Below are 115,343 nucleotides of genomic sequence, written 5' to 3' on the forward strand. Positions count from 1 at the left end.
TTATGAAACCATGTTTTGTGGCCCCGGTAATATCGTAAGCTTCAGTTTCAACCAAAACAATTAGGTTTAACTTTTCGGAATCCTTTACAATTTCTGGAATTGAAATTTTCATAGAACCATTTGAATCTTCAAGAGAAAATGACTTTTCCACAACTACAATATTACTATTTGTTAATGTTCGGTTCCTATTCTCACCTCTCTTAACTTGAGTCGTTCGCTCATCGAGAACCAATAGGGTTCTAATAATTTTGTTTTTAGAGTTTCCTTGAATGTCATATTTAAAAGAAATACTATTCTTGTCAACAGCAATATTCTCTAGACGAACTAAGTTCGCAGACTTCTTTTCTTTGTAGGTTTTGATTTTTTCATACATTTTTGAAGAACTTGAACCTACAAAATGCTCTTTTCCGTTAATTACTAACTGAGGCGTATAGTTGCTTCGATTACGGAATTTCAAATTATATTCCCTTTGTTTATCGGCATAGGTCGCTTTACTGAAAGGGTCTCGCCAACCAATGTAATTCCAATAATCAACGTGATACGATAAAGCAAAGACCTCATCTTCATATTCTTTTTTCACCTTTTGCAAGAGCAAATCTGCGGAAGGGCAGCTAGAACAACCTTGCGAAGTAAATAATTCTAGTACAACTACAGGATCGTAGGTTGCGTCTTCCTCTATTTCTCTCACCGAATCAATGCTTTCCTTATTAAACTCTCCCGTAAAAGCAGTTATTACTATGCTAACCAGTAGTATTAAAGTGATATAGATATTTTTCAACATGATATTGCTTAAATTTGAAATTATCTTATTTAAGACGATCCATGATGAAACACCTTACGCGCTTGGCGTTTACTTTTATCTTTTTAACTTTTTCTTGGGTCCACGGGCAAGAAATCGCAATTTTAAAATATAATGGAGGTGGGGATTGGTATGCCAATCCAACCGCAGTACCCAATTTGATAAGGTTTTGTAATCAAAACATAAATACAAAGATCAATGAAAAACCTGAAACCATTGAAGTAGGCAGCTCAAATATTTTTCAATATCCTTTTCTACATATGACAGGTCATGGCAATGTGGTTTTCTCTTCAGAAGAATCAGAGAATTTGAAAATGTATCTGCTATCAGGAGGTTTCCTGCATATTGACGATAACTACGGAATGGAGCCTTACTTGCGCAAAGAGTTAACCAAAGTCTTTCCCAATAAAGAATTAGAAGAAATTGGAGCAAATCATCCAATTTTCTCCCAGGAATACAAATTTCCTGAAGGATTACCCAAAATTCATGAACACGATGGTAAAAGACCACAAGCAATGGGTATATTTCATGAAAATCGTTTGGTATTATTATTTACTTTCGAATCAGATTTAGGAGATGGATGGGAGGATCCAGAAGTCCATAATGATCCAGAAGACGTTCGGAAAAGAGCCCTACAAATGGGCGCAAACATTGTTTCCTATATCTTTAAAAATTAATAGAAAAAACTTCAAATCACTTAAATGACCGCCAAAACCATATCACAAGGTATTTTAAGAGCATTAGCCGTAATCGTCGGAATACTCCTTCTTGGTTATTTTCTATATCAAATCAGCTCAGTACTTACTTATATTGCCATTGCAGCGGTAATATCACTGATCGGGAGACCTATCGTATTATTTCTTAGAAGACGACTTAAATTCAACAATACTATTGCAGTTATTGTAACCATGTTATTATTAATTGGAATTCTTGCTGGAGTTATTGCACTATTCATTCCTCTTTTAGTAAAGCAGGGGCAAAATCTTTCCCTTCTAAATATAGAGGCCCTGCAAGTAAATGTAGAAAATTTGTATCGTCAAATTACAGATTACTTCGACCTGAGCTCAACAGAGATCGAAGAAAGTATCAAAAACTCTAAACTCTTTGCCAATTTTGATTTCGGATTCATACCCAACTTTTTAAATTCTTTTGTAGGTATTTTAGGCAGCCTAAGCATCGGTTTGTTTTCGGTGCTATTTATTGCCTTTTTCTTTTTAAAGGATAGTAAACTATTTGAAGATGGACTTATGGTTTTCGTTCCTGACAATAAAGAAAGTCGTTTACAAAAATCAATTAATACAATTAAAGATTTGCTCTCTAGATATTTCGTAGGATTGGTATTTCAAATCTTGATTTTATTTGTAATATACTCCATCGTTCTGTTCATTTTCGGCATCGAAAATGCCATCGTAATTGCCTTCCTTTGTGCCCTGCTAAATTTGATTCCATATGTGGGTCCAATAATCGGTGGAGCGCTGATGCTAATTTTGTCAATGACGAGCAATCTAGGAGCTGATTTTAGCACTGTAATTTTGCCAAAAACCAGCTACGTGATGATCGGATTTGTAATTGGTCAATTGGTGGACAATTTCTTCTCTCAGCCTTATATTTTTTCAAATAGTGTAAAGTCACACCCGCTCGAAATATTCCTTGTTATAATTATTGGTGGTTTACTCTTTGGTGTTACAGGAATGATCATAGCTGTACCCGGATATACCGCAATAAAGGTAATTTTGAAGGAGTTTCTATCCGAAAATAAGATTGTAAAGTCTTTGACAAAAAATTTATAGTTTTACTTTGAATAAAAATATATTAAACATTGGTGTACAGAATTATATAAATAAAAATATAAGTACTGACATCATGTCAGTTTTACTTAAAAAACCTCTTTTCGAAGGTGTTACACCCCAAGAGCTAGCGCAACAAGTTGAAAGTAAGAAAAAGTGTGAAAAAAAATTACCAACTTGGTTTAACACTCCTCTAATATACTATCCAAAAAAGATTAATATTGAGCAAACTTCTTCTGAAATTGCAGCAGCTTATAAAAGCACAATTGTTAGTGGAAAAACCCTTTTAGATCTAACAGGTGGCTATGGTGTAGACAGTTATTTTTTTAGTCAAATAATAAATCATGTTGTTCATTGTGAAATTGACAAAAACCTTGCACAAATAGCCCTACATAATTTTCAAATTTTAGGCGCAAAAAATATTCAAAATTTCGCTCAAGATGGAATAGATTTCTTGAGAAATTCCAAACAACGTTTTGAATGGATTTTTATAGACCCTTCAAGGAGAAATGAAAATAAAGGAAAAGTCTTTAAACTCGCCGACTGTTTGCCAAATATTCCTGAGAATTTAGACCTTCTTTTTAGCAGGTCAGATCATATTTTAATTAAAACATCTCCCTTATTAGATATTTCGCTTGGAATTCAAGAACTCAGATTCGTAAAGGAGATTCATATTATAGCTATTGATAATGATGTAAAAGAAGTGCTTTGGGTTTTAGAGAGGGGGTTTGCTAACGAGATAGCCATCAAAACCATAAATTTTGCAAAATCGACAAAGCAAATTTTTGAGTTCACGCTATCGGAAGAAAAAAAGACAAACCCAGTATACGGGGCAGCAGGCACTTATTTATATGTACCAAATGCAGCAATATTAAAAGCAGGATCTTTCAAAGCCATCGGGAATAAATTTTTATTAAAAAAACTGCATCGCCACACCCATCTCTATACAAGTGAACAGCTAGTAGATTTCCCTGGTCGTCGTTTTCAAATTGAAAAAGTGCTCCCTTTCAACAAAAAAAACATGAAAGAACTCAAAGTAGAAAAGGCAAATATTGCCACCAGAAACTTTCCAGAAAACGTTGCATCAATTCGGAAGAAACATAAAATTAAAGAAGGGGGTACATCATTTCTTTTTTTTCTAAAGAATTTTGAGGATAAACATATATGTATCATCTGCGCTAAAACCTAAAAGGAAATGGCTCTTTTTTTGATAAAACTCCAACGTTATAGCAAGTGCTTTTTTAGCCAAAAAGCAACAATTTAACCTTTAATTGTTATCGAGCACATTTTTTATTAAAATCATAAAAAACACATCTAAATCACTCAAAACAATTGATATACAGTGCCTTACAAGATATTTAGTGGTTTTTTTTGAAATTCTACTAGTAAGAAAAACCACAAAATCTAAATCAATACTTGTTCAATTACAGAGAATTTTGGTATTATTACAACTTCTTTGATGTTTTTTTAACATTTAACTCAAACGTTTGAGAGACTAGAAGAAACTTAAACTTATTTTAAACTAACAAACAACAAGAATTATGGATCAAAATCATGATTACAATTCGCTAAAGCCCAAAAGAAAGATTTCTTCTTTTGGAATCGGGCTTCTATCGATGATGATTTGTCTGGGTGCACAACTAGCCATGGCAAATCCCGAGGCAAATTCAACAGAAGTTGAATTTGAAAGTGTTCAATCAACCATTACTGGTACGGTAACGGACGCCGATGGCTCTCCATTGCCAGGTGCAAACGTTCTGGTAAAAGGTACTACTAATGGTACGCAAACCGACTTTGATGGTAATTTTACCATTAACGCCGACAGCGATGCTACTTTGGTATTCAGCTATATTGGCTTCGCTTCTCAAGAGGTTGCAGTTGGTGGACAATCAACTATCAATGTTAGTCTGGCTGAAGATGCTAGTCAACTAGAAGAGGTGGTCGTTCTAGGTTATGCAACTCAAACAAGAGGCGATGTAACTGGTTCAGTATCATCTGTTGATATTTCAGAGGCTGTAAAAGCACCTATCGTTAATGCTGCGGAAGCATTACAAGGTAGAGTCACTGGTGTAACTGTTATCAATAACGGTAACCCCGGTGCAGCACCTAAAATCAATATTCGTGGTTTCGGTACAGCAAATAATACGAATCCACTTTTTATTATTGACGGAGTACAAACGGATAATGCCTCAGTTCTAAACAGTATCAACCCCAATGACATCGATCAAATGAATGTTCTTAAGGATGGTGCTGCTGCCATTTACGGTGCAAGAGCTGCAAATGGTGTTGTAATTATCACTACCAAAGGTGGTGGATATAATATGAACGAAGCTGAGATCTCAGTAGATGTTTATTCTGGTTTTTCTCAAGCAGCAAACCTACCAGGACTCCTGAATGCACAGCAACATGGTGATATGCTGTTTCAAAGTGCAGCTAACGATGGGGTAACAGACTACAGTCACCCTCAGTATGGTAGTGGTGCTAGCGCTGTAGTACCTAGTGTCTTAAACGGTTCTACTTATGTAACTTCTTATGATCCGGAACTTGTTTCTAGTCCTATAGTAGTGCCAGTTACTCCAGGTGGAACAGATTGGCTTGATGCTATTTTTAGAACGGCGCCTACTCAAAACGCTTCTGTTTCAGTTTCAAATGGTAACGAATCTGGTAAATACTTTTTCTCAGCGAATTACCTAAATCGAGATGGTATTCAACTAGAAACAGGCTTCAAACAGGCTGTTGTTAGAGCGAATACTGAATTCAAGATTGGAAAGCATGTAACCATTGGAGAACATATGAGTGCTTCATTCTCAGATACCAGAAACGGTAATTTCGTTGAAGACGCACTAAGAATGAGTCCTTTAGTTCCTGTGCGTGATGCTGAGGGTCGTTTCGCCGGTTCTTTCAACACTTTGGGTACTGCCAATACGAGAAACCCAGTAGCTCAGTTAGTAAGGGGTAAAGATAATTTCAATAAATTATTTAGAGTATTTGGTGACGTTTATTTATCTGCAAAATTATTTGATGGTTTTACGGTTAAAACAACACTGGCTGGTAATATAGAAGCATATAACGGGCGTGTTTTCAACGCGTTAGATCCTGAACACGGTGAACCGTTGACAACCAATACCTTGACAGAAAGAAACAATAATGGTTTTAACTGGACTTGGACAAATACCATGAACTATGCGAAGCAATTTGGAGATCATTCTATAAACGCTATAGCAGGTGTAGAATCTCTAAGTGAAAGAAACAAAGGCCTTTCTATTAGTAGAACAGGGTATCGTTTTGAAACACCTGATTTTTACTTGCTAGACAATGGTTCAGGAACACCTCTTGTTAACCGTGGCAATACTTATGACGGAGCGAATTCCCTTTATTCTATTTTTGGAACCGTAAGTTATAATTACCAGGGTAAATATTTTGTAACTGGTACCTTAAGAAATGATACTTCATCTCGCTTTAGTGGAGATAATAAAAGCCAAACTTTTCCAGCTATTAGTGCGGGTTGGTTAGTAAGTAAGGAAAATTTCTTTCCTGAAGACGGTATAGTTAATAGACTTAAGCTTAAAGGATCATGGGGACAATTAGGAAATCAAACCTTACCTGTTTCGAACCCTGATTTAAATATCTCGGAAAGTGATGAAAACTTAACAAACTATCCTATTAATGGAACAGAAGTTGCTGAAGGTGCATTTTTATTGGCTTTTGGTAATCCCGATCTTAGATGGGAAACAAGTGAATCTACCAACGTTGGTGTTGAACTTGGGTTACTGGACAGTAAATTAACGCTCGAGGTTGAATACTTCAATATTAAAACAATTGATTTAATTACCCAAAATACTGGTGGCGTTACCACAACAGCTATTGATGCCAATCCTGACTACGTAAACCAAGGTGATATTGTGAATAGAGGTTTTGATATTGCTGTAGGTTACGCAGACGAAACAGCCTCAGGATTCTCTTATGGTATTTCTGCTAACCTGTCGAGATACAAAAATGAAGTTCTTTCTCTGTCTGGACAACTTTCTTCAAGCCCAGGTTTACGAAACAATGATATTGTTACACGAACTGATGTAGGAAGGCCAATTTCTTCATTCTACGGACTCGAGGTGGTTGGTTTTGATGAGAATGGTAGATTTGCTTATGCAGATGCAGATGGTGATGGTACGGTTGATTTTGAAGCAGATCGTGATTATATCGGGTCGCCTCATCCTGACTTCACTTACGGTATCAACTTAAATTTTGGTTATAAAGGGTTTGATCTTTCTGCTTTCTTTAATGGAAGTCAAGGAAATGAAATTTACAATTATAACAAAATATATACCGACTTTCCTACCTTTGTTAACTCTAACCGAAGTACTAGAGTGCTAGATTCTTGGACACCTACAAACACTGATGCAACATTACCAGCATTAAGCCTTGGCGGAACTGGTGAAACTAGACCAAGCACATATTTCGTTGAAGATGGTTCATTCTTAAGGTTGAAAAACCTTCAATTAGGCTATTCATTACCAAGTAAAATAACCGAGAAGATTGGTGCTAATTCGGTACGTGTATACCTTCAAGGTACGAACTTGTTAACATTTACAGAGTATACAGGATTTGACCCTGAGATAAACGCTAGAGGGAATGATCAAATCAACTTAGGGATTGATTCTAATGTATACCCACAAGCAAAAATACTTACTTTCGGAATTAATTTAAAATTGTAAACAAATGAAAAAGAGATTTATTTATTATTTCACACTATTTGCTTCTATTCTAGCTTGTAGTGATGATTTTACGGAAATTGAGCCCATAGGGGCTTTAAGTGAAGAGGTTCTCGCAAGTGAAGGTGGTGTTGAATTGTTATTAATAGCAACGTATTCTGCCCTAGATGGTAGAAGAAATAACGCTGCTGGTAATGGTTTTGCTCAAACTGGTGACAACTGGTGGCTTGATGCTTTATCTGATGACGCCCACAAAGGTAGTACTGATGATGATCAAGACCCCCTATATCAAATGGAAATTCACAATGGTGATGCTGCTAACGGATACCCGTTGGGCCAATGGTCATCACTTTTTGCAGGTGTAAATCGTGCGAATGCAGCAATAAGTGCTGGAGTTGCTGCTCAGGAAGCAGGTTCAGATATCTCAGCAAAGTTGGGAGAAGCGCGTTTTCTTAGAGGGCATTTTAATTTTCAGTTGCAACGGATGTTTGGCAATGTCCCTTATATATCTGAAGAGAATACGGCTAATCAGGAGTTCAATATTGCAAATTCTGGTCCGATATGGAGTCAAATAGAGGCAGATTTTCAATATGCTGTGGATAACTTACCAGATGCCAGAGTACAAGCAGGGCGACCAGAATCATGGACTGCTAAGGCGTATTTAGGTAAAGTTCTTTTGCAACAGAACAAATGGGCGCCGGCACTGACGCTTCTGAAGGATGTAATAGAAAATGGTCCATTTAGTTTGAATGCAGAATTTTTGGACAATTTCAATGCTGCTGGTGAAAATAGTGCAGAGTCTTTGTTTGCAATTCAATTCTTAGCCGACAAAGCGCAATCTCCTAATGGTAATATTGGTGGTGTATTGAACTTTCCAAACCCAGGTCCATTTGGTTCTTGTTGTGGATTCTATCAACCAAGTCAAGATTTAGTAAATGCCTTCAGAACAGATGCTAATGGTTTGCCTTTGTTAGACGATTTTAATGCACCTGGCAACGATGTTGCTAATGACTTTGGCATGCCTGATGACGATCCATTTACGCCAGAGGCAGGTACTCTAGATCCAAGACTAGATTATACCGTTGGTAGACGTGGAATAGACTATAATGGATATGGTCCAATGCCGGGTCAATCATGGATACGCGCACAGGCTGTGCATATTTCAGGTCCTTATCTACCTGCAAAAAATGTGTACCAAGCTAGTGAACAAGGTATTCAACAAGGTACTGGTGGCTGGGGACAGCAGCATTCAGGCATCAACTACAATGTAATGCGTTTTGCTGATGTCTTGTTAATGGGCGCTGAAGCAGCAGCAGAAGTAGGTGGTGCTGAACTCGCAAATGCACTTACTTGGGTAAATATGGTTCGTAATAGAGCGAAGAATACTACCTATGTTATGAATGAAGCCGGTGATGCTCCTGCAGCAAACTATTTAATAGAACCTTATGATGATTTCGCTGATCAAGCAACAGCTATCAAAGCTGTTCGTCATGAAAGACGTTTAGAGTTAGGTATGGAAGGTCATCGATTGTTCGACCTTAGAAGATGGGGTAACGCTGAAGAAATCATGAATGCATACATTCAAAATGAAGGTAGAACTATACCAGGTGTATCCGCTCGTTTTTTACCTTACACATCGAAACATGATTTGTTACCTATTCCTATTTCGGCAATAGATGTTAGTGCTGGTGCTTTAACACAAAACCCAGGCTGGTAAGCAAACTCAATTTAGTATTTATATTAGTTAAAACGGAGCATTATATGCTCCGTTTTTTTATTTATAAAGTTGTGAATCTTTATCTTTATCGTGCTTAAAAAATGACTTAATGAAGTACCTAATTACAATTATCATTTCTTCTTTTCTTATAATTTCTTGCTCAAAAAAAGACGTTAAAAACCTTTCTGTCTTTAACAATATACCAAGTAAATCATCTTCTATAGATTTCTCAAATACTTTAACAGAAAACGATTCTCTAAATTATCTTACCTATGGCTATATGTATATGGGTGGAGGTGTTTCTGCAGGTGACATAAACAATGATGGACTTATTGATTTATATTTTACTGGGAATATGGTACCCAATAAATTGTATCTGAATAAAGGAAACTTAAAATTTGAAGATGTATCTGAAGTAGCAGGTGTTGCAGGTGATAAACGTTGGTATACTGGTGTCACCATGATTGACATCAATAATGATGGCTTCTTAGATATCTATTGTGCGGTAAGTGGAAAGTTTGGTCCTAGAGAAAATCAACTCTTCGTAAATAACCAAGATGGTACTTTCAGTGAAAAAGCAAAAGAATATGGAATTGCTGAAGCTGGTAATAGCGTGCAATCTGTATTTTTTGATTATGATTTAGATGGTGATCTAGACTTATATGTTGCCAACTACCCTCCTACGCCTTTTAATGCTCCTAATAGTTTTTACTTCTTAAAAAAACGTAGTGTAAAAGATTCCGAAGCTGATAAATTATATAGAAATGATGGAGAAATTTTTACCGATGTAACAGAAGAGAGTGGATTAAAGTCTTTCGGACTTTCGCTAAGTGCCACAGTTGGCGATGTGAATCAAGATGGATGGCCTGACCTTTATGTCTCTAATGATTTTAGCACTCCAGATCTCTTTTACATTAACAACAAAAATGGAACTTTCACTGAACACGTAAAAGAATTAACCAAAAACACTTCTTTCTATGGAATGGGTGTTGACATTGCGGATATCAATAACGATATGCTTTTAGATATCTTTCAAGTTGATATGACGGCGCAAGATAATAGGAGAGCGAAAGCCAATATGGCTAGTATGGATCCTGGGCTGTTTTGGAGTACAGTAAACTCTGGTTTTCATTATCAGTATATGCAAAATAGTTTACAAGTCAACAACGGAAATTTGATTAATGATTCTTTGCCTGATTTTAGCAACCTATCAAGATTCGCAGGAATATCATCAACAGACTGGAGTTGGGGTCCTCTGATTGCAGATTTAGATAATGATGGATTAAAAGATATTTTTATAGCAAATGGTACGAGAAGAGAGATAAACAATAAAGATTACTTCGGTAAACTTGGGGAATCAAGAAACAAAAAAGATAGTTTATTAGAAAAGAGCTTAGCCATACCCTCTGAACGAATAGACAATTTTGTTTATCAAAATAGGGGTGACTTGAACTTTGAAAAAGCGAATGAGAAATGGGGAATCAGTTTTAAAGGTTTTTCTAATGGAAGTGTCTATGCAGATCTTGATAATGACGGTGATCTAGAAATCGTAACAAATAACATTGATGATACCGCTAGTGTTTTTGAAAATACTAGCTCAAAAAAGAATAATCATATTAGTCTACAATTTAAGGGAACAGATAAAAATCTAAATGGTATTGGTGTAAAAGCCTATGTCAAGACTAAAGAATCTTCTCAGTTCCAAGAAATGACATTGTCCAGAGGGTTTCAATCCTCGGTTGCCCCTAGACTTCATTTTGGTCTTGGCATGGCTACCGTAATTGATACCATTAAAATACAATGGCCTGACGGAAAAAGTGAAATTCTTACAACTTTAGAACCCAACAAGATGATTACTATAGACCATTTCAATGCTGGTATGAATCAGGAGATGGCAACCAACAGTGGTTCAAAACTTTTTACAACTGAAAAAGATTCAACGATTTTAGTCAAGCATTTTCATCAAGAAAATCGATATGATGATTTCGAAAAAGAGATTTTACTCCCGCATCAAACATCAATGTTTGGCCCTAGTTTGGGTATTGGAGATTTAAATGGAGATAATCTAGATGATTTTATTGTAGGTGGTTCATCTCAAAACAAGACAGGTATATACTTTCAAACAGATAATGGTTTTACAGCACAAGATATAGAGGTATTCACCAAAGATAGCGTTCATGAAGATCTTGGTATCCTTATTTTCGATGCTGACCAAGACGGTGATAACGATGTTTATTTAGTGAGTGGGGGAAATGAATTTGAGCCCAATTCAGAAGAACTTCAAGACCGTTTATATGTAAATGATGGCTCAGGAGCTTTTAAGAAAGCTGAAGGTGCTTTACCTGTGATGCGAACTAGTGGCTCTCGTGTACACAGCTATGATTATGACAAAGACGGGGATTTAGACCTATTTGTTGGAGGTCGATTGATTCCTGGGAATTATCCACTACCAGCAAATAGTTATATTTTAGAAAATGTAAGTACCAAAGGAGTTCCAAAGTTTGTGGACGTAACCAAAAAAATCGCTCCAGATTTAGAGAATTTAGGTATGGTTACTGATGCAAAATGGACAGATTACGATAATGATGGTTGGATTGACCTCATAGTAGTTGGGGAATGGATGCCTATTACAATTTTCAAAAACAACAAAGGGACCTTTGAAAATATAACAGAAAATTTAAACCTAAACAACAGCACCGGATGGTGGTTCAGTATTAACCAAGGTGACTTTGACAATGATGGTGATATTGATTATGTGGTTGGAAACTTAGGTCAAAACTACAAGTACAAAGCCACTGAAGATGAAACTTTTGATATTTACTTCAATGATTTCGACAACAATAAAACCAACGACATTGTCTTGAGCTACTTTAATGGTGGTAAAAAGTACCCACTAAGAGGCCGTGAATGCTCATCACAGCAGATGCCAGGAATAAAAAAGAAGTTCGAAAATTATGCTTCTTTTTCCACAGCTACTCTTGAAGATGTTTATACCGAAGAATATCTAGATAACTCTTTACACTACCAAGTGAAATCCTTTGCAAGTGTATATTTAGAAAATAACAATGGGGAATTTATCTTACACCCACTTCCAAGTGCAGCCCAGGTTTCAAGTATAAATCAAATATTGGTCGATGATTTTGATAATGATACAAATTTAGACGTAGTAATTGCTGGAAATTTATATGCTTCAGAAGTAGAAACACCAAGAAATGATGCCAGCAACGGATTATTCTTAAGTGGAGATGGAGAAGGTAACTTTGAGCCAATTGAAGGAAAAAATAGCGGTCTTTATACTCCAGGAGATGTAAAAGATATGTCCCGAATCAAAATCAAAGGGGAAGAATATATCTTAGTGGTTAAAAATAGTGACTTCGTTCAATTCGTCAAACTCCAACCTAGAGAGTCATTAAAGAAACTTGCTTTAAACTAAGGTTCATTCTCAACATCAAACATTACTGGAACTGGTTCTCAAGTACCATTAGATCAACATCTGATGAGAACCATTGTTTGTATAAATAGTCAGGTACTGGAGTGAAATAATAGGTAAAAGAGCTTAAAATAATATCTTCATCTCCATCCCGATCAATATCACCCGTATCCATTAGCAACCATCTTCCAAGTGAGGGGTTTTCTAGTCCGAACGCTTCGAATTTGAAATTTTCAGAATCCAAATTCTCCAAGTAAACAAAAGAAAATTCTGGGTTTTTCTCGTAATCAGGAAAAGAGGATACAATTCCAATATCTAAATCACCATCTTGATCGAAATCGTTCGCCACAAATCGAGTGGCCCCATACAAAGGGTAAAAATATTTTTCCTCAAATTGATTCTCACCATTATTTAAATAAACTCGCATGCCGTGATACGACTTTTTAACATAAGTATTATCAGCATTGTCGCCATGAACGGTAATTATATCATAAAATCCATCATTGTTATAATCAACTAAATCGAACCAACTACTGCCGTAGAGAGGATTAAAACGGATAACCTGATCAGAACGAAAATTTAAATCCTCTTCCTGATACAAAATGGTTACACCTTCATTTCCTTGAGAAGTCAATGCAATAACATCCGCTTTACCATCGCTATTCATATCTTTGACTATGGTACGAACAACTCCCGGTTGCCCTAGCAATACCCGCTTTCGATAAGGGGAATTCCCTTCCTTACTCCATAAAGATAGCATACCCGTGAGATGACCAAACTCCGAGACTAAAACCTCGTTGCTTCCATCTTTATTTAGATCGAATACCGAAGTATATACTGGACGATGAAGATTAGCGGCTATTTCATCTATTCGAGAGTTAGACATTTGATAAATTTTACCATTAGCTATTTCTGAAGGATTCAAGTTGCCTACCATAGTAACAAAACCTACCGAATCTTTCTGAGTAAATGAAGTAACTGCATCTTCAAAATTATCTTGATAGACCGTCTTCTTTGACAAATAATCATACTTTGAAACTTTTCCTGCTAGATTTGCTGAAACTATAATTCCTTCCGACGATTTAGTGTCTAAATAGGTTATTGAGGATCCTGCAATACTATCTAAATTAACGGGTTTAGAAACAAATTGAGATAGTTTACTGTCAAGAGCCGTTATGGCAATTGAATCAATTTTTTCAGGAGCAGATTCTATAATGTATTCTTTAAGTAATACCCATTCTTCCTGTGACATTTGAGGTGCCACATTGTACAAGCCTGTTCGCATGATGGCTTCTTGCTCTCTGAAGGAATATTTGGCATATGGACTATACGTAGAGTCCTTTATACCCATTCTAGCGGCCATTTCTGGAAGTACAGATTCACTCCATAGATGTTTTGGTAAATCTGTAGGACTTGGCGCTATATGACAACTAGCGCAATGTGTATTGTATAATTTTTCTGCTTTTTCTTTTTTTGGAGTGGAACACGCAATACCAAATACTAAAAACAAATAACCAATTTTCTTCATATTTCAAATATCAATCTTTTCGTTTTTGTTTCATAAACCAATCATATAATTCTTCTGTTTTATAAGCCTTTATCCAAGAATTGTGTCCGACTCCTGGGTATCTTGTAAATTTAACGTCATAGCCCATTCCCTTCAATCGAGTGACCATTGTTTCTGATTCTGAAATTGGAATAGATTGATCTTCTTCTCCATGAAAAACCCAGATAGGCATATTTTTATCAATCCAAGCGGCATATGGTACGGGAGTCATTCCACATACAACAGCCATAGCTGCAAACCTTTCAGGGTACTGTACTGCCATTTCCCAAGCAGCCCCTCCTCCTCTACTTAATCCGGTTAAATAAATACGTTTTTTATCAATTCGGTTGTTCGCTACAACACTATCTAATAATTGATTTACAGCACGGGTGTTCCACCATTTTTTTTGATTCGGATTTTGAGGCGCAAGAATTAAAAAAGGGAATTGCTTTCCTTCAACAATCATTTTGGGAGGACCATTCCGCTTAATTGCTACTAAACTATCACCAGATTCTCCTCCTCCATGTAAAAATAAAAGAATGGGAAACTTCTTTTTAGGCTTCGATTCATAATCTTCAGGAAAATACAAGTAGTAAGATAAATTCTCGATAGTAACCGTTATTTGTTCGGCGTCAATTAAATTAGGTTTTGACTGTGCAGCGCAGCTTTGTAATAGAAGTATAGTGTAAAGTAGATAATAATATTTCTTCATGTATCTTGATAAACAGTTCAGGAAATTAAGATACAAAAAAAGGCACCCGATTGGATGCCTTTTCTATTCATGTATTTATAGTTTATCGATATAAAGTAAAGTGCCCAACGTAACGCACTTCACTTTTATCATTTGCATTTACTACATACCAGTAATCTCCTGTCGGAAGTTCCGTACCTTCATACTTTCCATCCCATTTGGAAACTTGGTCCAAAATTGCGACCACTCTACCATATCGGTCATAAATCTTGACCTCGATATTCGGGAAGAATTCACGATTATTTGGAGCCCAGAAATCATTGTTATTATCGCCATCCGGTGTAAAGAAGTTTGGTATATCAAGCATTCCAGTAAACTCAAATGGAATGGCAATTGTAGCAACGCAACCGCCTTCATCACGTACTTCTATATTAACTGTACCATTTTCATTTTGAGTATAAATCGATTCAGCACCATACGACTCCCCTTGAAAGAAATATTCATAGTTACCAAAACCGCCTTCTGCTATAGCCGTAACCTCATTCGGTCCAGTTTTCTCGGCAGATAAAGTTAGTGGCTCATAGGTCTCCATAGTGAAAGTCACAGAATTTGTACATCCATTTAAATGATAAATGTAAACGGTATGTTCTCCCGCGGGTAAATCACCCCATGAATATTCAGTTCCAGCATTAGCGGTAAAAGCCGTTGTTGGGTCAATCGGATCTAATGCAAAAAATAAATCAGGAATTAAACTTGGGTCATCCATGACTATACTCACCGTGCTATAAGGGAAAATACCATTACAACCGTACACTGGATCATGCGAAGCACTTAAATCAACTCCAATCTCAATAGGTACAACCGTATCCACAACGCAATCATCTGAAACTCCTTTTACAAAAATAAGATAAGAAGCCCCACCGATTAAATTATCAAAATAAAGGTTATCGTTCCTTTCAAAAACTTCACTACCGTCAGAATTCGGACCCACAATACGAGTCTCGTAATAGGTGTCAAATGTAGATGGGTCAACAAATGGAGTTCCTCCGCTTACTGACAGCTGTACCGTACCATCTTCAAAACCTATGCAGGTTTCTGGAGTAGTCTGTACGTCAGTTATCAAAAGTTCAGCTGGTCTTTCAACAAAAACTTCAAATGTTTGTGGACAACCCTCCGCATCTTGCGCCAAAACGGTATAACCTGGTCCTTCTCCCTGGGGTCTAGCTGGTAAATCGGTAAATGTGTAAACCATTGGATTATCTGGGTCTGTAAAGAACTCGCTCAAATTTGGTTCTATTGCAAATTTAACCAGACCAGCAGTAGCGCTCGTAACGGTCATGGTTATCGTACCGTCTTCAGAGTTGTAACAACTAGTCGGTGTTGAAGCGTCAGCTATAGTCACCTCCGCTGGTTCATCAATAGTAAACGGTAAAGATATTACACCACAATTCAGACGACTTATTACCGAAATATAATAAGTACCAGGACCTAGATTTTCAAAAGTTCCGAAATCTTGCTGAGGTCTATTTTCATAAGTAGGTAAAGACTCAGCTACAAATGCGTCTTTTGAACCATCAGGATTTGCCGGGTCTGGATCATAATCATAGATTCTAAACTCATAAATTCCTGTACCTCCTTCTGCAATTGCTTCAATTCGGCCATCTACCTGTAATGCACATGAAACATTAAAGGTTGGGGAAGCAGGGTCAAGACTTAATGGGTCTGCTTCAGTAATTAAAAGACCATTAGTTTTAACCGCCTGACAAGAACTTAGACTTCCAACCTTTCTTACCTCGTAACGATATGATTCATTAACGTTACCAGGAATGTCAATTTCAGCTGGGACACCGTTATTTGTTCCGGTAATTGGCAGCCAATTCATGGTACCAAACAGGGGGTCTGTTGGGGGATAAATTCTATTGTATTCATACGAACCTCCATCAGGGTTGTTCACACGTATCATCATTGTAGCAATATTACCACAAGCGGGCACCGCTGTTTGGATCAACACAGGATTGATAGGTGGCGGTGGAATCACCTGAATAGGAACAGTGAAAGTCTGGCAATTTAAAGTAGATACTACTTCAACGGCATACCAGCCTGCTTCAACAACACCTGTTCCACCTGATCCCACAAATTCTGGACTTGCCTGAAGTCCGGCGGCAACTGATAAAATGTTAGCAGGATCATATAAATCCAATGCTCCCGGATTTGATGGATCTAAATTAGTTTCATCAATGCGTAACAATCTAAATTGATAGCCAGCACCAAGAATACCTCCGATAGCACCGGGAGTTGTTGTACCAGGTTCTACTGCTGTAATGATCGCATCATTACCTAATGGGCATTCCAATTCACGCGTAATAATTGCCTCGGCTTGAATTGGGGGTACTGGACTCAACGTCTCAGTATCTGTTGCCTCACAACCCTCTATATCTCGCACTGTTACTCTATAATCTCCGCTAGACAATCCTGTAAATCGGTCATTGGTTCCATTCATCGCATATGTACCATATGTCGGGTGGGGAGCAAAACCACTTCCATCATCATATTCTAACATAAATTCATATGCTGCATTATCCCATCCGCCAATAGCAGTTACGATTAACTCGCCTAGGTCGTTATTACAGCCTACGCGACCAATTTCATCAAATGTATTTATAAGAAGGTCTCCATTAGGCACTCGAATGGTAGCTACATCACTAAAAACGTTACATCCATTTACCGTTTTTCCTTGTTCGCGTATAACAACTCTTTTGGTACCACCAGACAATCCGGTAATCAAAAATGGATTACCATCTGTAGCAATATCTACAAATGCATTTGCTTGAACTGGTCCAGCAAAGGCACCACCGGCAAAACCTGGATCACTTGCATCATAGACCCAATATTCATAAACTCCAGAAAATGAAGGAACAGTATTGACTGTGATTTCAAGAGCACCGTTCGTGTCAGTAATACACCTTATGGGGTTTGATTCGACAATGGTAGCGGTAGGCAATTCAGGTTCAACAACCGTGTATGGCTCCAAAGGATAGGTACAACCGCCCACATCTACAATTTGAAGACGGTATTCACCAGCTACTAAGGGCAAATCAAATTCCACAAAACTCTCCCCTGGGTTTGGTGTTTGATTAGCCACAGGAGCAACCGAAGAACCTTGATCTTCAATATAAAAGTTCGGTGTTCCCGAGTTATCTGTTACGTCAATACGTATGCGTTCAGGATTTTCACAATCCATCGGTCTCAATTGGCTTATTAAACCCTCAACCTCACTTGGAGGGTCGATTACAATTGGTGTCGGAAAAATAAATTCACAACCGTTGCTGTCAATGGCTGAAACTGTAAAAGTTTGTGTTACGCCGGTATCAACTATCAAGAAATCCATAGTACTTGCAGTAGTTGTTTGATAGCTATCTGTAGGATTTATTTTAAATGCATAAGGATTTCCATTACCGACGCCGTTGACGGTTAAAGTTATTGTTGTGGTGCTAAATCTATTAGCTCCAACTTCACATACGAGTGTACCTGCTACAGCGTCTATAGTAAAGGCTGGTGGATTAATTATTGTAACTTCTTCACGGTCAAAACAATTCTTGTCGGTAACTACTTCTACAACATAAGTTCCTGATGCTAGGCCGGTAAAAGAACCGGTCAGATTATCATCGATACGTGATGTAAAATCATAGTTAGCTGGCATTGCCGCCAAAGTACTTGAATACAAATTGTATTCTTTTATATTTGGATTAAGCGTTGGGTCGGCATCCAGTACCAACGAAACATTTATTGTACCATCATCGTTGTCCCTACACGTAATATCTGTAGCGCCAGTATCGTCAATCACGGGTTGAATAGGTCGAGATCTAAAAATATCATCTACAAGAAATTCACATTGACCTGCCCCATCAGCTACAATCTGATCTTGCACTACTACTTGATAATCTCCCGGAGGAATATTTTGAAAGATACCATCATTATCAGGATCTACTATATCAATTGATCCTCCTAAAAAGTCCAACCCAGTCAGTCGGTAGGTAAAGTTACCACTACCACCATTCGCAGTTATGGTTACCACTCCATCAGGATTCTCGCAATTTGGCTCTGTAGTAAAAGTACCTGAAGCAGATAAAATTTGAAATACTTCTGCTACATCATCTACATCACAACCATTCGCGTCAATCACATGCACTGGATAAGGACCAACACTATATACTGTGAATACTGCTTGAGTAGGTGTTCCTGGTATGTAAACTGGCGTTTGACTTTCACCGTTTAGAGTAAATGTCGGTGTATCTATATTACCAGGCATTTCCACAGTAATATTAAACCCAGTGGCCGCTGTAGCGGTAACATCACATTGGTTGTCAACAATAATTGTTGGAGCTGGTAAGTCTGGATTCATTTGTATCACTGCGGCAGATGTACTCGCCGGACAATTGTTAGCATCTACTACCCAAATATCATACGTGATACCTGGTGCTAAAGATCCAGCCAATGCTGCAGTAGGAGACGAATCAAAAGCAGATAAAGGTGGTATTGTTCCCGGAGGAACTGTACCTTGTTCAACAAAAGCGTACTCGTAAGGTCCAGTACCTCCTGTTGCTCTTACTGTTAGTTGACCTAATTCATTACAGTTAGCGTTTTGATTATCGATAATATCTACTCTAGGTAGGTCAGGAATGGCTTCAGCTTCCGCACCGTTAGTACAATCATTCGAATCTTCAACTGAAATTCCGTAACGACCAGCGGGCACTGTTAAATCAGTGGCTAAAGTAGTTAAGTTGGAACCTGTTACATTGTACTCTATTACACCTGTATCTAGATTAGTTATAATTACGTTATAAGGTGCTGTACCAGTCGTTATATTGTAGTTAACACCCACATCACCATTTCTACAAGTAGCTCCGTCAGCTGTCAAAGAAACACTCATACCGGGGCCATCAGGAGGAGTAATTACTTCAGAATACTCACAACCTGTGCTCAAATCACGAACCTCTACAGTGTAAGACACACCTGAAAGCAAGCCAGAAAAGCAATGCGTAGGAGGAGGTCCAGGAGGTCCGTTAGGCGAAACCCAGCCAACTAGCGGGTCGGGGTCAATTAGACGTATCTCATAAGGTCCCGTACCATTTAAAATTTCTACACATACGGTAACACCTCCTGGTGTACAGGTCGGTGGTGGTAGTGGATAAATCGGATTTAAGTCTAGACTAGTGGTCCCAATTGCTAATGATTCAATATCATTACATCCCCTAGAGTCAATGACAATGACTTGATAGTTACCAGGAACTAAGGCTGGGTCTGTAATATTCAAGGGTAAATCACCCGGCGCTACATTGTTCTGTGTATAAAAAGGGTTTCCAAAATTATCTTCAATAGTAACCGTATAGTTTGGTACTCCAGGTGATATCATCGGATTAATAGTAACACCTCCTGATAATCCACTTGGAGAACAAGTGGCATCTATAGGGGTAATACTAGCATCTGGCGCTGGTGTTGGATCATCTACAACAGTCACCGGAATTATTGTCGTAATACAATTCAATGTACCGGCAATTCCATCTCGAGAGTCCCTTACAATATATTCGTAATTACCTGCAGCCAAACCAGAATAAACTGTTTGAGTACTAAAGTTATAGGTGTTTGTTGGATCAGGATTATTAGGATCCGCTACTAGCGTACCGGCAGGTGCAAAAACCACAAGAAATGGAGGAACACCAGAAGAAACCGTCGGAATAACCTCAACAAAACCACTATTCGGGTCGGCACAACTTGGACCAACAACTCTATGCGTAGCAGCGATATTAGTTGGTTCGGTAAAGTTCAATATCTCGGAAGTATTGGGACACCCATTACTATCAGTAACCGTTACCCTATAATCACCATGATTACCAAAAGGTACAGTATAATTAAAGTTTCCTGATGGAAGCGGTATACCAATATGACCCGCAACTGGTGCGAAAGGATTCGGTGCTACATCACGATACTCAATGGTATACGATGTGGTTCCAAGATTTGAAATGTCACCACCTGTGATATCAATTTCCATTTCACCATCACCACCGCAAGGAATCTCGCGAGAAATATCTAAAGCTACTTGAATCTGTGGTTCTATGGTTATTGGAAGCAATTGAGCTGAACAGTTATTACCATCAACCACTTCAATAGTATACGTTCCAGGAACTAAATTCGTAAATGTGAATGTACCTGCAGTACCAGGCACTTGCAGAGCACCTCCGTTAATACGGTATTCATGTGTACTCAATAGTGCAGCATTAGGAGGAGCACCGCCCAAAGCAGAAGTTACTGTAATCTCAGCTTGATTAGTAGCTGAATAACAGTAATCAATTGCACCTTCTGTAATAGTAGGAAGTGTTTTAGGGGTTAACGTAAAAGGGCCCGATCTGAAACGACATCCTTCTGAATCAATAATTGTTAAGAAGTAGTCGCCCGGTTCAATTAAGTTACTAAAGTTTCTATTATTTTGAGGTCCGGTAGTAACATTCAACGGATCTTCAAGTTCATAAGTATAACCTGGAAATCCACCTGAGCCATTGGCTCTTATTCTTCCTACGTTTCCATTTTGACAGCTCATATCAGTAACCGTAGCAGTTACATTTAATGGGTTTGTTGGACCGTTAATATCAAATGCTACTGTTGAAGAACAATTGGTATCATTATCGGTAACTGTAATTGAATAGTTACCTATTGCAAGGCCGCTCAAAGGCAGTGTCAAATTTGAACTTGTTCCAGTACTATGAATAACAGGCGCACTACTCGGTGCAGTATAAGTTACTTCATAATCATAATCAGTGGCAAATCCGTCAATTATATAGGTAGCACTACCGTCTGAATCACCAGTACAGACTCTTCGATCACCACCGGCTTGAACCTGCGCTCGGATAGAGCTAAATCCACCTGTGGTAATACTTGCAGTATAGATACAACCACCCGTATCAACGATTTCAAATTGATATGAAGTGTCTAAATTTAAACCTGGAAATACGTTACTTACTTGCGCTGGAGGTAATGTTGTAGCTGGTATTGAACTAACCACTCTATATTCAGCAACTGGAAAACCTCCCGGCAATACATTAATTGTAACGCGACTTGTTCCGGAAGCACAATCCAATTGATCTTGCTGAAGATCTATATCATCAGGCGGAGTTGATCCAGCGATATCAATAGGTGTAGTTCCTTGAAGACATCCCGCATCATCTCTAACATGAGGTATATAACTACCTGGAGCAAGACCAGTAAAATCTAATGTGCTTTGCCAAGAACTAAGATCACTAGGGTCAAGGCTATATTCATAACCTGATCCAGAACCACCACTTGCCGCAGTAAATGTTATTGTTGCTCCAGCAGCACAAGTATACGGAGATGTTAAGCTTGCACTAAACGTTAGACCTCCATCTGACGTAACAGTCACAGGAGGTAATGGCAGAACACAACTAAAAGCACCCTGAGAATACCGTACTTCAACTATATTATAAGTGCCATCCGCAACTGGAATAGTTGGGGAACTAGTCCATGGATCAGTAGCATTATTTGTAGCTCTAAATTCTAGATTAAAGCCCATTGGATCATTAATTGTAAACTCTACTTTACCACCACCATTGGTACAAGTACCAATTATTGGTGCTGCAGTAACGTTAGGCGGATCTAATAGGGCTACATACTCAGACTTTTCGGCGGTACAGCCCTGATCATCGGTAACAAAAAAGGTATACGTACCTGGTGATGTAATAGGATATGCAAATGTCCCAGTAAAATTTCCACCGGAATTACCACCGTCACTTACCGTAAAGCTATAGGTACCTGATCCTCCTGAAGGAGTAACATCAATATTTACCGTTTCTATACCCGATGGTGGAGGACAACCAAAACTCAAACCACCAGTATCTGTACTTACTGTAATTGGATCAAGACCTAAACCAACTTCAATAATGTTTCCGTTGATATCATTGTATTGTACAGGTGCCGGAATTCCATTTGCAATATCTTCAGCACATTCTGGAGTTTCTACCTTGACAGAGTAAATACCTTCACTTACCGAATTAAAGGTGAAAAAATTGTCAGATATGGGCGCAGTAAATGCTACTTCAGCACCAAACTCGTCAAGTAGGGTAAACTCGTAAGGACCAATGTCATCAGGCTGTGCTTCAACATAAATACTACCTACTTCTCCAGCACATACGGGGTTAGTAACCGTCGCCGCAATATCAATATCTACTTGCTCAATTTCAATAACATCATATAAATATTCACAAACTTGCCCTGAAATGTTCAAACGGGCCTGAACAGTATAAAGTCCGGGCGAAAGGTTATCAAAAATAGAAGATGATTGATATCCACTGAAAGGATTTGAACCTTCACGAATTTGAAACTCATAACTATTTGGAAGTCCAGTTATCTCAATACGACCTGGGTTATTACAAACAAAATCTTCTTTGCTAAACGTTTGGGTTATTGTACTCTTAACTACTTCAAAATAATACCAAAACCCACCATCAACCTGAACACGATATTCAGCCCCGGTTGTAGATGATACGGATGATGCATCTAAATCAAAAGTAGGCGTAGTAGCAACTTGTGTGTAATTACTCGGTGCTGTATTTGGGCATTCAACATTAGTATCTGGTGGTATGCCAGTCAGTTCTTCCCAAATAAAACTGCTTCCTCCTCCTACTGATATTTCTCTATCATCAGAGTCTCCACATAAAATAAAACGAGCAACTGTGGTACCATCAATGGTACATACCACTTCGTCATCTGCCCCTTGAATGATAGTCATAAACATTGCCGAGGTGGCAGCTGAATTGTTTTTCGATGTTAATCTTGTTGAGTTTGAGTTGTGGGTAGCCGACGTATTCTTATCCTCAGTGGGAGAACTGACGATTGTAGTTTCTATACTAGAAGCTACTTCTGCGATAAAAGTATAGACTCTGGTATTTGCTACTGCGGTCGTGCATACTACCGATAGCGTTATCAGTAGTAAGGCATACCAAACGTGCCGTGAGTTTTTTTGGAGCATAGGTTAAGTCAATTTGGGTAAGAATATCAGAACTTGGGGACCTGAATATTCTTTTGGTGTAATTATTTAAACTTATAAATTCTGCTTAATTTTACCCTTACGGGATTACCTTATAATATACTTCTAACGTTCGATTATGCGAAATAGTGTCTTTATTTCTTGTTTATTCGTTGTAATGTTTCATTATTCTTGTGCGCAAAATATTGAAAATCAAGCTTCTAAAGCTGAAAATATTCCTTTTTCTGCAGAGCTATTAATCGATGAAATGCAGATTCCTTGGGGTATGGCCTTTCTACCTGATGGGGGAATCTTAGTCGCAGAAAAATCAGGTGAATTACTTCACTTTAGCAATGAGAAAAGAACTACAATTTTAAATACACCGAAAGTTTATGTCAGAGGGCAAGGTGGACTCATGGATATTGAGTTACATCCCGATTACAAAAACAACGGATGGATCTATATTTCATATGCCTCCTCGGAAGGAGAGGGAAAAGGTGGTCACACTGCTTTGATGAGAGCGAAATTAAAAGATAACAAATTGATTAACAATGAATTATTGTACAAGGCTGGACCAAATACTACAAAGGGGCAGCATTTTGGTTCTCGAATAGAATTTGATAACAATGGATATCTCTTTCTTTCTATCGGCGAAAGAGGTGCCCGAGATGAAAATCCTCAGGATATTACCCGTGACGGAGGCAAAATATACCGTTTTAATGACGACGGAAGCATTCCTAAAGACAACCCCTTTGTTGGAGCCAAAGGAGCAAAAACTGCCATTTATAGCTATGGACACAGAAATCCGCAGGGATTGGTAAAACATCCAGAAACCGGTGAAATTTGGGACCATGAACATGGGCCGAGAGGTGGTGATGAAATTAATATTATCAAAAAAGGTGCAAACTATGGATGGCCTGTAGTTACCTACGGAATCAATTATAGTGGAACCGAAATCACAAATAAAACCGAAATGAAAGGCATGGAACCGCCGATTCACTATTGGGTTCCTTCAATTGCGCCAAGCGGAATGACCTTTGTAACATCTGACAAATACGGAGCTGACTGGAAAGGAAGTCTGTTAGTAGGCTCTCTGGCTTTTCAATACTTAGAACGTCTTGAATTGAATGGCAAAAAAGTCACTAGTCGTGAAAAATTAATGGATGGTATGGGTCGCGTACGCGATGTCAAAGAAGGACCGGACGGACTGATTTATGTGGCTGTAGAAGGAAAAGGAGTTTATAAATTGGTTCCAAAAAAATAAAACGGACTACCGACCAGCCTCAATTGCTTTTTTAACAGACCCATGTTGGTTAAGCAATTCTGCCGCTGCTGAATACGAAATATTCAGACCCTCCATAACATAACGAGTGCCTCGATCCACCAACTTATCATTGGTTAGCTGCATATTCACCATTTTATTCCCTTTTACCCTGCCAATTTTTATCATTAAAGCTGTGGAAATCATATTTAGAACCAACTTTTGCGAAGTCCCACTTTTCATCCTTGTGCTTCCAGTAACGAATTCTGGACCCACATTCACAGCAATCGGAATATCAGCCGATATTGCCAATGGTGAACCAGGGTTATTTGTAATACCTGCTGTGAGCAACCCATTTTTCTTTGCAGATGCAATTCCCCCTAAAACATAGGGCGTAGTACCAGATGCAGCAATGCCGACAACAACATCTTTGTCGTTGATATTATGTGCCGTTAAATCGGGCCATGCCTGTTCTGTATTATCCTCTGCATTTTCGACTGCTTTGCGAATGGCCTTATCACCACCAGCAATCAACCCTACTACTCTTTCGTGTGGCATTCCAAATGTTGGTGGTATTTCAGAAGCATCTAAAATTCCAAGCCTTCCGCTTGTGCCTGCACCTATATAAAAGAGACGTCCTCCGTCAATAAAACGCTCTGCCAATGCATCAACCAACTTTGTGATTTGCGGAATAACCAAAGCGACCGCATCAGCCACTTTTTGGTCCTCCTCATTCATTTTGTACAAAATGGAAATAGTATCCAATTGTTCCAAATTATCATGATTAGAAGGGGTTTCGGTGATTTTGAGATAATCCATAGACTTATAAAAGATGTATGTCGTGCGTTCTAAAACTCTTTAGCAGCTCATTTTCAGGTGCTAACTCCGTTATCATTGTATTTATCGCGTTTATATCGCAGGTTTTGTAGCGATGTTGCGAATTCAATTTCTCCGAGATGCACAAAAGTACCGTTTTCTTCGCGGCTTTAATTACTGCCTTTTTCAATTGAACAATGTCCCAATCGAACTCTGTTAGTCCGTATTGCGAATCAACATACCCTGTTCCGATAAAGCTATAGTCGACTTTTATTTCTGAAAGATTATGTATTGCATTTGCACCTATGGATATCTGCGCATCCTTAGAAATCTGTCCTCCGATAAAAATGACTGTAACATTCGGTTTTGAAGAAAGTTCCATTGCAACAGGTAAGCTTAGTGTGAAACATGTCAATTCCAAATCCAGAGGAATTAAACGTGCTAATTCTAAACAAGTAGTGCCTCCGTCAACAAAGATTACAGACCCTTCTTTTAATAGAGATACCCCTTTTTGTGCAATCTTTGTTTTTTCTTCAAGTGCGTAAATATTGGTATTTCGAGTACTGCTCGTCGTAAATCCTAAGGAGATAGCACCTCCATGAACTTTGCGAAGTTTCTGCTCAGAATCCAACTCTTTTACATCTCTTCGAACTGTATCGATTGATACATCAAGCGTCTCCGCAATATCGGTTAATAGTATCCGATTATGCAATTCTACTTCATTTAATATCGTCTGTTGGCGCTCTTCCTTTAACATATATTCTAGCTTGAAAATACAAATATAGCAAATAAATATATATGCTGTTTTTTACGGTTTTATTGATATAAACTCTAAATAAAAGCATAAAACAGCAAAATATCTTGCAATAAACAGCAAATATAATTTTTATTGCATACATTTGCCGTAATCAATACATATATCGAACACATAAACTAACGTATTATATGACTACAATGGCTGCACGAATTAAAACCGATATCCGTTACAAACCAGTAGGACAATTTGAGGAAACACGCTTCGAAAAAATCCATAATGTAATTTTTGAAAATTCGAATGATGCCTCTATTGAAGTTGCTGAGGAAATTGCCAAGCTCATCCGAAGAAAACAACTGTCAGATGAAATGTGTGTTTTAGGGTTGGCGACAGGTTCTTCTCCCATACGCGTATATGAAGAACTCGTCCGAATGCATCAAGAGGAAGGACTGAGTTTTGAAAACGTGGTAACCTTTAATCTGGACGAGTATTTACCAATGGATAAAGAAAATACCCAGAGTTACCACTATTTTATGCATGAGCATTTATTTAACCATGTAGATATACTTCCTAAAAATGTGTATATCCCAGATGGAAAAGTGCCAAACGATAAAGTTGTTGAGTACTGTTTGTCCTATGAGAAAAAGATAAAAGATTTTGGAGGACTCGATTTCCAGCTCCTTGGTATCGGTCGTACAGGGCACATAGGCTTTAACGAACCAGGTTCACATTATAATTCTGGCACAAGGGTTATTACCCTAGACCATATCACCAGGGTAGATGCCGCACCAGCTTTTCTGGGCATAGATAATGTTCCCAGAAAAGCCATTACAATGGGTATTGCCACTGTTTTAAGTGCAAAACGAATCGTACTATTGGGCTGGGGACAAAACAAGGCTGAGATTATTAAAAATACAGTCGAGGGAGAAATATCATCGCAAGTCCCTGCCACCTACCTTCAAAATCATAAGAATTGCACCTTTGTTCTCGATACTGGTGCCGGCAGTGAATTAACCAGAAATAGAACACCATGGATAGTGAAGCCTTGCGAGTGGACAGAAGAACTTACCGCCAAAGCAATTGTATGGCTATGTACTAAATTGGGCAAAACGATTTTGAGTCTAACGGATAAAGATTATAATGACAATGGAATGGCAGATTTGTTGATGATTCAAGACTCTTACGACCTCAACATCAAGATGTTCAACCGTCTGCAACATACTATTACGGGGTGGCCAGGAGGAAAACCTAATGCCGATGACACCAACAGACCCGAAAGAGCGACTCCTATAAAAAAACGCGTCATTATTTTTAGTCCGCACCCAGATGATGATGTGATTTCCATGGGAGGGACTTTTGATAGATTAATAGAACAAGGCCATGAGGTACATGTCGCCTATCAAACTTCAGGAAATATTGCAGTATCAGATGCTGATGCAAGAAAATATGCAGAAATCGCCAAGCGGATTTCTCCTTCAGAGGAAGCGCAAGCCATAATCGATTCTATTAAGGCAAAAACTGAAAGTAGTTTCGATTCATCAGAAGTACGAAAATTAAAAGGAAATATCAGAAGGGGAGAATCATATGAAGCTACGCGCTATTTAGGTTTGGCAGACGGTAACGTGCATTTTCTAGACCTCCCCTTTTATGAAACTGGAACCATTAAAAAGAATAATCTATCAGAAGAAGATATTGCCATAATGGTTAATACCATCCAAAAAATTAAGCCACATCAAATATTCGCTGCAGGGGATTTGGCAGATCCACATGGCACTCATCGTGTTTGTCTTGATGCAGTTTTTGAAGCCATGAAGCAGCTAAAATCTGAATCTTGGATAAAAGATTGCTGGCTATGGTTGTATCGAGGGGCATGGCATGAGTGGGATATTAATGAAATTGAAATGGCAGTGCCCATGAGTCCGGGTCAAGTATTACGCAAACGGAATGCCATTTTCGCACATCAATCACAAAAAGATGGTGTGATGTTTCAAGGCGATGACACTAGAGAATTTTGGATGCGTGCCGAAGAACGAAATCGCGATACCGCAAGAAGGTATAATGAACTCGGACTTTCTGATTACGCAGCGATGGAAGCTTTTGTTCGACACAAGTTTGATTAGGTTTGTATTTTAGCATCATAGTTAAAATATAAATGTCTCGAACACTCTCACTTTTACTTATTCTAACAACGATAAATTCCTGCTCGGTATTCAAACCTATACCCCAACCCAGAACAGAATTTCGGGGGTTTTGGGTTGCCACGGTAGTAAATATCGATTGGCCAAAAAATGGAAATGATTCCGTAGAAAAACAAAAAACGGATTTCTTAGAAATATTAGATTTCTATCAAAACCTTAACTTCAACACCGCTATAGTTCAAATCAGAACCGCTGGAGACGCTTTCTATAAGTCAGAAAATGCCCCATGGTCCAGATTTCTAACTGGTACAGAGGGAGAAGTTTCTACATCAAAATCTACCCTTTTAAAATGGATGATTGACCAAACCCATAACCGGGGTATGGAATTTCATGCATGGCTTAACCCCTATCGTGCCACATTTGATTTGAAAACAGAAGTTTTAAGCGAAATACATGACTATAACCTCCACCCTGACTGGATGTTGAAATACGGAAAAAAATACTACTACGACCCAGGTTTGCCAGAAGTACAACAAAAAATGATTGCTGTTATTGATGAAGTAGTTTCGAACTATGATGTAGATGCCATTCATTTTGATGATTATTTCTATCCGTATCGAATTCAAGGTGAGGTTTTTCAAGATTCGATTTCTTACTATAACTGTGCGTTACCCAATCAGAATCTAGAAGATTGGCGACGGAGCAATATCGATTCTCTCATCAAAAAAAGTCATGATATTATCAAAGCTAGAAAACCTTGGGTACAGTTTGGGGTGAGTCCGTTTGGGGTTTGGAAAAACAAGTCCTCTGACCCCAAAGGTTCTGATACCAAAGCAGGACAAACAACCTACGAGGATTTATACGCAGACCCCTTACTTTGGATTGAAAAAGGATGGCTCGACTATCTAATTCCCCAAGTATACTGGAGTATGGAGCTTCCTGTAGCTTCGCATCGTAAAATCGTGGATTGGTGGTCAAGCCAAAGTCAAAACACGAATTTATACATCGGAAACGGACCTTATAAAATCCGAAACAATAGCGATACAGCCTGGGATAATAAAAAAGAACTCCCCAATCAAATTAGCTATTCCCGAGAAAAAAATGTTGTTCAGGGGAATGCTTTTTTTAGTGCTAAAAGCTTAATGAATGACAATGTTGATGTTGTTAAATATTTGAAACGAAAATACTATAAAGAACCATCGCTTCCTCCTGTTTCCAAGTTGGCTGTCCCGAAAGCTAAAAGTTTTACCGTTCAGCAATCAATCCGAAAATCAAATGACGCTATTACCTTGAAATTTAACGACCGAGAGTCCATTCGGTATGTGATGGTTTATCCCTCTGGTAAAAATGAAAAAGCAACCTATCCCCTAAAAAAACTAATCACAAAAGTTTCTGTTGAAAACGGCCAGGAAGTTAGTCTTCCGTTCAAAATTCTTGGAAAAAGAAAATATGTTGCACTGACTTTTATAGATTTTTATGGAAGAGAGTCTGAACCGATAATTGTACATTTAAATGAAACAAACTGATATGATTCAAAAAAACAAATGGGCTTGGGCATGGGTACCAACCATGTACTTTGCTCAGGGCCTTCCCTATGCACTAGTAGTTACCGTGTCTGTCATCATGTACAAAAAATTAGGAGTTAGCAACGCTGACATAGGTTTATATACTAGTTTTTTATACATCCCCTGGGTGATTAAACCTTTGTGGAGCCCTTTTGTAGATCTAAAAAGCACCAAACGAAATTGGTTTTTATGGATGCAATTACTCGCTTCTGCCGCGCTTTTGGCCATCGGGCTCACCTTACCTACCAATGTTTTTTTCGTTACCAGTTTGGCTTGCTTTTGGATGGTCGCTTTCGCTTCGGCAACAAATGATATTGCTACCGACGGATATTATATGATTGGACTAACCGAGGACAAGCAATCCTTTTTTGTCGGAATGCGAAGTGTATTCTATAAACTAGCCAATGTAACGGGTCAGGGGTTATTGGTGATATTAGCGGGCTTTCTTGAAAATAAATATGGCGACAATACAAAAGCATGGTCCTATACGATGATATGCGCAGGTTCGCTTATGCTACTTATGACTTTGTCGAACTTTTTTGTTACGCCAAAGTTCGAAAGTTCGGAAGCAATAGAATTAGAAAAACCGAAAGGTTTTTTGGAGGTTTTTGTATCCTTCTTCAAAAAACCAGGAATGGATTTGGCAATAGCGTTTATTCTATTTTTCAGGCTTGGCGAATCGCAATTGGTGAAAATGGCATCGCCTTTCCTGCTAGATTCTGAGGCTGTTGGAGGATTAGGATATAGCACATCTGAGGTTGGCACGATTTACGGAACAATAGGGGTGATTTTCTTGACTGTTGGTGGGATTTTAGGGGGAATATTAATCTCGCGACAAGGCTTAAAAAAATGGATGTTACCTATGCTAATCTCACTGAACGCTCCGAATGCACTTTATGCATTGTTGGCCGTTACAGGAACCACGGATGCATGGGCGGTAACAGGTACAGTAATCGTAGAGCAATTTGGTTACGGTTTTGGTATAGCGGGATTCATGGTATATCTAATTTATGTAGCCGAAGGAAATTCCAAAACTTCACACTACGCATTGGCAACAGGTTTTATGGCTTTAGGAATGATGCTACCCGGCCTTATTAGCGGTTTTATGCAAGAATGGTTGGGCTATGATGGATTCTTTATTTGGGTTGTACTGGCCGCACTTCCCGCATTTGTAATATTAAGATATATTAAATACCCAGCTGACTTTGGAAAAGCAAAAGCTTAATATGAATACCATACTAGACTACGAAATCGCCAGGAATACTTTTAGCTTACCGGAAAAAGTAGGCCAGCTCTTTATGCCTGCTGCATTTATAAATGATACTGAAGAAGAAATTCAAAAACTAGAAAAACTAATCCAAGAACATAGTATTGGGTCACTTTGTTTTTTTCACAGTCGCGCAAGCGCAGCGACAAACTATGAAGGCAAAAAAGAAGTGGTTTATAATTCCGAAAGTTTCGAAACTCTTAAAGCACTTATTAAACGATATCAAAGTGTTTCTAAATATCCCTTATTAATTGCGATTGATGCCGAATGGGGATTAGCCATGCGCATTGAAAACACACCGCAATACCCTTACAACATAACTTTAGGAGCAATTCAAGGAAATCATGATTTGATTTACGAAGTTGGACGAAATATTGCTCGAGACTGCAAGACCGCAGGAATTCATTGGAATTTAGCGCCTTGTGTTGATATTAATAACAATCCGAATAATCCCGTAATCGGTTATCGCTCTTTCGGCGAAGACAAAATCAATGTGACCGAAAAAGCTTTAGCTTTTATTAAAGGAACGCAAAGTGAAGGCGTATTGACAAGCATCAAACATTTTCCGGGTCACGGAGATACAGCTACCGATTCACATTTGGGACTCCCGTTGATTGACAAATCCAAAGAAGAATTGGTTGCAAATGAGTTGTATCCTTTTCAAAAGCTAATTGAGGAAGGGGTTGATTCTGTAATGGTGGGACACTTATCTGTTCCAGCTTTAGCCAATGGAGAGCGGATTTCTTCAAGTATATCTAAGGACATCATAAAAGGAGTACTTCGAAGTGAAATGGGTTTCACAGGGGTAGTAATTTCAGATGCGTTAAATATGCATGCAGTTTCTAAAAACTATCCCATAAAAGGAGAGTTAGAATGGCTTGCGTTCGACGCTGGTAATGATGTACTTTGTTTTGCAGAACATGTTACTGAAGGAATTGAATCTATACTCAAAAATGCTTCTGAAACACAAATTGAAGAAAGTTTTAAAAGAGTTTGGAAGCTAAAAGAAAACGCTTTACTATCAGTTCGAGCGGAGTCGAGAACGGTTTCAAAACCTGAAACTGACAGGCGACTTAATCGTAAACTAGCCGAAAATAGTCTGACCTTATTAAAAGGAAGTTATGCCGATATTGCCAATTTTAGAACTACAGACTTTTGCACTTTGACCTTCAAACGTTCTATGTTAGATAATAATACAGAAGGGATTCTTGCCAGTTTGAAGGAAATGAATTCGGAAGTGGAAGAAGAAAAAGATATCTTAATTCTATTAACTCCGCCACAGGTAAAACCTGCAAACACCTTTGGTTTATTTCAGGAAGAAATCGATTTTGTAAATGAACTTATTCGTACTAAAAATGTAGTTCTATATCTTTTCGGAAATCCATATGTTTTGAATCATTTGAACCTTCAGAATGCAAAAGTTATTGTTATTGCTTATCAAAAGTTTACAGAATTTCAAGACGTAGCGACTGAACATTTTTTGGGTAAATTGAAAGCTAAAGGAAAGCTGCCGGTTAAGATAAAAACTCCCCGCCCTTGACAGGGCCGGGTGGCTTCTGATTTATCAGAAGACGGGGGGCGGGTAGAAAGCTCAAGCCTTGGCTATTTAAATAGAAGTTTGGTAAAAGACCTAAGGCTCGGGTTTTACCACCCCTTTCTCCGCCAGTTGGCGGATTCATTCCCCTCCTTGAAAAAGGAGAGGAGCTTTAAAAAAAGTAAAAAAATGAAAACATTCAAAATACTTGGCTTGATGTCCGGAACCTCCCTTGACGGCCTAGACCTCTGCTACTGCCATATCAATAGGGACTTGGACAAATGGTCTTTTGAAATCATTGAGACCAAAAGCATTTCCTATTCTGATGATATGCAATCGGAGTTAAAAGACTCTATTTATTTGAAGGCTGATGAATTGTTGCAATTCCATAATACCTACGGTACGTGGCTTGGAAAAGAGGCAAAGCAATTTATTTCCGATAAAAAACTTGAAGTTGCTTTTATTTCCAGCCATGGACATACAACACATCACCAACCTGAAAACGGACTTACGTTCCAGATTGGTTCAGGTCAGCATCTCGCCAACGAAAGTGCTTGCAAAGTAATCTGCGATTTTAGAACCAATGATATTGCCTTGGGCGGACAAGGAGCTCCTTTAGTTCCGATTGGTGACCAACTATTCTTTGGGGAATATGATTTTTGTTTGAATTTAGGAGGGATTAGTAATATATCATTAGAACAGAAAGGAAAGCGAATTGCTTATGATATTGGTTTGGCCAATATGATTCTAAACTACATCACCAGAAAAATAGATTTAGCTTATGACAAAGGAGGAGAACTTGCAGCTTCCGGAAGGATAAATCAAAATATGCTCGATAAACTAAATGGATTGAAATACTATTTACTTCCCCACCCGAAATCCATTGGCTATGAATGGTTTGTAGAGGAAGTTGTGCCAATTGTCGATATCACAGATGATTCAGTCGAAAATCTATTGCATACCTCTATTCATCATATTTGTGAAAAAGTTGCGCAACAAGTAAAACTGAATAGCTCAAAAGAAGAAAGCTCCTTATTTGTAACTGGCGGTGGTGCTTTAAACCATTTTCTGGTTAAAGTCCTTCAAGAAAAACTTGAGGAAAATACGAAAGTAGTAGTCCCAGAAAAAGAGCTCATTGAATTTAAAGAAGCTGTCGTTTTTGCCTTAATGGGTGCACTTCGCGTAGAGCAAGAAATCAACGTTTTAAAATCGGTCACGGGAGCGAAAAGAGATTCTTCAAGCGGAGTGCTCTATCTACCCACCTAAAGATAAGAGGGAAATCGCTATCTTAGAAAACTATTGCAAAAACATGACAGATTTCCAATGAAGTTAGAGTCGATGCAGAAGAAATACCGGTTATATATTAACAGATTTCCGTCTTCACGGAAATGACAAGAAAAAAAATTTATGAGTGACAAGCAACAAAAAGCAAGTGCCTATTGGAAAGAAAATGTTAGATACCTTTTCATTCTTCTAGCCATCTGGTTTGCGGTTTCTTACGGCGCTGGAATCCTTTTTAAAGACGCCTTGGATACGATTCAAATCGGCGGCTTCAAATTAGGTTTTTGGTTTGCCCAACAAGGCTCGATTTATGTGTTTGTCATTTTGATATTCGTTTACGTACGATTGATGAACAAGCTCGACAAGAAATACGGTTACGACGAATAAAACAAACCAGAGCCATCAACTGACAACTATCAACTAACAACCACAGATTCTCGACTTCTCGGGAATGACAATAAAAACATTATTCATGACCGTTCAAACTTGGACCTATATTTTAGTCGGAATCACCTTTGCCCTTTATATCGGCATTGCGATATGGTCAAGAGCTGGTTCTACCAAAGAATTTTATGTCGCAGGAGGCGGAGTTTCTCCCCTCGCCAATGGAATGGCCACAGCAGCAGATTGGATGTCAGCAGCTTCCTTTATTTCCATGGCGGGAATCATTGCCTTTGCAGGTTATGATGGCTCTGTTTATTTAATGGGATGGACCGGTGGCTACGTGCTTTTAGCACTTCTACTTGCCCCCTATTTACGAAAGTTTGGAAAGTTCACAGTTCCAGATTTTATTGGTGATAGATATTATTCAAACACGGCTAGAATCGTAGCCGTGATATGTGCTCTGTTGGTTTCTTTTACCTATGTGGCCGGACAAATGCGCGGAGTTGGATTGGTATTTTCCCGTTTTCTAGAAGTTGATATTAATACGGGAGTAATCATAGGAATGATTATCGTTCTCTTCTACGCTGTCCTAGGTGGGATGAAAGGCATCACCTATACACAAGTAGCACAATATTGCGTGCTGATTTTCGCCTTTATGGTTCCAGCAATTTTTATATCCATTCAAATGACAGGAAATCCGATTCCGCAGTTGGGAATGGGTTCGACTTTGAATGATGGCTCTGGAACGTTTTTATTAGACAAATTAGACGGACTCTCAACCGAACTGGGATTTAATGAATATACGGATGGTTCAAAATCGATGACCGATATTTTCGCCATCACGCTAGCCTTAATGGTGGGTACCGCAGGATTACCCCATGTAATCGTTCGTTTTTTTACAGTGAAAAGGGTAAAAGATGCCCGTAAATCAGCAGGTTGGGCATTATTACTAATCGCCATCTTGTATACCACAGCTCCCGCTGTAGCTGTATTTGCCAGAACCAATATGATTAATACGGTTAGCAACCAGCCCTACGCAGATATGCCTGAGTGGTTTTCAACTTGGGAAAAGACAGAACTAATCAAATTCGATGATAAAAACGGAGATGGAAAAATTCAATATGTAGCAGATGCCCAATTGAATGAGCTTACCGTTGACCCAGATATCATGGTCATGGCCAATCCTGAGATCGCTAACCTTCCAGCATGGGTAATTGCACTAATAGCGGCTGGAAGCTTAGCTGCTGCACTTTCAACCGCAGCAGGTTTATTATTAGTTATTTCCTCTTCTATATCGCATGATTTAATCAAAAAAGTAATTAAACCTGATATTACTGAAAAAGGAGAGCTCTGGGCTGCAAGAGGAGCTGCAACTGTGGCCGTAGTTGTGGCGGGATATTTTGGGATTGACCCCCCAGGCTTCGTAGCAGCAGTAGTTGCCCTAGCCTTTGGACTGGCGGCAGCATCATTTTTTCCAGCTATCGTGCTAGGCATATTTTATAAAAAAATGAACAAAGAAGGCGCAATAGCAGGTATGGTCGTCGGTATTTTATTGATGCTCTTTTATATGCTCAAATTCAAATTCGGAATTTTTGACGGCGGTAAATCTGCCGTAGCAGGATTAAAGGAAGACTGGTGGTTTGGGATTTCCCCAGAAGGATTTGGTACAATAGCTATGCTTGTGAATTTCGCAGTCTCAATTGTGGTTATGCAGTTTACCCCTCCACCACCTCAGAATGTTCAAGATATTGTTGAGGATATTCGAATTCCTAGTGGTGCTGGCGAGGCTACTGGACATTAAATTTTTATTTATTTTTAAAGGAAAGAAAGCAGAAGATGAGTAATTACCATATCAAACATTTAGAGGAATATTTTCAAGTCTATCGGAAATCAGTTCGCAATCCCGAAGGGTTTTGGGAAGAAATCGCTGAAGAACATTTCGTATGGCGAAAAAAATGGGATAATGTTTTGGAATGGGATTTCACCAAGCCTGAAATCAAATGGTTTGAAGGTGCTAAACTCAACATCACTGAGAACTGTCTAGACCGACATTTACCAACTAGGGGTGATAAAACGGCTATTCTTTTCGAACCCAATGACCCAAAAGAAGAAGCACAACATATCACCTATAAACAATTGCATGAACGTGTTTGTCGCATGGCAAATGTCCTCACAGACCATGGAATTAAAAAAGGGGATAGAGTCTGTATTTATCTACCTATGATTCCTGAGTTGGCAGTTTCCCTTTTGGCGTGTGCTAGAATCGGAGCTATTCACTCTGTAGTTTTCGCAGGGTTTTCAGCCAATGCACTTTCTACCAGAATCAATGATTCCGATTGTAAAATGGTGATTTGTTCTGATGGTTCTTACCGTGGGAATAAAACGATTGATTTAAAGGGAATTGTAGATAAAGGTTTAGAAGATTGTCCGAGAGTTGAAAATGTTTTGGTTGCAAAACGCATCAATTCAGATATCAAAATGAAAGAAGGAAGGGACCATTGGCTACAACCACTCTTAGATAACGCATATGCCGACTGCAATGCCGAAATCATGGATGCTGAAGACCCACTTTTCATTCTGTACACATCAGGTTCAACAGGAAAACCCAAAGGCATGGTGCATACTACTGCCGGTTACATGGTATACACAGCTTATACTTTCAAGAATGCATTTCAATACACTGAAAACGATGTCTATTGGTGTTCTGCTGATATTGGTTGGATTACTGGACACTCCTATATCGTTTATGGCCCATTGGCCAACGGGGCTACTTCCGTAATGTTTGAGGGTGTTCCCTCCTACCCAGATTATGGGCGTTTTTGGGAAATCATCGAAAAACACAAAATAAATCAATTCTATACGGCGCCAACAGCAATCCGTGCTTTGGCCAAAGAAAAACTTGACTTTGTTGAGAAGCATGATTTATCATCTTTAAAGGTTTTAGGTTCTGTCGGAGAACCTATTAATGAGGAAGCATGGCATTGGTATAATAACAATATTGGGAAGAAAAAAAGTCCGATAATAGATACTTGGTGGCAAACAGAAACGGGCGGAATGATGATTACGCCGATTCCATATGTTACGCCTACCACTCCAACATATGCGACACTCCCTTTTATAGGCATTCAGCCCGCATTGATGGATGAAGACGGAAAAGAAATTAAAGGCAATCAAGTAGATGGGAGATTGTGTATTAAATTCCCATGGCCTTCGATTGCAAGAACTATTTGGGGCAACCATGACCGCTATAGAGACACCTATTTTTCAGCGTATAAGAATATGTATTTTACCGGAGATGGTGCCTTGCGCGATGCCGTGGGATATTACAGAATTACAGGAAGAGTCGATGATGTCATTATCGTATCAGGACATAATTTAGGAACAGCTCCCATTGAAGATTCTATCAATGAGCATCCAGCAGTGGCTGAATCTGCCATTGTTGGATTCCCACATGATGTCAAAGGAAATGCCTTATATGGATATGTGATTCTCAAAGAAACCGGAGAAAGCAGAGACCGTGACAACCTTCGAAAAGAAATCAACCAACAAATTACAGAGCAAATTGGCCCTATTGCCAAACTAGATAAAATTCAGTTCGTGCCAGGACTTCCTAAAACTCGTAGTGGTAAGATTATGCGTCGTATCTTGAGAAAAATAGCGAGCAAAGACACTTCTAACCTTGGAGATACAAGTACACTATTAAACCCTGAAGTCGTTAAGGATATTATGGATAATGTGCTCTAATCATATTTGTTTTCTATTTTTGCTTAAAACTTGATAAGTATGTTGGTAATAGGTATTGCAGGAGGCACAGGATGTGGAAAAACTACCGTTGTCAATCAGATTATCAATGAATTGCCCGATGAAGAAGTTGGAGTCATTTCTCAAGATTCTTATTATAATGACCTTTCGCATTTGACGCTTCCCGAAAGACGAGAGACTAATTTCGACCATCCGAATTCTATAGACTTTACGCTACTTGCACAGCATTTGAAAGAATTGAAATCTGGTAAGTCTGTACAACAACCTGTATATTCTTTTTTAGAATGTAATCGTAAAGAGGAAACCGTTCCTACCCATCCGACAAAAGTATTGATTGTTGAAGGTATTTTGATTTTGACTAATCCAAAAATCCGAGAAATGTGCGATATCAAAATCTTTGTGCATGCCGATTCCGACGAGCGACTCATCCGAAGATTAAAAAGAGATGTGAACGAACGTGGTTGGGATTTGGATGAAACTTTGGAAAAATATCAAACTATTCTCAAACCGATGCATGACCAGTTTATAGAACCTACGAAAGAGTATGCCGACATCATTATCCCTAACAATAAATACAATACGGTAGCGGTTGATATTGTAAGAAGTATTGTAAATGAAAAATTAGTTTAGTAGATGGGGTGGAAGGATTTCAAAAAGAGTAAATGGTTCAAAGTAGCTACTATTTTTAGCAGTATTTACGTTTTGATTCTAACCGCTTTTGTGGTTTGGATGGTGTTTTTCGACACCAACTCCCTACGCATTCACATGGAACTGAAACGGGAAATAGATAATCTTGAAAAACAAAAAAAATATCTCAATGAACAGATAGAAAATGATAAGAAAATCATAGAAAAGCTATCTGACCCAGAAGAATTAGAAAAATTTGCTAGGGAACAGTATTACCTAAAGAAAAAGAATGAAGAAATCTATCTTATTGAATACGAAGATAGTCTTAAACAAAAAGAAAAAAACAAAGATCAGTAATTCAAGTAAATTAATCATACACCACTCCCATTCTGAGCATCTAAGCTTTCGTGTCAGACTCAAGGTCAAAACTTTAACTCAATTTAACGCAAGACACCATAGTTATTCACTTTCTGTTAACAAAATTCGCCGGATAGCATCGTAAATAATTGTATTTTTACGGGCTAACTTAACATACCTATGGGCAAAATTATTGCAATTGCAAATCAGAAGGGAGGGGTAGGTAAAACCACAACAACAGTTAATCTGGCCGCAGCTTTAGGAGTTCTCGAAAAGAAAGTGTTGTTGATTGATGCTGATCCACAGGCAAATGCTACTTCTGGACTTGGAGTGGATGTTGATAGTATCGAACTAGGAACATATCAGTTACTTGAGCACACCAAAACCGCAGAAGAAACTATTATCGAAACGACATCCCCCAATGTTGATTTGATTCCTTCTCATATTGACTTGGTTGCGATTGAAATAGAATTGGTCGATAAAGATGAGCGGGAATATATGATGAAGAAAGCCGTTACTGACCTCAAGAACCAGTACGATTATATTCTTATTGATTGTGCGCCTTCGTTGGGTCTTTTAACCTTAAATGCTTTGACTGCTGCAGATTCAGTAATTATACCAATTCAATGTGAGTACTTTGCTCTTGAAGGATTAGGTAAACTTCTGAATACTGTGAAAAGTATTCAAAAAATTCATAACGCCGATTTGGATATTGAAGGTATGCTCTTAACCATGTATGATTCAAGGTTGCGACTATCAAATCAAGTAGTTGAAGAGGTTCGAAAACACTTTGAAGATATGGTTTTCGAAACTGTTATTCAGAGAAACGTACGGCTTAGTGAAGCACCTAGTTATGGTGAGAGCATTATCAAATACGATGCAAGTAGCAAAGGTGCCGCCAATTATTTGAATTTGGCGAATGAAGTAGTAAAGAAAAACAAGGAAGTAGTATAAATGGCGAAAGCAACTAGAAAACAGGCCCTAGGTCGTGGACTTTCAGCATTATTGAAAGACCCTGAAAATGATATTCAATCTGCATCAGACAAGAATGCTGACAAAGTTGTTGGCAATATTGTCGAGTTGGATATTGATTCTATTGAAGTAAATCCGTTTCAACCTAGATCTCATTTCAATGACGAGGCGTTACAAGAATTAGCATCTTCCATTCGTGAATTGGGTGTAATACAGCCAATTACAGTTCGAAAGCTTGATTTCAATAAATTTCAGTTGGTTTCTGGGGAAAGAAGATATAGAGCTTCAAAACTTGTTGGTTTAGAAACCATTCCCGCATACATCCGTATTGCAAATGACCAAGAGTCTTTAGAAATGGCCCTGGTTGAAAATATTCAGCGTCAAGATTTAGACCCTATTGAAATAGCACTATCCTATCAACGTTTGATTGATGAAATACAATTAACCCAAGAAAAATTAAGCGACCGTGTTGGAAAGAAGCGTTCGACTATTGCGAACTATATGCGCCTTCTTAAGTTGGACCCTATTATTCAAACTGGAATTCGAGATGGTTTTGTTAGCATGGGGCACGGAAGAGCCTTAGTGAATATTGAGACTAAAGAAGAACAGATTGCTATCTATGAAAAAATTGTTGGCAATAGCCTATCCGTTCGAGATACAGAGCGTTTGGTCAAAGCGCATCATGAAGTATCGGGTGCTATGTCCTCTGGCAAAAAAGATACTCCCGAATTTATAAAAAGTGCTAAAGATGAAATTACCAATCATCTGTCTTCAAAAGTAGCCATTCAAGCTTCGGAAAATGGAAAAGGAAAAATAACCATCCCTTTTCAATCAGAAGAAGAATTTTTACGAATAAAAAAACTAATCCTTGGCAAGTAAACGTCTATTTCTTTCTTTCGTTTTTGCGTTTTTTGCTTTTACCAGTTGGTCGCAAGAAGAAAATAAAAATGCCCCAGAAGTAGATTCTTTAAAAACAAACCTTAAAAATGAAGGACTCGTTATTGTTGATACATTGGTAACTCAAAAAAGAGGAATAAATCCCCTAGCACCAGCAAGAGCAGGTTTTTACTCAGCGGTATTACCAGGTTTAGGTCAAATTTACAATAAGCGTTACTGGAAAGCCCCTATTGTATGGGCAGCAATTGGCGGAGGTGCGTATGCTTATACTTTTTACAATGGAGAATATGACCGATTTAGGACCGCATTTAAAAGAAGAAAAGCTGGTTTTACTGATGATGAATTTTATGACCTAAGACCGGATGACGGTATTACACGAACTACTCCTGAAATTGACGATCAACGTTTAGAAAGGCTACAAAACGACAATCAAAATAGCCGTGATCTTGCCTTACTTGCTACTATTCTTTTATATGCCTTAAATGTTGTGGATGCAAACGTAGATGCTCATTTGAAACAGTTCAATATAGATGATGATTTAGGTTTAGATATGGAATTTCAGCCCTATTTAGATGTGAATCCAATTACGAACAATCCAAACTATGGCTTGGCCTTGACGATAAATTTTTAGAAAATGAAAATTGCCTTATTCGGATATGGGAAAATGGGGAAAATGATCGAACAGGTCGCTTTACAAAGGAGACATACCATCGTTGCCAAAGTCGAAGTGGATACTCCTAATGTTGATTTTTCAAATATGGATGTTGCCATTGATTTCAGTATGCCAGATGCTGCTTTTAGTAATATTTCGAGCTGTATTGAAAATGATGTGCCAATTATTTCCGGAACAACAGGATGGCTGCATGACCATGATAAAGCAGTAGCACTCTGCAAGGAGAAAAAAGGAGGCTTTATTTATGCTTCTAATTTTAGTTTAGGGGTAAACGTTTTTTTTGAGTTGAATGCTTATCTGGCCAAAATGATGAAAGGCTTAGAACAGTATCAAATTTCGATGGAGGAAATACACCATACTCAAAAACTTGATGAACCTAGTGGAACAGCTATAACTTTGGCAGAGGGAATTATTGAAAACACAAGTTACAAGGGATGGAAATTAGATGAAAGCTTAGAAGGGCAAATTCCTATTTCCTCAAAACGAATAGGAAATACCCCAGGTACGCATACTGTTGAGTACCAAAGTAAGGTAGATAGTATTGAAATACAACATACCGCTCACAATAGAGAAGGCTTTGCCCTGGGCGCAGTAATTGCTGCGGAATGGATTGTGGGTAAAACAGGAGTTTTTTCCATGAAAGATGTTCTAGGACTATAAACAAACACAAACCATAAATAAAAGATGGACGCAACACAATGGCTATTATTTATTCTTGTTATTCAAGTCATTCACTTTTTAGGCACTTGGAAACTTTACGTAAAGGCAGGTAGAAAAGCATGGGAGGCGGCCATTCCTATTTATAATGCCATTGTCTTAATGCAGATTATCAATCGACCAAAATGGTGGGTGATCTTACTATTTATACCGATTATTAATCTATTGATGTTTCCGGTAATTTGGGTGGAAACTATACGGAGTTTTGGTAGAAATGGCCTTCTCGAAACTTGGTTGGTGATACTGACTTTAGGTTTTTACATTTACTATGTGAACTATGCGCTTGATGTTACCCATGTCAAAGAGAGAAGTTTACACCCTAGAAGTGTTGCCGGCGAGTGGGTAAGCTCAATAGTTTTTGCAATCGTAGCAGCTACTTTGGTGCATACCTATTTCATACAACCTTATGTAATACCCACGGGGTCTTTGGAACGTACTCTGCGTATTGGCGATTTGTTATTCGTTAGTAAATTTCATTATGGTGCTAGAACACCTACTACAGCCATTGCGGCCCCTATGGTACATGATACTTTACCCGTTTTAGGCATTCCCTCTTATTTGGCAGAGGTGGATAAAGACAAGTACAAAACCTCATGGAAAAACAAACTTCAACTTCCTAATTTTCGATTACCCGGATTTAAGAAAATAAAACGCAATGAAATTGTAGTTTTTAGCTGGCCAGCTGACACAGTACGCTACTTTTTTAAGAGAGAAGAAGGTATTCGCAAGCCTATCGATAAAAAATCGAATTATGTTAAAAGATGTGTTGGTTTGCCAGGTGATTCTCTAGAAATAAAAAATGGTTATGTTTTTGCTAATGGAAAGCAATTGGAATTACCCGATCGTGCAAAACCTATGTACCAGCATATTGTCACCACCAAAAATGACATAACGAGTTATTTTAGAGTTCTAGGAAGAGATAATTTTAGAGGTCGAATTTATCGAGTACCCTTGTCAGTTTTAGAAAAAGAGAGGGCTTCAGAGATAATTGACGCTTCTGATCTTAACGAAATCAAGAGAGATACCTCTAACATATATTTCGCTGGGTACATTTCTAATCAAAATCAGCCCCTTATAAATTTTCTTAGTCCGAAAACAGTTCCAAATATGGGACTGTTCAATATGGTCAAAGAATCTGCAAAAAGTTTTGAAGGGAAAAATGGAATTATTTCAGTTGATCGTTTTGTTGAAACAAATGCACACACCAGAATATTTCCGCAGAGTAAATCACATCAAGGAACGGTTGACAATCTTGGTCCAATTTATATTCCCGAAGAAGGAGCAACAGTTCAACTAAATCTTAATGTTCTGCCTTATTATAAAAAAATCATCCGCGATTATGAAGATCATGAAGTATCGGTAAAAGGAAATCAAGTATTGATAGATGGAGAAGCCACAGATAGTTATACTTTCAAGCAAGATTATTACTGGATGATGGGAGACAATCGCCATGGTTCTGAAGACAGTCGTTCTTGGGGCTATGTGCCCGCAAACCATATTGTTGGAACACCAATTTTTATTTGGATGAGTTTCGACAACTTTGATAAAGGTATGGCAAATTGGCGTCCACGATGGGATCGTATCTTTACCACAGTGCATGGCAGTGGAGAGCCAGTATCTTACTTCAAATATTTCTTAATAGCTTTAGCAGGATGGTTCGCTTTTGACTTTTTTAGAAAAAAGAAAAAACAGAATAAAAACTAATTCGGTTTGAAAACTCTTATTCATCCGACTTATCTTCCTAACATTGCCACCTTTGCCGCAATAGCCCAAAATGATATTTGTTGGGAGGTTTGTGATAATTTTCAAAAACAAACCTATCGCAATCGAACCTACATATGCACAGATCGTGGAAAGTTGATGCTGAACATTCCAATAGAACATGTTGGCAAAGGTAAAGGGCGACAAAAATATAAAGATGTCAAAATCGATTATGATGAAAATTGGCAACGACAGCATTGGCGAACCCTAGAGACCGCCTATCGCACATCACCCTACTTCGAGTATTATGAAGATGACCTTGCACCTCTTTACCATAAGAAACACCAATTTCTACTTGACTTCAACTTAAAATTAATTGAAGTTCTGTCCAATTGCCTACTAATAGAAATGCCTACTCTAAAAACAGAAACATTTGAGCTTGAACCTGAAGATATCAATGATATGCGCTCTTTGGCTGACGCAAAAAAGAAAATTGATTTTAATCAACCTGAATATGTACAGGTCTTCGGTGACCGCCATGGTTTTATTAAAAATTCAAGTATTGTAGATCTACTATTCAACGAAGGAACAAGTGCTTTGGGTTATCTGAAGAATTTAAATTTGAAACACTAAATGCTGCGTTTTTTAATTCACTACGGCATTCATTTTTTAGTCCCTATCGCTATTGGCTTTCTTTTCTTCAAAGAGAATCGCTTCAGAATCAGTATTATTTTGCTTTCAGCGATACTAATTGACCTAGATCACCTTATTGCAAGTCCTATTTTTGATCCTGACCGTTGTAGTATTGGTTTCCATCCTTTACATTCGTTTTGGGCTATCGGAGTTTATTTTTCAATGCTGTTCCTAAAAAAAACTAGAATCTTCGGTATTGCACTTTTAATCCATATTCTTGCAGATCTTACAGATTGTTATCTAATCGGACTTCAGTTCAAGTGACGCCATAGTTGGATAATGGTCTGAATACTTTACATCATAATTTTTATGACTCTTGACTTTAAATTCTGGGTCTGCTAAAATAAAATCAATACGCACGGGCAGACCATGAAAAAGTAGCGTGCGATCATAACCTGTACCTTGTTCAATAAAGGTGTCTTGTTTTTCTCCTTTAATAACTTTATAAGCATTAGAAAACTGAGTGTTGTTAAAATCACCGCAAACTATTTGTTTATAGTTGTTGGCCTTCATACTCTCCTCAAGCATTTTCGCCTGTTGCTGCTGTATTTTAAAACGTTTGTTCAACATTTTAAAAAGTTTGTCTTTGGGTTTATTTTTGATGATTCCTTTGCCTGGAGTAATTCCTAAAGATTGTAAATGGACATTATAAATTCTGATGGTATCCTTTTTATAAAGGACATCTATAAACGCAGCATTATTAGCACTATCAGGAAAACAAACCATATCAAATTTTACAATGGGATATTTAGAATAGAACCCAAGTAATACCTTTCCTTTCATATAAATGTAATCTAGGTAATGATAAGGATAGTCATCTAAATACTCGTTTTTTCTTAGGTAGCCAGGCTCTTGAAAACAAATAATGTCTGGCTGTTCTTGATCTACAAAAGCCTTGACCTTTTCAAAAACATTTGGCACATCAAGGTTGTCGTATCTATTAAAGCTTCTAACATTGTAGCTCATTATACTTAAATCGTCTTCTAAAATTTCTTCTTCAGTTAATTTGAATTTAATAAATGTACCTAGAGAGAAATAACCAAAAACCAATACAAAAACTGAAACGCATACTTGCTTTCTTCTTTTCAGAAGCCAATAAAGGAAAAAGAAAAAATTAAAACCCACTAACAGTGGAACGGTCAAACTCAAAAACGATAGAAAAGAGAAGCGGCCATCAGAAACATGAGGTACTGCACATGCTAAAAGAAGTAAAAGAGCAGCAATTAAATTGCAAGCAAATAATATTTTATTTATTAAGGATAGGGGCTTCACTTAATCAGTCTTTTTTACCTGCTTTGAACAGAAAGTCTTTTTCTGCTTTTGAAAGACTTTCATAGCCTGACTTACTGATTTTATCAAGTATGGTGTCTATTTGATGCTGATGACTATCCTTATCTTGCTTAACTTTAATGCGAGAAGCGGAAGCTTTATTCTTATATACTGTCTTCAAAGGAGCTTTTTTCTCCTTGCTTTTAAACATATTTGCCAATCCGTCTAAGAACTTAGAAAATCCTTCTCCTATATCACGACCGTTCATAAGTTGACGTGCATATAAATACCCTAATAGCGCGCCTCCTAAATGAGCTATTCGCCCCCCAAAATTAGATCCACCAGAACTAATTTGTAAGAGATCTATTAAAACAACAAACAAACCTACTTGCCAAAGTTTTACGTTAAAAAATATAACTCTTATCTCTTGATTGGGTATATAGGTGCAGACAAAAATTAAAACTGCCATAACGCCTGCAGAAGCACCAAGAAGCACTGAATTGCTTTGCAAAAACAGGGCGTCAGTTAATAAAAAGAACATGCCGCCTAGCATGATTCCCAGAAAATAAACATTGATAAATCGTTTATTATCAAAAAGGTTGAGAAGTATTCGTCCAGAAATATAAAGCACGTACATATTCCATAACAAATGAAGAATGCCGCTATGTAAAAAACCGTAAGAAACAAGGGACCAGGGTTGAGACAAAAAATTAGTAAGATTTGCTGGAAGCACAAACCAACCCTCTATCGCTGGAGAAACCAATCTCGTCAACAAACCAATCGCGATAAAAATGATCACATTTATAGCAATCATTTTCTCCGCAATATTCAAGCGCGCATATTGATATCTTAGTCCTCCACTTGCCATATTAGTTCCAACGGTTTTTGTTGAACGAATTTTTTTTCCAGTACCACATTACAATAAATCCAACCACTGCTCCCCCTACATGAGCCATATATGCCGTATTACTAGGGCTAAAGAAAGATTGTCCTGTAACTGCAGAAATAACGTCTAAGAGTATGATTCCAGGAATAAAGTACTTTGCCTTTATAGGAATCGGTAAAAAAATAAGCATCAATTCAGCATTTGGATTCATCAAGCCGAATGCAGCTAAGATACCCATAATACATCCTGATGCACCAACCATTGAAGCATTGTAAATAGGAAATAATTCCTGCAAATTAAATAATTGAGTGTCAGTAAGTGAGGTAATTGTTTTATTTGAAGAAAGCATTTGAACTATCTGATCCCCCGAGAGACCAGAACCAATTAGTTCATCATATATCGGGAGATAGTTAAAATAATAGAATCCCACTTGAAAAAGTGCAGCTCCCAAACCAGCCGAAAAGTAGATAAATAGAAATTTATTCTTTCCTAAATATTGCTCTACTGGACCTCCAAACATCCATAAGGCAAACATATTAAACCCTATATGAGCAAAACCGCCATGCATGAACATATGGGTAATAACTTGCCACAATTGAAAATTCTCATTTTTAGGAAACCACAAAGAAAACCACTCGTACATCATATCTCCATAGAGCGATGTAGCGATAAAAAATAACACATTTACAATTAGAAGGTGTTTTACAGCCTCGGTAAGTCTATTCATTTAAATAAATTTTTTATCAATATCGTTTTCAGTGATTGTAATGTAAACGGGTTTGTTAAATGGACTAACCATTGCTTCCTTACAAGCAAAAAGATCATTTACTAGAGCAATCTGGGACTCCTGCTCTAATATCTCTCCGGTTTTTACGGAAAGGGTTTTTGCCAAAGTCTTTGCTAAAATATCTGTTTGCGAAAAACCATCTCCGCTTATTTCCATTTGAAAATCAGAAATCAGTTGGTCCAATACCATTCCTACTTCGCTTTCTGAAACCTGCACAGGAACTCCCTTTATTTCAACAGTTTCCGATTCCATCTTACTAAAAATAAAACCAATCGTTGTCAAGCTTTCCCTAATATCCTCTAATATTGTAATATCTGAAGGCGAAAAAGAAAGCGATAAGGGAAACAGCAATTGTTGACTTACTGCTTTTTGAATTGTTATGTTTTTTAGAAATTTCTCATACAATACTCTTTGGTGAGCACGACTTTGATCAATAACAATCATACCAGATTTAATGGTTGTCACCACATATTTTCGTCGCAACTGAAAAGTGGTGCTCGTCGATTCGAGAGATTCTTTTTGTTCGTCAAATACCGATCCTGTAATCGTATCAGACTCAAATTGCATACTACTAAATGATACTTCTTTACCAATTTCTGATTCTAAGCCTGCGTACAATCCTTCCCAAGATTTACCGGCTTCGGTACCTACTTTGCGATACGATGCTCTATTCTGCGTTTTACTTTCCCGTTCTTGAAACGGATTAAAACCCGAATCGACAGTCACTCTTGGTAATTGCGCTGCTTTATCCTTATACGCATAAGGTGTTTCTAAATTCTGATCTTGCTCAAAATCTAATGCGGGAACTACATTAAACTGCCCCAAACTATGCTTTAAAGTCGATCGTAAAATCGCGTACAAGGTATGTTCATCATCGAACTTCACCTCTGTTTTTGTTGGATGAATATTTATATCTATGGATGCTGGATCAACTTCTAAATACAAGAAATACCCGGGATAGGTATTTGGTTTTATAAGTCCTTCAAAAGCAGCCACGACTGCATGATGCAAATAAGGACTTTTTATAAACCGATGATTTACGAAGAAGAATTGTTCGCCCCTACTCTTTTTGGCAAACTCTGGTTTGTTTATGAAGCCTGATATTTTGACTACTTGAGTTTCCTCAGTAACCGGAACTAATTTCTGATTTGTTTTCGTTCCAAAAACATTCACTATTCGCTGACGATGATTACTCTTTGGGAGGTTAAACATTTCACTTCCATTATTATGAAAATGAAAGGCAATATTCGGGTGAGCCAAGGCCACTCTATGAAACTCATCTGTAATGTGACGCAATTCTACCTGATTGGATTTTAAAAAATTTCGTCGCGCCGGAATATTGAAAAACAAATTCTTTACCGCCATTGAGGTTCCTTTCGCAGTTGCTCCTACCTCTTGCGAGATAATTTTACTGCCTTCTATTTTTAGAACAGTCCCTAATTCTTCATTCTCAAGTTTCGTTTGCATTTCGACATGAGCAATAGCGGCAATAGATGCCAAAGCTTCCCCTCTAAAACCTTTTGTATTTAATTGAAATAAGTCTTCTGCTTTTTGGATTTTTGAAGTCGCATGACGTTCAAAACTTAAGCGCGCATCTGTGGCGCTCATTCCAATACCATCATCAACAACTTGAATCAATGCTTTGCCTCCATCACGAACAATTAACATAATAGTACCAGCACCTGCATCAATAGCATTTTCAAGAAGTTCTTTTACGACCGAAGCCGGTCGCTGCACTACCTCTCCTGCAGCGATTTGATTCGCAACATGATCTGGCAGAAGTTTAATAAGGTCTGCCATTAGCTAGAAAAGAATATGGATAAGTCGAAATCGATGATATAAAGGAAAATAAGTACTAAAATTGAAATGATAATTAACATACGAACCCTCATGTTTCTATCACCTTGCTTTTTAGCATCTGCAACTACATTATTAAATTTTGCTTTTAACCCTCTATTAGAACCGGCTGTAGTACGAAACTGATCAAACTTGTACTCGATTTTAAACGGATTACCTTCTTTATCACTTTTATAGTAACGAGGTTGGTAATCAAACTCTCTGTTGCGGCGTAATTTCGTGAATTTGCTTATAAATCCCATAGTTTCAAAGTTACTTAAAATCAAAAAATATGCCGCAGTTGAAAAGCCAAAAATTGTTAACAGAATTCTACTGGGAAAACCCTAACAATTTGGCTGTATAAACTAGCTGATCGCAGAGATTGCATGGGTTATACGTCGCAGTCCCTCTTCCAATCTTGATCTAGGGCACGCTAAATTTAGGCGGATATGGCCCGCACCATTCGCTACAAACATATTATCTCCCTCTAAAAGCACGCCGGCTTTATTGGCAAAAAATAAGGTGAGATTTTCCTCAGCTGGCAAATAAGCTTCAACATTTACCCAAGCCAAATAAGTGGCATCTGGAATTTCAAAAAAAGCTTCAGGCAACTGCTCCGCTAAGTAGCTCTTTAAAAATTCAAAATTACCATCAAGATATTTTTTTAAATCTGACAACCATTCTTCCCCATCTCGATATGCTGCTTGGGCAGCTGCTATACTAAGAGGATTATTAATAGGAATCTGTTCCTTTTTCCAAAGGTCTCTTAGGTCATCATTGGGTATTATAATATTTGCAATCATAAAACCAGCCATGTTGAAAGTCTTACTTGGGGCCATACAGGTGATAATCTGATCTGACTCAGGAAAAAGACGGGCTAGAGGCGTAAACGATTTACCAGTTCGTAATAGGTCGCAATGAATCTCATCAGAAATAATCATCACATTGTTCTCCAGACATATTTCACCAAATAGTTTGAGCTCATCATCTGTCCAAATTCGACCTGTCGGATTATGTGGACTGCAGAAAATAGTTAAAGTTACCTTTTCATCTTCCGCTTTTCTTCGAAAATCTTCAAAGTCGATAGTATAGTTTCCATCGTCATAAAGAAGGTCAGAGGTAACCAATTTTCGGTCGCTTCCTTCGGTTGCTAACTTAAAAAAAGCATAGGAAGGTGTCATGATAAGTACCTTCTCATCAGGAGCACAAATGTATTTTACCAGGGCAAATAATGCAGGTATAACACCATGCGACGTAACTAAATGATTTGGGTCAAATTCCCAACGATAATGCTGTTTTGACCATTCTAAAAAAGTTTGTTTGTACTTCGGGTCAAAAATTTGAGAATAGCCAAAAATTCCATGATTTGCTCTTTTCTTGACTGCTTCAACAACAGCTGGAGGAGATGCAAATTCCATGTCGGCAATCCACATGGGTATCAATTCTTCATCTTTATAATCAGAATCAAATTTCGCACTATTTCCAAATAAGTAACCGCGATAGCCTCCTAAACTCATTGCATTGGTATTGCGGCGGTCTATAATTTCGTTAAAATTGTATTTCATAATCTTCAAGCGTATCTGCCTGAAAATTACATTTTAATATCGAATTGAAAAGATCGGAATAAAGAAATTATTTTCCGAGTGAAGCCATTTTAATAGCGGCAATAGCAGCTTCTGTTCCTTTATTGCCATGTTTGCCACCGCTACGTTCTTGAGCTTGTAGCAAAGTATTATCCGTGAGCACACAAAAAATTACAGGAATATCGTAAACAACATTTAAATCTTTAATGCCCTGAGCAGTAGCACTACAAACAAAATCGAAGTGTTTGGTTTCACCTTGAATTACACTTCCTATGGCAATGACAGCATCTACCTCGGTATCTGTTATCATTTTTTTACACCCGAAAGTCAATTCGAAACTACCAGGAACATTCCAACGGGTAATATTTTCCGATTGCGCTCCACAATCCAAAAGAGCTTCCAGAGCTCCTGTAAAAAGACCTTCAGTAATTTCAGCATTCCATTCAGAAACAACAATCCCAAACCGAAGATCCTTCGCGTTTGGGATTGTTGCCTTATCGTAAACCGATAAATTTTTATTTGCTGTGGCCATTACTTTCCACTTTTGGCCATTCCAATAAAGGCATCTATACTAGCAGCCTCATCAGACTTTGAAAATTCGTCCTTAATTCTTTGAAAAAAGCCTAAGGCCTTATCCTTTTGATTCAACTCTAAGGCAGTAACTCCTGCTTTATATAAGAATTTTGGAGTAGTATAGTCATTTGCGTTATGACCAATTGCCTTCTCGTAGTATCCCAAAGCATCAGCTGGTTGCCCTAATTGCATGAAAGCATCACCTAATCCGCCTTTGGCTAAAGCTCCTAAAACAGCATCATCGGAAGAAAAATCTTCTAAATGATCAATCGCTTCTTGATACTGATTCATATTCATATATGCCATTCCAGCAGAATAGCTTGCCAAGTTCGCCGCTTTCGTTCCGCTATACTCGTCAATAATATCTAAGAATCCGTATTTACCATCTGCACCATTCAAAGCCAAATTGAATAAAGAATCTTTCTCCGTTGCACTATTAACAGCTTGATCAAAATACTGCTGTGGATAATACATCTCATTTGCCGCACTTTCTTCTTTAGGATTCTGTACAAATTGATTGTATGCCAAATAACCTAAAACACCAACTGCTATAACCCCAATAACTCCCAAAATGTAATTTTGGTTTTTCGCAACCCACTCTTCACTCCGCGATGCACTTTCATCTAAGGTGCTAAATACCTCAGCTGTTGTGCTTTCGTTTTCATCAAACTGTTGTTGTTCTGCTTTGTTTTTGGGTTTAAAACCTCTCTTTTTATATGTGGCCATCAGAATTTTTATTGATCGCGCAAAAATAAAGTTTTTATTGAAATCGTGAGCCGTATTTATTCGTTATTTTTCGATATTTTGCATCTTCTTAGTCCTCTCGAATCAAAAATCCTTCAGCAACAGAATGCTTCTAAAGAATTTATCACTTATTAATTACAAGAATTTCGAAGCTAAAGACTTTGATTTTGATGCTAAAATCAACTGTTTTGTCGGAGCTAACGGTATTGGAAAAACCAATGCTCTAGATGCTATTTATCATCTCTCATTAGGCAAAAGTTACTTTAACCCTGTAGCGACGCAAAATATTCGTCATGAATCTGATTTCTTTGTAATTGATGGAACTTTCGAAAAAGAAGACCGAGAAGAAAAAATTGTTTGCAGTCTAAAACGAGGGGCAAAAAAAATCATAAAACGAAATGCCAAGGCCTATGAGCGACTTTCAGATCATATTGGCCTTCTCCCCTTAGTTATAATATCCCCATCAGATCGCGACCTTATTATAGAAGGTAGTGACACCCGAAGAAAATTTATGGATGGTGTAATTTCACAATCTGACAAGGGGTATTTGCAAAGCTTAATCAAATACAATAAAGTACTATCGCAACGCAACTCACTTCTAAAATATTTCGCCGTCAATCAGACTTTTGACGCCACTACCCTATCAGTGTATAACGAGCAACTGGTGGAATATGGCACTCCTATTTTTGAAAAAAGGGTAGCCTTTTTAGAGGCGTTTATTCCCATATTTAAAGAGCAGTATGCTGTAATTTCGGGTGGCAATGAAAATGTTTCCCTCAACTACGAATCCAAACTAATAGATAGTGATTTGCTTTCCCTCCTCGAAAAAAATATTGATCGAGATAAGGCGCTGCAGTATACCAGTGTGGGAATCCATAAGGATGATCTTAGTTTTAAAATTACGGATTATCCGATTAAAAAATTTGGAAGTCAGGGACAACAGAAATCCTTTTTAATTGCTTTAAAATTCGCACAGTTCCACTTTATTAAAGAGTTGGCGCAGACAACGCCAATATTGCTCCTTGATGATATTTTTGATAAACTCGATGAAAACCGAGTAGCACAAATCATTGCTTTGGTTGATAATGAAAATTTTGGACAAATTTTTATCAGCGATACGCACCCAGAACGGACAGAAAATGTGGTAAAGAACATTCATCAATCTTATAAAATCTTTAAATTGTAGTATGAAGAATTTTCTATGCCTCCTTTCTTGTATTATTTTCTTCGGATGTACCACAAATGTGAGTTCTGAAGATCTAAAGAACCTTAATGGATACTGGGAAATCGAACAAGTGACTTTCCCAAATGGAGAAACCAAAGAATTCACCATTAATCCAACGGTTGATTATATTGAATTAGAAGGATTAAAAGGTTTCCGGAAAAAAGTACAACCAAAGTTCGACGGAAGCTTTACAACTTCGAATGATGCTGAACCTTTTACTATCAAGTCCAATAACGGAGTTTTTGAATTCCATTACAAGAATAAAATGAGTGAATGGAAAGAAGAAATAAAATCAATTTCAACCGATAATTTTTCGGTTACAAATCAAGATACACTCACCTATAGCTACAAACGTTTTCAACCTATAAATGTCACTGAATAATGGCGAAACGAAAAAGTAATAATCTCAATATGGGTGAAGCTCTGCAAGAATTTCTTAAAAAGAATAAGCTTGAAAAAGGCATGGATAAAGTAAATGCCCAAGAGGCTTGGAAAAAATTAATGGGTAATGGCGTCGATAACTATACAACTGCCGTGGAATTGAGAAATGAGACTCTTTTTGTTTCCCTATCCTCTTCTGTCCTACGAGAAGAATTAAGCCACGGTAAATCAAAAATAATCGCCATGCTGAATGAGGAATTGGGGAAGGAGTTGGTAAAGAAATTGGTTTTAAGGTAAATAACCTCGGGGCAATCCCGCGAGGCATTAAAAGGAAAATTAACATTGATTTCGACGCAAGCGTCGGAGCATTTTAAATCTCGATTATCGAGTAAAAAAGAACCCAACAAGTAAAACCTGCTGGGTCCAAATCATATAGTGTAGTTCGTTTAGTAAATCTCTCTGCCAGAAAAGTGAAAAGCACCCTCAATAGCTGCATTTTCATCGCTATCAGAACCGTGAACCGCATTCTCTCCGATACTGGTCGCAAATAATTTGCGAATAGTTCCTTCAGCAGCTTCTGCTGGGTTTGTTGCCCCGATCAAAGCACGAAAATCTTCTACAGCATTATCTTTTTCTAAAATAGCAGATACAATTGGTCCTCTAGTCATAAATGCAACCAATTCGCCATAGAATGGACGTTCGCTATGAACAGCATAGAATTCTTGTGCATCTCTCTTGCTCAACTGTGTATATTTCATCGCCACAATTTTAAAGCCAGCAGATGTAATTTTATCTAAAATTCCACCAATATGTCCGTTCTCAACAGCATCAGGCTTAATCATTGTAAAAGTTCTATTTGTCGTCATGTTTCAAAATTTTGTGCAAAAATACAGTTTATTTAAGAATCGACAACTTTTAGTAAGACTGTCTTAACTCACCAAGAATCGCCCCACCATCTCCTAACATTTTAAAAACAACCTCATCTTTATCGAAATCAAACTCCAAAACCCCAAAACTTTCAGTACTTACTACTTCGCCCACTCGAAACGGGTTCGGCTCACCACTAAATTTAGAATAGGCATGGGTCAATCCACTACTAGTGAAATCGATCAGCGGATATGCCAACCCTTCAACTTTAGTCTTTGAAAACTCCGAAATATGACGGTCACCAGAAAGGACTATAACTCCCTCGGCGTTTGAAGCTGCAATCATGGTTTTAAGTTTATCCACCTCATGAGGGAAATTGCCCCAACATTCGAATCCGTGTTGATTGGATAAAAATTGAACACTGCTCACAATTACATTAAAATCAGCTTTAGAATTTGAAAGTGTTTCGTTAAGCCAATTCCACTGAATCTCTCCTAAAACAGTTCCTTGACCATACTCATTGGGTTTATTTCTTTTTTTAGTTTCTGTATCCTTAGTTAAAGCTGTGCGAAAGTATCTTGTATCTAAAACGATAACTTTTACCTTTCCCTTAGGGGAATTGTAGTCGTGAACGGCATAAACACCTTCTTGTTTTCTTCTGGGGCTATCCTTTGAAACATCTAAAAAATCTAATAATTCTTGTTGACTTTCTCCTTTAGCCTCGAACTCTACTCCGCCATCATTCAATCCGTAGTCATGATCATCCCAAGAACCAATAATTGGAACTTTGCTTTTAAGACTTTTATAACCCGTTATTTCATTCTGGGCGTTATAGATGTTTCTCAATTTTACCATATCGCCGGTATCCGCGTAGATGATATCTCCTCCCCATATCCAAACATCGGGATTACTTGCTTCGACATCATCCCAAAGTAAATTGGGCAAATCATGTTTATTGCAAGAACCAAATGCAATGGTAAAATCGCCGGAAACATCAATCTCTTTAGAAATTGACGTACTTGATTTACAAGAAATTAACATTATTAAAAAAGATATATAATGAAGGTATTTAGTCATCTCATTTTGTTTTTAGCTACCCGTAAAAATAGGATTTTACAATTTACCAATCTGTTATATTATTGTATCTTTGCGCGCATGAATTTAAAGGATGTAAAAGCCGTAAAAGAACTGCTTTCTGTACCGCAGAAAATTGCTATTATACCCCATAAAAATCCGGATGGGGATGCTATTGGTTCAACTTTGGCATTGTGGCATTATTTAAAAAACAGAGGGCAAGAAGCAACGATAGTCTCCCCCAATGATTACCCGAAGTTCTTAAAATGGATGCCAGGTAATGAGCACATCCTAAATTTTGAAACTAAAAACTCCCAGGCACTTTCAGCAATTAATGAAGCAACTCTTATTTTCACATTAGACTTTAATCACTTTGGTCGCACGGGACAGTTAGCTCCAATTTTAGAAGCTTCCAAAGCGAAATATATAATGATTGATCATCATCAGTCACCTGCCGATTATGCAGAAATAACCTATTCAGATGTAGCGATGAGCTCCACCTGTGAAATGGTGTATAATTTTATTGAGTTTCTTGGTGATACGGATAAAGTCACCTCTGAAATGGCTAATTGTATCTATACAGGCATTATGACGGATACGGGCTCTTTCAAATTTCACGCTACTACAAGTCAAACACATCGTATCGTAGCAGACCTTATTGATAAAGGAGCCGAGAAAACAGCAATACACAATCATATTTACGATACGAATTCTCCCAGTCGATTGCATCTACTAGGTTGTGCTTTAAAAAACATGGTGATTTTAGAGGAGTTTCGCACTGCTTATATCACCTTAAGTCAAGAAGAATTGGATGCCTACAACTATCAAAAAGGAGACACTGAAGGTTTTGTAAACTATGGGCTCACCCTAGAAGGTATAAGCTTTGCTGTCATTTTTATAGAGAATAAAGAAGAAGGTATTATCAAAATTTCTTTCCGGTCACAAGGAGATTTCTCCGTGAATGAATTTGCACGCAGTCATTTTAATGGTGGTGGTCATGACAATGCTGCTGGCGGGCGAAGTGAAGTATCCATGGAAAAAACAGCAAAATATTTCGTTTCTCTTTTAAAGGATTATAAAGATAAATTAATCGCATGAAGCATCTAATTTGCATACTAATTTTGGCCGCTCTTATCAGTTGTGAAGGCCCATCACCAAGGCATCCGGTAAAAAGAAATACCACTAGTTCCATACAAGTATCCATAGAGCGAAGTAAAAAACTATTGGCCCTAGAAGAAGCCATGATACAACAAGTAATAGCAAAGGACTCTTTGAATACATATGTCAACAGTGACACAGGATCTTGGTACTACTACAACAAAAAGAATCAGTCTGCAAACTATATGGCCCAACCTGATGACTTAGTAACACTTACTTACAATATTTTAACGCTTACAAATGATACTATCTATAGTATGCAAGATGTAGGTATCTTGAAGTATAAGGTAGACAAGCAAGAGTTTTTTCCTGGATTACGTAATAGCGTAAAGCTGCTCAAGGAGAATGAGACCGCTACCTTTCTGTTTCCATCTTCTTTAGGCTATGGCTATCCTGGTGATGGAGACAAAATAGGAATTAACATGCCTTTGAAATCGACCATTGCAATTGTGAAAATTGAAAAGGAAAATGATACCCTTTAATTATTAAACTGCAACTATTGATTACTAAAAAATTAAAAATGAAACCAATGAAAAAAGTATATGTATTATTCCTAGTGCTTTCACTAGCTCTTTCAGGTTGTAAATCCAGCAAATATGCTGATTTAAGTGATGGGCTTTATGCCGATATTCAGACCACCAAAGGTGATATATTAGTAAAGTTAGCTTATGAAAAAACTCCTGTGACTGTAGCCAATTTTGTTTCTTTAGCTGAAGGGACTAGTACTTTCGTAAAAGAGGACCTTAAGGGTAAAAAATATTATGATGGCCTTATTTTTCATAGAGTCATGAAAGATTTTATGATTCAAGGAGGAGACCCTCTTGGAAACGGTACAGGAGGTCCTGGATATAAGTTTATGGATGAATTTCATGATTCATTACTACATGATAGAAAAGGTATGATTTCGATGGCTAACCCAGGCCCTCCTGATACCAATGGTAGTCAATTTTTTATTACCCATGGTGCCGCTCCTTGGTTAAACGGAAAACATTCAATTTTTGGTGAAGTTGCCTTAGGTCTTGAGGTGGTTGATTCTATTGCGAATACCCCCGTGGGTGCAAAAAATAGACCCAATCAAGAGATGGTGATGAATAAAATAGAGATCATTCGAAACGGCAAAGCTGCTAAAAACTTTGATGCAGTCGAAGTAATGACTGATTACTTTTCTAAAGAAGGAGAGCGACTTGCAGCTATCGAGGCAGAAAAACAAGCTAAAATAGCTGCCGTAAATAAGTTAAAAGAAACCTTTGCTGCAGAAATAATGGATCAAAAAGCAAAAGCAAAAACGCTACCATCAGGACTTAAAATATTGAGCTTGGTAGATTCAAAAGGAGAAAAACCCCGATTAGGTTCAAAAGTCTTAGTAAACTATGCTGGTTTCCTAGAAAACGGGACCTTGTTCGACACAAGCGAAAAAGAAGTTGCTGAAAAATTTGGCATGTTTGAACAAATCAATCAGATGCACAGGGGCAACTTAACCCCAAGCCCTATGGATTATAGTTCAGATTCGCCTTTAGTTCCAGGGTTTCGTGAAGGATTACTTAGCATGAAAGTTGGTGATAAAGTACGTTTGTTTTTTCCTGCACATTTGGGGTGGGGCGATCAAGGTTCTGGGCCCATACCTCCGAATTCAGATATTGTATTTGATGTAGAAATCATGTCTATTGTTAAATAAACTTTAAAATCCAGCTTAAACGCTGGATTTTTTATTTCCGCCGTGAACTAAAACATTTTGTATTTTCAATCCGTTATACAATTAAATTTCTATTGCTATGAAAAAAAACTGTATCAGACTTGTTCTCATTTGTTTGTTATTCTCAACAACATCTTGTAATTCATCTTCAGATGAGCCAATTGTTAGTGACGAAATCGCAGAAGATCAGACGCCGATGGATGACCCAGTAGATATCACCCAGACATCATCTAGCTCTTTTGTAGCAGATCATGGGCAATTACGTATTGAAGGTACAAAGATTGTCGATAAGGATGGTGAAGTTGTGCAGTTAAGAGGTATGTCCTTTTTCTGGAGCCAGTGGGCGGGAGAATATTATACGTCTCAAACCGTGAAGTGGCTCAAGGAAGATTGGCAATGTAATGTGGTAAGGGCGGCTATGGGAGTTGATGAAGGTGGTGATGCATATATCGCGAATCCTGAAAGGGAAAAACAAAAAATTTTTACAATAATCGATGCTGCCATTGCTGAAGGTATTTATGTTATTGTAGACTGGCACTCACATCATGCCGAAGATTATGTTGCTGATGCAAAATCTTTTTTCGATGAAGTTTCTAAGAAATACGGAGATACGCCCAATATTATTTATGAGACTTATAATGAGCCCTTAGATGTCTCATGGTCAGGCACTTTAAAAGCTTACCATGAAGATGTATTAGCAACTATTCGTGCTAATGATCCCGATAACATAGTTATCTGCGGTACACGCACATGGTCACAAAGAGTTGATGAAGTCATCGGAAATAAAATTGATGATGCCAATGTAGCCTATACGCTACATTATTATTCAGCTACTCACAAACAAGAACTTCGCGATATAGCACAACAAGCGATTGATAATAATATTCCCATTTTTGTCACTGAATACGGAGTCTCAGAAGCCTCAGGCGATGGTTCTATTGATATTGCTGAATCGAATGCTTGGTGGGATTTTCTCGACACTAATGATATTGGCTGGTGCAACTGGTCAATTGTTGATAAAGAAGAGCTTTCAGCTGCATTAAAACCTGGAGCAAGTACCTCAGGGAATTGGCCCATGAATCAACTTACAGAATCGGGTACTATGGTTCGAGCGGAGATAAAAGCCAAAAACCCCAACTATAGCGACTAGCAATAACTAGTTCACTCTACCATTCAACGATTTATACCTTAAGTTTTTACCGTTCATCTAAAAAAAATACTAGCTGGTAACAGCAGGCGTTTATTCAGTTCATTACACAAAACCCTCATTTATGAACTGGTACTTAAAAGCCTTAAAACAATATGCTAATTTTAGTGGAAGAGCGAGAAGAAAAGAATATTGGATGTTCTTTTTATTCAATATACTTTTTATTTATGGCACGCTTATTCTCTCTTTAGTATTTGATATTCAGGCATTGCTATTTGTAGCGATCACCTATGTATTTGTTACCTTGGTGCCCAGTCTTGCAATTGGCGTAAGAAGAATGCATGACATTGGAAAAAGCGGTTGGTATTCTCTTATTCCTTATTACAATATTTACCTAATATGTTTAGATAGTCAAGAGGGAAGGAACAAATATGGCCACAATCCAAAAGGGAGACAAGATGTTATTTTGCAGAAAGTATAAACCAAAGTACATAAAATAAAAAAAGACCTGTTTACAACAGGTCTTTTTTCTTTCTACTAAAACAAAGTGTTATTTTCCATCTTCTTTATCGGCCCATTCTTTGGCACGTTTCGCTCTTTTAGCAGAACCAGGATGCGAAGACATTAAAGAACCCTTACCATCATCTCCACTCAAGTCAGCTAATTTCTGAAAGGCTCCTTCCATACCATGATAATCATATCCTTTAGCGACCATAAATTTAAATCCATATTCATCAGAAGCCGACTCGTTGGATTGCGAAAATTGTGCATTTAACATATTTTCCATAAAACCTCCAATCTCATCATCGGCTAGAACTTTACCAGCATTTGTATTCGTTTGTGCAACATCTTTTGCCGCAGAAATTGCATAAGCGGACTGATATCTCTTTTTGGAGTGCCCCAATTTAACATGGCCTATTTCATGACCTATTACACTAAGTAATTCCGCATCATTCATTAAATCCATAAGACCTGCCATAACTCTGACGCTGCCATCTGGAGTAGCAAAAGCATTTACATCTACCACTTTATATACTTTGAAATTCAAATCAAGTCCATCTTCATGATCGAGACCTTCAACCAATTTAGCCAGGCGATCACCATAAGGATCACCAGCTTCGGCGATAGGATTATTCTCATCCATCCACTGAACAGACTCTAATGAAAGTTTGGCCATATCCTCGTCAGAAAGCGTAGCAGCTTTGGCAACTTTCTTAGCTGCATCTACATTTCCTTTCTTTAATAATTTTTTACCGAATTGTGCTTGAGTACCTATAGAAACGAATAGTGTTATTAAAACAAAAAGTGTCTTTTTCATTTTTAATTCAATTTATTATAATTCCATCTCCAGTACTGAGGTTGTTTCATTCCGGTTAGGAATCTGTTAGTGTTTGTATTTTTTCAAAGGTAATCAGCTGATTACTTTTAAGCATCCCCTTTTTCAGGGATATCTTCTAGAATTGATAACAAATATTTCCAAAATTTCTGAACTGAAGAAATTTGAACGCGTTCATCTGGAGAATGCGCTCCGTGAATAGTGGGGCCGAAACTAATCATATCCATATCTGGGTAGTTTTGTCCAAGAATACCACATTCAAGTCCCGCATGACAGGCCACAACTCTTGGTTTCTCACCAAATAATTCTTCATATTTTGGTTTAAGTACTTTTAGAATTGCAGAATCAGGATTTGGATTCCATCCCGGATAGGTTCCACTAAAAGTAACATCACATCCTGCCAGTTCAAAAGTGGCCTTTAAAGCTTCTGCCAAATCCATTTTCGCAGAATCAACCGAAGAACGTGTTAAACATCCTATTTTGATTTTTCCATCTTTCACCATAACACGAGCAACATTGTTCGACGTTTCTACCAAATCGGAAATACTAGCGCTCATTGCATATACGCCATTGTGAGCAGCATAAACCCCTTTTAAAAGTTTTCCCTGATCCTCCTCATTCATCACTTTTTCTGGTAAATCTGTTGTTTCTAACGTAATTGCCAGTTTTGGCTCGACAACTTTCAATTCATTTTTAATGACGGTTGCAAGAAGTTCAAAATTAGATTCGAAATTTTTCTTTTGATTATCGTCTAGAACTATGATAGCTGTACTCTCTCTCGGAATTGCATTACGTAAACTTCCACCATCGATACTGGCTATTCTTATACTATATTTCTCCGCATTATAGTGCATTAGGCGATTCATGATCTTATTGGCATTGCCCAAACCTTTATGAATATCCATACCACTATGACCGCCATTTAGTCCTTTAATATTGATCTTAAAGGCGATAGCACCGTTTTGTACCAGAACTTCAGAATAACTTCTTTCGGCAGTTACATCAATTCCTCCTGCACACCCAATATCAATCTCATCATCTTCTTCTGTATCGAGGTTAAGTAAAATTTCTCCTTTAAGCACCCCGCCTTCAAGGCCCATTGCGCCCGTCATTCCTGTTTCCTCATCAATAGTAAATAAAGCTTCTAAAGGTGGGTGAGGAATAGTTTTGCTTTCCAATAAGGCCATAATAGCTGCAACGCCCATTCCATTGTCTGCTCCTAAGGTGGTACCATTTGCCTTTACCCAGTCTTTATCAATGTACATTTCTATACCCTGAGTATTAAAATCAAAAACAGTATCGTTGTTCTTTTGATGTACCATATCTAAGTGTGATTGCAAGGTCACCCACTTTCGATCTTCCATTCCTGAAGTAGCAGGTTTTCGAATAATCACATTACCAACAGCATCTTTAAACGTTTCCAAGTTGAGCGATGCACCAAAATCCATCATAAATTGAATAACACGTTCTTCTTTTTTTGAAGGTCGCGGCACTGCATTTAAATCCGCAAAATTCTTCCAAACAGCTTTTGGTTCTAAGGCTCTTACTTCCGCACTCATATTTTTGTTTAATTTTTCCCAAAAATACGGACTCAAAATTTGCTATCCTTGATAATTGGTTACTTTTGGATGAACGTCAATCGAATTTCATCATTTGAAAAACAAACTCAGAAATGGAATAGCCTTAACTCTTATTCCACAGATCATTTTAGTAAAATGGCTAGCGGGCCATCCTGATTGGGTAGAAAACTATTACAGTAATGGCTTATACCCTTGGATAAGTAAATTTTTTAGAAATCTATTTGGATGGATCCCCTTTTCCATAGGTGAAGTCATTTATACGTTGCTTATTTTCCTTGTATTTAGGTATATTCTTCGAAATCGAAGAAAAATCAAAACCAAACCGCTGCTCTTTTTACGCGATAACTTAATGGTATTGGCAGTTTTTTACTTCACTTTTCATGTTGTTTGGGGACTTAACTATTACCGACAACCTCTTGCGGAAACCCTTTCCATTAAGAAGGAAGCAAGTTATGCTGAAATCAAAAACCTGACGGAAAGGCTAATTCTCAAAACCAATGAACTCCAAAAACAAATTACGGGAGATAGCACTTCTATGGTAAAAGTACCCTATACTAGAAATGAGATTTTTGAAAAAACCATTTCAAACTACAATGGACTCGATTCTCAAATGTCGTTTTTAGAATATCGGCAGCCAAGCATTAAAAAATCTATGTTTAGTCATATGTCTAGCTATATGGGTATTGGAGGTTATCTGAATCCGTTCACCAATGAGGCTCAAGTTAATAAAAGAACACCTGTTTTTAGGTTTCCTGTTGTGGCTGCCCATGAAATTGGGCATCAGGTAGGCTACTCTGCAGAAAACGAAACCAATCTTATTGGTTATTTAGTTACCCAGAAAAATGAGGATATCTATTTTCAATATTCTGCTTCCGCCTATGCGCTAGCATATTGTTTAAACGCTGTAAATGGAACGGATGAAAAAGAGTTTGAAAAATTATATGCAAACATCAACGAAGGGGTCAAAAAAAACTATAGAGAACTTCAAGATTTTCACGAAGCCTATGAAAACCCGTTTGAACCCATTTTTAAATCTGTATTCAATACGTTTCTAAAAGCCAATAATCAGGCCGATGGTGTACAAAGCTATAGTCGGGTGGTACACCTGTTAGTGGGATATCACGAGAAGCATCCGATTAATTAGTAAACAGTTGGCTGTAGCAATGAGCAGAAAACATATACTGCTTACTACAACTGTCAACCGAACACTTCTTTCATTCTGTTAAAAAACATCAATAGGCTTTATAAATTCATAGAGTTCCCTTACTTTTAAAGAGACTAATTAATCAAGAACTTATTATATGAAAATCAGACTTCTATGCCTCGCCATCTTATGGTGTGGCAGCACTTTGTTTGCTCAGGATTACTTTCCTGAAAACGACGGTGTAAAATCAAAAAACAACAACTACACAGCTTTTACGAATGCCAAAATCTATGTCACTCCTACTCAAATAATTGATGGAGGAACATTACTTATTCAAAACGGTAAAGTAAAACAGGTTGGTAAATCGGTTACAATTCCTAAAAATTCTGTGGTTGTAGATGCAAAGGGACATTCTATCTATCCTTCCTTTATCGATGTGTACTCCAAATTCGGAGTAGAACAACCAAAACGACCTTCTGGGGGTGGTCGCGCCACGCAATATGATGCAGAACGACAAGGTTTTTATTGGAATGACCATATCATGCCTGAAAATGCCGCTATTTCAAAATTTAAATACGATGATAAAAAAGCGAAGGAATTACGCGATGCGGGATTCGGAGTAGTCAACTCCCACATTCAAGATGGTATCGTAAGAGGTACTGGAGTCTTGGTCGCCTTAAACGGAAGTGGTGATGATTCCAATAGAATTCTCGATGATAAATCAGCGCAGTATCTTTCTTTCTCTCGTAGCGTAATTAAAAAGCAGTCCTACCCTACCTCGCTAATGGGGTCTATGGCCTTGTTACGTCAGATGTATTCGGACGCCAAATGGTATGCTTCGGGAAATTCCGATACTAAAGATCGCTCTCTAGAAGCATTAAATGAAAACAAAGCTCTCGTTCAGATTTTTGAAGCTAAAGATAAAGGTCATGCCTTGCGCGCCGATAAAATAGGAGATGCCAACGGAATTCAATATGCTATTTTGGGCGGCGGAAACGAATACGAGCGCATTGCCGAAATCAAAGGAACGAATGCAAAGTTTATACTTCCGATAAATTTTCCGGAAGCTTATGATGTTTCAGACCCAATTGCAGCTTCATATGTAAACTTAAAGGATATGCGTAAGTGGAATCAAGCGCCTGCCAATCCGAAGATATTAGCAGAAAACGGAGTTCCTTTTTCTTTGACCCTTTATGATTTAAAGTCCCCTTCAAAATTTAAAGCAAATCTAATGAAAGCCATTAAATACGGACTTCCCAAAACAAAAGCATTGGAAGCTTTGACTACGGTTCCCGCTGCTATCTTAGGAAAATCAGGAAGCGTAGGTTCTTTACAGGTAGGTCGCCAAGCCAATTTCTTGATTACTTCAGGAGACATTTTTGACAAAGGAACCACGCTTTATGAAAATTGGGTACAAGGACAAAAGAATGTCATCAATGATAAAAGTCAGAAAGACATTCGTGGCAACTACGATTTATCCGCGGGAGGTATGACCTATACAATGTCAATTACAGGCGAGGCTAGCAAACCCAAAATCGAAATCAAACAAGACACGAACAAGCTGAAATCAAAACTCAGTTATAAAAATGATTGGGTAGCACTCTCTTTTGCCACTGATAAAGGCGAAAAAAATTACCGTATGACAGGCTTGGTGAGTAATGCTTCCGATAACATCAAAGGAAAATTGACCCTCCCCAATGGAAACGAGTCAACTTTTACGGCAATGAAAACTTCTGCCTTTACTGCAGATAAAAAAGATGAAAAGAAAGATTCTGGAGCCCCTGAAGTTATGCCAGTAACCTTCCCAAATTTAGCATACGGATTCAAAACAAAACCCAAAACAGAAACCATCCTGTTCCAAAACGCCACAGTCTGGACAAGTGAAGATTCTGGAATCTTGGAAAATACAGATGTTCTTATTAAGGATGGTAAAATTTCCAAAATCGGTCAAAACCTTTCTCCAGGTCGGGCTAAAGTAATTGATGCTACTGGAAAGCATTTGACCGCAGGGGTCATTGATGAGCATACTCACATTGCAGCATTAGCAGTTAATGAAGCAGGACACAATTCTACCGCAGAGGTGAAAATGGAAGATGTAGTTGACAACGAAGACATTGATATCTATCGACAACTCGGCGGTGGAGTTACCTCAGCGCAATTGTTGCATGGTTCTGCTAATCCGATTGGGGGCCGTTCTGCAATTTTCAAATTGAAATGGGGAGAATCTCCCGAGAATATGATTTACAGTAATTCTCCCAAGTTTATCAAATTCGCTTTGGGAGAAAATGTAAAACAAAGCAACTGGCAGAGTTTTTCAAGATTCCCGCAAACACGTATGGGTGTTGAACAAGTGTTCATGAATTACTTCCAAAGAGGGAAAGAATATGATGCCAAAAAGAAAAGCGGACAACCCTATCGCTATGATGAAGAGATGGAGGTAATTGCAGAAATACTGAATGGTGAACGATTTATCAGTTGTCACTCCTATGTGCAGAGTGAAATTAATATGATGATGAAAGTGGCCGATCATTTTAACTTCCGTCTGAACACGTTCACACATATTCTTGAAGGATATAAAGTAGCTGATAAAATGGCGGCACATGGTGCAGGTGCAGGAACCTTTAGTGACTGGTGGGCCTATAAATATGAAGTCAACGATGCGATTCCCTATAACGCGGCCATCATGCAAAGACAAGGAGTTACGGTCGCTATCAATAGTGATGATGGTGAAATGGCCCGAAGATTAAATCAAGAAGCTGCTAAAACTGTTAAGTATGGCGGAATGACCGAATTGGAAGCTTGGAAGATGGTGACTATCAATCCTGCAAAGCTACTTCATATCGATAATCGGGTAGGAAGTATTAAAGTAGGTAAAGATGCAGATTTGGTATTGTGGTCCGACCATCCCCTATCCATCTATGCGAAAGCTGAAAAAACTTTGATTGAAGGCGCTACCTATTTTGATTTAGAAATGGATAAACAAAACAGGGAAGCAATTAAGAAAGAGCGCACCCAACTCATTAATATGATGCTAAAAGAAAAAGCAGGTGGTGGTAAAACACAAGGCCCAAAGATGAGTAAGAAAGAACGGATGACTTGTGAGAGTTTATAGACTGACACAAAGACTTTCCCCTATTGAGAGGGGCTAGGGGTGTGTTAAGCCCGAGCCTTAATAAAAAACAGAACCAACATTAAACAGATTCCGACCTTCGTCGGAATGACAATAAAATTACTAAGTGATGAAAAAACAAAAAAATATATTAATCGCCCTCCTACTCACCTTCGGGATGACAAGCTGGGCTCAACAAACTCCTGCTGACAAACAGACAGAGGCCATAACGATTACCGGAGCTACAGCGCATATAGGTGATGGAACAATTGTTGAAAACTGTACCATCGTTTTTGAAAATGGAAAAATCACAGCTTTGGGTTCTGGTGAAACCACCCAAGGAACCATAATTGATGCCTCAGGAAAACATGTCTATCCTGGGTTCATAGCACCAGTAAAGGAATTAGGACTAGTTGAAGTGAATGCAGTGCGCGCAACACGTGATGCGGATGAGATTGGAGATATCATTCCCCATGTAAGAAGTTTGATTGCCTACAATGCGGAGTCAAAAGTAGTAGAAAGTATGCGACCCAACGGAGTTTTAATAGCTCAAATAACCCCTAAAGGTGGGCGCATTTCTGGCACATCCTCTATTGTACAATTCGATGCTTGGAATTGGGAAGATGCTGCCGTAAAGGCGGATGATGGTGTTCATCTACATTGGCCCTCAAGTTTTAGAAGAGGTCGCTGGTGGTTGGGTGAGCCTAGAGGTCTAAGGCCAAATAAAAACTATCAAAAACAGGTAACTGAGGTTGAAACCTTTATGCAAAATGCTCTGGCTTACGGGGGTGGAACTGCCAAAGAGCTGAATCCCGCTTTCGCGGCTATGAAAGGTGTTTTCGATGGACGCCAAAAACTATATGTCTATGCTGACGGAGAAAAAGAAATTGTTGATGGTATCACTTTAGCAAAGAATTCTGGAGTAAAAAATATTGTTTTGGTAGGCGGATATCATGCTTACAAAGTGACGGATTTCCTTAAGGAAAATGATATTCCTGTATTGGTACAGTTTACTCACAACACGCCGAATTTTGAGGATGATGATTATGATTTACCATACAAGTTACCTAAACTCTTGTCTGATGCCGGACTATTAGTCGCCATACAAAACGGAGAAGCGAGTAACTTTCAAACTAGAAACCTTCCGTTCTATGCGGGGCAGGTTGTTGGTCAAGGTTTGGCAAAAGAAAAGGCTGTACAGATGATTACGGGCAATACCGCTAAAATTCTGGGCATTGATGATACCCATGGTACACTTTCAGTTGGTAAAAGCGCCACTCTATTTATTTCTGCTGGAGATGCTTTAGATATGCGAACGAACCAGTTGAGTCATGCTTTTATAGACGGAAGAAACATTTCTTTGGAAACACACCAAACCGAGCTTTGGAAACGATATTCAGGGAAGTATGAGGGAGAATAGAACACTCTATTAACCTCCAAAATAAATATAAAATGTGCTTTTCATACTGAAAAGCACATTTTATATAATATTTTGCTGAACTCGAATTTATTATCTTACCAATACTTTTTTAACTTCTTCTCCATTGGGAGTTTTGATATAGATATAATATATCCCACGTGCTAGATTTGCAACGTTGAATTGGGTTTCTAAATTGCCTGTCTCGGGAGTAACTTTAAGTACTAGATTTCCTTTGCTATTATAGACAACGAGACTAGTAGGTATTTCCTCAACTGAGTTCCAAACTATGGTAATATTTTCCGTAACACCTTGATTTTGGTATACTTTAATATCTACCCCATTATTATCTTTTATTCTATCGGTGCTATCATCAACTAGTTCAACGGTAATAGTTGTTTCCGTAATACATCCTAGGGCATCTTTTACATAAAAAGTTTGATTCCCTTCTATCAAATCGGTAAAAGTGGTAGATTCCTGATACACTTCTCCATCATTCGAAAATGTATATGGCGAGCTTCCACCTTGAACTATAAGTTCTGCAGACGCATTTGTTTTATCATCATTGTAATTTAACTCCACGCTAAAATCTAGAGGTAAAATATGCTCAATAACAAAATCGCTTGTTGTTACAAACCCATTCGCATCGAAGACCGTAGCATAATGATTACCCGCAGCACTATTATTAAACACATTAGAACTTTGTGCATCCGACGAGTCCATACTATCTAAAGCATACAAATAATTGTTGCTACCGCCTGATACCAAAATGGTAATCGTATTTTCTTGACAAGCCACATAATCGACTTCTACAAGTATCGACAGTTCTGGTAATGTTTCAATAGTAAAAATGGTATCAGTCTCACAACCGTTAGAATCACGTATACTGACAATATGGTCACCTATCGCCAAATCTGTAATGCTTGAACTTAACAAGGGCCTATACAAATTACTACCATCTAAACTATATTGATAAGGCGCATTGCCTCCTAAAACTGTTAAATCAGCAGTTCCAATATTCGAACTTGTCATAGATCTACTTGTAGATTGAATTGTAATACTCAGTTCTTGAGGTTCGGTAATTGTAATTAACTCGGATCTAACCAAAAGTCCCTGCCTGGTATCTCTTAAAAGAGCTTTGTAAGTACCTGGCGCTAATCCTTGAAAATGAGTGATTTCAGGTCTTACGTTATAGACGATATTGTTATCTCCGTCTACCAATCCATAATTGTATTCTCCTAACCCACCAACGCCAGTAACATTGATTGATCCATCTTGAGCTCCAAAACAACTGGCATCAGTAACTTCAGTTACAATCTCCAGTTCAGGAATGAATCCTTCGATATCAAAACTGACATGATCGCTGCAATTTGCTGCCTCGACAACTAACCAATGTGGTCCAGGAGAAAAACCATCGACTTCGAATATGGTTTCATTCCCAATTTCAGTTCTTGGTCCTGAATAACCGTCTATGCGATAATTAAAAGGTCCTGTACCACTGGTAATTTGAAATTTGACCCAGCCTTCATTTTGCTCTAATACGCGAACTCGAACTGGAACAACATTCGCAACAGTGATTTGTGTTTCGAATTGACAACTATCATTTTTAGCCCTAACCGTATACTCACCATCTAAAACATCATGAAAAGTTGTAGAACTTTGCCAAATATCATTATAAATACTGTATTGCATATTCCCTGAACCTCTTATAAGATCGAATTCAACAGTAGGTAGGTTCACTCCATCACAATCATAACTTGTTCTAACATTAGCACTTATCGATTCTGAAGTTGCTGTAATTAGAACTTCATTACTAGTAGCTGTCGCTCCTGTAGCATCTCTAACGGTAAAAGTGGTATTACCCACTGATCCTGTAATAAATGGGTTTGTAGTTCTATATGTACTGCCATTGCTACTATATTCATAAGGAGGAACTCCACCTGAAGGTGTTAGTAATACTCTTGCTTGGGAATTGCAACTTATTTGATTCTGGATGGCAGCAGTTAACGATAATTGCGTTGCTTCGGTCAACTCGACTGTTCCAAGTTCTACAAAGCAAACAAAGGAATCTATTGCCGCTAATTGATATTCGCCAGCAATAAGGTTCTCAAAAGTGTTTGACGAGCTAAAAGTCACACCTCCATCAATTGAGTATTCATATGCACCTCCTCCACCTGAAGCAGTTAAAGTTATACTACCATCTGGTGAATTGGAATCACTTGGATTCGTAGTAGAATAGGAAAGTGCTAAAGGAGGAAGTTCTTGAATATCGATAGTTGAGATTGAAGTACAACCCCCTGAATCCCTTACAGAAACCTCGTATGACCCTGGTGCTAAACCTTCAAAAACATCCGAGTTTTGATACCCACTCGGAATGCCATTAACGCTGATTTGATATTCATAGCTACCAGTTCCTCCCATCGGTTCTACCAAAATAAAACCGTCTCCCATACCGTTACAGGTAACGTCTTGGGCAGTATAATTCACAGTGATTGGAGGGATTTCTTGGATAATGATACTATTCGAAATTGTTGTGCCAGTGGCATCTCTAACCAAAATAGTGTAGTGCCCACTGGGTAGACCACTAAAGGTATTGCTTGCTATGAAAGGATTGCCGTTCAATGCAAACTCATAAGGTAAAGTACCTCCTGAGGGATTCACTTCAACCGTACTACCGTCAACGCAAGATGCTTCGGTTTGAACCAATTCAGCAGTCAAAACTGTTGATGCCGTCAAAACTGCATCCGCTATTGCAAAACAACCATTTTGGTCTTGTGTTACTATTGTGTAAGTTCCAGCAGCAAGTCCTGTAAATACGTTGCTTGTATAAAATTCGTTGAGATTCGGTGAAATTGCATATTGATATACGCCAGTACCGCCTTCTGAAGTAATTGTTATTGAACCATCTGTGTCATTTGCTTTACTGGGATTTGCGACAGTAAGCGTAACTAAAATCGGAGAAGGTTCTGTAATAATTATTGTTTGGGGACTTGAGATACATCCACCTGTGTCTGATACCTTGATATCATAAATTCCTGGTGCTAAATTTTGAAATGTATGATTCGTTGTCTGGGGAGAAGTGAATGCAATAGTAGATCCTGTTCTTGAATCTAGTAGCGTATACTGGTAAATACCAGTACCTCCAAAAGCATTAACTTCTATTTGACCATCTTGCATACCCCCACATGTAATATTATGAGAAGTAAAATTTGTTGTAATAGGAAGCGAAGCAGTTATTGTAATACCATTGGTCATCACAAATGCCCCATTAACATCTCTAACTTCAACCCTATATGTGCCAGCAACCAGATTGCTAAATACGTTACTCGAGGAGAACGGACCGCCATTCAAGGCATATTCATAAGGAGGTACACCACCTGATGCAGAGGTTATGATTTCCCCGCCTTGCAAGCAAGATGGTACTTGCGTTTGAATTAGTTGTCCAACTAAGGGTGCTGGTTCTAATAAAACAACAGGGTTTGATATAAATTCACAAATACCAGAACTATCTCTTGTTTTTATTTCGTAAGTACCAACACTCAGGTTTGTAAAAACGGGACTATTTTGTAAAGGACCATAAGCTCCACCATTATTTGATATTTGATAAATAAAAGGCCCATTTCCTGTTGCTTCAATTCTTATTTCACCGTCAGAACCCCCGTTTACAGAAATATCCTTAGTTACGGAAATAACATCAGAGTAGGTGTTTTGAAAGCTTCTGGCGTAAAAAATTTCGTCAGGCGCACTGTTATAAGTCAAGACCACTCTATAATCACCTGCATTATCTACTGTGAAAGTGTTCGCCGTTGAAACCGTATTCCAAGAACAAGATACACCCAAGTTCGGGCAATCATCCCCTGCTGGCGCACATGAATTACCAATGAGCAATTGCCATGTTACCGATTGCACTAGAGGGTCATTAACTTGAACCGAACGGACATCACTAGCACCACATAAGGTAAAAGTTGACAATTGACTACCATCTGCGGGGCAGCTCACAACAGCATCAGCGGTATTCAAAAATGGATTAGTACCAGCAAAAGCACTTGCACTAAGCAAAAAAGAAAAAAACATATAGATTGTGGAGGGTAGTTTTGGGAACATAACGGTCAATTTGTAGGTTGTTTGGTAGGTTTTATGTCACTTCATTCAAAATACGAATACTAAAAACGTAGGAAGACCTCGTTTATTTAACAAATACCTGGTTTTTAGATGAAATGCATCAATCAAAGGATTTAAATAGGATAATGACCTTATCAGGGGTAAAAGCTAAAAATTCTAATGGTGCGCTTTTAAGAGGAAACAAAACTATCACTTCGACCTTTTCGGGAAGCAGCAATCTATTTATGCGAACTAAAATCAACCAAATTTTCAAAAAATAAATTAAGAACAATGTAACAGTAATTGATTTTCAGAGACTTATGTGACATAAGACAACATTTTACAAAAAACAATATTCAGAAAAAATCATTTCGTTAGGCAACGTGTTGTAAAAATTTTACGTCTGTTAAATTAACGACCTTCTTTTATCAATCAAAAACCAATCCTATGGCATCATCAACCATGACCAGTACTGTAAAATCACAAAAACTCCTTAAAACTTCTGTAAATATTTGGTTTACTGTTGTTGTGGTCGGTCAATTCATTTTTGCCCTCTATATCCTAGGATTATATGGCGTTAATGGTTTAGCTGGGGACTTCGAACGTTGGAACAATTCAACACCCCATGGTTATGTACCAAAAGATATTTGGGGTAACATTTTATTTGGAGTACATATGGCACTAGCTGCCGTTATAACTATTGGAGGGCCTTTACAGCTTATGAAAAAGGTACGTACTAAATTTCCTCGTTTTCATAGGATTAACGGTCGTATTTATATTACCTCGGCATTTGCTATCAGTTTAGCTGGCTTGTACTTGGCTTGGATGAGAAGTATGGCAGGTGGACTTGCTGGTTCAATTTTCATTACAATTAATGGAATATTAATAATGACATGCGCATTCTACGCAGTAAAGTACGCAATAGCCAGAAAATTGACATCACACAGAAAATGGGCGATTCGATTATTCTTAGCCATGAGTGGCGTTTGGTTTTTCAGGGTTTTTCTAATGGCTTGGATAATGATAAATCAAGGTCCTATTGGTTTTGATATGGAAACTTTTCAAGGCCCTGCTTTAAATGTGATGTATACCTGTAGCTATATCTTACCAGTAATTTTTGCAGGTTTCTACTTTAAAGCAAAAGAGAGTAGTCTTCCAAAAACGAAAAGAGTAATTTCTATTTTTATTTTGTTCTTGACAGTCTATATCGCTATCGGAACTGCTGTAGCAACTATGGGCATGTGGTTACCAAGTCTTTGAAGCTAAGCAGTAATATATTTTGAAGGCTCCTCTTCAAAACTCACCTTACACCCATCACAACAGAAATACACCTTTTCCCCCTCATACTCGAGAATATGTTTTGGGTTCTTTTTAGAAACAGGCACATTACAAACGGGGTTGATATAATAGTCTTCGGCAAACTTTTCATTAACGGGTTCAGCACCTTCTGAAGTTGATGCCTCATGAACCGGCATATTATCAGCAGCATTCCCATTTCTAAAATGGTCTATGATTTCTGCTAAAATACTGATGGCCACTTCACTGGCTAATTTTGCATTGATATCTAAGCCAACGGGGCTTCTCAATTGACTAGTTCGTTTTTCTGAAATACCTTGGTCTAAGAGATACTTTCGAATGTCTTCGGATTTTTTGGCACTTGCCACGAAACCCACAAATTTTACAGCTGTTTGCAGAGCTTTTCTAACGGAGAGTTCATCATCTTCTCCTTGTGTAGTCACAATGATGTAGGTATTAGAAACACTTTTAAAGGATCTAAAATCCACTTTATCTTTTACTTGATAAGCCGTAGGAAACATTTGCACATCAGCATCACTAGCCATCACCGAGACTTTAAAATCGGCTGCTGAAGCCAAAAGCGATAGTTTTCTTGCGATATTAGACTTCCCTACGATAATCAATTCTGGTTGTGGAATTATAGGTTCTATCATAACTTCTAAGGTTCCTTTACTTTGACAAGACATTATATATTCTTTGAAGGTGGCTGTTTCGCGAGTGCCTCCTTCAGGAGAAATACGAACACGTCGGTAGCGTTTACTTCTGATAACATCTAGAGCTTCTTTAATGACGATGCCGCGTACACAGCCGCCACCTATCCAACCGATGAGTTCTCCAGTTTCCAAGATTAGTGCCTTATCCCCTACTTTTCCAGAACTGGGTGCGATACGGTCTATCACTTGCGCGATGGCAAAGTTGGACCCTTTGGCCAGATGCTCTTCTATCTTTAAGGCAATTTCATTAAACATCCATCAATAATTTTTCCAATTTTAATAGACTATCCAAGTTGTGTGCCGATTCAAAAGCATCTAAATGCGGCATCACATTGACCATTCCTTTTTGAATAGGTTGGTAACCTTCCATTCCCTTTAAGGGGTTGAGCCATACCAAGGTTTTGCATTTTCTTCGTATGGTTCTAACGGCTTCTTTTAATACGGTTACGTTTCCGGTTTCTAATCCGTCGCTTAAAACGACGACTATATGTTTTTGACTTAAAAATTTACTTCCGTAGACGGAAAGAAATTCCGTTAAGGACTCCCCTATCTTCGTACCACTGGACCACGAATGTACATTCTTACCAATCTGCTTTAAAACTTCCTGTTCGTTATTTTGTCGTAATAGCGGTGTCACGTGTGTCAATTCCGTACTAAAGGTAAAGAACTCCAGACTTTTAAAATACTTTTTTAACACCATCACATACCGCAATAGATAATAGCTATAAGTATCCATAGAACCGCTTACGTCTAGAATAAAAACGACTTTGCGTTTTTCTTTACGTTTGCGTTTGTACGATAAATCTAAGAGCATCCCCCCTTTGGAAACCCCATGACGAATTGTATTTCGGATATCGATACCGCCTTTGTTCGCATTTTCTAAACGACGTTTAAAACGCATACTCATTTGATGAAAGAGTTCCTCGGCCAGTTCTTCTAACTTTTCTTTATCTGTAACATCTACTTTTGAGAAATCCGTCATCCGCAATCGAATGCTTTCATTTGCACCAACAGTCTCCTTGGCTTCTTGTTCCTTGACTTCTTTCTTTGGGAGTTTAAATTCAGTTCCCAGAAAAATGACGGTCGCTGTATCTTTTTCCTTTTTGAGTTGTTTGATTTGCTTCTTCCGCTGCTCTAGCTTCTCCTCGTAGTACCGACTCCAGAAACGTTGGAACATTTCATCAAAGCGGTCAAAGTGCTCTTTCCGTTTGCAATAAATGGCCTTTAGGCTGTATTGGAACAAGGTACGGTCAAGCGCATAACCGCGCTCTGCAATTTCAAAAGCATCTCTAGTTTCTTGAGGACCCAACACAAACTGACGCTCGCGACAATACATCGTAAAGTCGATTAAGCGTTCTTTGAAGGTTTTGGTTACGGCTTCCACTTACTAGATTATTGGATTGTTGGATTCTTAGATTGTTGGATTCGTCTTCATATCTGAGCCTGAGCTTCAAAAAACTAGCGTTCTCTTGGGTTAACATTTCCGTTTGTATCATGAAGCGCTTTGAATTTTTCCATATCGACAGGATTATGAAGTTTTTCAGTAATGGGTGGAAAATTAATTGTACTATATTTTGTGACTCCTTTTGTTGGTCTGGTAGGGCGTTTTGAAAAACCGCCACCACAATTCGGACAAACATTGTCAAGAAAGCCATTGGCGCAATCAGCACAAAAAGTGCATTCAAATGAACATATCATTGCCTCATCGCTCTCGTTTGGCAATGGTTTGGCACAATTTTCACAAATAGGTCTTATTTCTAGCATATCGTGTTATTTATAAATTACTTTCAACTAGGTAATAGGAACCAAAAACTCTTGTACTGTCTTATTTCTAACAAACTCCACATCATCTTTATGTTTCAATACACTACCAATAGTTGTTTTTACAATCTCATCCGTGATGTTTTTCTGGTTCATCAGCAACAGGGTTTTTGCCCAGTCCAATGATTCTGCTATCCCGGGAGGTTTATGCAGGCTTGACTTTCTTAGGTTATGAATAAAAGTCACTACTTGCGTTGCCAATTCTTCATCGATATTGGGGAGTTTCTTGGCAATGATATCTATCTCACCTGTTTTCGATGGAAAGTCTACCCAATGGTAAAGGCATCTTCTACGTAACGCATCACTTAACTCTCTAGTGCGGTTGGAAGTCAAGATGACCAAAGGTTTTGATTTGGCCGGAATCGTTCCCAATTCGGGAATGCTGATTTGAAAATCGGATAATAATTCCAACAAATAGGCCTCGAACTCTTCGTCTGCCCTGTCAATTTCATCAATTAATAATACTACGGGTTTATCTGCACTAATGGATTGCAATAAAGGTCTTTGAAGGACATAATCCATTCCAAAGATTTGATTTCCTAAGGCTTTCTTGTCTTTTTCTTGCTCGAAAAGCTTGATGTGAAGGAGTTGTTTTTGATAATTCCATTCGTAAATTGTTGTATTAACATCCAGTCCTTCATAGCATTGTAAACGAATCAAATTCGTACCTAGATGTTCTGCCAAAGTTTTGGCCAACATGGTCTTCCCTACTCCGGGATTACCTTCTAGTAATAAAGGCTTCTCCAAGTTTTTCAATAGAAAAATAGAGGTCGCCAATTCTTCATTCAATATGTAATCGTGCTCATAAAAATCTTTTATCAGCGCTTCAATGTCTTTGTTCAAAAGTTAAATTTTAAATTACTGTAAAAGCTATGCTCGGGGGAGCATAGCTTTTGATTACAGGATTATCGGGACTATCTATGCTGCTGCCTCTGCTGCGGCAAGTTTCTTAGAGAAATTTGTAACAAATTGTTTGAACAATTGATTCGAGACCGTGCTAATCAATCGCGAACCAAACTGGGCAATCTTTCCGTTTACAGTAACATCCATGATAGCATCTAGTTTCACGCCACCTTCATCACGTTCAGAGAGGTCAATCGTCATTTTCATTTCTGCATTTCCATTTCCCTTGGCATCGACACCGTCACCTGAAATGATAATTTTTCGGTTTTCAACATCAATCTCATTGTAATAAATATCGGCATTGTATTTCACGCCCATTGGACCGAACTTCATACCCACTTTTCCTTTGTAATGGTTATCGCCTACTTTTTCGTCAATAGAGACTCCCGGTACGCAATCCATTATTTTTTCTGGGTCGATTAGGTGTTCCCAGACTAGTTCGGTGCCTTGGGGTACTTCGAATGATTTATCTAATTGTGTTTTCATACAATTCTAATTTTATTGTCATTCCCGCAAAGGCGGGAATCTATTTAATTCGTGTTCTGCGCTTTGTTTAAGGGTTGCGCTTCTGATAGGGTTAAGAGGGTCGGATGATGGATTGGGCTTTCACCCCTTCCGTCCGCCAGCTGGCGGACACCTTCCCCTATCTGGGGAAGGAGCCCATATAGTTCCACCTTGTTTATTTACCTTAAACTTTTACCTCAACCTTTCACCCTTCTTTATTTCAACTTTGTACTTGGTATTTTGTACCTCGTACCTAAAACTAAGCTTTCGCCTTCTGCGCTTGAATTGCTTCCCAAACCTTTGCAGGGGTGATTGGAATATCCAAGTGTTTAATTCCTAAGGGCGCTACGGCATCAATAATTGCATTTGCAATTGCTGGTGGTGCTCCTACGGTTGGAGATTCTGCTACACCTTTTGCCCCTAAGGGATGATGTGGTGATGGTGTAATCGTATGACCGGTTTCCCAATGTGGGGATTCTACTGCCGTCGGCACTAGGTAATCCATAAGGGTTCCGTTTAGTACATTTCCTTCGTCATCATATTCGATGCCTTCATACATTGCCGGAGCAATACCTTGAGTTAATCCGCCATGAACTTGTCCTTCAACAATCATCGGATTGATGATATTTCCACAGTCATCAATTGCTACAAAACGTTTTACATCAATCGCACCAGTTTCTTCTTCAACCTCAACTACGCAGATATATGCGCCGTTCGGGAAAGTTAAATTTGGTGGATCGTAGTAATGTGTTGCTTCGAAACCTGGTTCCAACCCTGGTGGGATATTGGTATAGGCTGCAAAGGCCACGTCCTGAATCGTCTTCGACTTCTCCGGAGCTCCTTTTACAAAGTACTTCCCTACCTCCCATTCGATATCTTCTTCGCTAACTTCTAACAAGTGGGCTGCAATTTTCTTTCCCTTATCACGCAGTTTACGTGCCGCGATTGCCGCTGCAGCACCCGCTGTTGGTGTACTTCTACTTGCGTAGGTACCTAATCCGTATGGAGCAGTATCCGTATCACCTTCATCGATTTCAATGTCGGTATAAGGGATTCCTAATTCTTCTGCCAGAATCTGCGCGTAGGTGGTTTCGTGACCTTGTCCTTGGGATTTAGTTCCAAAACGTGCAAGTGCTTTTCCTGTTGGATGTACACGTATTTCAGCACTATCAAACATGGCAATTCCTAAGATATCAAAGTCTTTGGAAGGCCCTGCTCCTACTACTTCCGTAAAGGTGCAAATTCCGATACCCATTAATTTTCCTTGGGCACGTTTTTCTGCTTGCTCTTTTTTATAATCATCATAGCCAATCATTTCCATCGCCTTTTCCAGCGTAGCTTTATAATCTCCACTATCATAACTCCATCCTAAAGGAGATTCGTACGGAAATTGCTCTTTCTTAATAAAGTTCTCAAAACGCAAAAGCGCTGGGTCTTTGTCGATTTCAGCAGCCAATTTATCAACCATACGTTCAATCGCATGCACCGCCTCCGTTACACGGAAGGAGCAACGATAGGCAACTCCACCCGGGGCTTTGTTGGTATATACCGCATCCAATTCCGCGAAAGCGTGCTCATAATCATACGAACCTGTACAGATTGAAAACATTCCCGTAGGGTATTTTGATGGATTCGCTGAAGAATCTGTATAGCCATGGTCAGCTAAAGTCGAAACTTTGAAGGCTTGGATTTTTCCATCCTTCGTAGCCGCTAACTCACAATCCATATGATAATCACGTGCAAAACCGTTAACTAAATTTTCTGAACGGTCTTCAATCCATTTGACAGGCTTCCCGATTAAGAAAGTTGCCGCAATCGCAACTACATAAGCTGGATAAACAGGAACTTTCCCTCCAAATCCTCCTCCAATATCCGGAGAAATAATTCGAATCTTTTCCTCGGATAGTCCAACATGTCCCGCAACCAATGCTACAACAGTTCGAATTGCGTGTGGTGCTTGAGTCGTTAAGTAAACGGTCAGTTTTTGCGTATCCTTATCATAGGAAGCATTGCAACCACAAGTTTCGATAGAAGCTACGTGAATTCTTGGTAGATAGATGCGTTCTTTTACAACGACATCCGCATTTGCGATAACCTCATCGGTCTTCGCTCTATCTCCTCTTTCCCAATGGTAAATTTGATTGTCCTCTTGTCCTTCTTTATCCGGACGCAATAAAGGCGCACCTTCATCCAAAGCCTTAAATGGGTCAACAATCGCCTGCATCGGTTCATACTCAACCTCAACAGCTTCTGCGCCATCAACAGCTACATATCTATCGGTAGCAATTACCGCACAGACTTCTTGTGACTGGTGCATGACCGTATCTGTTGGCAATACCATTTGCGTATCAGACAATAAGGTTGGCATCCAATGTAAATTGAACTCCTTTAAGTCGTATCCGGTGATGACAGCCAAAACGCCATCTATAGCAAGTGCTTTTTCTTTATTGATACTCTTAATTTTTGCATAGGCATACGGACTACGAACCATAACCATATGTAGTTGCCCAGGCAGTTTTGTATCATCGACATAGTTTCCTTTGCCGTGCAAAAACCGAGCATCTTCTTTTCTTTTTACAGAGTGACCCATTCCGCCTACCTCTGGTGATGTTTTACATTTAAACATAGTTTCTTTATTTAGAGGTTAGACTGAAGCTTCTTTTTCTTTGGCCATTTCTGTGGCAGCTTGTTGAACAGACTTTACAATATTATTATACCCAGTGCATCTGCAAAGGTTTCCTGAGATTCCCCAGCGAATTTCTTCTTCTGTTGGGTTCGGATTGTTTTTCAATAAATCCATAGAACGGATTATCATTCCCGGAGTACAAAATCCACAGTGCAGACCATGTTGGTCGTGAAATGCTTGTTGCAAATGACTGTTGGTACCTTCGGCAGCAACACCTTCTATAGTAGTGATTTCGGCACCATCAGCGCGAACGGCCAAATAGGTACATGATTTCACAGACTTGCCGTCTAACATAATCGTACAGGCTCCACAGTTGGAAGTATCGCAACCAATGTGCGTACCTGTTAAATCTAGATTTTCTCGAATAAAATGTACGAGGAGTAAGCGAGAATCTACCTCAGCAGAAACACTTTCCCCATTTATTGTCATTGTTATATTGTGTTTTCCCATAGCTATCTTATTGTCTTGCTCTTTCCAAAGCCTTATTCAACATTCTTTTAGTAATTGTATTTACGATAGACCTTTTGTAAGCTTCGGAACCTCTTAAGTCTGATTCAGGCTCGCAGTCTTCACTGGCAATTTGTCCTACTTGCTCAATAAGTTCATCTGTTATCTTTTGTCCTCGCAATACCTCTTCACCTCTTTCTAGTCGCATGGGTACTGCACTTACGTTAGTGAGTCCGATACCTACTTGCTGACAAACACCATTATCATCCAATTCCACATAAACCGCAACTCCAGCCGTAGCATAATCGCCAACTTTTCGTTCTACCTTATGATAGGCACCGCCACTATTCTTTTTTGCTTTCGGAATTTGAATCTCCGTCAGGATATCAGAAGGCTCCAAAGCCGTCATATAAAATCCGTGGAAAAATTCATCGATGGGAATTGATTTCGTCCCGTCTGACCCTTCCGCAACAACCGTTGCTCGCATCGCTAGCATTAATGCTGGTTGGTCATTGGCAGCATCTCCGTGAGCAATGTTACCACCAATAGTGCCTACATTTCTTACAGATGGGTCCGCAGTTAGCCAAATCGCATCTCCTAAAATCGGATAGCTTTCCTTCAATAATGCGTTATGTTCCATCTCGGTTTGAGTCGTCAACGCACCTATTTTTAGCATATCGCCGTCTTCCTTAATATAGGATAGTCCATCGATTTTACTGATATCGATAATGTGTTCGGGAGTGGCAAAGCGTAGTTTCATCATCGGTAGCAGACTATGCCCGCCCGACATGTATTTTGCCTCCTCACCAAGTTCAGATGACAAAGCGATGGCTTCTTTTACGGAAGTCGCCTTGTGATAATTGAAATTAGCTGGAATCATAATTATTTGTGAATTAAATTAAGAGGTAAGCATTAAATATATCGTATTTTTTTCGATGTCACAACATATGTGTATTTTGTTTAACGATTTAATAATCCATGTATCAGAATTAACTTTCAAGCTTCCGAAATTCTGTCATCCATTTCGATTTTGATATAATCCTTACCTTTAGCTTCAGACCAAAAACGGAAGTTACTTTATGTATTCCCAACTCTATTTTGACTACAATGCAACCACTCCCTGTTCACAGGAAGTTGTTGATGCCATGCTGCCTCATTTTCATGAAGACTTCGGGAATCCCTCAAGCAGTCATCACCCTTACGGTTGGTTGGCCAAAAGTGCTGTTGAAGATGCTACATTATCTATAGCGAAAAATTTAGGAGTTTCTCCAAGTAGTTTGGTATACACTTCTGGATCTACTGAAAGTATTAATATGGTATTGAAGGGAGTTGCCCGAAAAATGCAATCCAAAGGAAAACACATCATTACTACCAAGGCAGAACATAAAGCAGTATTAGATACTTGTACTTTTTTGGAAGAAGATGGTTTTGAAATCAGTTATTTGGATGTAGATTCCGATGGATTGATTTCTTTAGAAAGCTTAAACAAAACGCTGCGACCTGACACTATTTTGGTTTCGATTCTATACGCCAATAATGAAACAGGAATCATTCAACCTTTGGATGAGATAGCAAAACTAACACATGAAAACGGAAGTTTGCTGTTTTCGGATACTACTCAAGCTTTGGGGAAAGTAGAGATGACAGAAGTCCTCAACCAAGTGGATTTCGCCTGCTTTTCTGCCCATAAAGTTTATGGCCCAAAAGGAATCGGTTTGGTATACATTAAGGATAATGAAGATGGAGATAGTCTGCCTAGCTTTATTCAAGGAGGCGGGCAACAAAAAAGGCAACGAGGGGGCACGATTAATACTCCTTTGATTGTTGGGTTTGCAAAAGCCATAGAATTAGCGTTTACAAATTTGGGTACAGAAAAGAAACGATTAGAAAACTTACGGAATCAATTAGAAGCAGGCTTGCTTGAAATTGAAATGGCGGTTTCCAATAGTGTAAATAGCGAACGCCTACCTAATACAGTACATATTTCTTTTCCTTTTGTTGATGGCGCAAATCTATTAACTGCCTTAAGTCGACAAATTGCCATCTCCAATGGCTCAGCTTGTAATTCGGCTTCCGTGGAACCTTCCCATGTTTTAACTGCAATGGGTATTGAACGAAGTTTAGCTTATGCGTCTTTACGATTGAGTATCGGGAGATACACTACTGAAAAAGATATAAAAAATGCTGTTGAGATTATTACTAAAGAGGTTGCTAAACAACGTGAAGCTAATATTCTTTGGGAGCGACGGTAAGCGATTATTCAGTGGGCATTAGCAGTGAACAGTTGAACTGTTTATTTTTCTTTGCGCTCTTTGCGCTCTTTGCGTTTAAACCCAACCCTTAATCCCCTCCCGAGAGAGGAAACTCTTGCTCAAGGGGAAACTCTGGTATTCAATTTCGTTCATGAATCGGCCCACTTTTCTCCCGCAACATTCCACCTGCTTTTCCTGAAAAGACACCTAGAATCTCACTAAACAAACTCATTGCGATTTCCTCGGGAGTATTGGCGCCTATTTCCAACCCACAAGGGGCATAAATTCTATGTAATTCTTCATTTGAGAACTCAACTCCATTTGCTTTGAATTCTCCAATCATCTTGTCAAAACGTTTTCTTGGACCTAAAGAAGCGATATATGGGGAAGGAGTCTTTATCAGCTGCTGCAAATTCGCATAATCGGTTTTATAATCATGTGCCATAAGTATGATTGCGGTACGGTGGTCTATTTCAGGACGTGCTTCGCCATCTTTCAAGTATATGTTTTTTACTGATTGTAACTTTTCCTTCTTCAGTTTTTGAACATTACCTACCAGGCTCACATCCCAATCCATCAGATTTGCCATTTCCAGCATCGGATAGACATCGTAATTATCTCCGTAAATCGCCAGATGAAATTGTGGTGGAATTAATTCTATAAAAACACTCGCATTTACACCTTCTTCCTCAAAATGATAGGTTTTGGATTTTTTCTTTTCTAGTACGTCTCGAATTTTATCCTGAAGAAAATTTCGTAAACCGTCATGTTGGCAATCTTCCAAGGAGGCGGAATCCTTATCATAGTAGAAACTTCTTCCAAGAGGGATGGCGTCAATTTCCTTATTTAAAGCTGTTACCGTGGCGATGATATGTTCCCCCCTATCGGAAACACATTTTTGAAGCATCTCTAAGGTAGTAGAATTTTCGGAAATTGGGGATATCAAAACGTCGATGACTCCGTTGCAGCCCAAGCCTACGCCTATTTCGTTTTCTTTAGAAGTATCATAGGTCACAATGGAAGGTTGTTGTTTAAGAATGGCTATTTGAGAACGTTGTAAAGCATCTCCCTCCAAACATCCTCCACTGATTCCTCCCTCAAAAACACCTGATTCAAAAACAAGCATTCTTGCCCCTTCCCGCCGATATGAGGATTCCTCCACGCGAACCACCTGCGCAATGGCACATTTTTCCCCAGAGGCTTTTAAAGAATTATAAAGTTGAAGTATAGATTTGATTTCTTTCATGTTCTCGAGAGGTCTTTTTCTTTTTCGCAATAACCCCTCTAATATATCTAAAATAGCTATATTGAATGTTCAAATTGCGGAGAAAGATTATGAAAGACTCTTTTAACAGAGAAATAGACTATGTACGCATTGCCGTAACGGACCGCTGTAATTTGCGCTGCTTTTATTGTATGCCTGCAGAAGGTATTCCATATGAACCAAAAGCCCATCTGCTTAGCTATGAGGAAATTACTCGTTTGCTAAGAGTTTTAGGGGGACTCGGTTTTAAGAAAGTCCGGTTTACTGGTGGAGAACCTTTTCTACGCAAAGACTTCATGCAATTGTTGGAAAATACTGCTGGTTTGGATGACTTTGAATCCATTCATATTACGTCAAACGGAACCCTTTTACAAAAACATATTCCGAAATTGAAAGAATTGGGCATTACCAAAATCAACCTCAGCATTGATTCATTGGATAAGGAACGCTTTCATAAAATCACACGTCGTGATGACTTTGAAAAAGTAATGCAGACCTTTCATATGCTAATTGATAACGGATTTAAAATCAAGTTGAATGCGGTTATCATGAAAGGCATTAATACCCAAGATATTATTCCTTTAGCAGAGCTTGCTAAGGATTATCCTGTGGATGTTCGCTTTATTGAAGAAATGCCCTTTAATGGCGGATACAAGGAAAATATAGAAATGTATTCTGCTCGAGATATTCATGCGGATTTAAATGCACATTATTCGAATTTAGAAAAGATTCCGAGTAAACATGGAGATACTGCTAATTTACTTTCCGTTACCGGATACAAAGGAAATATTGGCGTAATCGCAGCCTTCTCAAGAACCTTTTGCAATACTTGTAATCGACTACGGATTTCTTCCAAAGGAGAAATCAAAAGTTGTTTGTACGACGATGGTGTTTTCAATATCCGTGATTATATGCGTTCTGGAGTTACAGAAAATGAATTGGCGGATAAGTTCCGTGAAATTGTTCGGTTGAAACCAAAAGACGGATTTGAAGCTGAAAAAATGCGCAAAGCTCCGAAGGAAGCAATGCAGAGTATGAGCAGTATTGGGGGGTGAAACAGTTGGCAGTTGGCAGTTGGCAGTTGGCAAAAGAAGAAAATTGAATACCGTTTTAAAAATTAGCTGAAAGCTAAAAGCTAAAGGCTAACAGCTAAAAAAATGAATAACACTTTTATCCCATACGAAAAAGCCCTTTCGATTTTAGCAGAACACAAAGGTGATTTCCCAATAGAATCAAGAAATTTAGAAAACTGCATTGGTGCCTACCTTGCGGAAGACTTAGTAGCTGACCGCGACTTTCCTCCTTTCGATCGAGTCACTATGGATGGTATTGCCATTGTCTATTCCACATTCGAATCTGGAAAAAGAGATTTCCATATCGAAGACACCGCCGCTGCAGGGACTTCTCAAAAAACACTTACAGACACTTCGAATTGCATCGAAGTAATGACGGGTGCAATAATGCCAAACGGAGTTGATACGGTAATTCGCTATGAAGACCTAACGATTGAAGATAAAAAAGCTACTATCAATCTTGATGCCTTAAAGTACAAACAAAATGTACATTTTAAAGGAATCGATATTGCTAAAGGCACGGTTATAGTTCCTAAAGGGCAACAACTATCAAGTGCTGAAATCAACATTGCCGCTGCTGTTGGAAAGGCTACTCTTCAAGTACGCAAGATGCCCAAGGTGGTTATATTTTCTACTGGAGATGAGTTGGTGCCTGTTGACCAGATTCCCAAATTACATCAAATAAGAAGGTCAAACATCTACGGAATTCAGGCTACCCTAAAAGAATGGGGAGTCCCCGCTGAATTGAAACATTTGGCTGATGACAAATCAGAAATGCTTCAGGTTATCTCAAAAGCCTTGGAGGAATTTGACCTATTTATTTTTACAGGAGGCGTATCCAAAGGTATATTTGATTACCTACCCGATGTATTAGAAGAACTTAAAGTCAGGAAGCATTTTCATAAAATTCAACAACGTCCCGGGAAGCCTTTTTGGTTTGGTAGCAATACCAATGGAAAAAAGATTTTTGCGCTTCCGGGGAATCCGGTTTCTTCTTTTGTTTGTGTGTATATGTATTTGCGATTTTGGTTACAAAAATCCTTAGGAATAGAACCCGAAACCCTTTACGTGAAGCTGAAAAACGATGTGGAATTCAAACCAGATTTGGTCTATTTTTTAGAAGCAACTTTGGAAAGTCAATCGGATGGAAGTTTAGTTGCTGAAGCCATAAAAGGAAATGGTTCTGGCGATTTCGCAAATCTCGTAAAAACTGACGGATTTTTAATATTACCGCAAAATAAAAGCCAATTTTTTGCGAATGAGGTTTATCCTTTCGTATCTTATCGAACGAAATGGTAATCCCCTTCAATGGAAATCACAAAGACAGGCTGTTGTAAAAGCAAGCTGCAAACCACTAAAAAAGTGGAAGCGGCAAATGGCTCTATGTCCTTCCTTTCTACTGTTTTATTGATTCTTATTCCGAAGTGTCCGCTTTGTATGACCGCCTATATGAGTGCTATGGTGCTCTTCTTTGATATCGAGTATGGTACACTTGTGCCAGTTTTACTGCATACAAAACCGGTAATGGGACTTCTGATTATCACAATGATTCTGATGAATCGAAAAGATAAAAGAACTCTTGTCTCTTTAGCTATTTCAGGTATTGCTCTAGCCTTTTTAGTTTTAAAAACTTATTTCAACATCGCAGTATTCATGCCTGACTGGCTAATCTATATTGCATTTATCTTCGCCATTTGGTATAATGGTAACTTTCAATATTTCTATCGATTTATCCGATTTGGAAGGAAAGGTGAGGTAGTCTCCTAGTTATTTAACAAATTCAATCTTACTCCATTTTGAAGGCATATGCGTATCGTAAATACCATGACTATTCAATGCCATCGCAGGATGCGGTTGTACTTCTATTCCGCTTAACATCAGCTTTTGAAACCTTCCGATAAACATACTCCATATATCACCATCAGAGGGAGGAATTGTTCTTCCGTTTGCTAAAATCTTCAAGCTTTCCCAGGGAATGGCAATTTCTAAACTCCATCCTTTATCTACGTCGCTATTGTCATTTAGAGTTCCGTCTAACTTGACCGCGGTTTCTAGACCTTCCATATCAAAATCAGTAAAGGCCCATCGTATTCCGCGTGGATTGGTACCTTTCCAGAAGGAAGCGCCTGTACGGTCATAATCCCCTCCAAAGGTATAGGCATCTCTCTGATGTACATCAAATTGTTGAATATCAAACTTACCTCCTTTTTGATAAGCATCTTTCCAAATAAAAAATACCTCATAAATCGTATTCGCTGCATTCACCTCAAGTTCATAATAGCAATCGCCCCCATCAATAAAGATTTCCAAATCATTTTCTAAAAAAATGATACTATCACGCTCTGTCAATTTAGCCTCTAAAAAAGGCTCTTCTGCATCGAAGGCAAAGTAAAGATGGGAATCATTCCAAAGCATTGCAGACTGGGTATTATACATTCCCAAATCACCAGTTACCATATCTACAAAGCGTTTGCTCCATGTGGCATTCTTCCATATTGGTTTATCGATGTTGCCATCAATCTCTATTTGCTCATTTATTTTCTGAGCTTTATAATCTACTTTCATAGTAAAGAATTTATTTTAAAACGCTAACTGCAAGCCATTTATCAATAGCACCCGAATACCAACTAGAAGTACTAAAATTGCAGTAACAACCTTGATACCATTACCAGTAAGTTTACTTAAACTTAGACGGACACCTATTTGCCCTCCAATAAAAACTGCAAGCACAAGTCCAGCCCCTTCTATCCATGGGAATTCAAAAGTACCTTTTGTCAATAAACCTCCGACGCTAGATGCCGAATTTACCAGAATGAAAAAGCTTGCCAATGCCGCTATTTTTATGGATTTATCCCATTTCATATGATGGAGAACAGGAGCTAAAAAGATGCCTCCACCAATACCAACAAGTCCCGATAGTAATCCGATTCCTGCTCCCAATAAATAGGTAACATATGGTGGGTAATTTGGATTTACTTCCTCTGATTTACTTCCCTTGAACGTTTGGTAAATCAAAGCCAAAGAAGAAATGATTAAGGCTGCCCCGAGAATAATAAAAAAAGTACTTTCGGACAATCGGAATCGTGCCCCTAAAAAAGCCAAAGGAATACTGGTTACTATAAAGGGGAGAAATTTTTTAAAGTCTAGATGCCCCTTTTTCCAATAGAGGTAACTACTCCCAGAGACAACAACGAGATTACAAATTAGAGCAGTACTTCGGATAGCAAAGAAACTAACAAAAACCAAAGCTAAAAGTGCCAAATAACTTGAACCTCCGCCAAAACCTACGGATGAGTATAGAGTAGCAATGACTAAAAAGCCAAGCATTAACAATACAAGTTCGGGAACGGTTAGGAGCATGCAGCCAAATACTGGTTTAGGCCTCCTAAAATACTAAAAAGAGAACTTTCAGGATGTTTCTCTTTTAATTGTCTGAAGGCAGTTTCGCTGCGCTTTCCTGATTGACATAACAAATAGACGGGAATCGAAAAATTAATTTTATCCGAATTGGTTTCCAAGCTATCTAATGGAATGTGTATTGACTCAGGAATGTGATAATTTTCATATTCCTCAATTGTTCGCACATCAATTATTTGAGCCTTATCAGATAATAGATTTTGAAGTTCATCTGCGGAAACGTTAGGAATAATTTCACAAGGGTCATTCCATTCATAAAAATCTTGAAGCTTTTTACGCTTTCGATTTTCGGAGTTTAATTTGAATTTTATTTTTTGATAGGATTGTTGGAGTCCGTCAAAGATTAAAAGCTTTCCTGAGAGTACTTCACCTATTCCTACGATTACTTTTACTGCTTCTAGAGCTTGGAGATTTCCTATGATTCCTGGAATGATTCCTAGAACGCCATGCTCATTACAATTCGGCACTTCATTTTCCTTTGGCATTTGAGGAAAGAGGCAGCGATAGGTTGGTCCGCCTTTGTAATTGAAAACACTCACTTGACCTTCATAGCCGTGTAACGCGCCATAGACAAAAGGTTTGTTTAGAATCACGCAAGCATCATTTACCAAATAACGTGTCGGAAAGTTATCCGAAGTATCGACTACAACATCATAATCCGTTATAATTTCAATTGCGTTTTTAGTGGTTAAAAAAGTATTGTAAACGACAATCTCACCATCTGGATTTTGCGCCATGAGTTTCTTAAGGGCCGCAATTACTTTGGATTCTCCAATATCACCCTCGTCATACAGTACTTGACGATGTAAATTCGTTATGGAAACAACATCATTGTCCACAATGCCTATTTTTCCAACTCCCATGGCGTTGAGATAAGTCAGAACAGGGACCCCAAGTCCGCCAGCACCAATAACCAAAATCTTAGCTTTTACCAGTTTTTTTTGACCTTCAAGGCCAAATCCCTTGAGGATTGTCTGTCGTGTGTAGCGCTCTTGGTTCATTTGTCTAATATAGTAAAAAGGGAGGTGGTCTTTATCAAGATTTTCCTAAACTGAAATCGGTTCCAATTTGATAACTTCGTCTTATGGGGTATATTCTTAAAAATAAAAATCTGGAAGTTCAAATCGACTTTCCTAATGAAAATTATGGTTTCTCAAGATTTGACTGGACAGGAAAAATTACGAATATAAAATTCAAAAATATTCAATTAACAAGCATTGAAGACCCTAATTTCCAAAATCAAAATCTTTTAGGAAAAGGGCTTTATAATGAATTTGGAATTGAAACCGCTCTAGGTTTCGATGAAGCTGAAATTGGTGAGTGGTTTCATAAAATTGGTGTAGGATTACTGAAAAAAGAAGATGAAAACTACGAGTTTCATAAACCATATAAAATTAAACCCGCTAAATTTCGAACTTGGACGGATAGAAATCGAGTACTTATTCATTGTGTTTCTCCGGTTGCTAACAGATATTCGTACGAATTGCGTAAAGAAATTGAATTACAAGAAACTAGTCTTACAATCAATTATTCCTTAAAGAACACTGGCAAGAAAACAATTCAGACTAATGAATACGTCCATAATTTTATGGCTATTAACAATGATTCCATAGGAGACATTTTTAGATTAAGCTTTCCTTTCGATTTAAAGCCCAAACTTTTTGGTGAGACCGTGAATCCTGAAATGGCAGTATCTGTTGGTGAAAAAGAAGTTGCCTCCAATGCCCCTCCAAATGAGCAATTCTTCTTTAGCGACCTATCCGGAGGAAAAAGTGTGCCAGCCGCTTGGGAACTCCTGCACTTAAAATCCAAAGTTGGGATTCGAGAAAAGACCAGTTTCCAAACGAATAAAATAAATCTTTGGGGCTGGAAACATGTTATTAGTCCAGAATTATTCTTTGAAATAAGTATCGCACCCAACGAAACAAAGGAATGGACTCGAACGTATGAATTTTTTCAAATTTAAATTTCTAAGCTAATTTCTCAAGAGCTTCCTTGTATTCCTCCTCCGAATTAGCATTCAAGAGAACACTTTCATTCCCAGGAAAAACCAACTTCGTATCATGATTGATTAGAAACTTTCTTGGGCAAGTTCCTACGCCACTTTCCAAATAAGCAAGAGAATCTTCAAAAGCATGTGGTTCCCAAATAGCACATAAAGGTTCTGGTAAAGGATTTTCTTTGAGCGCAAAGGCAGTTGCCTGTGTGCTATTATCTCTTTGGGCAATCAATTCCTTCAAAGCACCTAAATCCATCAATGGGAGATCACAAGCGAGGACTAACCAAGCCGCTTCTGGATGTTTCTTATGTGCGGATAAAAGTCCATTATATGGGCCTCTGAATTCATTTAAATCAACAATGGTTTGCATTCTTGAGGGTAATTCGGCTTGCTGCTCTTCGCGTAAACTAATAAAAGTTTCTTCGCACACCTCACTCAACAAATCATACAAATATTCGCGTTGCGGGACCCCATGATATTTTATTAAACCCTTATCGGTGCCCATTCGGGTGCTCTTTCCTCCGGATAAAACGAGTCCGTATAGCTTAGCGATTGAAGTCATTCTTCCCTCCTGTTTTTTGTTCTAATTGTACTTCTGAAATTTTAATGTCGTGCGAAAGTGCTTTGCACATATCGTAAATGGTTAAGGCACTTACTGATACACCCGTTAAGGCTTCCATCTCAACTCCCGTTTGTTCGTTGCACTTTACTATGCAAACTATTTGCAAGGCATTATCAACTGGGGTAATATCTATCTGTATTTTAGAAAGATTGATTTGATGACAAAGAGGAATCAGCTCTGAAGTTTTTTTAACGGCCTGTATTCCAGCAATGACTGCTGTTTGAATGATGCTTCCCTTTTTTCCTAGAAAATCATCCGCAGAAAGTTGTGCAAAAATAGCTGAAGGAAAATGTACTTTTCCTGAGGCAATTGCTGTTCTGACCGTGACTTGTTTCTTTGAAACGTCGACCATGGATGCGTTGCCGGATTCGTCTATGTGTGAGAGTGTTTTTTTCATTTACAATATTTCAACAAAGGTGTTCCTAGGTTCTCGACTCCACTCGAAGTGACAGTTCAGTTAGTTTTGTGTTGTATTTTTTATGGATGCGCTGAAACCCAAACTGTTTTGTTTTCAAACATTTCCTTTTTCCAGATGGGAACGGTCTCTTTTAAGGTGTCGATTAAATAGCGACAGGCTTCAAAACAAGCATCGCGATGTGCGGAAGAAGCCCCGACAACGACTACCGGCTCTTCCACTTTTTTGAGTCCGACCGCATGGCGGATAATTACTTTATTGAGATTCCACTTTTCAACAGCATCCGAAGCAATTTTATCCATTTCTTTGATTGCCATCTTCTTATAGGTTTCGAATTCCAAGGATACTACTTCTTCCCCCTGGGTAAATTCACGCACTGTGCCAACAAAAACACAAATACCTCCACTTTGTGCATCGGATAATTCCGTGAACACTTGGGAGGTATCTATTATATCTACTATTTCTATTATCTTTTTATCCACCGCTTACAGGGGGAATAATGGCTATTTCATCATTCCGGTTTAAAGATACATCATCCGCTGCATATTCGCTATTCACAGCAATCGCCAATGAAGACAATTTGCTGAACTCAGGATATGTCTCTGAAATTATCTGTTTCAATTCAGAAACGGAAGTCGGAATTTTATCTGTTTCCGAAAACTCCAATTGAGAGTTGCCAACAATATCCCTAGCTATTCCAAAAAGTAATACTTCCATAGGCTATCCTAAAATTGGTTTAGAAGCCATATTGGTCGCAAACGGCTGCTTGTACATACGGTTTCCTGTTGCTTTTTTCATTGCGATAGCTACGGCCGCTCCTGCTGGAGGTAAAGTCGGTTCACCCAATCCTGTCGGGCTCAATGTATTTTTCACAAAATGCGTTTCAACTATCGGTGTTTCATTCATTCGAATCAAACGATACTTGTCATAATTACTCGCTGTCGGCATTCCGTTTTCAAAACCAAAATCTCCATACATCGAATGTCCCACTCCATCAATAGCTCCTCCTTCAATTTGGTTTTTAGCACCTAACGGATTTACAACAATTCCGCAATCCACCGCAACCGTAATCTTTTTGACCACAGGTTTATTCCCTTCCATAACAACATCAGCAACCTCAGCTACGTGAGTGTTGTGGCAATAGTAAGCACAAACTCCCTGAAAAACTCCATCCTTAGGAGTCCGATATCCTGACTTTTCTACGGCTAATTTCAATACGTCTTGCAAGCGTTCCGCAGAATACTGTATTCTATCGTCCGTTGTTCCTTTCACTTTCTCCAACATATCCAATCGCATTTGAACTGGGTCTTTGCCCAAATCTTCGGCCAACTCATCTAAAAAAGTCTGCTCTGCAAAGGAAAGGAAATTGGTATACGGCGCACGCCATGCTCCAGTAGTAATATTACTGTCGTACTTCGCAACATCTACTTGATAATTAGCAATAGCGCCTGCAGGGAAGAAATTCGGAATTAATCCGTACATATTGCTTCCTACAGCGGCCTCTTTTAAGTGATAACCTGTAATCTCTCCATCTTTAAGTGATGCTGCAATACGATATTTAATTGCGGGGCGATAAACGCCAGTCGTCATATCATCTTCACGCGTTGAAACCATTTTGACCGGTTTGCGAATCTTATCAGATATTTCGGCAGCTTCATATACAAAATCTCCGTACAATCTTCTTCCGAAACCACCACCCATTCGGGTCATTTCTAAGCGAATATCTTTTTCATCACGCTCCAATAAAGCAGCAACGGCAATAGCAGCGGAAGCCGGAGTTTGTACCGGACCTACCAAATGTATTTTTGAGTCCGTTACATCTGCATAAAAATTCATGGGCTCCATACAATTATGGGGCAAGAACGGAGACTCATAGGTGCGTTCGATAACTTTATCGGCTTGTTTGAAAGCTTTCTTTACATCACCATCTTTTCTCAGATTGGTAAAATCTTTACCGTCTAGTAAATCTCCTAAAATTTTATCATGAGCTTGTGTACTTTCAAGAGGTGTCTTATCACTCCAAGTTGCTTTCAAGGCTTTTTTTCCTTTGATAGCAGACCATGTATTTTCGGCAATGACGACTACCTTTTCACTAGGAGCTAAGCGAACCGACCAGTTTCCTTTTCCTGCTTCCATCATCTTCATGGCCTTCTCGCCTATTTTGACTACATCAATCACTCCGGCTACAGCTTTTGCCTCACTATCGTCATAAGATTCTAGAACTTGACCGAAAGCCGGTGGACGTAAAACCGAAGCATAGACCATACCTTCTGTCTTATAATCCAATCCGAACAATGGCTTTCCTGTAATGATTTTATCGATGTCAACATTGCCAACATCAGTTCCAATTAAAGTGTAGTCTTTTGGGTCTTTTAAAGCGATAGTTTCCGCAGGTGCTTCTTCACCTTCCGCCAAAGACTCAATTAGAGCTTTTCTTTTTGCTGCTCTTTCTGTTTCCAAAACGGCAGCTTCATCAACAACATCTCCGTATCCTAAAGTTTCTCCTTTAGCATTCGTAATCACACCTTGCTTTGCGGAGCACTCGGAAGCATCAACACCCCATTTTGCCGCTGCGGCATTGACCAGCATTTGACGGGCAAAAGCTCCGGTTTGGCGGAGTGCATCCCATCCAAAGCGAATGGACTGACTACCACCGGCTACTTGACGCACGTAGTTTTGAGTATCAAGAACGCCTTGTACCACATTTACATTTTCCCAAGGCACATCCAATTCTTCGGCAATTACCATTGGCATAGAGGTTTTCACACCCTGCCCTATTTCAGGATTAGGAGAAAATAAAGTCACCATGCCTTCTTTAGATATCTTTATAAAGGCATTAAAATCGTTATAGTTCAGTTTGGAAATATCCACCGGCATCTTCACAGTGTCTTTACAGGCTGTGAAGAAATTAAAACCGATAAGCATTCCACCACTTGCAAGTGAAGAAGTTCTTAAGAAAGACCTTCTGCTAAATTTCGTTTGTATTTTGCTTGACATGATTTTTGATGTTTACGGTTAGGCCATTTTCTTTTCAGCTGCCATTGCTACAGCATTTTCAATACGATTGTAAGAAGCACATCGGCAGATATTACCGTGCATCGCATTCCGGATTTCTTCCTTTGAAGGATTTGGATTCTTCTCTAAGAAAGCTGAAGCAGTCATAATTTGACCAGCCTGACAATACCCACATTGTGGAACGTCTATTGCCTTCCAAGCTTCTTGAACAGGATGTGAGCCATCATCTGATAGTCCTTCAATAGTTGTAATTTCTTTTCCGTCTAATTGTGAAATTTGTAGTTGACAACTGCGGGTAGCGTTACCGTCTACATGAACGGTACATGCGCCACATTGTCCTATTCCGCAGCCAAATTTGGTGCCTACCATATCTAATTGGTCGCGTAGCGCCCACAGTAATGGTGTGTCTTCAGCAGCCTCAATAGATTGAGAACTACCATTAATTTTCAGATTGTACGTTGGCATTTTCTTTATGTGTTGGGTTCGTGAATTTTATAAATGCAATTCCCGCAAAGCGGAAGAAATAAGTTCCAATATTCTGACTTTGTTTTAAAAGATTCCGGCCTACCCCGGAATGACAATTAAATGGCTATTTAAAACAAAAGCCCCTGCCATGAGCAAGAGCTTCTAAATTACGGAAAAATAAGTACCATGTGTTTTTCGCCGGACTTTTTTTAACCTTTTTTTAAGTTAAAGGTTATTCGGTTTTACCATTGACGATTTTTGCTTTCTCAGGTTTTAAGAAAAAGTCCACCTCCATAGGAGATTCACTAAGCGTTACATTTTCAAATTGTAGTGGCTCTCTAGCTGCTTTTATCGTTCTTCCCTCGTACTCATGCCATGTGAGTGATTTTGGTAATACTAACCCACCAATATTCATCCAATCGTTGTAGCGAATCCATTTTATGTTATCAGATTTTTCGCCGCTTCTAAAGGTTACGGTATAACCCAACCATTCCATTTGATACGTGTCCGGATTATAGTGAATAAAATATTCATCTTTTGGAGAGATACCTACACCGTCATTATAGCTGATTCGAATACCGGGATAGGTTTTTCCTTCAAATTCCAAAGCCTCTACCTCAGAATAGTTGATTCCGTCATCTGCCAGCACAAATGGCATGGCATAGAAGTAAAACATCAGATTATGATAAAAGACGGCATCGCCTTTGTAAGCACCCTTTTCCTCAAGCAACCAAATAGTTTCACCATCAGAACCCATTGAAGTGTTAGGCATTTCTATTTTTTCGTCTCTTGACCGCAAGTCAATAGTATGTTTTTCAGTATTCTCTGGCTTGGGAATTTCAAAAGAAAGCGTTCTTTTGCTATTCCAAGCTTCAAGTCCACCATGTGCTTCAAAAATTTTCTGAAGAGATTCGGGGTGCATTGAATCATTAATCTCAGCTACCTTTTCAGGTACTTCAGACTCAGTTTTCATTTCTTTGGGAGTTTCTTTACAAGCGAAAATTGAAAGGCATAAAAGAGATACTAGTACTAATTTCATGTTTGTTTTTTTAGGTTTTCTACTTCGTCGCAGATGGGGTAATTAAATTACTTTTGTATGAATGAACGAAATTAAAGAAATCAGCAGTCTTCAAAATCCTTTGGTAAAAAAGATTTTGGTTTTAAAGGATAAATCCCGGGAACGGAAAAAAGAAGGCCTTTTCGTTTTAGAGGGGCAACGTGAATTGGAATTAGCCTTAAAAGGTGGATACACAGTAGCTACTTTATTGTTCCATAATGCCCTTATTTCTAAGGAAGAAATTCTACAGATAACAAGTCAGTTGGATTACCAAATCGATTTGATTTCTGTTTCAAAAGAAGTCTATCAAAAAATAGCTTACCGAGAGACTACGGAAGGTTTGATGGCTATAGTACACTCTAAATCTCATGGTTTGGATAAGCTTCAATTAAAGGATAATTCATTAATCCTAGTAGCTGAAGCTCCTGAAAAGCCAGGGAATATTGGCGCTTTGCTACGTACAGCTGACGCTGCGAATTTAGATGCAGTTATCATAGCAAATCCCAAAGGTGATGTCTACAACCCCAATATCATTCGTTCGAGTGTGGGCTGCGTTTTTACCAATCAGATTGCCATCGGAAGTACATCCGAAGTAATAGAATTTTTGAAAAGCCAAAATATTGATATGTACTGCGCTGCGCTTACCGCTTCTGAAAGTTACACCAAAATAGATTTCAAAAAAGCAGCTGCGATAGTTGTTGGTACGGAAGCAACAGGACTCACCCAAGAATGGCTCGACAACTCCACCCAAAATATCATCATACCCATGCGCGGCGAAATCGATTCAATGAATGTATCGGTATCTGCTGCAATTGTTATCTTTGAAGCCTTACGACAAAGAGGTTTTTAGAAAATTCTTTGTCGTAATCCATACCACCAAACCGTAAACAACTACTAAATTGAATATTTTATTCTTTACCATAATTGCTATTCTTGTACTCCAATTTTTGGTTGAGACCATTTTGGACTATTTCAACGCTCAACATTACGGAGACCCTATTCCGGAAGCCCTAGAAGATGTTTTTGATGCGGGAGAATATCAGAAATCTCAAGAATATCAAAAGACAAACTATCGGTTCGGATTCGTAAGTTCTCTCTTTTCAATTGTCTTAACATTAGGGTTTTTATTACTAGGCGGATTCGAATGGGCTGACCAGTTGGCAAGAAGTTTTAGCAGTAATGATATTGTAATCACGCTAATTTTCTTCGGAATTTTGACTATTGGAAGTGATATTCTAACCACTCCATTTTCCTATTACCAAACCTTTGTCATTGAAGAACGTTTTGGTTTCAACAAATCGACGATAAAGCTTTTCTTTATTGACAAGCTAAAGGGATGGCTCATGATGGCAATTCTTGGTGGCGGTGTAATTACCCTCGCTATGTGGTTTTATAAGTGGGCTGGTCCTAACTTTTGGTTACATGTTTGGGGTTTGGTTACGGTCATCATTGTCTTTATGAATTTGTTTTACAGCAAACTGATTGTCCCCCTGTTCAACAAACAAACGCCCTTAGAAGAAGGAAGTCTTAAAAGCAAAATCGAAAATTATGCAAATAAGGTTGGCTTTGAACTTAAAAATATATTTGTAATTGACGGTTCAAAAAGATCCACTAAAGCAAATGCATATTTCTCTGGTTTTGGAAAGGAAAAGAGAGTTACACTATATGATACCCTTATAAAGGATTTAGATGAAGAAGAAATCGTCGCCGTTCTTGCTCATGAGGTTGGGCACTACAAGCGCAAACATATCATCTTCAATTTAACAGCTTCCGTTTTGGTTCTGGGTTTCACCTTATTCATTTTATCCCTGTTTATAAATAATCCCGAAGTCTCAAAAGCAATTGGAGTTTCTCAACCTAGTTTTCATGCCGCTCTAATAGGATTTGGAATATTGTACAGTCCCATATCTGAATTGACATCCTTGGTGATGAATTTCCTCTCTAGAAAATTCGAATATCAAGCTGACGATTATGCGAAAGACACTTTTGCAGCTGAACCTCTGATTACTTCCCTTAAAAAGCTTTCCAAAAATAGCTTGAGCAACTTAACACCCCACCATGCTTACGTTTTTATGCACTATTCTCACCCTCCGCTTATTCAACGAATAAAGAACCTTCTGGTGTGATTTTTGTTGTGTAGTAGCTGAGATTGTCCTATTTTTAATATGGAATGACGCAGGTTGCTATAGAACAAGAAAATAAAGAAATTGCCAAGCAGTATAAAGAACTGCTTCGCATTAGCTATCAGACACTGTCAGATGATGACAAGGTCTTGATACGTTCTGCTTTTGAAGTTGCTGTTGATGCGCATAAAAATCAACGGCGAAAATCAGGAGAAGCCTATGTGTTTCACCCTATCGCAGTTGCTAAAATTGTAGCCTCTGAAATCGGACTTGATGCCACATCTATTGCTTCCGCACTACTTCATGATGTTGTTGAAGACACCGAATATACTTTAGATGATATTGACCGAATGTTTGGTGAAACCGTTGCCAGAATCGTTGACGGACTTACCAAAATTGCCGGCTTAAAAAAAGACATGAGCACTTCGCAGCAGGCGGAGAACTTTCGAAAAATGTTGCTCACGCTTCATGATGATGTTCGTGTAATTATCATAAAGATTGCAGACCGTTATCACAACATGCTTACGATGGATTCTATGCCTGAGCACAAACAAGTTAAGATAGCATCGGAAACTTTATACATCTATGCTCCCTTAGCACATAGAATCGGCCTTTACAACATAAAAACAGAATTAGAAGACCTCAGCCTAAAATATACGGAACCTGAAGTATATAAAGATATCTACGACAAAATCGAGGACTCCAAAGAGGACCAACAAGAGTATATTGATTCCTTTTCGGGAGTTATCGATAAATCCCTCAAGAAAGAAAAGCTTAATTATACGATTAAGGGACGGATGAAGTCCATATTCTCTATTCGTAAAAAAATGAAGGCACAAAATGTAGCTTTCAACGAGATTTATGACAAGTTTGCCATTCGGATAATTTATAAATCCGATGAGAAAAATGAGAAGTTTTTAGCATGGAAAATATATTCTATTGTAACAGATCATTTTACTCCAAACCCAGTCCGATTAAGAGATTGGATTTCCTCTCCGAAATCTACAGGTTACGAGGCCTTGCACATCACTGTTATGGGGCCAAAAGGCAGGTGGGTAGAAGTACAAATTCGAAGTGAGCGCATGCACGAAATTGCTGAAAAAGGCTATGCGGCGCATTTTAAATACAAACACGGCGATCAAAAAGAACAGGGAATTGACATCTGGTTAAACAAATTACAAGAGGCCTTAGAAAGTTCAACTACCAATGCCGTTGACTTTGTTGAAGAATTCAAGTTAAACCTATACTCAAAAGAAATCTTTGTTTTCACACCGAATGGTGAATTGAAATCCCTCCCGAAAGGAGCAACTCCCTTAGATTTTGCGTTCAACATTCATACAGAAGTCGGAATGCGTACTCGAGGGGCAAAAGTTAATGGAAAATTAGTCCCGCTCAACACTACTCTGCACAGTGGTGATCAAGTTGAAATAATGACTTCTGAACAGGCAAAACCGAACCAAAACTGGTTAGATTATGCCACTACAGCTAGGGCACGTGCAAAAATTAAATCCTCTTTACGTGAGGAGAAAAAATCTGTCGCAGAAGATGGAAAAGAAATTCTAAGAAGAAAATTAAAATCACAAAAAATCACCTTGAATGAAGATAGTGTGAATAAGATGGTGATTTTCTTCAAACTAAAAACTAGCCTTGATCTTTTCTACCGTGTGGGTATTGGTGCTATTGACAACCAGATGCTCAAGGACTTTGCCTCCTCTTACAACAACGCCTTTATCAGTTTCTTCAAGAACAAGATTCGCAGAAGTCCCGTTCCTGAAGATATCGACAAAGATGAAATTACTTCCAAATACGATTTGCTTGTTTTTGGGAAGGAAGAAGAAAAGCTAGATTACAAATTGTCGCAATGTTGCAACCCAATTCCCGGTGATGATGTATTCGGATTTGTAAGCGTTAATGAGGGAATTAAAGTGCATAAAAAGAACTGTCCGAATGCTATTTCCCTGCAATCAAACTACGCCTATCGCATCATGCCCGCCAAATGGATTGATTCTTCACAAGAAGAATTCAAATCTGAAATTAAACTTACGGGTATTGATAATTTAGGACTAGTTAGTAATATCACCGAAATGATATCAGGAAACATGCACGTAAACATGAAAAACATCAATTTTAGTACTGATGGAGGCACATTTACCGGAAGCATTATTGTCGTTGTTAAAAATAAGTCCATTCTCAAAAAATTGATGGACAAACTGAAGCAAATTGAGGGTATCGAAAAAGTGAGTAGAATCTAAGAAAAATCGGGTACTTCGTCATTGTTCACTTTATGTTGATAAAACACCTTTCCACTACTGCAAATTTAGCTGTACATTTGTGAATTGACTAGTACACTTTTGTTATGGCAGCCAACAAAAATCAAGAGATTGTAAAAAACGTTTTCACTACTTTTTTAGAGGAAAACGGGCACCGAAAAACACCCGAACGTTACGCCATACTTCAAGAAATTTATGATAGTGATGACCATTTTGATATAGAATCTCTCTACATCAACATGAAAAATAAAAACTATAGGGTAAGTAGAGCAACACTATATAATACCATAGAGCTTTTATTGGATTGTAAGTTGGTACGAAAGCATCAATTCGGAAAAAATCAAGCGCAATATGAAAAATCATACTTTGATCGGCAACATGATCATGTGATTTTAACCGATACCGGAGAAGTTATGGAATTTTGTGACCCTAGAATACAATCTATAAAAAAGACCATTGAGGAAGTTTTTGACATTAAAATAAATAATCATTCCCTCTATTTTTACGGCACGAAAAACAAAGAAAAAAATACAAACGACTAACCAAATATATTAATGGCAGTAGATTTATTGTTAGGCCTGCAATGGGGCGATGAAGGGAAAGGAAAAATTGTTGATGTACTTACCAAAGATTATGACATCATTGCCCGTTTTCAAGGTGGTCCTAATGCGGGGCATACTTTAGAATTTGATGGCATAAAGCATGTTTTGCACACAATTCCTTCAGGAATTTTTCACAAAAATGCCATGAATGTTGTTGGCAATGGAGTTGTTATAGACCCTGTGATTTTCAGAAAAGAACTGGTTGCTCTTGAAAAATTCAATCTAGATATTAATGCTATTCTTTTAATTTCAAGAAAGGCACATTTGATTTTGCCAACGCACCGTTTGTTGGATGCCGCTTCTGAGGCATCAAAAGGAAAAGCAAAAATTGGTTCTACCTTAAAAGGAATTGGCCCAACTTATATGGATAAAACTGGTAGAAACGGAATGCGTGTCGGTGATTTGGAACTTGATAATTGGAAAGAAAAATACAGAGCACTAGCTGATAAGCATGAGGCCATGATTGATTATTATAATGTTGATATTCAATATGACCTTCAGGATTTAGAAACTGAGTTTTTCGCATCTGTTGAAGAATTGAAAAAATTGACTTTTATAGATAGTGAAGAATACCTCTTTCAAGCACAAAAACAAGGAAAGAAAATATTAGCAGAAGGCGCTCAAGGTTCGTTACTAGATATTGATTTCGGAACATATCCGTTCGTAACATCATCAAATACAACTGCCGCCGGCGCTTGTACGGGTTTAGGAGTTGCCCCGAATCAAATTGGTGAAGTCAAGGGAATTTTTAAGGCTTACGCAACGCGAGTTGGTAGTGGCCCTTTCCCTACTGAATTATTTGATGAAGATGGTGAAACCATGGGACGCGTAGGAAATGAATTTGGTGCTACAACAGGCCGCCCAAGAAGATGTGGTTGGTTAGATTTAGTCGCTTTAAAATATGCTGTTCAAGTAAACGGAGTTACTGAATTAAACATGATGAAAGGTGATGTTTTGAGTGGATTCAAAAAACTAAAAGTTTGTACCGCCTACAAATACAAAGGTGAGACGATTACGCATCTCCCCTATAATATTGAAGCAGAAAATGTAACTCCAATATATTCAGAAATGGATGGTTGGTCTGAGGATTTGACCAAAATGACCTCAGCAGATGCATTTCCGAAGGAGCTCAATGCCTATATCGATTTCCTGGAGAAAGAGCTTGAAGTTCCAATTAAGATTGTTTCGGTGGGCCCTGATAGAACGCAAACAATTCATCGCTAAGACGTTTTACAATTTATACAAAGACCCACATTTATTTGTGGGTCTTTTTTTTGCGCTTACTTGAAGTCATTTACAAATGACATTTCGTTCGTAACAAATTGACAATGAATGCGTCCTATGCATGTAGTCCTACACTAATGTAGAAAGTTCAACCTAAGAAAGTAGTTTCTTATGAAAGCTATTACCAGAACAAAATACGGTCCTCCAGAGGTTTTAGAAGTTAAAGAAATTCCGAAACCAGTTCCTAATGACAATGAATTATTAGTTCGAGTACATGCCACCGCAGTAAATCGAACTGATTGTGGTATTCTAACGGGAAAACCCTATTTAATTCGAGCATTTGTAGGCTTGACAAAACCAAGACATTTAGTCCCTGGAACTGACTTTGCCGGTATAGTAGAAGTAATTGGTAAAAATGTTAGTGACTTTAAAGTTGGTGATCGTGTTTGGGGACTGCATGATGAGGGTTTGCAGTCTCAAGCCGAGTACATGACTATTCGCGCTATTAGGTCCGCTGCGAAAATTCCAGAAGGCTTTTCCTTTCAAGAAGTCGTGGCTTGTGCGGAAGGGGCACATTACGCGAATAACTTTATCAATAAGGTAAAAATCGATTCAAACACCAAAGTATTAGTAAATGGGGCAACAGGAGCAATAGGCTCCGCTGCGATCCAGCTTTTAAAATATTATGGAGCGACGGTCACCGCAGTGGGAAACACCAAAAACATGGATCTGGTAAAATCCTTGGGGCCGGACAAAACCATTGATTATCAGAAAGAAGATTTCACCAAAGATGATGAGAAGTATCATTTTATTTTTGATGCGGTTGGTAAAAGTTCCTTCCCGAAGTGTAAGCATTTGTTATTGCCAAAAGGAGTTTATATTTCTTCAGAATTAGGACCAAACGCTCAAAACCTCTACCTCCCATTAATTACCAAAATAAAAGGAGGAAAACGGGTCATCTTTCCTTTTCCAGTTAATTGTAAAAAAAGTATCGTTTTTATGTCAAAACTTTTATCCGAAGGAAAATTTAAACCCGTTATCGACAAGGTTTATCAACCAGAACAGATTGTTGAGGCCTATAATTATGTAACATCTGGACAAAAAACTGGAAATGTAATTGTTAACTTTAGTCCTACTAAGGCCTAAAAATGATTCAAAAGCTCGACCATACTGATGTGATTGTTGCACGAAAAATTAGAAGTGTTTTTCAAGTTTCCTATGCCGTTGAAGCAGATTTATTAAACGCAGTCGATTTCCCACCCCTGCAAAGAAGTCTTGCAAATTTCTTAAAAAGCGATACCGAGTTCTATGGATACTTTCAAAATGACGAACTAACCGCAGTAACCGAGATTAAAAGCGAAAATGAAAATACGCATATTCAAAGTCTAGTAGTTGATCCGTACTATTTTCGGAGGGGAATAGGTCAAAAATTGATTGCTTTTATTTTTAAATCTTATCGTTCGAATAGCTTCTCGGTTGAAACCGGACTTGCCAATCTTCCCGCCATATCCCTTTATAAAAAGTTAGGATTTACAGAAATAAAACAATGGGATACGGACCACGGTGTTCGTAAAATACGTTTAGAAAAACAAATATAGAGGCGTACGTGTGCAGATTGACTTTTTTCGCTAAATTGTAGTATGAAAAATATCAACCGAAGAAATTTCCTTAGAAAAACAACCTTAGCAGGTGCAGCGGTATCTATGAGCCCTATGCTAGCAAATAGTCCTTTGGGTTCAGAAAGGCCGTTTACCCATACCTATATGGGTGATTTTTCTGCTCCGAAACTTGAAACAGTTCGAGCCGCATTTATTGGCGTTGGAGCAAGAGGTCCTGGGCATTTACAATTTTTTGCTTCCTTACCAGGTACAGAAGTTGTTGCTGTTAGTGATCTCTATGAAGATTTGGCTAACAAATGGGCGGCAAAAGCCAAAGAAATTGGAAAAGGGAAACAACATAAAAAGATAGCAGTTTACCATGGAGATGAAAATGCTTGGAAAAAAATGCTCGATGAGGTTAAACCTGATATTGTTTTCATAGCTACCAATTGGAAAAATCATGCTCCAATGGCAATTGAAGCAATGAAAAAAGGAGCACATGCTTTTGTTGAAGTCCCCATTGCTTTGACTATTGAAGAAATGTGGGCTATAGTTGACACTTCTGAAAGTACAATGAAGCATTGTATGATGATGGAAAATGTGAATTACAGTCGCGATGAGTTGTTGTTTTTAAATATGTGCCGTCAAGGTGTTATTGGAGACCCCCTTCATGCTGAAGCTGCTTATATTCATGAGCTACGTTTTCAAATGGAAGAACAAGAGCGCGGAACTGGTTCATGGCGAACGCATCATTATGCAAATAGAAATGGTAACCTTTATCCGACTCATGGTTTAGGCCCTGTAGCACAGTATATGAATTTGGCTAGAACCGACGATAATTTTTCAAGCCTTGTTTCATTTTCGACACCCGCAATGGGGCGAAAGCTTTACGCAGAAAAAAATTATGCTGCAGACCATAAATGGAATCAATTAGATTATAAAGGTGGGGATATGAATACCACCATCATAAAAACAGATTTGGGTAGAACGGTTATGGTGCAATGGGATGAAACTAGTCCCCGCCCTTATTCTAGACTAAATCTAATTCAGGGCACAAAAGGGATTCTAGCGGGTTTTCCTACTCGCGTAGCATTAGAAGGTGGAGTTGAAGGAGCTACAAAGGACCATCATAGCTGGGTGCAAGGGGAGCAGCTTGAAATACTCTATAAAAAGTATGATCACCCGCTTTACAAAAGACTAAATCAAGCGACGAAAGATACCGGACATGGTGGCATGGACGGCATGATGATGTATCGTATCGTAGAGTGTCTTCAGAAAGGACTCCCAATTGATCAAAATGTTTATGAAGGTTGTTATTGGAGTGCTGTTAGCCCACTAAGTGAAGCCTCAGTTGCTCAGGGAGGTGCACCGCAGCAGTTTCCCGATTTTACCAGAGGAAAATGGAAAGAAACTCTACCTTTAGGAATTATTTCTTAGAGAAATAATATTAAAATAAGAGCCGCTTTATAGCGGCTTTTTTAGTTCTAACAACTATTAAATCTATCCTAATTCGATTTGCCCTGTGTTAAAAAAAGCTATTTTTGGGCAAAATTCAACACCATTGAAAAAGACGCTATTTCTAGTCTCATTTATTTTTTGCTCTGCTATTGGATTCTCTCAAACTTCAGTTCAAGAAACAGATACCACTGAAAGTAAAGAAATAAACATTGTGCATGGAGCTAACCTTACTAAGGATGAAGTTCAGTTTCCTGGAGCTTTTATATTTAGTAAAGATGATAGACAGGTTCAGTTTGAACACCAAGGAGCTGATTTATGGTGTGATGTAGCTGTTTTTTACAAACAGGAAAATCGGCTAAAAGCTATTGGTAATATCAGATTACAGCAAGGCGACTCTGTTACAATGACCAGCGGAAAAATGGACTACAACGGTGACACGAAGCTTGCTAAAGCTTATGAAAGTGTAGTGCTCGATAACAAAACATCAGAAGAGGGCAATATGATATTGACCACGGACACACTGCGCTTTGACCGCGAAAAACAACAAGCTTATTATCAAGATTTTGGAACCGTAGTCGATTCTGCAAACACTTTGACCAGTGAAATCGGAAAGTATTTCATGGAAACAAAAAAGTTTCAATTTTTAGATAGTGTGCATATTAAAAACCCACAATATATCTTAGATTCGGAACAGTTAGATTATTACCAAACTTCGAAGAATGCATACATGTATGGGCCTTCAACCATTACGGGTGAAACCTATAAAATTTATTGCGAACGGGGGTTTTATGACACCAGGATAGAAAGCGGTTATGGCATTAAAAATACACGAATCGATTATAACAATCGTATTATTGAAGGTGATAGTGTCTATTTCGACAAAGCAACCGAATTTGCGTCAGCTACCAATAACATTACAGTAACTGACACCATAAATAAGGGAATTATTCGGGCACATTATGCTGAAGTTTTTAAAGCGAAAGATTCTGTTTTTGCCACTAAAAGGGCAGTTGCGATAAGTCTTGTTGAACAAGATTCTCTTTACACCCACGGTGATACTTTAATGATAACAGGAAAACCCGATAATCGAATTCTTAGAGCCTTTAGAAACGCTAAATTTTTCAAAACCGATATGAGCGGTAAATGTGACTCAATTCACTCCGAACAAAAAACTGGAGTTACGCAATTGATTAAAAACCCAGTTCTATGGAATGGTGTAAATCAGATGACAGGTGATAGTATTCATATCATATCGAACGTAAAAACAGAACAATTAGATTCGCTAAAAGTATTGGATAATGCCTTTATTATTTCATTAGACAGCATCAGTAAAACTGGATACAATCAGGCTAAGGGTAAAGATCTGTTTGGAAAATTTAAAGAAAATGAGTTAAAGATTATTGACTTGGTCAAGAATACAGAAGTCATCTACTATATGTATAATGATGATCAAGAATTAATTGGCATTAATAAAACCATTTGCAGTTCAATTCGAATTACCATGGCCAATAATGATATAGAAGAGTTAACTTTTCGAACCCAGCCAGATGGTGAAATTTCTCCTGATAAAGACCTACCTCTAGAAGATAGAAGATTAAAAGGTTTTGTTTGGCGCGGTGAAGAACGAATATTAACCAAGGACGATATTTTTGACTACGATGATAATAATATAGAATTAGTCGTTATCCGAGGTATTGAAAACCCCATTGATATTGATGCAGAAGAAGAAGAACGCAGCAAAAACCCTGGTGACCCTGTGAACAATATCCCTATTCCTGAAGACGAATCTACGGAACCTAATAAACGTCCGAAAGTCAAAAAAGTTAAAGCTAACCAGTAACAGCACCAAAGTCTTTTTGAAGACTATGAAAGAGGACTTCCTAAAATACCAAGCACAGACTACGCCACACCCCTTGGCTATGGAAGTATCTCATGCCAAAGGAAGCTATATTTATGATTCCGAAGGGAACGCACATTTAGATTTTGTCGCTGGGGTTTCTGCATGTGGTTTGGGTCATTGTCACCCGAAAATTGTCGAAGCTATTCAAAAACAAACAGAAACATATATGCACGTTATGGTATATGGCGAGTTTGTACAGCGACCTGCTGTGGAATATACGAAGCTCTTGGCTTCACTCCTCCCTAGTCCATTAGAAACTACCTATTTGGTGAATTCAGGAACAGAAGCTATCGAAGGTGCAATGAAACTAGCAAGGCGCTATACAGGAAGATCAGAAATCATAGCGACACATCATGCTTACCACGGTAACACCATGGGAAGTTTAAGTATAATGGGCTACGAAGAACGAAAAAGTGCATTCAGACCTTTACTGCCTGATATTACTTTTATCCATTTCAATGCAGAGATAGAACTTTGGAAGATTACCAAAAAAACTGCGGCAGTAGTTTTGGAAACGATACAAGGTGGAGCAGGATTCATTCTTCCTAAAAACGATTATTTAAGAAAAGTACGGGAGCGATGCAGTGAGGTTGGAGCTTTGTTAATTTTGGATGAAATACAACCAGGATTTGGCCGTACTGGAAAACTTTTCGCATTTGAGCATTATAATTGTATTCCTGATATTTTAGTTTTGGGAAAGGGTATGGCCTCTGGACTTCCAGTAGGAGCCTTTACAGCCTCAAAAGAAATGATGGCATATTTGCAGGACGGTCCGAAGCTAGGTCATATAACAACCTTTGGTGGAAACCCTGTAATAGCAGCAGCAAGCTTAGCTACTTTAAAAGAACTAACGGAGACTGACTTAATTTCTAAGACTTTAGAGAAGGAAAAGCTGTTTCGAAAATTACTTCTACATAAGCACATAAAAGAAGTTCGTGGTAAAGGCTTGATGCTGGCGCTGATAATGAATGATGCTGAATTGAGCAATTACTTAGTGTTAGAATGTGCTAAAAATCACTTAATCTTATTCTGGTTGTTATTCGAGCCAAGGGCTGTTCGTATCTCCCCACCATTAACGATATCAATTAGCGAAATTAAAAAAGGTTGTGAGTTAATTCTTAATGCTCTTGACAGATACACACAATAATTTGTTAACTAATTTGTTGATAATATAGCCCATACCAAGATTTATTGGTACGCTCAAAACATTACTTTTAAATCCATAGAACAACCAAATCATTCCTATGGCGTTAGAATCTAACGAGAGACCCGGCAGACCCATAGCCAAGTTTGAATCTATGTTGAAGACAGATGATGTCTACTTCTTTGACGCAGAGGATTTCGAGGATATTATTCATCATTATTTAAACAACGGAAAGGTGGCTTTGGCCAAAAAAGCTATTAAAATTGGTCTACAACAACATCCTGATTCCATTCAACTAAAACTCTTAGATGTTGAAGTACTGGTTTTTGAAAATAACCTTGATGATGCCGAACAGCTTTTAGACAAATTACAACTTTTAGATAGTAGCAATGAAGAAATATATATTCAGCGGGCGAATATATACTCTAAAAAAGATAATCACGAAGCTGCGATTAACTTGCTATATAAGGCACTCGATCTTACTGATAATGGGTATGACATTCACTCGCTTTTAGGAATGGAGTACCTCTTCATGGATGATTTTCAAATGGCTAAAAAGAGTTTTATGAAATGTGTATCCTTTGATGAGCATGACTACTCTTCGCTATACAATGTGATTTATTGTTTTGAATTTTTAGAAGATTTTGACGGAGCAATTTATTATCTCAATGATTATTTAGATCGTAATCCGTACTGTGAGGTGGCATGGCACCAATTAGGCAAGCAATATTTTGAAAAAAGATTGTACCCAGAAGCCCTTACTGCTTATGACTTTGCGATTATTTCTGACGATACTTTCATGGGAGCCTATTTCGAAAAAGGCAAAGTTTTGGAAAAAATGGGTAAATATCTCGATGCGATTGAAAACTATGAAACTACAATAGAAATTGAAGACCCAACCTCTCATGCCTATTTGCGTATTGGCAAATGCTATGAAATGTTGAATAATAATGAAATGGCTAAGTATTACTATTACCAAACAGTTCATGAAGATCCGCTTCTTGATAAAGGATGGTTAGCCATTACCGATTTCTATTACAAAAAGAGAAATTACGAAAAAGCATTTTATTATATTAACAAGGCACTTAATATTGACGGGGAGAATCCGCTGTATTGGAAAAAATGCGCTAAGATAAACGCTGCTCTAAAAAAATATGATCAAGCTGATTACGCCTATAAGCAAGCGGTAGATTTAGGTAACTATGAACTTACTACATGGTTAAAATGGGCAGAAGTTGCGCAACTTAACAATGATCTTAATTCAGCAATACAAATCCTTGCGCAAGGAAGAGAATTTTATCCAGAAAGTGCAAGGTTACAATATAAAATGGCTGGTTTTCATTTGTTAGGTGACGACCCAATTAATGCACGAATCGTATTAATTGACGCCTTGAAAAATGATATTGAAAAACTATTCTTTTTCGAAGAAGAATTCCCTCAATTTGCAGCCACTGAATGGACTCTTAACATTATAGCGGATATCAAAAAGGCTTCCAATTAAAAGACTTATTTTTGCCTTTTAAATTATGGAAAACCGAAATTTACTCCAATATTTTATCATAACTCTTAAGGGAATAGCGATGGGCGCCGCTGATGTTGTGCCCGGAGTTTCAGGTGGAACAATTGCCTTTATTTCTGGAATTTACGAAGAGTTAGTCAGCTCAATAAACAATATCAACCTTTCCCTTTTTCAAACTTTACGCAAAGTGGGGTTCAAAGCAGCTTGGAAACAACTCAATGGCAATTTTCTGTTGGCGCTTTTTCTAGGAATTTTCATTAGCCTTTTTTCTCTTGCAACCTTAGTCAGTTGGCTATTAGAAAACCAACCCATAATGCTATGGTCCTTCTTTTTTGGTTTGGTGGCTGCAAGTATATTTTTTGTTGGTAAAGCCATTGAAAAATGGAGTTTCATTACCATAATAGCTCTTATTATTGGCGCTGCGATTGCATACTTCATTACCACATTACCGCCTAACGAAAATATTGATAGTCTTCCTTATTTATTTTTATCTGGGGCTATTGCGGTTTGTGCAATGATTCTTCCCGGAATTTCAGGAGCATTTATACTTGTGCTTCTAGGATCCTATAAAACCATTTTAGACGCGGTACATGAAAGAGATATCAAAATTGTTCTTACTGTAGCCCTCGGAGCCATTTTCGGACTTTTAAGCTTTGCGCGACTTCTTAAGTGGATGTTCAAACATTATAAAAATTTGACCTTAGCAGTTCTTACTGGTTTTATACTGGGGTCATTACCTAAAATTTGGCCCTGGAAGAAAGTGTTAGAAACTAAAACTTTTGGTGAGAAGATAATTCCTATCTCAGAAGAGAATATTTCCCCGTTCGCCTTTGAAGGTGATAATCAACTATTATTTGCAGTTGTGCTAGCCATCGTCGGTTTTTCCCTTATTTTTATATTAGAAAAGGTAGCTTCAAAAGAATAAGCGCGCTCCCTCATGAATGAAACGCGGTCACTTAGCGACAAGTTTTTTCTGGTCATCAAAGGCCTTTGTATGGGCGCGGCCAATAAAGTACCTGGAGTCTCTGGAGGTATCGTCGCATTTGTTGGAGGTTTCTACGAAGAGTTCATTTATTCGCTTCAAAAAATAAATGGTAATGCCTTCAAACTTCTTTTCAGCGGTAGGTTCAAAAGCTTTTATCGCTATGTCAACGGAGCTTTTCTATCGCTCTTAATTTTCGGAATGTTGGTTAGTTACTTTAGTGTTTCTAAAGTTCTTGACTATTTTTTAGAACGAAATGAACTTTTTGTTTGGGCTGCTTTCTTCGGAATGATTTTAGGTTCTATTTATTACATAAGTAAAGATTTTGATCATTGGAGCAAACGAACAATTACTGCGGGTATAATAGGTTTGATCATTGGAATTTCCATAAGCTTTTTAAGTCCAGCCAGAGAAAATGATAACCTATTTTTTATTTTTATCTGCGGAATTATTAGCGTATCTGGTATGACTTTACCTGGATTGTCAGGATCGTTTATTCTAATCCTTTTAGGCAATTATGTCTTGCTTTTAGTAGATTCTGTAAACGCACTATATGACACCGGAGCTGAATTAATAGTTGGTGATTTTAGCTTTACTGAAAATCAAGAACGATTAGACACCCTAAAAATACTTGCCGTTTTTACGACAGGCTCGGCCGTAGGGCTTGTAAGCCTATCACATCTTTTAAGCTATGTTTTAAAGCATTTCAGGCACATTACAACTGCAGTTATTATTGGTTTTATCACAGGTTCATTGGGAGTTGTTTGGCCTTGGAAAAAAACGATTTACAAAACAGATGCTTCTGGAGAAGTACTTTTTGCTTCTAACGGAAAAGAGATTGTTCGTAACTACGAAAGATATTTTCCAGATTTTGGGAGTTCTGAAACTTGGTGGGCTATATTTTTTGTTTTCGTAGGAATAAGTATTTTATTGGGATTGGATTGGTATGGAAAAAGAAGGAAACAAAAAAGTTAAGTTTGGGTTAGTTGGAAAGGATATTTCTTATTCTTTCTCGCGAGGATACTTCTCTAAAAAATTCAAGGAACTAGGTCTTGATGACCATTCATATGTAAATTTTGATCTTCAAAAAATCGAGGCTTTCAAAGACCTTATTCCTGAGAATCCTGAAATAAAAGGAATGAACGTTACTATTCCTTATAAAGAAGAAGTTATTCCTTTTCTCACCAAATTAGATTCTAAGGCCAAGAGAATTGGAGCGGTAAATACTATCAAAGTAAATAAAGGAGAACTCACCGGATATAACACAGATATTTACGGGTTTCAAAAATCCATAGAACCCTTCCTAAAAAAGCATCACAACAAAGCCTTGATTTTAGGAACAGGTGGAGCTTCTAAAGCTATTGCCTTTGTTTTTGAAGAACTAGAAATCCCTTATAAATTCGTTTCAAGAAATCCAAAAGAAAATCAGCTTTCATATCGCGATTTAAATAACTACATACTTAAAGAGTACACTATTTTAGTGAATTCTACTCCTGTGGGTACACATCCTAATATTAATCAAAAACCTGACATTCCATATCACCATATATCTAAGAAGCACTTGCTCTTCGATTTAATCTACAATCCCGATAAAACTGCATTTTTAATAACAGGAGAATCGCAAGGAGCAGCTATCTGCAATGGTCATCAAATGTTAGAATTGCAAGCTGAAAAATCATGGGAAATTTGGAACAGTTAGCTGTTTAGATCATCTCAAATATGATATGCTAGTCTAGTAGCTCATGTGCTCGATAACACTTTAAACACAGGTATTCATTAGCAAAGAAGTCCATTAAATTTTTGCCGTTAGCGAGGTTGTTACTATATTACATTAGCAATCTTTTTGCACTAACTAAATATTTCAAATGCCCGAGGAGAAAGAACAAGAACTACAAGAACAAGTAGTAGAAAATGTTGATGTAGAAGCAACTGAAAAAACACCTTCTGAGAACGAAGGTCCCATTGAGGTGGCTAAGAGTGAAGTGGTTCAAAACACAGAGAGTTCAGAGAAAAATGACTTATCAGAAAAAGACGACTCTGAAGAAGAGGAAGAAGCAGTTATAGAAGAAATTGATGAGAACAATGCCGAAGATGCAGAGGATTCTGATAATCATCACAGACACCAAATTCCTATACTAGACTATCATTCAATGTCTATCGAAAATTTGACTGGAGAGTTGCAAAGACTAGTCAAAAACGAAAAAGTTCAGGCGATAAAAAAGCATGTTGATGGTATAAAACATGAATTCGACTTAAAATTTCAAGAATTCATCGATCATAAAAAAGAGGACTTTATAGCAAAAGGAGGTAATGAGATTGATTTCAGATACAATTCTATTACTAAAAAACAATTCAATGAGGTCTATTCAGAATATCGAGAAAAGCGTAATCAATATTACAAAAGCCTTGAAAAAAGTTTAAATGAAAACCTAGCAGATCGTCTTGAGCTTATTGAAGAGCTAAAGGGTTTGATAAATGTTGAGGAGGACATTAACACTACTTACAAGAATTTTAAAGACCTACAAGAGCGCTGGCGTAATGCTGGGCCCATACCTAGAACACATTACAATAATGTATGGAAGACCTATCACCATCACATCGAGATTTTTTATGATTTTCTTCATTTGAATAGAGAATTACGTGATCTTGATTTTAAGCACAATCTTGAAGAAAAGCAAAAACTTGTTGTTAAAGCCCAAGCATTGGCTGAGGAGCCCGATTTAGGTAAGGCATTTCGAGAACTTCAAACACTCCATAAAATATGGAAGGAAGACATTGGACCGGTAGGAAAAGAACATCGAGAACAAATTTGGGAGCTTTTTAGTGATGCAACAAAAGTACTGCACCAGAGAAGGCAAGATTATTACAAAGATCTTGATAAAGTCCATGAACAAAATTTGGTTAAAAAACGAGAAATAATTGCTGCAATAGCAGACATATCAACCAAGGTTTCAAATAACCACAAAGCACTTCAAGAACAAATGAAGGAAATTGAGACCCTTCGAAATTCGTTTTTTAAAGCAGGTAAAGTCCCTCAAAAGGTAAATGAAAAAACTTGGTCTGAATTTAAAGAAGCAGTTCGACAGTTTAATCGCAATAAAAATGCATTTTATAAGAACCTAAAGAAAGACCAACAAGATAACCTCGATAAAAAGAGAGAACTCTTGAATTTGGCCATAGGTCTTAAAGATAGCGATGACTGGGATGTTGCTACTCAAGAAATGAAGCGCATACAAAGCGAATGGAAGAAAATTGGACATGTTCCTCGTAAATATTCAGATAAAATCTGGAAAGAGTTTAAAAGCGCATGCAATCATTATTTTGACAGACTACATGCTCTTAAAAATGCTGCCAACAAGGAGGAAGTTGAAAATCTTACCAAAAAAGAAGCTTGCTTAGAACGATTAAAAGAGTTTCGTCTTTCTGGTGAACGCAATACCGACATTAAGGCCATAAAAGGTTTTATTGAAGAATGGAAAGGTATTGGAAGGGTTCCTTTTAACAAAAAGAACATTACGCAAAAGTTCAATAAAATACTAGATGCTATCTTCA

General features: G+C 38.2%; 94 protein-coding genes (2 of these 94 running past the window's edge). 56 read left to right on the forward strand and 38 right to left on the reverse strand.

Annotated elements, in window-relative coordinates; genetic code table 11:
• Window positions 1-781, reverse strand: the 5' portion of a protein-coding gene (locus ACKWCD_RS05275) for a DUF1223 domain-containing protein (protein ID WP_413982884.1). The gene continues 5 nt to the left of window position 1, outside the view; the window shows 781 of its 786 coding nt (coding positions 1-781); the start codon lies at window positions 779-781; the stop codon falls past the left edge of the window.
• 44 nt (window positions 782-825) lie between these two features.
• Between ACKWCD_RS05275 and ACKWCD_RS05280 the strand changes: the two genes are divergently transcribed.
• From ACKWCD_RS05280 to ACKWCD_RS05305, 6 genes are all read left to right on the forward strand, one after another.
• Complete coding sequence (locus ACKWCD_RS05280) at window positions 826-1,476, forward strand: DUF4159 domain-containing protein (protein WP_413983011.1); 651 nt, start codon at window positions 826-828, stop codon at window positions 1,474-1,476.
• A gap of 24 nt (window positions 1,477-1,500) precedes the next feature.
• Window positions 1,501-2,589, forward strand: coding sequence for an AI-2E family transporter (locus tag ACKWCD_RS05285; RefSeq protein WP_413982885.1), 1,089 nt, complete (start codon window positions 1,501-1,503; stop codon window positions 2,587-2,589).
• Window positions 2,590-2,596: 7 nt separating this feature from the next.
• Complete coding sequence (locus tag ACKWCD_RS05290) at window positions 2,597-3,775, forward strand: THUMP-like domain-containing protein (protein WP_413982886.1); 1,179 nt, start codon at window positions 2,597-2,599, stop codon at window positions 3,773-3,775.
• A gap of 352 nt (window positions 3,776-4,127) precedes the next feature.
• Window positions 4,128-7,298, forward strand: a complete 3,171-nt coding sequence (locus tag ACKWCD_RS05295; protein WP_413982887.1) for a SusC/RagA family TonB-linked outer membrane protein — start codon at window positions 4,128-4,130, stop codon at window positions 7,296-7,298.
• A 4-nt stretch (window positions 7,299-7,302) separates the two neighbouring features.
• The gene (locus ACKWCD_RS05300) at window positions 7,303-9,012 is read left to right on the forward strand and encodes a RagB/SusD family nutrient uptake outer membrane protein (protein WP_413982888.1); all 1,710 of its coding nucleotides are present in this window, start codon (window positions 7,303-7,305) and stop codon (window positions 9,010-9,012) included.
• A 109-nt stretch (window positions 9,013-9,121) separates the two neighbouring features.
• Window positions 9,122-12,445, forward strand: coding sequence for a VCBS repeat-containing protein (locus ACKWCD_RS05305; protein WP_413982889.1), 3,324 nt, complete (start codon window positions 9,122-9,124; stop codon window positions 12,443-12,445).
• Window positions 12,446-12,467: 22 nt separating this feature from the next.
• On the opposite strand, the gene ACKWCD_RS05310 is transcribed toward ACKWCD_RS05305, so the two are convergent.
• The 3 genes from ACKWCD_RS05310 to ACKWCD_RS05320 form a co-directional block, all read right to left on the reverse strand.
• Window positions 12,468-13,970 carry an FG-GAP repeat domain-containing protein gene (locus ACKWCD_RS05310; RefSeq protein ID WP_413982890.1) on the reverse strand — a complete coding sequence of 501 codons (1,503 nt, stop codon included), beginning with the start codon at window positions 13,968-13,970 and terminating at the stop codon, window positions 12,468-12,470.
• A 10-nt stretch (window positions 13,971-13,980) separates the two neighbouring features.
• A complete protein-coding gene (locus ACKWCD_RS05315; protein WP_413982891.1) occupies window positions 13,981-14,700 on the reverse strand; it encodes a carboxylesterase family protein in 720 nt (239 codons plus the stop codon).
• A gap of 82 nt (window positions 14,701-14,782) precedes the next feature.
• Window positions 14,783-23,716: a T9SS type B sorting domain-containing protein gene (locus ACKWCD_RS05320; protein ID WP_413982892.1), complete on the reverse strand. Its 8,934-nt coding sequence runs from the start codon at window positions 23,714-23,716 to the stop codon at window positions 14,783-14,785.
• Between the two features lie 136 nt (window positions 23,717-23,852).
• Between ACKWCD_RS05320 and ACKWCD_RS05325 the strand changes: the two genes are divergently transcribed.
• Window positions 23,853-24,977: a PQQ-dependent sugar dehydrogenase gene (locus tag ACKWCD_RS05325; RefSeq protein ID WP_413982893.1), complete on the forward strand. Its 1,125-nt coding sequence runs from the start codon at window positions 23,853-23,855 to the stop codon at window positions 24,975-24,977.
• 6 nt (window positions 24,978-24,983) lie between these two features.
• Here ACKWCD_RS05325 and murQ read toward each other — a convergent pair whose 3' ends face one another.
• Both murQ and ACKWCD_RS05335 read right to left on the reverse strand, forming a co-directional pair.
• The gene (gene murQ, locus ACKWCD_RS05330) at window positions 24,984-25,793 is read right to left on the reverse strand and encodes an N-acetylmuramic acid 6-phosphate etherase (RefSeq protein WP_413982894.1); all 810 of its coding nucleotides are present in this window, start codon (window positions 25,791-25,793) and stop codon (window positions 24,984-24,986) included.
• Between the two features lie 4 nt (window positions 25,794-25,797).
• Window positions 25,798-26,547: a DeoR/GlpR family DNA-binding transcription regulator gene (locus ACKWCD_RS05335; protein ID WP_413982895.1), complete on the reverse strand. Its 750-nt coding sequence runs from the start codon at window positions 26,545-26,547 to the stop codon at window positions 25,798-25,800.
• A 197-nt stretch (window positions 26,548-26,744) separates the two neighbouring features.
• Here ACKWCD_RS05335 and nagB point away from each other — a divergent pair, with 197 nt between their 5' ends.
• The 17 genes from nagB (at window position 26,745) to ACKWCD_RS05420 (ending at window position 45,376) form a co-directional block, all read left to right on the forward strand.
• Window positions 26,745-28,664, forward strand: a complete 1,920-nt coding sequence (nagB, locus tag ACKWCD_RS05340; protein WP_413982896.1) for a glucosamine-6-phosphate deaminase — start codon at window positions 26,745-26,747, stop codon at window positions 28,662-28,664.
• A 32-nt stretch (window positions 28,665-28,696) separates the two neighbouring features.
• Window positions 28,697-30,208 carry a glycoside hydrolase family 10 protein gene (locus ACKWCD_RS05345; RefSeq protein ID WP_413982897.1) on the forward strand — a complete coding sequence of 504 codons (1,512 nt, stop codon included), beginning with the start codon at window positions 28,697-28,699 and terminating at the stop codon, window positions 30,206-30,208.
• A 1-nt stretch (window position 30,209) separates the two neighbouring features.
• Window positions 30,210-31,472 carry an MFS transporter gene (locus ACKWCD_RS05350; RefSeq protein WP_413982898.1) on the forward strand — a complete coding sequence of 421 codons (1,263 nt, stop codon included), beginning with the start codon at window positions 30,210-30,212 and terminating at the stop codon, window positions 31,470-31,472.
• 1 nt (window position 31,473) lies between these two features.
• The gene (locus tag ACKWCD_RS05355) at window positions 31,474-33,054 is read left to right on the forward strand and encodes a glycoside hydrolase family 3 protein (protein WP_413982899.1); all 1,581 of its coding nucleotides are present in this window, start codon (window positions 31,474-31,476) and stop codon (window positions 33,052-33,054) included.
• 183 nt (window positions 33,055-33,237) lie between these two features.
• A complete protein-coding gene (locus tag ACKWCD_RS05360) occupies window positions 33,238-34,314 on the forward strand; it encodes an anhydro-N-acetylmuramic acid kinase (protein ID WP_413982900.1) in 1,077 nt (358 codons plus the stop codon).
• 141 nt (window positions 34,315-34,455) lie between these two features.
• Window positions 34,456-34,716: a DUF4212 domain-containing protein gene (locus tag ACKWCD_RS05365; protein ID WP_413982901.1), complete on the forward strand. Its 261-nt coding sequence runs from the start codon at window positions 34,456-34,458 to the stop codon at window positions 34,714-34,716.
• An 85-nt stretch (window positions 34,717-34,801) separates the two neighbouring features.
• Window positions 34,802-36,514 (forward strand): sodium:solute symporter family protein, encoded by a 1,713-nt coding sequence (locus ACKWCD_RS05370; RefSeq protein WP_413982902.1) that lies wholly within the window; start codon window positions 34,802-34,804, stop codon window positions 36,512-36,514.
• A 35-nt stretch (window positions 36,515-36,549) separates the two neighbouring features.
• Window positions 36,550-38,457, forward strand: a complete 1,908-nt coding sequence (gene acs / locus ACKWCD_RS05375; RefSeq protein WP_413982903.1) for an acetate--CoA ligase — start codon at window positions 36,550-36,552, stop codon at window positions 38,455-38,457.
• A gap of 39 nt (window positions 38,458-38,496) precedes the next feature.
• Window positions 38,497-39,105: a uridine kinase gene (gene udk / locus ACKWCD_RS05380; protein ID WP_413982904.1), complete on the forward strand. Its 609-nt coding sequence runs from the start codon at window positions 38,497-38,499 to the stop codon at window positions 39,103-39,105.
• Window positions 39,106-39,108: 3 nt separating this feature from the next.
• Window positions 39,109-39,459: an FtsB family cell division protein gene (locus ACKWCD_RS05385; RefSeq protein WP_413982905.1), complete on the forward strand. Its 351-nt coding sequence runs from the start codon at window positions 39,109-39,111 to the stop codon at window positions 39,457-39,459.
• A gap of 180 nt (window positions 39,460-39,639) precedes the next feature.
• A complete protein-coding gene (locus ACKWCD_RS05390) occupies window positions 39,640-40,413 on the forward strand; it encodes a ParA family protein (protein WP_413982906.1) in 774 nt (257 codons plus the stop codon).
• Complete coding sequence (locus tag ACKWCD_RS05395; protein ID WP_413982907.1) at window positions 40,414-41,310, forward strand: ParB/RepB/Spo0J family partition protein; 897 nt, start codon at window positions 40,414-40,416, stop codon at window positions 41,308-41,310.
• Window positions 41,300-41,959 (forward strand): DUF5683 domain-containing protein, encoded by a 660-nt coding sequence (locus tag ACKWCD_RS05400; RefSeq protein ID WP_413982908.1) that lies wholly within the window; start codon window positions 41,300-41,302, stop codon window positions 41,957-41,959. Before ACKWCD_RS05395 ends, ACKWCD_RS05400 begins: the two co-directional genes overlap by 11 nt.
• 3 nt (window positions 41,960-41,962) lie before the next feature.
• A complete protein-coding gene (gene dapB / locus ACKWCD_RS05405) occupies window positions 41,963-42,661 on the forward strand; it encodes a 4-hydroxy-tetrahydrodipicolinate reductase (protein ID WP_413982909.1) in 699 nt (232 codons plus the stop codon).
• Between the two features lie 24 nt (window positions 42,662-42,685).
• Window positions 42,686-44,422 (forward strand): signal peptidase I, encoded by a 1,737-nt coding sequence (lepB, locus tag ACKWCD_RS05410; protein ID WP_413982910.1) that lies wholly within the window; start codon window positions 42,686-42,688, stop codon window positions 44,420-44,422.
• Between the two features lie 6 nt (window positions 44,423-44,428).
• Window positions 44,429-45,052 carry a WbqC family protein gene (locus ACKWCD_RS05415; RefSeq protein ID WP_413982911.1) on the forward strand — a complete coding sequence of 208 codons (624 nt, stop codon included), beginning with the start codon at window positions 44,429-44,431 and terminating at the stop codon, window positions 45,050-45,052.
• Entirely contained in the window at window positions 45,053-45,376 is a 324-nt protein-coding gene (locus ACKWCD_RS05420; RefSeq protein WP_413982912.1) for a DUF6122 family protein, read from the forward strand.
• On the opposite strand, the gene ACKWCD_RS05425 is transcribed toward ACKWCD_RS05420, so the two are convergent.
• The 8 genes from ACKWCD_RS05425 to ACKWCD_RS05460 all read right to left on the reverse strand — a co-directional run bounded on the left by ACKWCD_RS05425 (window position 45,353) and on the right by ACKWCD_RS05460 (window position 52,772).
• Complete coding sequence (locus ACKWCD_RS05425; RefSeq protein WP_413982913.1) at window positions 45,353-46,384, reverse strand: endonuclease/exonuclease/phosphatase family protein; 1,032 nt, start codon at window positions 46,382-46,384, stop codon at window positions 45,353-45,355. The genes ACKWCD_RS05420 and ACKWCD_RS05425 overlap by 24 nt on opposite strands.
• Before the next feature lie 4 nt (window positions 46,385-46,388).
• Entirely contained in the window at window positions 46,389-47,249 is an 861-nt protein-coding gene (locus tag ACKWCD_RS05430; RefSeq protein ID WP_413982914.1) for a rhomboid family intramembrane serine protease, read from the reverse strand.
• 1 nt (window position 47,250) lies between these two features.
• Complete coding sequence (locus tag ACKWCD_RS05435; RefSeq protein WP_413982915.1) at window positions 47,251-47,994, reverse strand: rhomboid family intramembrane serine protease; 744 nt, start codon at window positions 47,992-47,994, stop codon at window positions 47,251-47,253.
• Window positions 47,995-49,854, reverse strand: coding sequence for a DNA mismatch repair endonuclease MutL (gene mutL, locus ACKWCD_RS05440; RefSeq protein ID WP_413982916.1), 1,860 nt, complete (start codon window positions 49,852-49,854; stop codon window positions 47,995-47,997). It abuts the gene before it with no gap.
• Window positions 49,854-50,153, reverse strand: a complete 300-nt coding sequence (locus tag ACKWCD_RS05445; RefSeq protein WP_413982917.1) for a riboflavin synthase subunit beta — start codon at window positions 50,151-50,153, stop codon at window positions 49,854-49,856. Before ACKWCD_RS05445 ends, mutL begins: the two co-directional genes overlap by 1 nt.
• A gap of 102 nt (window positions 50,154-50,255) precedes the next feature.
• Window positions 50,256-51,455, reverse strand: a complete 1,200-nt coding sequence (locus tag ACKWCD_RS05450; RefSeq protein WP_413982918.1) for a MalY/PatB family protein — start codon at window positions 51,453-51,455, stop codon at window positions 50,256-50,258.
• A 67-nt stretch (window positions 51,456-51,522) separates the two neighbouring features.
• Window positions 51,523-52,005 carry a 6,7-dimethyl-8-ribityllumazine synthase gene (ribH, locus tag ACKWCD_RS05455; RefSeq protein WP_413982919.1) on the reverse strand — a complete coding sequence of 161 codons (483 nt, stop codon included), beginning with the start codon at window positions 52,003-52,005 and terminating at the stop codon, window positions 51,523-51,525.
• Window positions 52,005-52,772, reverse strand: coding sequence for a tetratricopeptide repeat protein (locus ACKWCD_RS05460; protein WP_413982920.1), 768 nt, complete (start codon window positions 52,770-52,772; stop codon window positions 52,005-52,007). Before ACKWCD_RS05460 ends, ribH begins: the two co-directional genes overlap by 1 nt.
• 124 nt (window positions 52,773-52,896) lie before the next feature.
• Here ACKWCD_RS05460 and recF point away from each other — a divergent pair, with 124 nt between their 5' ends.
• Genes recF through ACKWCD_RS05475 form a run of 3 tightly spaced genes read left to right on the forward strand, consistent with a single transcriptional unit; the run spans window position 52,897 to window position 54,693 of the window.
• Window positions 52,897-53,976: a DNA replication/repair protein RecF gene (gene recF, locus ACKWCD_RS05465; RefSeq protein WP_413982921.1), complete on the forward strand. Its 1,080-nt coding sequence runs from the start codon at window positions 52,897-52,899 to the stop codon at window positions 53,974-53,976.
• Between the two features lies 1 nt (window position 53,977).
• Window positions 53,978-54,397, forward strand: a complete 420-nt coding sequence (locus tag ACKWCD_RS05470) for a hypothetical protein (RefSeq protein WP_413982922.1) — start codon at window positions 53,978-53,980, stop codon at window positions 54,395-54,397.
• Window positions 54,397-54,693: a DciA family protein gene (locus ACKWCD_RS05475; RefSeq protein WP_413982923.1), complete on the forward strand. Its 297-nt coding sequence runs from the start codon at window positions 54,397-54,399 to the stop codon at window positions 54,691-54,693. Before ACKWCD_RS05470 ends, ACKWCD_RS05475 begins: the two co-directional genes overlap by 1 nt.
• A gap of 149 nt (window positions 54,694-54,842) precedes the next feature.
• Here the strand turns inward: ACKWCD_RS05475 and ACKWCD_RS05480 are convergent, their stop codons facing one another.
• On the reverse strand, window positions 54,843-55,262 hold the full coding sequence (locus tag ACKWCD_RS05480) for a nucleoside-diphosphate kinase (protein WP_413982924.1): 420 nt from the start codon (window positions 55,260-55,262) through the stop codon (window positions 54,843-54,845).
• Between the two features lie 49 nt (window positions 55,263-55,311).
• Complete coding sequence (locus ACKWCD_RS05485) at window positions 55,312-56,340, reverse strand: alkaline phosphatase D family protein (RefSeq protein ID WP_413982925.1); 1,029 nt, start codon at window positions 56,338-56,340, stop codon at window positions 55,312-55,314.
• 78 nt (window positions 56,341-56,418) lie between these two features.
• On the opposite strand from ACKWCD_RS05485, the gene ACKWCD_RS05490 reads away from it, so the two are divergent.
• From ACKWCD_RS05490 to ACKWCD_RS05510, 5 genes are all read left to right on the forward strand, one after another.
• Window positions 56,419-57,435: a DHH family phosphoesterase gene (locus ACKWCD_RS05490; RefSeq protein WP_413982926.1), complete on the forward strand. Its 1,017-nt coding sequence runs from the start codon at window positions 56,419-56,421 to the stop codon at window positions 57,433-57,435.
• The gene (gldI, locus tag ACKWCD_RS05495; RefSeq protein ID WP_413982927.1) at window positions 57,432-57,977 is read left to right on the forward strand and encodes a gliding motility-associated peptidyl-prolyl isomerase GldI; all 546 of its coding nucleotides are present in this window, start codon (window positions 57,432-57,434) and stop codon (window positions 57,975-57,977) included. The genes ACKWCD_RS05490 and gldI overlap by 4 nt, the downstream gene beginning before the upstream one ends.
• 47 nt (window positions 57,978-58,024) lie before the next feature.
• The gene (locus ACKWCD_RS05500; RefSeq protein ID WP_413982928.1) at window positions 58,025-59,170 is read left to right on the forward strand and encodes a peptidylprolyl isomerase; all 1,146 of its coding nucleotides are present in this window, start codon (window positions 58,025-58,027) and stop codon (window positions 59,168-59,170) included.
• A gap of 97 nt (window positions 59,171-59,267) precedes the next feature.
• Window positions 59,268-60,338, forward strand: a complete 1,071-nt coding sequence (locus ACKWCD_RS05505; RefSeq protein ID WP_413982929.1) for a glycoside hydrolase family 5 protein — start codon at window positions 59,268-59,270, stop codon at window positions 60,336-60,338.
• Window positions 60,339-60,459: 121 nt separating this feature from the next.
• Window positions 60,460-60,816, forward strand: coding sequence for a DUF805 domain-containing protein (locus tag ACKWCD_RS05510; protein ID WP_413982930.1), 357 nt, complete (start codon window positions 60,460-60,462; stop codon window positions 60,814-60,816).
• A 69-nt stretch (window positions 60,817-60,885) separates the two neighbouring features.
• On the opposite strand, the gene ACKWCD_RS05515 is transcribed toward ACKWCD_RS05510, so the two are convergent.
• Together ACKWCD_RS05515 and ACKWCD_RS05520 are read right to left on the reverse strand one after the other, a co-directional pair.
• On the reverse strand, window positions 60,886-61,653 hold the full coding sequence (locus tag ACKWCD_RS05515; protein ID WP_413982931.1) for a M48 family metallopeptidase: 768 nt from the start codon (window positions 61,651-61,653) through the stop codon (window positions 60,886-60,888).
• Window positions 61,654-61,760: 107 nt separating this feature from the next.
• Window positions 61,761-63,230 carry an aminoacyl-histidine dipeptidase gene (locus ACKWCD_RS05520; RefSeq protein ID WP_413982932.1) on the reverse strand — a complete coding sequence of 490 codons (1,470 nt, stop codon included), beginning with the start codon at window positions 63,228-63,230 and terminating at the stop codon, window positions 61,761-61,763.
• 94 nt (window positions 63,231-63,324) lie between these two features.
• Between ACKWCD_RS05520 and ACKWCD_RS05525 the strand changes: the two genes are divergently transcribed.
• The 3 genes from ACKWCD_RS05525 (at window position 63,325) to ACKWCD_RS05535 (ending at window position 68,924) form a co-directional block, all read left to right on the forward strand.
• Window positions 63,325-64,395 (forward strand): DUF3810 domain-containing protein, encoded by a 1,071-nt coding sequence (locus ACKWCD_RS05525; RefSeq protein ID WP_413982933.1) that lies wholly within the window; start codon window positions 63,325-63,327, stop codon window positions 64,393-64,395.
• 157 nt (window positions 64,396-64,552) lie between these two features.
• Window positions 64,553-67,507, forward strand: a complete 2,955-nt coding sequence (locus tag ACKWCD_RS05530; RefSeq protein WP_413982934.1) for an amidohydrolase family protein — start codon at window positions 64,553-64,555, stop codon at window positions 67,505-67,507.
• Between the two features lie 127 nt (window positions 67,508-67,634).
• The gene (locus tag ACKWCD_RS05535; RefSeq protein WP_413982935.1) at window positions 67,635-68,924 is read left to right on the forward strand and encodes an amidohydrolase family protein; all 1,290 of its coding nucleotides are present in this window, start codon (window positions 67,635-67,637) and stop codon (window positions 68,922-68,924) included.
• A 90-nt stretch (window positions 68,925-69,014) separates the two neighbouring features.
• Here the strand turns inward: ACKWCD_RS05535 and ACKWCD_RS05540 are convergent, their stop codons facing one another.
• Window positions 69,015-73,025, reverse strand: coding sequence for a T9SS type A sorting domain-containing protein (locus ACKWCD_RS05540; RefSeq protein ID WP_413982936.1), 4,011 nt, complete (start codon window positions 73,023-73,025; stop codon window positions 69,015-69,017).
• A gap of 444 nt (window positions 73,026-73,469) precedes the next feature.
• On the opposite strand from ACKWCD_RS05540, the gene ACKWCD_RS05545 reads away from it, so the two are divergent.
• Window positions 73,470-74,282 carry a DUF2306 domain-containing protein gene (locus ACKWCD_RS05545; protein WP_413982937.1) on the forward strand — a complete coding sequence of 271 codons (813 nt, stop codon included), beginning with the start codon at window positions 73,470-73,472 and terminating at the stop codon, window positions 74,280-74,282.
• Between the two features lie 2 nt (window positions 74,283-74,284).
• Here the strand turns inward: ACKWCD_RS05545 and ACKWCD_RS05550 are convergent, their stop codons facing one another.
• The 8 genes from ACKWCD_RS05550 to ACKWCD_RS05585 form a co-directional block, all read right to left on the reverse strand.
• A complete protein-coding gene (locus tag ACKWCD_RS05550; protein ID WP_413982938.1) occupies window positions 74,285-75,286 on the reverse strand; it encodes an XdhC family protein in 1,002 nt (333 codons plus the stop codon).
• Window positions 75,279-76,415, reverse strand: coding sequence for a vWA domain-containing protein (locus tag ACKWCD_RS05555; RefSeq protein WP_413982939.1), 1,137 nt, complete (start codon window positions 76,413-76,415; stop codon window positions 75,279-75,281). The genes ACKWCD_RS05550 and ACKWCD_RS05555 overlap by 8 nt, the downstream gene beginning before the upstream one ends.
• Window positions 76,416-76,489: 74 nt before the next feature.
• Window positions 76,490-76,795 carry a DUF1272 domain-containing protein gene (locus tag ACKWCD_RS05560; protein ID WP_413982940.1) on the reverse strand — a complete coding sequence of 102 codons (306 nt, stop codon included), beginning with the start codon at window positions 76,793-76,795 and terminating at the stop codon, window positions 76,490-76,492.
• Between the two features lie 27 nt (window positions 76,796-76,822).
• Window positions 76,823-77,695, reverse strand: coding sequence for an AAA family ATPase (locus ACKWCD_RS05565; RefSeq protein WP_413982941.1), 873 nt, complete (start codon window positions 77,693-77,695; stop codon window positions 76,823-76,825).
• A 75-nt stretch (window positions 77,696-77,770) separates the two neighbouring features.
• On the reverse strand, window positions 77,771-78,241 hold the full coding sequence (locus tag ACKWCD_RS05570) for an SRPBCC family protein (RefSeq protein ID WP_413982942.1): 471 nt from the start codon (window positions 78,239-78,241) through the stop codon (window positions 77,771-77,773).
• Between the two features lie 277 nt (window positions 78,242-78,518).
• Window positions 78,519-80,885: an aerobic carbon-monoxide dehydrogenase large subunit gene (locus tag ACKWCD_RS05575; RefSeq protein ID WP_413982943.1), complete on the reverse strand. Its 2,367-nt coding sequence runs from the start codon at window positions 80,883-80,885 to the stop codon at window positions 78,519-78,521.
• Window positions 80,886-80,903: 18 nt separating this feature from the next.
• Entirely contained in the window at window positions 80,904-81,395 is a 492-nt protein-coding gene (locus tag ACKWCD_RS05580; RefSeq protein WP_413982944.1) for a (2Fe-2S)-binding protein, read from the reverse strand.
• 7 nt (window positions 81,396-81,402) lie between these two features.
• Window positions 81,403-82,272: an FAD binding domain-containing protein gene (locus tag ACKWCD_RS05585; protein ID WP_413982945.1), complete on the reverse strand. Its 870-nt coding sequence runs from the start codon at window positions 82,270-82,272 to the stop codon at window positions 81,403-81,405.
• 199 nt (window positions 82,273-82,471) lie between these two features.
• Between ACKWCD_RS05585 and ACKWCD_RS05590 the strand changes: the two genes are divergently transcribed.
• Window positions 82,472-83,644, forward strand: coding sequence for a cysteine desulfurase family protein (locus ACKWCD_RS05590; protein ID WP_413982946.1), 1,173 nt, complete (start codon window positions 82,472-82,474; stop codon window positions 83,642-83,644).
• A 139-nt stretch (window positions 83,645-83,783) separates the two neighbouring features.
• Here the strand turns inward: ACKWCD_RS05590 and ACKWCD_RS05595 are convergent, their stop codons facing one another.
• Window positions 83,784-84,890: an XdhC family protein gene (locus ACKWCD_RS05595; protein WP_413982947.1), complete on the reverse strand. Its 1,107-nt coding sequence runs from the start codon at window positions 84,888-84,890 to the stop codon at window positions 83,784-83,786.
• 89 nt (window positions 84,891-84,979) lie between these two features.
• On the opposite strand from ACKWCD_RS05595, the gene moaA reads away from it, so the two are divergent.
• From moaA to ACKWCD_RS05610, 3 genes are all read left to right on the forward strand, one after another.
• Window positions 84,980-85,963, forward strand: coding sequence for a GTP 3',8-cyclase MoaA (gene moaA / locus ACKWCD_RS05600; protein WP_413982948.1), 984 nt, complete (start codon window positions 84,980-84,982; stop codon window positions 85,961-85,963).
• A gap of 102 nt (window positions 85,964-86,065) precedes the next feature.
• A complete protein-coding gene (locus tag ACKWCD_RS05605) occupies window positions 86,066-87,280 on the forward strand; it encodes a molybdopterin molybdotransferase MoeA (protein ID WP_413982949.1) in 1,215 nt (404 codons plus the stop codon).
• 9 nt (window positions 87,281-87,289) lie between these two features.
• Window positions 87,290-87,748 carry a hypothetical protein gene (locus ACKWCD_RS05610; protein ID WP_413982950.1) on the forward strand — a complete coding sequence of 153 codons (459 nt, stop codon included), beginning with the start codon at window positions 87,290-87,292 and terminating at the stop codon, window positions 87,746-87,748.
• Here ACKWCD_RS05610 and ACKWCD_RS05615 read toward each other — a convergent pair whose 3' ends face one another.
• From ACKWCD_RS05615 to ACKWCD_RS05625, 3 genes are read right to left on the reverse strand one after another with little or no spacing between them, the layout of a single operon-like run.
• A complete protein-coding gene (locus ACKWCD_RS05615) occupies window positions 87,749-88,546 on the reverse strand; it encodes a carbohydrate-binding family 9-like protein (protein ID WP_413982951.1) in 798 nt (265 codons plus the stop codon). It lies immediately after the preceding gene.
• A gap of 15 nt (window positions 88,547-88,561) precedes the next feature.
• Window positions 88,562-89,341: a sulfite exporter TauE/SafE family protein gene (locus ACKWCD_RS05620; protein WP_413982952.1), complete on the reverse strand. Its 780-nt coding sequence runs from the start codon at window positions 89,339-89,341 to the stop codon at window positions 88,562-88,564.
• A complete protein-coding gene (locus ACKWCD_RS05625; protein ID WP_413982953.1) occupies window positions 89,332-90,399 on the reverse strand; it encodes a ThiF family adenylyltransferase in 1,068 nt (355 codons plus the stop codon). Before ACKWCD_RS05625 ends, ACKWCD_RS05620 begins: the two co-directional genes overlap by 10 nt.
• 83 nt (window positions 90,400-90,482) lie before the next feature.
• Between ACKWCD_RS05625 and ACKWCD_RS05630 the strand changes: the two genes are divergently transcribed.
• The gene (locus ACKWCD_RS05630; protein ID WP_413982954.1) at window positions 90,483-91,364 is read left to right on the forward strand and encodes a hypothetical protein; all 882 of its coding nucleotides are present in this window, start codon (window positions 90,483-90,485) and stop codon (window positions 91,362-91,364) included.
• Window positions 91,365-91,368: 4 nt separating this feature from the next.
• On the opposite strand, the gene mobA is transcribed toward ACKWCD_RS05630, so the two are convergent.
• The 7 genes from mobA to ACKWCD_RS05665 form a co-directional block, all read right to left on the reverse strand.
• Window positions 91,369-91,959, reverse strand: coding sequence for a molybdenum cofactor guanylyltransferase (gene mobA / locus ACKWCD_RS05635; RefSeq protein WP_413982955.1), 591 nt, complete (start codon window positions 91,957-91,959; stop codon window positions 91,369-91,371).
• Window positions 91,943-92,416: a cyclic pyranopterin monophosphate synthase MoaC gene (gene moaC / locus ACKWCD_RS05640; protein ID WP_413982956.1), complete on the reverse strand. Its 474-nt coding sequence runs from the start codon at window positions 92,414-92,416 to the stop codon at window positions 91,943-91,945. Before moaC ends, mobA begins: the two co-directional genes overlap by 17 nt.
• Before the next feature lie 80 nt (window positions 92,417-92,496).
• On the reverse strand, window positions 92,497-92,916 hold the full coding sequence (locus ACKWCD_RS05645; protein ID WP_413982957.1) for a molybdenum cofactor biosynthesis protein MoaE: 420 nt from the start codon (window positions 92,914-92,916) through the stop codon (window positions 92,497-92,499).
• A complete protein-coding gene (locus tag ACKWCD_RS05650) occupies window positions 92,909-93,151 on the reverse strand; it encodes a MoaD/ThiS family protein (protein WP_413982958.1) in 243 nt (80 codons plus the stop codon). The genes ACKWCD_RS05645 and ACKWCD_RS05650 overlap by 8 nt, the downstream gene beginning before the upstream one ends.
• A 3-nt stretch (window positions 93,152-93,154) precedes the next feature.
• Window positions 93,155-95,431 (reverse strand): xanthine dehydrogenase family protein molybdopterin-binding subunit, encoded by a 2,277-nt coding sequence (locus ACKWCD_RS05655; protein ID WP_413982959.1) that lies wholly within the window; start codon window positions 95,429-95,431, stop codon window positions 93,155-93,157.
• Window positions 95,432-95,449: 18 nt separating this feature from the next.
• A complete protein-coding gene (locus tag ACKWCD_RS05660; RefSeq protein WP_413982960.1) occupies window positions 95,450-95,914 on the reverse strand; it encodes a (2Fe-2S)-binding protein in 465 nt (154 codons plus the stop codon).
• A gap of 232 nt (window positions 95,915-96,146) precedes the next feature.
• The gene (locus ACKWCD_RS05665) at window positions 96,147-96,953 is read right to left on the reverse strand and encodes a DUF6503 family protein (RefSeq protein WP_413982961.1); all 807 of its coding nucleotides are present in this window, start codon (window positions 96,951-96,953) and stop codon (window positions 96,147-96,149) included.
• 61 nt (window positions 96,954-97,014) lie between these two features.
• Here ACKWCD_RS05665 and ACKWCD_RS05670 point away from each other — a divergent pair, with 61 nt between their 5' ends.
• From ACKWCD_RS05670 to ACKWCD_RS05740, 15 genes are all read left to right on the forward strand, one after another.
• Window positions 97,015-97,821, forward strand: a complete 807-nt coding sequence (locus ACKWCD_RS05670) for a TrmH family RNA methyltransferase (RefSeq protein WP_413982962.1) — start codon at window positions 97,015-97,017, stop codon at window positions 97,819-97,821.
• 49 nt (window positions 97,822-97,870) lie between these two features.
• Window positions 97,871-99,097: a M48 family metallopeptidase gene (locus ACKWCD_RS05675; RefSeq protein ID WP_413982963.1), complete on the forward strand. Its 1,227-nt coding sequence runs from the start codon at window positions 97,871-97,873 to the stop codon at window positions 99,095-99,097.
• 44 nt (window positions 99,098-99,141) lie between these two features.
• Entirely contained in the window at window positions 99,142-101,346 is a 2,205-nt protein-coding gene (locus tag ACKWCD_RS05680) for a RelA/SpoT family protein (RefSeq protein WP_413982964.1), read from the forward strand.
• A gap of 104 nt (window positions 101,347-101,450) precedes the next feature.
• Complete coding sequence (locus ACKWCD_RS05685) at window positions 101,451-101,906, forward strand: Fur family transcriptional regulator (protein WP_413982965.1); 456 nt, start codon at window positions 101,451-101,453, stop codon at window positions 101,904-101,906.
• A gap of 12 nt (window positions 101,907-101,918) precedes the next feature.
• Window positions 101,919-103,190, forward strand: a complete 1,272-nt coding sequence (locus ACKWCD_RS05690; protein ID WP_413982966.1) for an adenylosuccinate synthase — start codon at window positions 101,919-101,921, stop codon at window positions 103,188-103,190.
• 171 nt (window positions 103,191-103,361) lie between these two features.
• On the forward strand, window positions 103,362-104,336 hold the full coding sequence (locus ACKWCD_RS05695; protein ID WP_413982967.1) for an NAD(P)-dependent alcohol dehydrogenase: 975 nt from the start codon (window positions 103,362-103,364) through the stop codon (window positions 104,334-104,336).
• A 2-nt stretch (window positions 104,337-104,338) separates the two neighbouring features.
• Window positions 104,339-104,788, forward strand: a complete 450-nt coding sequence (locus ACKWCD_RS05700) for a GNAT family N-acetyltransferase (protein WP_413982968.1) — start codon at window positions 104,339-104,341, stop codon at window positions 104,786-104,788.
• A 42-nt stretch (window positions 104,789-104,830) separates the two neighbouring features.
• Window positions 104,831-106,225, forward strand: coding sequence for a Gfo/Idh/MocA family protein (locus ACKWCD_RS05705; protein ID WP_413982969.1), 1,395 nt, complete (start codon window positions 104,831-104,833; stop codon window positions 106,223-106,225).
• A 169-nt stretch (window positions 106,226-106,394) separates the two neighbouring features.
• Window positions 106,395-108,086 carry an OstA-like protein gene (locus ACKWCD_RS05710; protein ID WP_413983012.1) on the forward strand — a complete coding sequence of 564 codons (1,692 nt, stop codon included), beginning with the start codon at window positions 106,395-106,397 and terminating at the stop codon, window positions 108,084-108,086.
• A gap of 25 nt (window positions 108,087-108,111) precedes the next feature.
• Window positions 108,112-109,293 (forward strand): aspartate aminotransferase family protein, encoded by a 1,182-nt coding sequence (locus tag ACKWCD_RS05715; protein WP_413982970.1) that lies wholly within the window; start codon window positions 108,112-108,114, stop codon window positions 109,291-109,293.
• Window positions 109,294-109,390: 97 nt separating this feature from the next.
• Window positions 109,391-110,791 carry a tetratricopeptide repeat protein gene (locus ACKWCD_RS05720; protein ID WP_413982971.1) on the forward strand — a complete coding sequence of 467 codons (1,401 nt, stop codon included), beginning with the start codon at window positions 109,391-109,393 and terminating at the stop codon, window positions 110,789-110,791.
• A 25-nt stretch (window positions 110,792-110,816) separates the two neighbouring features.
• The gene (locus tag ACKWCD_RS05725) at window positions 110,817-111,734 is read left to right on the forward strand and encodes a polyprenyl-phosphate transporter (protein WP_413982972.1); all 918 of its coding nucleotides are present in this window, start codon (window positions 110,817-110,819) and stop codon (window positions 111,732-111,734) included.
• 12 nt (window positions 111,735-111,746) lie between these two features.
• Window positions 111,747-112,766: a DUF368 domain-containing protein gene (locus ACKWCD_RS05730; RefSeq protein WP_413982973.1), complete on the forward strand. Its 1,020-nt coding sequence runs from the start codon at window positions 111,747-111,749 to the stop codon at window positions 112,764-112,766.
• Window positions 112,738-113,490, forward strand: a complete 753-nt coding sequence (locus tag ACKWCD_RS05735) for a shikimate dehydrogenase family protein (RefSeq protein ID WP_413982974.1) — start codon at window positions 112,738-112,740, stop codon at window positions 113,488-113,490. Before ACKWCD_RS05730 ends, ACKWCD_RS05735 begins: the two co-directional genes overlap by 29 nt.
• Before the next feature lie 166 nt (window positions 113,491-113,656).
• A protein-coding gene (locus ACKWCD_RS05740) for a DUF349 domain-containing protein (RefSeq protein ID WP_413982975.1) crosses the window boundary here: on the forward strand, window positions 113,657-115,343 show its 5' portion. Its footprint extends 353 nt past the window's final position; only the first 1,687 of its 2,040 coding nucleotides appear in the window; the start codon lies at window positions 113,657-113,659; its stop codon lies beyond the right edge, outside the window.

The sequence above is a fragment of the Maribacter taeanensis genome (genome assembly GCF_047345145.1).
Taxonomy (GTDB): Bacteria; Bacteroidota; Bacteroidia; order Flavobacteriales; family Flavobacteriaceae; genus Maribacter_C.

Coding starts and splice junctions, on each gene's coding strand:
- ACKWCD_RS05730 (WP_413982973.1), top strand. CDS start 111,747: ATGAATGAAACGCGGTCACTTAGCGACAAGTTTTTTCTGGTCATCAAA.
- ACKWCD_RS05460 (WP_413982920.1), bottom strand. CDS start 52,772: ATGGCCACATATAAAAAGAGAGGTTTTAAACCCAAAAACAAAGCAGAA.
- murQ (WP_413982894.1), bottom strand. CDS start 25,793: ATGGATTATCTCAAAATCACCGAAACCCCTTCTAATCATGATAATTTG.
- ribH (WP_413982919.1), bottom strand. CDS start 52,005: ATGGCCACAGCAAATAAAAATTTATCGGTTTACGATAAGGCAACAATC.
- ACKWCD_RS05485 (WP_413982925.1), bottom strand. CDS start 56,340: ATGACTAAATACCTTCATTATATATCTTTTTTAATAATGTTAATTTCT.
- ACKWCD_RS05445 (WP_413982917.1), bottom strand. CDS start 50,153: ATGGGATTTATAAGCAAATTCACGAAATTACGCCGCAACAGAGAGTTT.
- lepB (WP_413982910.1), top strand. CDS start 42,686: ATGGACGCAACACAATGGCTATTATTTATTCTTGTTATTCAAGTCATT.
- ACKWCD_RS05630 (WP_413982954.1), top strand. CDS start 90,483: ATGGGGTATATTCTTAAAAATAAAAATCTGGAAGTTCAAATCGACTTT.
- mutL (WP_413982916.1), bottom strand. CDS start 49,854: ATGGCAGACCTTATTAAACTTCTGCCAGATCATGTTGCGAATCAAATC.
- ACKWCD_RS05585 (WP_413982945.1), bottom strand. CDS start 82,272: ATGATTCCAGCTAATTTCAATTATCACAAGGCGACTTCCGTAAAAGAA.
- ACKWCD_RS05345 (WP_413982897.1), top strand. CDS start 28,697: ATGTCTCGAACACTCTCACTTTTACTTATTCTAACAACGATAAATTCC.
- ACKWCD_RS05365 (WP_413982901.1), top strand. CDS start 34,456: ATGAGTGACAAGCAACAAAAAGCAAGTGCCTATTGGAAAGAAAATGTT.
- ACKWCD_RS05515 (WP_413982931.1), bottom strand. CDS start 61,653: ATGAAAAAGACACTTTTTGTTTTAATAACACTATTCGTTTCTATAGGT.
- ACKWCD_RS05620 (WP_413982952.1), bottom strand. CDS start 89,341: ATGCTCCTAACCGTTCCCGAACTTGTATTGTTAATGCTTGGCTTTTTA.
- ACKWCD_RS05700 (WP_413982968.1), top strand. CDS start 104,339: ATGATTCAAAAGCTCGACCATACTGATGTGATTGTTGCACGAAAAATT.
- ACKWCD_RS05735 (WP_413982974.1), top strand. CDS start 112,738: ATGGAAAAAGAAGGAAACAAAAAAGTTAAGTTTGGGTTAGTTGGAAAG.
- ACKWCD_RS05490 (WP_413982926.1), top strand. CDS start 56,419: ATGAATTTAAAGGATGTAAAAGCCGTAAAAGAACTGCTTTCTGTACCG.
- ACKWCD_RS05385 (WP_413982905.1), top strand. CDS start 39,109: ATGGGGTGGAAGGATTTCAAAAAGAGTAAATGGTTCAAAGTAGCTACT.
- ACKWCD_RS05480 (WP_413982924.1), bottom strand. CDS start 55,262: ATGACGACAAATAGAACTTTTACAATGATTAAGCCTGATGCTGTTGAG.
- ACKWCD_RS05350 (WP_413982898.1), top strand. CDS start 30,210: ATGATTCAAAAAAACAAATGGGCTTGGGCATGGGTACCAACCATGTAC.
- ACKWCD_RS05505 (WP_413982929.1), top strand. CDS start 59,268: ATGAAAAAAAACTGTATCAGACTTGTTCTCATTTGTTTGTTATTCTCA.
- ACKWCD_RS05325 (WP_413982893.1), top strand. CDS start 23,853: ATGCGAAATAGTGTCTTTATTTCTTGTTTATTCGTTGTAATGTTTCAT.
- ACKWCD_RS05605 (WP_413982949.1), top strand. CDS start 86,066: ATGAATAACACTTTTATCCCATACGAAAAAGCCCTTTCGATTTTAGCA.
- ACKWCD_RS05295 (WP_413982887.1), top strand. CDS start 4,128: ATGGATCAAAATCATGATTACAATTCGCTAAAGCCCAAAAGAAAGATT.
- ACKWCD_RS05540 (WP_413982936.1), bottom strand. CDS start 73,025: ATGTTCCCAAAACTACCCTCCACAATCTATATGTTTTTTTCTTTTTTG.
- ACKWCD_RS05720 (WP_413982971.1), top strand. CDS start 109,391: ATGGCGTTAGAATCTAACGAGAGACCCGGCAGACCCATAGCCAAGTTT.
- moaA (WP_413982948.1), top strand. CDS start 84,980: ATGAAAGACTCTTTTAACAGAGAAATAGACTATGTACGCATTGCCGTA.
- ACKWCD_RS05680 (WP_413982964.1), top strand. CDS start 99,142: ATGACGCAGGTTGCTATAGAACAAGAAAATAAAGAAATTGCCAAGCAG.
- ACKWCD_RS05390 (WP_413982906.1), top strand. CDS start 39,640: ATGGGCAAAATTATTGCAATTGCAAATCAGAAGGGAGGGGTAGGTAAA.
- ACKWCD_RS05595 (WP_413982947.1), bottom strand. CDS start 84,890: ATGAAAGAAATCAAATCTATACTTCAACTTTATAATTCTTTAAAAGCC.
- ACKWCD_RS05310 (WP_413982890.1), bottom strand. CDS start 13,970: ATGAAGAAAATTGGTTATTTGTTTTTAGTATTTGGTATTGCGTGTTCC.
- ACKWCD_RS05625 (WP_413982953.1), bottom strand. CDS start 90,399: ATGAACCAAGAGCGCTACACACGACAGACAATCCTCAAGGGATTTGGC.
- recF (WP_413982921.1), top strand. CDS start 52,897: ATGCTTCTAAAGAATTTATCACTTATTAATTACAAGAATTTCGAAGCT.
- ACKWCD_RS05435 (WP_413982915.1), bottom strand. CDS start 47,994: ATGAATAGACTTACCGAGGCTGTAAAACACCTTCTAATTGTAAATGTG.
- mobA (WP_413982955.1), bottom strand. CDS start 91,959: ATGACTTCAATCGCTAAGCTATACGGACTCGTTTTATCCGGAGGAAAG.
- ACKWCD_RS05510 (WP_413982930.1), top strand. CDS start 60,460: ATGAACTGGTACTTAAAAGCCTTAAAACAATATGCTAATTTTAGTGGA.
- ACKWCD_RS05580 (WP_413982944.1), bottom strand. CDS start 81,395: ATGGGAAAACACAATATAACAATGACAATAAATGGGGAAAGTGTTTCT.
- dapB (WP_413982909.1), top strand. CDS start 41,963: ATGAAAATTGCCTTATTCGGATATGGGAAAATGGGGAAAATGATCGAA.
- ACKWCD_RS05355 (WP_413982899.1), top strand. CDS start 31,474: ATGAATACCATACTAGACTACGAAATCGCCAGGAATACTTTTAGCTTA.
- ACKWCD_RS05305 (WP_413982889.1), top strand. CDS start 9,122: ATGAAGTACCTAATTACAATTATCATTTCTTCTTTTCTTATAATTTCT.
- ACKWCD_RS05560 (WP_413982940.1), bottom strand. CDS start 76,795: ATGCTAGAAATAAGACCTATTTGTGAAAATTGTGCCAAACCATTGCCA.
- ACKWCD_RS05395 (WP_413982907.1), top strand. CDS start 40,414: ATGGCGAAAGCAACTAGAAAACAGGCCCTAGGTCGTGGACTTTCAGCA.
- ACKWCD_RS05520 (WP_413982932.1), bottom strand. CDS start 63,230: ATGAGTGCGGAAGTAAGAGCCTTAGAACCAAAAGCTGTTTGGAAGAAT.
- ACKWCD_RS05690 (WP_413982966.1), top strand. CDS start 101,919: ATGGCAGTAGATTTATTGTTAGGCCTGCAATGGGGCGATGAAGGGAAA.
- ACKWCD_RS05695 (WP_413982967.1), top strand. CDS start 103,362: ATGAAAGCTATTACCAGAACAAAATACGGTCCTCCAGAGGTTTTAGAA.
- moaC (WP_413982956.1), bottom strand. CDS start 92,416: ATGAAAAAAACACTCTCACACATAGACGAATCCGGCAACGCATCCATG.
- ACKWCD_RS05535 (WP_413982935.1), top strand. CDS start 67,635: ATGAAAAAACAAAAAAATATATTAATCGCCCTCCTACTCACCTTCGGG.
- ACKWCD_RS05575 (WP_413982943.1), bottom strand. CDS start 80,885: ATGTTTAAATGTAAAACATCACCAGAGGTAGGCGGAATGGGTCACTCT.
- ACKWCD_RS05360 (WP_413982900.1), top strand. CDS start 33,238: ATGAAAACATTCAAAATACTTGGCTTGATGTCCGGAACCTCCCTTGAC.
- ACKWCD_RS05665 (WP_413982961.1), bottom strand. CDS start 96,953: ATGAAATTAGTACTAGTATCTCTTTTATGCCTTTCAATTTTCGCTTGT.
- ACKWCD_RS05570 (WP_413982942.1), bottom strand. CDS start 78,241: ATGAAAACACAATTAGATAAATCATTCGAAGTACCCCAAGGCACCGAA.
- ACKWCD_RS05545 (WP_413982937.1), top strand. CDS start 73,470: ATGGCATCATCAACCATGACCAGTACTGTAAAATCACAAAAACTCCTT.
- ACKWCD_RS05320 (WP_413982892.1), bottom strand. CDS start 23,716: ATGCTCCAAAAAAACTCACGGCACGTTTGGTATGCCTTACTACTGATA.
- ACKWCD_RS05655 (WP_413982959.1), bottom strand. CDS start 95,431: ATGTCAAGCAAAATACAAACGAAATTTAGCAGAAGGTCTTTCTTAAGA.
- ACKWCD_RS05725 (WP_413982972.1), top strand. CDS start 110,817: ATGGAAAACCGAAATTTACTCCAATATTTTATCATAACTCTTAAGGGA.
- acs (WP_413982903.1), top strand. CDS start 36,550: ATGAGTAATTACCATATCAAACATTTAGAGGAATATTTTCAAGTCTAT.
- ACKWCD_RS05550 (WP_413982938.1), bottom strand. CDS start 75,286: ATGTTTAATGAAATTGCCTTAAAGATAGAAGAGCATCTGGCCAAAGGG.
- ACKWCD_RS05335 (WP_413982895.1), bottom strand. CDS start 26,547: ATGTTAAAGGAAGAGCGCCAACAGACGATATTAAATGAAGTAGAATTG.
- ACKWCD_RS05705 (WP_413982969.1), top strand. CDS start 104,831: ATGAAAAATATCAACCGAAGAAATTTCCTTAGAAAAACAACCTTAGCA.
- ACKWCD_RS05650 (WP_413982958.1), bottom strand. CDS start 93,151: ATGGAAGTATTACTTTTTGGAATAGCTAGGGATATTGTTGGCAACTCT.
- ACKWCD_RS05300 (WP_413982888.1), top strand. CDS start 7,303: ATGAAAAAGAGATTTATTTATTATTTCACACTATTTGCTTCTATTCTA.
- ACKWCD_RS05590 (WP_413982946.1), top strand. CDS start 82,472: ATGTATTCCCAACTCTATTTTGACTACAATGCAACCACTCCCTGTTCA.
- ACKWCD_RS05670 (WP_413982962.1), top strand. CDS start 97,015: ATGAACGAAATTAAAGAAATCAGCAGTCTTCAAAATCCTTTGGTAAAA.
- udk (WP_413982904.1), top strand. CDS start 38,497: ATGTTGGTAATAGGTATTGCAGGAGGCACAGGATGTGGAAAAACTACC.
- ACKWCD_RS05285 (WP_413982885.1), top strand. CDS start 1,501: ATGACCGCCAAAACCATATCACAAGGTATTTTAAGAGCATTAGCCGTA.
- ACKWCD_RS05530 (WP_413982934.1), top strand. CDS start 64,553: ATGAAAATCAGACTTCTATGCCTCGCCATCTTATGGTGTGGCAGCACT.
- gldI (WP_413982927.1), top strand. CDS start 57,432: ATGAAGCATCTAATTTGCATACTAATTTTGGCCGCTCTTATCAGTTGT.
- ACKWCD_RS05660 (WP_413982960.1), bottom strand. CDS start 95,914: ATGCCAACGTACAATCTGAAAATTAATGGTAGTTCTCAATCTATTGAG.
- ACKWCD_RS05280 (WP_413983011.1), top strand. CDS start 826: ATGAAACACCTTACGCGCTTGGCGTTTACTTTTATCTTTTTAACTTTT.
- ACKWCD_RS05450 (WP_413982918.1), bottom strand. CDS start 51,455: ATGAAATACAATTTTAACGAAATTATAGACCGCCGCAATACCAATGCA.
- ACKWCD_RS05615 (WP_413982951.1), bottom strand. CDS start 88,546: ATGAAAGTAGATTATAAAGCTCAGAAAATAAATGAGCAAATAGAGATT.
- ACKWCD_RS05475 (WP_413982923.1), top strand. CDS start 54,397: ATGGCGAAACGAAAAAGTAATAATCTCAATATGGGTGAAGCTCTGCAA.
- ACKWCD_RS05470 (WP_413982922.1), top strand. CDS start 53,978: ATGAAGAATTTTCTATGCCTCCTTTCTTGTATTATTTTCTTCGGATGT.
- nagB (WP_413982896.1), top strand. CDS start 26,745: ATGGCTGCACGAATTAAAACCGATATCCGTTACAAACCAGTAGGACAA.
- ACKWCD_RS05500 (WP_413982928.1), top strand. CDS start 58,025: ATGAAAAAAGTATATGTATTATTCCTAGTGCTTTCACTAGCTCTTTCA.
- ACKWCD_RS05685 (WP_413982965.1), top strand. CDS start 101,451: ATGGCAGCCAACAAAAATCAAGAGATTGTAAAAAACGTTTTCACTACT.
- ACKWCD_RS05430 (WP_413982914.1), bottom strand. CDS start 47,249: ATGGCAAGTGGAGGACTAAGATATCAATATGCGCGCTTGAATATTGCG.
- ACKWCD_RS05610 (WP_413982950.1), top strand. CDS start 87,290: ATGGAAATCACAAAGACAGGCTGTTGTAAAAGCAAGCTGCAAACCACT.
- ACKWCD_RS05420 (WP_413982912.1), top strand. CDS start 45,053: ATGCTGCGTTTTTTAATTCACTACGGCATTCATTTTTTAGTCCCTATC.
- ACKWCD_RS05370 (WP_413982902.1), top strand. CDS start 34,802: ATGACCGTTCAAACTTGGACCTATATTTTAGTCGGAATCACCTTTGCC.
- ACKWCD_RS05715 (WP_413982970.1), top strand. CDS start 108,112: ATGAAAGAGGACTTCCTAAAATACCAAGCACAGACTACGCCACACCCC.
- ACKWCD_RS05315 (WP_413982891.1), bottom strand. CDS start 14,700: ATGAAGAAATATTATTATCTACTTTACACTATACTTCTATTACAAAGC.